Origin of the sequence: Saccharicrinis aurantiacus (genome assembly GCF_947489045.1) — a bacterium.
In the GTDB taxonomy this organism is placed as follows: domain Bacteria; phylum Bacteroidota; class Bacteroidia; order Bacteroidales; family Marinilabiliaceae; genus Saccharicrinis; species Saccharicrinis aurantiacus.
Genome location: NZ_CANLCN010000015.1, coordinates 57,672 through 147,648, shown reverse-complemented (window position 1 = coordinate 147,648; position 89,977 = coordinate 57,672). Strand labels below are relative to the sequence as shown.

The following is an 89,977-nucleotide window of genomic DNA, read 5'->3' as shown; positions in this document are numbered from 1 at the left end:
ATGATAATTTCATAAAGCACTATTAAACAGGTAAATATAATTTTCTGTCATTGGTAGGAACGAAGGAATCTCAAGGCATCGAGTACAGCACATTATTCAGTGATCAATTATAGGTTATAAATGGCTTTACAGCTTGCCTTAAGATCGCCGCGTTCCTCGCGATGACGCAATATCGTATAGCAAGCTGTAAATCATCATTAACTAAGACAAGCCTTTATATAGTAGCTTATGTGATTAAAAATATTCGGTTAAGCCAAGATAAAATGCACCTTCTCCCTTCATAGAAATTCCATAATCTAAAGAAAGGTTGGTACGTGTTTTCTTATTGATTTGTATACGAAGTCCGGCACCTACGGCAACTTGCAATTCATCAAATAAATGTACTTGATCCATCTCTGAGGATGCTGTAGTAGCATTGGCAAATATAACCCCACCCAATAAATCAGGATTACTTTTAACAACAATTTGGATACCCACCAAGTGCTCTAAGCACAGAATAGTTGCTTGCTAAAAATATTGAATCAGTTGTATTCTAAACCCATTAAAGTGATTGGGTGAGTTATTGTTTTTTACAATTACATATTCATATCGGTATTCAATTATCATGGTAGGCGATAAAGTATGACCAATCGCCAGTGTGTTTTTCCACTGTAATAACTCTTTTGTAACATCATTCTTTCCATAAAAGAATTCACTCATAGGGCGCAGATAGAGCCTATTGGGTGTGGGTAAACTTTGTTTTAACTCTATCCGGTATCTTAAGCGTGTATTAAATTCGTTATCTATATTAGGATTAAAAAAAATACGTTGCTCAAACATAAACCGGTGAGTTAACAAGGTATTGGTACTTAAATTATGATCAAATAATAATGATTGAAACGGTCGTAATTCGTAATGAAGAAGGCTCCCTTCTTGTATGGCAAAATTGCTGCGTTGACCAAGCCCTATTCTAAACCAATGATTCATTCTATGAAAGTAGGTAGTTCTAAATTCTAGTCTGTTCCATAAGTCCTTAGGCTGAGTATGCCAACCACTAGCAATAGATAATTTACTTTGATTATTTAAGGTAGTTTGACCGAAATAATATAACCTCCCTTGATTACTTATTTGTGCATTAATAGCTTGTACAACAAATAGACTTATTGTTAGAAGTATATATGTGGATTTATTTTTATACATCCAGACTAAATTTTAAAAATCAAGATTTGCAGCTAGTCCATTCTTAATCTATTTCTGTGCCAAATTACTCTAATTAAGAGGCGAATATTTATACAATAAAGTCAACCTGTTGTATAAAACAGTAGCATATGATATAGTGAGTTGTGTATGTGTAGTTGCTTATTAATTTTTTGATGGAGTATTCATCATTACTTCTTCTAAGGTGAACTTAGCCGGTTGCTGACGCGGAGGATACTCCTGAAAGGTAGATGTCATTTGACCTACCTGTGCTTGTGCCGGAACTGCTAAGAACTGACCTACTCGCTCCATCCATTCGTAATAACCATTGGCATCAGTAAAGGCTTTATAGAAGTAATTTATGTCAATCATTTGATGATGTTTTTGGTATTAAAACAAGGGCTTTATTTATATCATATTAATTGATACCTTTTGCAGAAGCTAAGTAAAAAGTAAACACTATGAATTACCAAGATTTAGGATATAACGATACATTACAACAACATAAAACCCAACAAGGACTTGGTGACTTTGAAGTGGGCCGTGTTATATTAGAACACAAAGAGCGTTACGTGGTAAAAACACCCACCCAAGAGTATGAGGCCGAGTTAATGGGTAACTTGCGCTTTTCGGCTAATAGCCGATACGATTTACCTGCTGTTGGCGATTGGGTAGCCTTTATGGAATACGATGAGGGTAAGGCTTTGATTCAGGCAGTGTATCCGCGGCACTCAATTATTGAGCGCAAGGCAGTGGGTAAAACCGGACAGGTGCAAATTATTGCCACTAATATTGATTATGGATTAATTGTGCAGGCGGTGGACCGCGATTTTAACCTAAACCGTATTGAACGTTACCTTACCATATGTAATTCATCAAAGGTAAATCCTATTATTGTTTTAAGTAAGGTTGATTTAATTAGCGATGCGGAATTGGCCAATATCAATGCGCAAATACAAGAGCGCATCAACGATGTTCCAGTGGCGTATGTGAGTAACACATCCATTGGCTATAGCCAGATTGAACAGTTTATAGAAGTGGGTAAAACCTATTGTTTGTTAGGATCTTCGGGCGTTGGAAAATCCACCCTATTGAACGGACTAGCAGGTACCGCCGAAATGAAAACCGCCGAAATAAGCACAGCTGTTAATAAAGGGAAACACACTACTAGCCATCGCGAACTAATTGTACTAGCCAATGGCGGCATTTTAATTGATAACCCAGGTATGCGCGAGGTGGGTATTACCGATACATCGGGAGGATTAGAGCTTACCTTCGAATCGATTTTAGATTATGCTGAGCATTGCCGCTATAACGATTGTACCCATATGCACGAGCAAGGCTGTGCCATTATTGAAGCCGTTGAAAATGGCGAAATAGATGAGGCTGCCTATGCCAACTTCCAGAAAATGGAGAAGGAACGAATGCATTACGATTCGGATGCGCAAGAGCGCAAGAAAAAAGGTAAAGACTTGGGTAAGCTGATTAAAAATATGAAGAAGGATAAAAAGAAGAATAATCTATGATGCCATATCATTGTAAGTGATTGCAATGATAAGGCATCATAGATTACATAGAGAGAGTTGAGTTATTTGACTAGAACGACATTTTCCAAATATCATTGTATACCTTGTATTTACTGTCTTCAGTACCCACGCCTCCAATGAAATAGATGTTATCATCTATGCAAAATGAACTTGCACCTAACCTTGGTGAAACAAGGATAGGGTCTCTTTCTTTAAACTCATCTTTAACAGTATCATACATCCAAATTGATGGGTGTTGGTAGTTCATTCCCATTTCTTCTTGGCCTCCTCCTGGGTAACTGTAATGAAAACTAGCCTCACGAACAATGAAACAATAGTTGTTTTGTACTGTAGTATGAGAAAAAAAGTAGGGTGGGCCATCATTTCTAATATGCCAGTCAGTTTTTGTTTTTAATTGCCACGTATTGTTTAAAATATCATATTTGTAAATAAAGAGTACGTTATTTTCTGTATCTAATCCATAAACCTCATTATTAATTACAAATATATCTCCATAAAATTCTTCGTTATTTGGATTTGCATTTTCGTAAATTAATTTATGCGACATGGTCTCAGGCTTGAATTCAATTAAGGTATTGTTTAAACAATATATCTTATCGTTTACTGAGAACCAATTTCCTTGATAATAATGAGCCGCATCTTTATTGGATAACTCCGAAATACTCCAACTCTCAGAATCTATGTTGTATGATATGAAATGAGAATCATAAAACCAATAAAAAGAGGAGCCTTGGTTAAAACACTTAATGTCAGACCTTGTAAGATCCTCAACACTAATATCACTTGGGTAATCACTAAGTCTGGTCCATGTGTTTTTAGAAGGGTCGTAGCACCAAAAATCTTTTAGCATACTTGCATCGTCACTCATGTACTGATCATGTCCGAGTCCATAGTATCCCTTTCCATTATAAGAAAATGAAATGGCTTGGTATCTTTCCGTACCTGGAAAATCAGCCATTTTAACCCAGTCATAGTCAGAGGTGTGAAAGGAATTGGTTTGACCATACCAAGTGCCACTTTCATTACTGCAAAATAAACGCGCATAATATTCTGTATTCAACTCAAGCCCAGTTATTGTATCATTTATAATTCTCTTGTTAGCACCACTTAAGGTGTTATCGTTAATAGTAGGCTCACTAGAAGTGCTCCAACAAATACCACTCTTAGTTATCTTATCACTGCCGTGAGATATTGATCCACTGAGTATGGCATAAGTACCACCAACCTCATTTACCTTAATACCTGTTATAGCTGATGAAAGGTCTTCGTCTTTTTTACACGATAAAAAAACAATCGTTAGTAGAGCTAGTTGAATAAATGTGTTTAGTTTAATCATGATTGAATAGTTTAGATAATAAGTATTAGAAATCTAGTGCATAATATGATTGTGCTCAAATATATACATTATTATAATTTTACGATGTGTCTGCACCTATAGAAACTGTTTAAATTGGTTGAGATATGCTTCATACATTTTTTTTGAGAAAAACATCTTAAGAGAAGCTCTTCGTTTTTATGCGTATTATTAATACCCGGGGTTTTATTGAAAGAGAACTTGCTAAACCGAAAAGTAAAATAGCATTAAAACTCTCCAATCGTATTTATATGGTACCTATGGGCAATTAATAATTTACGAATTCATTTTTACTTACTGACTAAAAACTGTGGAACTAAAGATTTACAACAATGCGTTTTATTATTTACGGTTGCGAACCGTAAACCAAATACCTACTATTTTTTATTGGTTTGGTAATATTGCTATCAGTAGTTATAAGATCAAGAATATTAGAATACACAAATGAAAGAACTCAGAAAAAGTATAACCCATAAACACCCAATACCAGAAGTTATTTTGGAAGACTTTATTGCCCAATGGGAAATTGTTACGCATCCTAAAGGTGCTATTTTGTCGGTACCAGATAAAACCGATAAGTACTTATTTTTTTACCATCAAAAGCTCTCTAAACAATACCATTCGATTCATGTTTAAACTGATAGATTCACTCAAACAAAAAATATGAAACAAATAGTAATAGCAGCATTTTTAATTTGCTTAACAGCAAACACATTCGCTCAGGAAGAGAACGACTTTATTAAGTTAGCTCAAAAAGTATTTCAGGCTGATAAAAAAGAAATAATAAAGGCCAATATGGATATTAGTGAGGCTGATGCCCCTGCATTCTGGAGTCTTTATGATGAATATCAAGATAAATTAAAGGAAGCCAACAGTAGTAGTATTCATATTATTCAACGCCTTTTAGATGTTGAAGTAGCAATTGATACAGAAGAAGCCGAGGCAGTTTGGCAGACTTATCAAAAGAATATGCAAACAAAGCTTACCCTACAAAAGAAGTATTTTAAGAAGTTTAAAAAGATATTATCATCAAGTGAAGCGGTGCGTTACTTCCAAGTAGAAAACAAAATAGCGGCCTTAATAAATGCGCATTTATCGATGGAAGTTCCTTTGGTAGAAAAATAAACAATACAAATAAAAATGGCCGTTGTAATTAAACAACGGCCAAAATTTTATTTTTTATATATGCGGTTATTCTGCAGGCCAATAACGAGTTCCATCAATTTTAATAGCTTCGTCAACACCATAGTAAGTATATTTAACGGTATCTACAGTTGAAGTACCTTCGTAATCACCAGAAAAAGTTTTAATAATTAAATCAGCTTCTTCTCCGATAGGAGCTTCTATTGCTTCCCACATAATTTTATAATCAGCGCCTCTTGAGGTAGTAAAAGTACCTTTTGCATCAGAGTTAAACGTATAAGTTTCCTTATAGTCTTCATATGAATAATACCATTCTCCTACTAATGCAGCTAATGCAGCTTTCGTTTCAAAAGAAACGGTTCCTTCAGCAATTGCATTGCCTGAGGCATCTTTAGCAGATACTTTAACATCGTAAGTAGTAGCAGCCGATAAATTATTAAAAGTATAATTTAAACCTTGCTCTTTAGCAATAGACATCTCATACTCTAGTTCTTCACCTTTTTTAGCATAGTCAATATCATAAAATAGTGCGCCTTCTACTTCACTAAAAGCAATTGTGGCTTCCGTTAACTTTGAACTAGAGTTTGTAACAGTTATCTCTCCCATCTTTGGGTCATCATCATCGTTGCTACAAGAAGTTATAGATAAAGAAAAGGCAATAGCAATTGCTAAAAGATTAAATAATTTTTTCATAATAAATTTAAGTTTATTGTTTAATATGTAAACATAACTACGTTAGTAAATGTAATTGGTTGCTGAAAAAAAAGGAGACGTTATGGTTATAGGGGTTAATGGATTTATTCAGAGAGTAGAAGGTTGTTAAATAATTTCTACATGTGCAATAGTAACTCGCGAGGGTGTATTGGGCAGGTGACTGTTGTATGTAATAGAAAGGTATGAGGTATAGGTTTTATGTAAGCCTACATTTATACTATTGCAGTTCCATCTTTATTTTCTTCAACGCTCTATAAATTTGCACCTCAACAGTCTTTGTTGAAATGTTTAGTTTTTCTGCAATTACTTTATGAGGCATTTCTTGTTCTCTACTCATTTTAAAAATTTGAGCACACTTACTCGGAAGTAGGGCAATAGATCTTTCAAGTTTGGCGGCAGTATCCTTTAAATTTATGTTGTCTTCAATAGTATTGTCAAAATCTAAGGCATGGTCATTTTGTTCCATATCAATTGACACGTTTTTCATGTTTTTTGCATTTACCTTAAATGCTTCGTAACGAATAGAGGCAAATAAATAAGCTTTCAAACTTTTCTTAATTTCAATACTATCCTTTATAGTCCATATTTTAAAAAATACATCTGATATGATGTCTTTCGCAATGTCCTCATCTTTAGTTATTGTGATAGCATATTTTTTTAGTTCAGCATAGTGTTTAACATATATTTCTTCAAAAGTGTTCTTATCTCCAGTTTTTAGTTTAGTTAAAATATGACTGTCATATTCTGTCATGCCGTGTTGTATATGTAGTGTTAGTTAAATGTGCTGCAAACTTAAAAATATATACAGCGTCGTTAGCAGAGGTTTGTGTTATCATTATGTGAACTTAATATTATCTTTATTTTCCTTGTAAGGGATTGTAATTTCAGAATACTCATAGGTAAAGATGAAACATAAAAATCAATGAAATTTGAAATTACAACTACCATGAATCAATTAAAATTAACTTCAGTATTGTGTATGTTCTTAGGAGCAATGTTGGCGATGCCTTTATCAGCCAATACACGTTTAATAACAAATGGCGATGGGTCAGCACAATCACCTTTATCTGTTACTCAGGTTTTAGAAGCAAGTATGGATGGGACCGAAAACTGGGTGCAGGGTTATATTGTGGGGGCGGCCATTAATTCTCCAATGACCGAAGAAGATCCAACAAGTTATAGTTTTGAGGTGCCTTATGGAAAGAATACCAATATTCTTATAGCTGATAACCCCAATGAAACGGATGTAAATAAATGTGTACCTGTAGAGCTATCACCTTCCTATCGTCCCTTAATTAGTATTGATGATAATCATGACTTTAAGAATAAACAAATTACAGTATATGCCAAGCTACAGCGCTACTATCAAGTTAATGGTTTAAAGGGTTTGAGCGATTATTCATTCCCAAATGCCACCATTGTTCTTAATCTCTCTCGTATGAGTTTTGGTCAGGTTATGCATAACAATACAAGCGAACCAATAGAAGTAGAAATTACACCCTTTGAAATAGAAGGTACTGTAAACCTAGAAGCACCTGAACATTTTGAGGTTTCACTAACAAAAGATGGAAACTATACTTCAAATGCTTCTTTTAATGCCACAACAAACGAAACTACCACAGCTTATTTTCGTTTTGCTCCAAACAATAGTGTAGCAGGCGATATTTATGATGTATTCACCATTTCAGGAAGCTCAGAGAGTAGGATTATTAATGTATATGGTTTTGCAGGCGAGGGCGATGCAAAAGGTTCTGAAAATAACCCTTATAGCGTTTCAGAGGTTCGACAAAATCAAGGTATAGGTCATGGTTGGGGCGAAGGTTATATTGTAGGTATTCCTGATGATGGACCCGTTTATTACTGGGATGCAGAAGATGGTGAGTGGTTACATACAAAAGGTTTAATATTAGCCGATAATCCTAATGAGAGAAATCCTCATAACGTAATCCTTATTCGTTTAACGGATACACCAAATACACAAATTAGAAATGATGTTAACCTTAAGGATAATCCTGAATTGTATGCACAAAAAATAAAATTTGGTGGCTCGCTAGCTACGTATTACGGTGTGCCTGCAATCATTACTATTGATAATTATTCGTTTGATGTGCAAACAGAATACACTATTAATTATAATGTTAATGGTGGCGAGGCTATTGAGGATGATTTTTATACTGCAGAGTCTGAAACCTTTTTGTTACCCATTCCTACTAAAACGGATTTTGTTTTCGAAGGCTGGTTTAATAATGCGAACCTTGAAGGGGATGAGATTAAGGAAGTTGTTACAGGTAGTGCTGGTGATTTGTTTTTGCATGCAGCATGGGGTAAAGCAACTAATATTGATGCCGATACTGAAAATACGTATACAATTTTCCCAATACCTTTTAATACCAATATAAATGTTTCAAATATTGATGCTGATGTTGCTATGGTTGAGTTAATTGATATAACAGGATCTGTTATTAATCAAAAAATAGCCAACGATTCTACGATTAGTTTTAATACCGCGAAGCTCTCAAATGGCATTTATTTTATTAGAATTACTAAAACTAACGGAACATCAATCACTCAAAAGGTTTTAAAATAATAAATCATTATTAGATACTCAGGTATAATAATTAAGTTATACCAACTTATATGCGAGCGACTATCTCTTTTTTTTGAGGTAGTCGCTCGTTATTTTACAGGGTGTCAAGCAAAGGCTTTAAAATAGCTTGTTGCGAGTTAAGTTCATGTAAACATATCGTTAACAATCGTATGTTGTGTAAGGGATGTAAGCCTTAATTAGCTCATAGGGGTAAAGTATAATTATTAAAGACGAAATTATTATTACCATGAATCGATTAACATTATTAATGGCTTTATGCCTTGGCTTTTTCTTGTGCATCTCGTGTGAAAAGGAAGAAACTTCAACACCTAATGGACCCATTGGCGATCCGAAAATCGCTTCCATTCTCGATTTAAGAGAGTTGGCTTTAGATGGTAAAAATACCATTACCGAAAACTATGTTATAACAGCTGTAGTTACACTTTCTCCTGAAAACGGACAGATAGAACAGCCGTCTTTTATTATTCAAGATGGAACATCGGGCTTAACGGTTAATGTAAACTCAAATCACAACTATAAGGTGGGGCAAAAAGTAGAGATTTATGCTCATGCTGGTAATATAGATAAAACAACTGTTGGTAATATGGAGTTATCGCTTACTGCTGATAGCAAGATTACTGTTATTGAAGAAAATGCAGAACTTCCAGAACCAATTGAGCTAAGTATTGAAGTTTTATTAGCAGGTGGTCACGAGGATGAGCGTATTGTTATAAAAAATGTTCAATTCGAAGCCGAAGAAGGAACCTATTCGGATGGAAATCATAGAATTATTTCGTGCGATAACCAAGCAATAGCAAGCGTGTATGTGCGAGACGAAGCGTCTTTTGCCGATGAAAGTATTCCGCTTGGTAATGGTTCGTTTATTGGTATTGCTGTTAAACGAATGGTACCACAAATATTAGTGTCTGCATCGGACTTATTAAATGATATGGATGGCAACAGATGTGATGTTGAAGAAGGTCTTGAAGATGGCGATGGATCATTAGATGCACCATACAACGTTAAACAAGTTTTACTGAGTGATATGGATGGTTCTACCCAATGGGTGCATGGTTACATTGTTGGTGCGGCAATTAACTCGCCAATGACACCTGATGATCCAACAAGTTATAGCTTTGCGGTTCCATACGGTAAAAATACCAATATACTTATCTCCGATCGTCCTGATGAAACTGACATTACCAGATGTATACCTGTTGAGTTAACAACTAGTTTCCGCCCGCTTATAAGTATTGAAGATAATCCGGAGTTTAAAAATAAAAAGATTACGGTTGAGGCAGATCTTATTCGATACTATCAGGTGAACGGATTAAAAGCTTTAAAACAATATACCTTTACCGAAGAAACGATTGTTCTTAATAGCACCAAAATGAATTTTGGTCAGGTTGATGATAATGAAGTAAGTGAAGCGCAAGCCATCACAATCATTCCATACCAAATAAATGGTGATATCACCATAACGGCACCAACTCAATTCGAAGTTTCCTTATCAGCTGATAATGGATACGAGACCTCAGTATCTTTTGCAGCTACAACTGATGAGCGCACAACCGCTTATTTCCGCTTTGCTCCTGATGGAAGCATCCAAGGAGATGTTGAACTTGATTTTGAAATAGCAGGTGGCGACCAAATTCGTTTGGTTGAGGCTTATGGTTTTGCAGGCGATGGAGATCCAAAAGGATCAGAGAATAATCCATACTCAGTAGCAGAGGTTAGAGATAACCAAGGTATTGGATACGCTTGGGGCGAAGGTTATATTGTTGGTATTCCTGACGATGGACCTGTTTACTATTGGGAGCCTGTTAATGGCGAATGGTTGCACACTAAGGGATTAATTTTGGCTGCAAGTCCTAGCGAAAGAGATCCTGCAAATGTGATATTAATTCGTTTAACAGGTGATACAGATACCGATATTAGAGACGAAGTGAATCTAAAAGATAACCCATCGCTTTACGGCAGAAAAATTAAGTTTGGGGGATCAATAAACACTTACTACGGTATACCTGGAATCATTGAGATTGACGGTTATTCATTGGTAGACTAATTAGGTTCAAAATATAAATTCAAGGGTTGCGATTATCGTAACCCTTTTTAGTATTTAAACAAAAATGAAAGTACATTATATACTAATCATAGTATTGACTTTAGTTCAAACTATTTCAGCACAAACCATAAATCCGCTTATTATTGCGCATCGCGGAGCATCCGGTGATGCACCTGAAAATACGGTAGCCTCAGCCAATTTAGCTTGGGAATACAATGCCGATGCTGTTGAAATAGATATTTATTTGAGCAAAGATCAAAAAGTAATGGTGCATCACGATGCCAGTACCAAACGAATTTGTAATAAAGATTTAATCATCAAAAAAACAGGATCTAAACAATTACGAAAACTCGATGCGGGTTCGTTTAAAGATGATAAATACAGCGGCGAAAAGATTCCATTCCTCAGTGAGGTAATTGAAACAGTACCTGTAGGTAAGAAATTAGTAGTAGAAATAAAATCGGGTATCAATGTGGTCGATCAAATGGCCAAGGTAATTGAAGCATCGGGTAAATTGGACCAAATGATATTTATATCCTTTCACTTTGATGCCATTGTAAAAGCCAAGCAGTTATTTCCTAATAACAAAAGCTTTTTTCTAATTCATAGTTTATCCGATGATTATGCAAACTTGTTTCAAAAGGTAAAGGACAATAAGCTTGATGGGGTTGATTTAAACTACAAATTAATTGATGAAACGGTTATGCAAACAGCCCAGAATATGGATTTAGAGTTACATTGTTACACCGTTAATGATGCCGCAATAGCAAAAGATTTAGCAAAGCTTGGCGTACATAGTATAACTACCGATTTTCCTAAAAAGATGACTCAGGCGATCGCCATGAAGTCCGAATTTAGCACAAAATAGATAGTAAGATTAACTTAGTATTAAGCGGATACTTCTTCTGAAAAAATCAGAAGTGAAGTATCCGCTTTTTTAATGCACACATTTACTGAATACTATGCTTATTAATTGGCATTGCGAGGCATTAACAAATTGTTAAATGCACATTTGCGTGTAAGAGATTGTGCCTTTTCGGTCTCTATACTATGTGCACAATAAACAAGGACAATAGCGATAAAGCTCAGTTCGGATACAGAAACAAAGAGAAAGAAATCTAAAAGGAAAAATGAAAATTTTAAAACAATTACAACAAAGTTTACGGTTAAGGAAAATACAAGGTGCGTTTTCTTTATTTGTTGCTTTAATGATAACATCAACTGCAGCGGCTAATATTAAGATTGAGCACAATCAGTCTTTATCATTGGCACAATTTATTCAAGTGATTGAGGGTGCTGAGGAATATTTTTTTTCCTATTCAAGCGATATTGAAACATACTTAAACGAACATATTATAATTGAAGAGGGTGTTTATGATATTTCGGATGTAACCGAAATTATTGAAGAAAAAGTACATCTTAATTGCGATATCATCGGACAATCAATAATTCTATCAGAGCCAGATAAAGGCACTGTTATAGTAAAAGGAACAGTATACGAGGCTTCAACCATGGAATCTTTACCAGGTGTAATGGTAGCTGCCATAAACGGAACAACCGGAACAGTTACCGATTTTAATGGTGAATTCTCATTATCTGTAAATGCCAATGATTCTTTACTGTTTTCTTTTATTGGTTTTGTTAATCAAACAGTAAAAATAAATACAGCTAGCAATTACCAAATATATCTCGAAGACGAAGTTCACGGCCTTAACGAGGTTGTGGTAACCGCCTTGGGTATTACTAAAGAGCAAAAGAAAATTGGCCATGCCATTACAAAAATTGATAATGAATTAATACAACAAGGTGGTAGTACCGATATGGCCACAGTGCTATCGGGTAAAGTTCCGGGTATGCAGGTGAATACTGCAGCATCAGGCCCTGGCGGATCATCCAGAATTGTATTAAGAGGGGAAGCTTCCTTAAGTTTAAACAATAACGAAGCACTTATTGTGGTAGATGGTGTTCCCATTAATAATACCATGACGGGTAATGGTGGTAGCGCTTATTTAGGAGGTACACAGCCTGTGGATTATGGTAATGGATTATCGGATATTAATCCTGATGATGTGGAAAGTATTTCGGTATTAAAAGGTCCTAATGCTGCTGCTTTATATGGATCAAGAGCTGCAAATGGGGTTGTTTTAATCACCACAAAAATGGGGAGCAAAGGAAAAGGTATTCAGGTGGCTGTTAATAGTAGCTATATGATTGAATCGCCCAACCGTAATCTTGATAAGCAGTTTGAGTACGGTAGCGGAAAGCGTGCTTATCACGATTACTATTCGTACGGATCGAGTCCGTATGGTGCAAACACAGCATCTAGTCACACATGGGGACCTGCCTACGATGGCCAGTATTATTATCAGTACGATTCGCCACGTAATATTGATGGTTCTTACCTAGAACCAACGGAGTGGAAGTCGTATGGCGATCCGCAGGATATGTTTTACCACAATGGTTATACACTTAAAAATAACGTAACTATTTCGAGTGGTGATGATGAAAATAATTTTAGAGGAAGTATTACGCATACTAAAAATGAGTGGATTATGCCCAATACAGGGCAGGAGCAGTTAACCATCAGTTTAAATACCAAGCAAACTTTATCCGAGAAGAGTTCGGTTTCTTTAATTACTAACTATTACCACCGCCAAAGCGATAATTTACCAACCGGAGGTTACAATAAACAGTCTGTTCCTTATGCCATTCTTTGGTCGCAAAGTAACGAGGATTTAAATTGGTATAGAGATTATTGGGCAGAAGGTGAAGAAGGTCGCAAACAAAAAGATTTACCTAACGATACCTCTGATAATCCTTATTTTATTGCCTACGAACATTTAAACGAATCAACCAGAGATAGAATTTTATCAAACGTTAAGTTCGATCATAAATTTTCTGATCATTTACGATTCTTTGCACGTACGGGTGTCGATTTCTCTGCTGAAGAGCGTTATACAAAACGACCGTGGGATACCAGAAATCACTTGCAGGGGATGTATCAAGAACAAAAAGTGAATCGTTTAGAGAATAATACAGATTTCTTATTCTCTTCAGACTTTACCAGCGGTGATTTCGATTTTGGCGTAAGCTTAGGGGGTAGTTATATGTACCAAAAGTACTCTAATATTAGAGCTACGGCTGAGTTTTTGCGTACGCCGGGCATCTATAACTTAGATAACTCATTGGAACGCCCAATTGCTTACAGTTACCGAAGCGAAAAAGCGGTAGGTTCGGTATACGGAATGGCAAACATGGGTTATAAAAACTTTTTGTTTGTTGATGTAACTGCCCGTAACGACTGGTCAAGTACTTTAGCTGTTGGCAATAACTCCTATTTTTATCCATCCTTATCAACTAGTTTAATCATGTCTGATGCTGTGGATTGGTTTAGCGATACTGCATTAACGTTTTGGAAAATCAGAGGATCTATAGCTAAGGTTGGTAACGATACAAAGCCATACCAATTAGAGAATTATTATGCCAATCACGCTCTGGATGGCAGTTATACCAACCCCAATACCTTATTAAATAAAGACCTTAAACCTGAGATAACTAACTCTTACGAAATAGGTACTGATATTGGATTCTTTAACAATAGAATTAACCTCGACCTAACTTGGTATGTGGCCAATACGCATAATCAAATTGTATCTATGCCTGTTGATAATGCTTCTGGTTTTAATGCTGTTATTATGAATGGTGGCCACATCCGAAACAAAGGTTTCGAAACGGTTTTAAATATAAAAGCCATCAACAAGCGAAACTTTACTTGGAAATTATCTAAAAACTGGTCAACAAACTCAGGTGAGGTGGTTGAATTGGTTCCGGGAGTTATTGATAATTATGTGATGGGATCGCATATTGCCAATAGAGTTTCCATTGAAGCCCGACCAGGTGAGCCATTGGGTAATATTTACGGATTGGGTTATGCACGTGATAATGATGGCAACATTATTTTTAAAGATGGTTTGGCCGAAAAAACCGACGAGCGTATTTTATTGGGTAATATCTTCCCTGATTTTAGAGGTGGTATCCACAACGAATTCCGATATAAGAATGTAACTCTTGGCTTTCAGTTCGATTATCAAGTAGGCGGACAGGCATACTCATTAACGCATTCTGTTTTATCTTATACAGGTCGCCATGTTAATACATTAGAAGGCAGGGGCGAAGAAGGAATTATTGGTCAAGGTGTTCGATTAGATGAGGCAACAGGTCAATATGTACCAAACGATGAGGCTGTGGGAGCTGCTTATTATTACAACTCAATGTACGAGCGCGATCAGGTTGAGGGGAATATATTTGATACCAGTTACCTAAAGTTAAGAGAGCTTAGGGTACAATACACCTTGCCATCAAGATGGTTAAATAAAAGTTACTTGAGTAGAGCATCGGTATCGTTCTTAGCCAATAACTTATTTATTTGGACCGACTTCCCGGGTTACGATCCAGAGGCGGCTACTTTATCCGATGGAGCAATTACTCCAGGGGTTGAAACAGGCGGTTTTCCATCAACCAGAAGTTATGGTGTAAGCGTTAATCTAACCTTTTAATACAGCATCCTTTTAAATAATGAAATATTCAATAAAACAGTTCGTTAGGGCTAATTCACAAAAAATATATCATATAGAAATGAAAAAATATATGAAACAACTATTCGTTTTATGTTGTCTTTTACCTTTGTTAAGCGGCTGCTTCGACTTTGAGGAAATAAACGACAATCCCAATAATATTAAGGATGTAGATCCGGGTGGTTTATTGGGGGCAGCAATTTACGATGGTGTTCATCGTAATTTATACAACTCGCACAGGTTTGGTATGTACTTGGGGCAGCAAGTCACCAATACATCGCTTATTAACGAAATACATCGATATGTTATTTCGCCTGCTGAGTCCAATCGTATTTACGATTACTTATATCGTATTTTAAACGATGTTGAGGATATTATTAACAATTCAAAAGAGAATAATTATCCAAATTATGAAGCAGCAGGGTACGTACTTAAGGCTTGGATGTTCTCAATATTGACTGACACTTTTGGCGATGTTCCTTATTCGGAGGCCCTAAAGGGAAAGGATAAAGATTTTATGCCCAAGTTTGATACGCAAGAGGCTATTTATACCGACTTATTAAAAAATCTCGATTATGCCTCAACCTTATTTGATGAGGCTAACGGTTTCCAGTTTGGAGGCGATTATTTATACAATGGCGATGTGGTAAAGTGGCAGAAGTTCTGTAATTCTTTGCGTATAAAATTATTGATGCGATGTTCTAAGCGTTCAGAAATAAATGCACCAGAAAGAATCGCTTTGATTTATCAAAACGAACCACTTTTTAGTTCATATGAGGATGGTGCTGTTTTGCATTATACTGGCGACGGGGCTTTTCGTAACCCATTTACCACATCCAATAGCGATAATTTTGAAGCACGCTTAGCTGCATCAACCACATTTATTGATGTGATGAATTATAATCTTGATCCGCGCCGTTATGCCTATTTTACTGATGTAAGTGGTGAGTTTAATGGTCTTCCTTCAGGTGTTGATCCTGAGGAAGTGAGTTCTCACCCACGCTTGGCTCGTTTACGTCCTGAGTTTAGAGACCCGCAATGCAAAGGCAGCATTTTAACCCATGCCGAGTTGGAATTCTTTTTGGCCGAAGCGGCTTTAAAGGGTTGGATTAGTGCTTCGGCCGAAACGCACTATGAGGCAGGTATTCGTTCGTCAATGAAATATTGGGGCGTAACAGATAGCGATACTGAGCAATTCCTTCTTCGCGAGAAAGTAATATTTGATGGTACTTTATATCAAATATTTGAGCAAAAATGGATCGACTCCTATTTTAATGGCATGGAAACATGGATTGAATACAGACGCAACCGCATGCCTGAGTTTAATTTCACTGGCCATATGGGAAATGGCGGACAAACGCCAACACGTTTTATTTATCCTACATACCTACAAAGTTTAAATGCTGATAATTACGAAGAAGCCGTTGAACGCATTGGTGGCGATAATATGCAAACCGTTTGTTGGTGGGAAAAATAATCATTAACAGCATCCTTACACAGAATTATAAAAGATGAAAAATATTATAGCAATAGTATTATTTGTTTGTGTTGCTTTTACGAGCTGCACTAATAAAATAAGTACCTATCAAACACAGTTTATATTTAATGATGCCCAAACTATTCTAGAAGGTAAGGGCGATAGAGTAATTTTTAACAGCTTTATGCAGCTCTTGAATCAAACCCCTGTGGGAGCTGATGTTTATATCTCTATTTATATGTTTGATGATGTGGAATTAGCACATGCCATAAATAATGCCAAGCATCGTGGGGTTAATGTGCACATTCAGGTGGATCAAAGCCGAGAATCAAGTTTAGAGTGTAATCAAGAGGTTATTTCTATCCTAAATAAAGAGTTTAGTGATTTTACGGTGCTTAATAATGCTACTAAAAGTTCTATAAATCACAATAAGTTTGCGTTGTTTTCAGAGATAAGTAAGGATGGGCACAATTATCAAAATATTGTGTTTCAAACCTCGTCTAATTTTATGGATGAGAGTACCTATAAGTTTCAAGATGCTCAGGTATTTCAAAGCGAGATTTTATATGGTGCTTATCGCGATTATTTTAAAAAGATTAATGCCTTTTCAAAGTCGGGTTCTATGCTCGATTTTGAATATTACACAGCTACTGATTCAGCATTAAACCTAAGCGTTCAGTTTTATCCTAAACGTAGCAAAGGAAAAAACCATAAAGGCGATTGTTTAATTGATATTATGGATCAGATAGATTTGGATAACGAGGGCGAATTGCTTGTAAATATGTCTGCATGGACAGGTACGCGCAAATCTATTTTTAGCAAATTAAAAGAAATAGCTGCTTCAGATATTGAACTAACCGTAATTACTAAAAGCTCAAATTCAAAGGTTGTTTTAGAGCAATTGGCTTTGGTTGAGCAAGCTGGAGCGAATGTAATTATACTTGATTATTATGGTACACCAAAGCAAAATACCCATATGAAGGTGCTTACATTTAAAGGTGCTATTAATAATAAACCAGCTTGTTTTGTGGTAAGTGGAACGCATAATATTACCAATAATGCGCTACGTTATAACAATGAAACACTGTTGTATTTTACAGATGCAATGGTATACGACATCTATAATAAGTTTCATACAGACTTATTAAAAAACTATCATAATTTATAATGCGTATTAAAAGTAGCTGTGGTATTACTATCCTTATGGGCATCTCTTTACTGTTTTACTTTATGGCCTTATCATGTTCTGATCAGTTACATGATAACCAATCGGGATGCATTTGCCCTGATGATGAAAATGAAGAAGCGACGCCTAAATATGCCAATAAATTTATTTTTAATAATCCGCAAACCATTTTTAACGGCAAAAGTGATAGAATAATATTTGATCAGTTTCTTTATTTGCTCGATGCCGCTCCAAAAGCTTCAGATGTATACGTATCTATTTACATGTTCGATGATCATTATTTGGCGCGAGCTTTAAATAAAACCAAAGCTCGTGGAGTAAATGTGCATTTACAAGTTGACCAAAGTCGTTCGTCAAGCATCAATAGTAATAAAGAAGTTATAGAAATATTGAAGGAAGAATTTGACGATTTTATTGTGATTAACAATGCCAGTACAACATCTATAAATCACAATAAATTTGCAGTTTTTTCATCAATAGAAGAAGGGGGAGTAGTTTACGAAAACATAATTTTTCAGACCTCATCAAATTTTATGGATGAAAGTACTTATAAGTTTCAGGACGCTCAGGTGTTTCAAAGCCAAGAATTAGCAAAGGCTTATACAACATTCTTTAATTCCATTGATAGTTTTAATAATGCAGGTTCGATGCTTAATTTTGAGTATGTAATACAAAAGGATTCTCTATTGGATTTAAGGGTTCAATTTTACCCCAAACGTTCAAATGGTATTGAATATGGGGGCGATTGTTTTGTGCAAATAATGGATGAAATCGATTTAAACGAGGAGGGCCATTTATTGATCAACATGTCAGCATGGACTGATACTAGATCTAACATATTTAATAAGTTACTTGAGCTTGCTCAGTCAAAGGTAGATTTAACTGTAATTACAAAAAACTCAAATCATAATTCAGTATTAAGTGCTTTAGATGCGTTAAGAAAAGATGGGGCTGAGGTAATTATTCTAGATCAATATGGTAGTCCTAAGCAAAATACGCATATGAAAGTAATGACTTTTACAGGAACTATAAATCATATGCCAGCAACTTTTGTAGTAACAGGAACACATAATTTAACTACAAATGCTTTGCGCTACAATAACGAAACACTATTGTATTTTAATGACGAAGGTGTTTTTAAAAGGTATGATGCTTTTCACAAGCAGTTCTTAACTATTTATCAAAATTTATAATTTACAAAACATAGCAAAATGAATATATTTAAGCAATCAATAATAGGTTTCACTTGTTTTATCAGTTTGTTTTTTTCCTCATGTGAAAAAGAAGTGAGCATTGAGTTGGAATATGAAACTCCCATTAACATCACCGTACCAAAGGCTATTTTTAATAATCCAAATACCATTGCCAACCAAGAAAAAGATAGGGTTATTTTTAACACCATAATTGATTTAATTAATGCGGTACCTACTGGCGAGGAAATCTACTTTTCGGTTTATTTAATAGATACCCACGAAATTGCAGATGCCTTAATAGATGCCGATGAAAGAGGTGTGAAAGTTAATTTGATGATTGATTTTTCGGTTGATGAAAGTACAATTACCAATAAGGTGGTGCATGCCAAATTAATTCAGCATTTCGATTCGGGTATTACCGTTGTCAATAATGTTACTAGTAGCTCTATAAATCACAATAAATACGTGGCTTTATCTGCTATAACTACAGCATCGGGTATTATAAATAATGTGGTTTTGCAAACCTCGTCTAATATGCACGATGGAGCTACTGCTAAGTTACAAGATGCGCTTGTTATAAGCGACGAAACCATTTACCAAGGGTACGCAAGCTACCATCAGGATGTAATGCAACTTTGTTACGATGCCGATCTTACCAATTATCGTTACCGTGAGGTGCAATCGAATACCTATGAAGCCGCTTTTTTTCCACGCAGAAAAGGAGGTAGCATTATGGTTGGGGACAATTATATGGAAGCCTTGGATAAAATTACACATCCAGAAAGTGCAGTGGTTAGTGTAGGTATGTCGTTATGGACAGCCAATAGAATGAATGTTATTGAACGCCTTGAAGAGTTGGCTATTGCTGGCGCGAGTATAAAAATAATTACAAAAACAGGTAACGATGCTGCCGTTAATAATGCATTGCTGGCACTTGAGAAATATGGAGTAGAAGTGAAGATCTTTAAAACGTCTGAAATTAATATCCACTCAAAGTATATGCTTATTAAAACCAACGACTGGGAGTATACTTTAACAGGATCAGGTAATCTTACCCAAAATGCACTAAGCAATAATAACGAGGCAATTATTACTACACACAACACTGATATTTATAAGGCTTATATAGCAAATTTTAATCAGTTGTGGCAATTGTAATAACTCAAGCACTTAAAACAAAAAATATATGGCAATTGTCGATATCTTTTATAGTTTCGGCAATTGTTTTTTTACCATTCAATAATAATTGAACCTTATCTCAATAAATTGCCTTTATGAAAACGCCGAATAGCTCCACATCAGCAACGAATGATGAAATATCTGAAGAATTTAATAAACTCATTAATAGAATTGATAAGTATGAAGATGACTTGTTAAGCAAGCCACAAAACAAACCTAACATAATGCGATACCTTGCTTCAGCAGCGGCAAGTGTGGTATTGTTACTGGGTGTCTACTTTTATATTTCTACAACCGAAACTACTTTAAAGATCGCCAATGGAGAAACTCAGGAGCTTATTTTACCTGATGGATCATCAGTTATTTTAAATGGCGGATCGCAGTTTACCTACAAGCGCTGGTTTTCAAACAATAGAGAAGTTACCTTAAAAGGCGAGGCTTTTTTTGATGTGGTGAAAAATGAAGGTAAAACGTTTACGGTACAAACCGAGCAATTTAAGGTTGTGGTTTTGGGTACTAGCTTTAATGTTAAAGCATATGAGGGAATTGCAGAGCAGGTATCTTTAAAATCGGGTAAAGTTCGAGTAGAATTAGAAAATAATCAATCAACTTATCAACTTTCTCCTGGTGAACGTTTGGTATTTAATAACAATCAAGCTAGTGTTGTTGAGTATGATAAAGCACAAACGGCACTGTGGCGCGATGGAATTATAGAATTCAATAACGCTACTCCTTTTGAGGTAATACAGATAATACAGCGCGAATTTAATGTGCAACTAAATGCCGATGCGAACCTAAACGCAAGTTTATTTACAGCGAAGTTTAAGAAAACAGATGTCAACGATCTAATTAAAGTGTGGACAAAAACCTGCGATCTTAAATATAATCCAGCAGATATGCGAATCTCTAAATAATAAGATTTTAATACTGGTTTGTTTCCTAAAGAACGTATGTAACTATATGATATAATCACTATAAATACTTCTCAAATACCAAACAGTAATGTCTGGCTCTATTTTAATTGGGGTATAATTAACTTAAATTATAGTTTTCAGAGTGTGAACTTACTCTCTTAGGCATAGTAATTGCCTATAGCAGCTCGATACTGGGCATGCATGTGTTATAAAATTGTCTTATTTTTGAATAAGGTGCTTTAAAATACTATTCGCCCCTAATTTGCACACTACTATACACAAACATCATGAAGCTAAAGTTACTTCTAAGCGCACTGCTAATTTTTGCTATTTCAGCACAATCTCAAATAAAAGATTCAACACATATACAAAATCATCAAGACCAACAATATCCGGGTTTAGGAAAAGCGGCATCTAGTATCTTCTTTTCCGAAAAGCCATGGTCAGTTAGTGGCTTTGGCGAGGTAAACGGTGTAAACTATAACTATTCTCCTATGAAAGAATCCTTAGGAGATATGGAGTTGTATTACACTAGCTTGTATCGATTGGCTACTTTTTTCGGTTACCGATTTTCTGATAAAATTATTTTCAACTCAGAAATTCAAGTGGAGTATTTGACTGATGGAATGGAAGGTCATACAGAGTTTAATTTTGAGTTATTCTTAGATTTTCGTTTGCATCAGGCCTTAAATTTAAGAGTTGGTTTTCAGCCTATATCCATAGGGTATATAAATAGTAACGACGAGCCTTTATTGTTTTATTCAGTAAACAGACCTGAGGTGGAGCGCTTAATTATTCCAACTACTTGGATAGAATTGGGTGTTGGTGCTTACGGACAAATAGCTCCTAAATTAAATTACTTTGTAAATGTTGTAACCAGTTTAGATGCTTCTGAATTTAGGAGTGCTACTTGGGTGCGAAATGGTAGAGAAGCCTTTGATTATAGCTCGTTTGCTGTTTCTCCTCAGTTAATTTATTCACCACGAAATGATTTAGATTTAAGTGTATCAGGATATTTTGGAAGCGTGGGATCTTACGATTATGAACATGGAGGTAGAGATTTAACCAATCAGTCGCAATTGTCACTTTACTCAGCTTATGCTCGTTATACACCTGCCAACTTCCGATTTTTAGCTGTTGGTGCCTTGGGTAATTTAAGCGATACAGAGGGGATATACGAAATTACCAAACAAAAGCATGGCGAAGGTCAGGTGTTGGGCCAGCAGGTATATGGTGGTTACCTTGAAGCCGGGGTTGATATCCTACATTGGTTATGGTCAAACCGTTCTGAAAGTAAAAGTTTTGTACACAATAATAAGGATATGAAACTGCCTATTTTTGTTAGAGTGGAGCATTTAAATACCCATGGAAAAGTAGCAGAGTCCTTACAAGGCTACGATCGCGTTCAGCGTAATATGAATATTTTAGCCGTTGGAGCAAACTACAATTTGTCAGAGCATTTGGTTTTAAAAATGAATTACCAATTCCGCCAAGATTTAACTCCCGAGCAATATTCTATTCCATCGGGCAATCAGTTTGAATTTGGTTTAGGATTTGAGTTTTAAACCGATTTAATTTGATTCAGTCTTTCAAAGAATAATTCAGTAGAAAGCGACGATCTATTTTGAGCCTTTGTTTTATAAGTGTATATGGTATTTATCGATACGCCTAAAACTTGGCTCATGGTTTCATTTTCAATTATTCCTAATCGGATAATGGCCAATATTCGAAGCTCGGTATTTAATATCTGACCGGGCTTAAGGGTATACTTTTTATCAGCATCCAACATTTTATCTACCTCTTCAATAAAGCTTGGGAACAGGCTTAAGAATATCTCATCGAAATTATGAAATAGCTGATCACGTTCCTTCTTAGGAGAAATACTTCGTAATATCGATTTAAGGTTTTGAGTATTGTTACTCACCAAAACAGTATTGAGCGATTTAGAAATCGTTTCTAATTTGTTAATGTAAGTAGAGCTGGTGTTAAAGAAGTGTCCAATATATTTTTCTTTAATTTTATTGACTTCTTGCAATTCGGTATTCAGCTGTTTGAGTTCTTTATTCTGATTATTTATTACAGCCCATATTTTTTGCAAATCAAAAAGTTGGCGGTAAACAATCATCAATAATACAATAACAACAAAAGCTACCACAGCTAAAACCCATAAAATTCGTGTAGCCTTTTCTTTTGATTTTTCGGTAGCTAATAAGGTGGCTCCTTCAATCTTTGGCAATACTTCACTTACTTGTAATAAACGCTGTTTAGAACCGAAGAATAATGCATCTTCTTTCGCTTTAAGTATATACCTATACGCACGTTCTAAGTCGTTGTGATTATAGAAATAATTGGCCAATACTATTAAAGATATGGCTTCTTTTGTAGCAGTTTGCACATCTGCAATTACCGATTTTATAAGGTGGTCTCTACCTTCATTTGTATTGCCTTGCTCAATATTAATAAAGCCTAGGCATGAGTGAATCATTGCTTCATCGTGCAATGTTGTATGGTAGTTTTTAAGCGTGTAATTGTAATAATAGGCAGCAGAATCTAATTGGTATTCGGCTAAAAAACGAATTGCCTTTGTCATTACAGGCTTGGTAGTTTCACTTTGTTTATATTTAAGTAACGAGTCTACATTACTGCGAGCCATTTTACGGTAGGATGGAGCGTAATACTCATCATTTATATAATCGGCTAAATCGTAATAAGCACGAACTTTGTAGCCATAATAATCTTGTAACTGTTCGTTTTTTAAATGAGAAGTAATTACACTATTCAGCGTATCAATGGCTTCTTTATGTAATCCAACAGAAACCAGTAAATGGCCAAATTTACTTTTAGTGTATGCTATGGCATTGGCATTATTAATTTGGTAAGCCAAATCAATAGCTTGTTTTGAATAATTAAAAGCGGAGTCAAATTTATAACGAGCATATTCATCTGCAATCTGAAGCAATATTTGATAACGTTCCCAACCTTTACCAAGTGTATTTATTTTTTCAACCTCAAGTTTTAAAGAGTCTAATTTAGCTTCCTTTTTGAGGGAGTATTCTTTTTTATTTGAAAGAACAAGATCTAACTCATTTAATAATTCTGAGTTTTGAGATAATAGGTTAAGACTAAAAAAAATACTTAATAAGGTAAAAATATACTTCATTGTTAATGCTCTGTTTCACCACCAAAGATATAATAGTTGTAAAGAAACTGTTAATATTTTATCCTTTTGTTTTAGTGTATTTTTAATAAATTGATTTGCAAAGTTTATTGAACTAGCAGAATTATTTCATGTCAAACTTAGTATTGACTTCTCCTTAAAAATCCTCAGAATAATTCAACAAATTAAATTTTAGGTAGTTTTAAATAGCTTACATAATTATTTTGTACATGTTTTCAAGGTAAGTGTCTATTGAAAATTTATTTAAGTAGCTTTTACGAGAATTGGTTCGCATTTGTTCATATTCATCACCAGAGACTGATAATATCCTTTCAAATAACTTAGTGAGTTCATTATCAGATAATCCATCAAATAAAATACCATTTTCATTATCACTTACTATTTCAGGAATTCCGCCTCTGGTATTTCCAATTACAGGAGTGCCATTCATTAAGCTTTCTAAACCAACAGTGGGAAGGTTATCTATTTTAGAAGGAATAATTGTGAAGTGACCTGATTGAAGGTATTTATCGATATCCGTGTAATTTACTAGTCCGAGGTATTTAATACTAGGGTTATTTAATTCCGAAAAATAAGTACTTAAAGATCCTTTGCCTCCAATGTTAATTTGCACTAAGTTAGATAGCTTAGGGTCAGCAATAACAAAGTCAACAACTTCTTTCAGTCCTTTACTTTCATCTATTCTACCCAGATAATTGATTATTATTGGTTTTGATATTGATTTATTTGAGCTGACAGAGTTTTTATAGCGATCAGGAATTCCATTATTGCAAACTATTTCTTCTGGCCTAAGAAAGGGGCTCGTGCAAAAGGTTTTTCTAAAATCTTTTTTTGCGTATTTAGAAACCGGAATTAAATGTGTTGTAAATAGCCTATACATTAGGCTATTTCTCATTTTGTTGATGTGAGATTTAATTGTGATTTTATCATCAATGGCAATTTGCTCCGACAAAGTATGGTAGTAGGCCATTCTTTTTTTTGTGCGGGATAAGAAGCCGGAGAGCATTACCCACTGCACGGCAGAAAAATGTGCTATTGAGATATCTGGTTTATATTTAAAGTGAAGCTTTAATGACAGTAACAAACTTTTAATTCCATTTGGTCTCTTATCGGGCCAATTAAAAACTTTAACACCGTACTCATCAACAAATGGCGGGTCTTTTTTGTGTGATAGAAAAATGACTTGATGCCCATCCTTAGCAAGCTTAATGGCAAGAGCTTTTGACATGGCTGCAAAAGAATTGTCGGAATATTTATGCGCTATTAATACCGTTTTCATCTTTTATCGTTTACGGATATTTGCAATTCCCAATCAAGCTTATACCTCTATCATATCGGAGGATCAAAATTAGTTGCTAGTCTAAGTTTTATTAATGCAATGTAACTCACCAGATTTATCGCAAGTGTTATCCTATGTTATTTATTGTGTGATACTTTTCGGTGTCGCAATTACAATATACAAAGATGAACTAGCAATTGAGTTCGTTTTTTTATGAACGGGCTTTATTTTTCGATCTTAATATGTGCATCAACCACGAAGATACCATCTTCATTAGCAATAAGTGGGTTTAAATCCATTTCTACAATTTCAGTGGAGAAACGTAACATTGTAGATATACGTACAATGATATCAGCAAAATGATCAATATTAATGCCTTTATTGCCTCTAAATCCCTGAAGGATTGGATAGGCTTTAAGTTCACGCAGCATTTCTAATACTTCTTGTTTACAGAAAGGAGCCAAACCACTAGTGATGTCTTTTAATATCTCAACATATATACCGCCTAAGCCAATCATCATAATATGACCAAATTTGGGTTCGTATTTGGCGCCCACAAAAAGTTCTATTCCATCAAGCATAGGCTGCAAAATAACGCCTTCTGCATTTTCTATTTTTGAAAGACGATTGTATTGTTCTTTTAATTCGGCTTCGGATTTAATGTTAAGTGCTATGCCATCAATTTCTGTTTTATGAGCGAAACCCATTACTTTTGCGGCAATAGGAAAATTCAATTCCTTATTAATATTTTTTAGGTCAGCTTCTGATTGAATTATTTGATAGGGAACGCTTTCTACCCCAGCATAATTAAGTAGTTTATTGCAATTATCGGCATCTAAAATCCCAGAAGAGGTATTTGAAATCAACTTTTTGATTGAAGGAATATTTACCCCTTTCATTTCGATTCCTTTATACTTTACTTCTGATGTAGGATATACTTTAGTTAGCGCTGAAGCCAATATTACTTCATCAAAAAAGCATACATTTCCTTTCGATGTGAAATAGCCAATCGCTTCTTTTGCATTTTCAACGGATGGCAGCACAGCAAAAATGGGTTTTGAGCACTTACGCATTTTGTTATGTATTACTTCGTAAACATTTTCGACATCAAATAGACCCGAACTCCCAAAAACAATACATATGGCATCAATATTATCAAATTTGTATTGGCAATAGTCAATAATCTCGCTCAATTGTTCTGCCGTTCCTGTTGCTAAAAAGTCAATAGGGTTTTTTACACTCGACCCAGCAAATAGTTTAGTTTTGAGATCATCGGCATCTTCACCTAAAAGCTGCGGTACTTCAATACCACCATTACTAAGTGTATCTGTTAACATTACAGCAGGGCCACCTGCGTGGGTTATTATAGTCATACGGTTACCAACTAATTCAGGAGATGCAAATATTGCCGCCATTGTAGCAAGTTCTAATCGGCTATGGCAACGAATAATCCCGGCCTTTTTAAATAAAGTATCTACTGCAATATCGGAGGAAGCCATTGCTCCGGTATGACTCTCTGCTGCTCTTTTACCAGCGTCTGAGGTACCTGATTTAATGGCCGCTATTTTGCATCCTTTCTGAACTAAAGAACTCGCATGTTTTAAAAGTTTGTCGGGTTTCTTTATATCCTCAATGTAAATAAGTTTACTTTTTGAGCTTGTTTCTTCGTTAAAGGTTTCATCTAAATACTCTAAAACATCCTCAACGCAAGTCTGTGGTGCATTGCCCACCGAGAATATATTGTTGAAACTTAATCCCATACTAGTACCTGTTTCAATAATAAAAACGGCAGTGCCTCCAGAGCTACTAATAAAATCGGCCCCTTGTGGATTTAGTTTAGGAATGGGTGTTGTAAAATAAGATTGATGATTATTAGTGATTACTCCAGTGCAATTTGGGCCAATTAAGCAGCCATTAACGTTATTAATAGTATCCGTAATTTCTTTTTCGTAGCCTGCACCGGTCGCACTTTCTTCGCTAAAGCCAGCTGATATGATGATAAAAGCACGCGTGTTATTATTTTTAACTAGTTTTTTAACAGCTTCGGGACAAAACTTTGCGGCTATGGCTATAACTGCTAAATCAATTTCTTCGTTGATATCCTTAATTTGCTGATGCACTTTTACGCCTTGTATATTTTCAGCCTTGGGGTTAACCACAAAAACTTCGCCTCGATATCGCTCCAAAATATGATGTAAAATCTTACCGCCGGGTTTTTGTAAGTTTTCCGATCCGCCTATTATAGCTATACTTTTGGGGTTTATCAACTGCTCGTTAATCATAATCTATATCTTAAATCTATCTGATTAAAAATGCCATTTATCCCTTAGTATTACAATGAATTATATCAGTGATAATCATCAGTATTTGTTATGAATTAGAATACTTAGTCCGCTTTTGTTAACTTTGCCGCTCACAAAATTTCAATAACTTCAACTCATCAATAATTGGTAAGGTTAAGAAGTAATAAAGTGTTTTTTAATAATTAGGATTTTGAGTAATAATATCAACAATATTTTAAAAGGCGACTTAGGTGTTAGAGAGTTGGCATACCTACTACAGCTAAAAGGAGCGGATCAAAAGCTGCTTTTTAGCAAAGCCCAAGAAGTTCAGTTAGCCAATGTGGGGCGTAAAGTCTTTTATAGGGGCCTAGTGGAGTTTTCAAATGTATGTGCAAAAGATTGTTTTTATTGCGGCATACGAAAAGGAAATAAAGAGATTGATCGATACAATATAGAAGATGAGCATATTGTTAATGCCGCAAAATTTGCGTGGGAAAACAAATATTCATCTATGGTTTTGCAAGCAGGAGAACGTAATGATAGTGCTTTTATTGATAGAGTTACAAAGCTGTTAAAGACTATTAAATACGAAACAAATAATGAGTTAGGTATTACAATTTCCTTGGGCGAGCAAACTGCAGGTACCTATAAAAAATGGTTTGATAGCGGAGCACACCGTTACTTACTTAGAATTGAAACTTCATCGCCAGTCTTGTATAAGCAATTGCATCCTGACAATCAAATGCATGATTATACTAAGCGCGTGTCTTGTTTAGATAGCTTACGAAATGTAGGTTATCAGGTAGGAACTGGTGTTATGATTGGCCTTCCGTGGCAAACGTATGAAGATTTAGCTAGGGATTTACTATTTATGAAAGAGCGTGATATTGATATGTGTGGAATGGGCCCTTACATTGAACATGAAGATACTCCACTGTACGCTCAAAAAGAAATGTTATGGCCCATTGAAGAGCGTTTTAATACTTCATTAAATATGATTGCTTTGTTACGCATTTTAATGAAGGATATTAATATTGCTGCCACTACAGCTTTGCAGGCTATTGATCCTATGGGGCGCGAGAAAGCCTTAAAGATTGGTGCAAATGTTATAATGCCTAATATAACCCCTACAACGCATCGTAAAGATTATCAGCTTTATCAGAATAAACCATGTACTGATGAAGGTGCTGAAGATTGTGGTAACTGTATGAGTATTAGAATTGAGATGGCAGATAGGGAGCCTGGACTTGGAGAGTGGGGTGATTCACCTCATTTTCAAAATAGAACTACTCCATTAAAATGAGTTCGACACCTATTTATTTAACCCGATTATATTTATAGGACTTTGTACTAAACTAAACGCTATTTTTCTTGTTTAATCCCCAAGTAAGCAAACAAAAATTAAAAGTAAAATCCTACATTTGGCTTGGCCTATGCGCTTATTAAGTCAATGAAAAATAGAAGCAAATGAAGATACCTAGCAATCATATACTTGTTATATTCGGGGCATCCGGAGATTTAACAAACCGAAAATTAGTACCAGCAGTGTTCGATCTTTTCGAGCAGAATTTAGTGCCTGATAATTTTGCAATTTTGGGCCTTGGACGTACCCAAATGAGTGATGCTGATTTTCGGATTAAAATGAAGGAGGGTATTCAGGAGTTTGCCAGTAAACACAATCATGATTCAACTGCAGACGATATAGATGCTTTTGTGCAAAAACTATATTACTACGCTTTTAATACTAAAGAGGAGAGTGAATATGCTGGATTTAAGGAGCGTTTACTTTCGTTAGATGCGAAGTTAAATACAGGAAATAATTTTATATTTTATTTGGCAACACCGCCTAGTATGTATACAGTTATTCCTTGCAATTTGGCAAAAGAAGGCTTAGCTGATGAGGAGAATGGCTTTAAGCGTTTAATAGTTGAAAAGCCTTTTGGTTACGATTTAGAAACTGCAAAATCTTTAAACAAAGATTTGTTAAAGAATTTTCAAGAAGATCAAATTTATAGAATCGATCATTACTTAGGAAAAGAGACGGTTCAGAATTTATTAGTAACGCGTTTTTCAAATGGTATTTTCGAACCTTTATGGAATCGTAATTACGTAAGTCATGTTGAAATTACTTCATCAGAGAGTATAGGTGTAGGAAATAGAGGTGGTTATTACGAAGGATCAGGTGCTTTGCGCGATATGGTTCAAAACCACCTATTGCTGTTAGCCGGCCTAGTAGGCATGGAGCCGCCAGCAGTAATAACATCAAATGGTATTCGTAACGAAATAGCCAAAGTAATGCAATCTTTACGCCCGATAAAAGAGGAAGAGGTTGAAAATTATGTGATACGCGGTCAATATGTTGATTCTACAATTAAAGGAGTTGCTACAAAAGGATATCGTGAGGAGCAAGGAGTAAATCCAGAATCGCGTACAGAAACTTATGTGGCGATGAAGTTTTTTATCGACAATATGCGTTGGGCTGATGTTCCTTTTTATATACGAACAGGAAAAATGCTTCCTACTCGTGTTACCGAAGTTGTAATTCACTTTAAACCTTCACCACATCGTTTATTTGCTGATAAGTCAGGCATGCAGCACAATCATAACCAGTTAGTAATTCGCATTCAGCCTGATGAAGGATTGTTAATGAAATTTGGTATGAAAACTCCAGGTGCAGGGTTTAATTCGCAAACTGTTAATATGGATTTTCATTATTCAGATTTAGCAGATGCATACCTACCAAGCGCGTATGAACGTTTATTACACGATTGTATGTTGGGCGATTCCACTTTATATTCTCGAGGAGACGTGGTGGAAGCGGCATGGGAATTTGTAAAGCCAATTCAAGAGGCCTGGAAGAAAAATAATAATATCCCGGTTCATGGTTATCCAGCAGGTACATGGGGACCTGATGTGGCCGATGATTTAATTGAAGATAAAAGGCAAACTTGGCGTTACCCATGTAAAAATTTGGCTAACGATGGAAACTATTGCGAACTTTAAAACCACTCCTTATAATGAATACTACACGAGTTTTTAGTGATAAACAAATGCTGGCACAGCATTTCGGAAAAGTACTATTAAATAGAACACAAAAGTCAGATAAAGTTACTATAGCCCTTTCGGGAGGAAGTACTCCTAAGGCAATTTTTGATGAATTAGCTGCCGAGTATGCCAATGAAATTGATTGGACTAAGGTATTTCTGTTTTGGGGCGATGAACGTTGCGTGCCACCTACTGATACTGAGAGTAATTATTTAATGACAAAAACACATTTATTAAATAAAGTTACCATACCCGAAGCTAATGTATTCAGGGTAAAAGGAGAACTGAGTATTGATGCTGCCGTTGAAGATTATCAAAAAGTATTATTGGCTGAGTTACCTCAAAGTAACGGTTTGCCACAATTTGACCTTATGATTTTAGGAATGGGAGATGATGGACATACAGCATCTGTATTTCCTTATCAAATTAATTTATGGGATAAACCCGAAGTGTGTGTGGCGGCTCAACACCCCGAATCTAAGCAAAATAGAGTTTCACTCACAGGAGGTGTAATTAATAATGCTAAAGAGATTTTCTTTTTGGTAACCGGATCGAATAAAGCAGATAAGCTTTCAGAGATATTAAATAAAAAAGAAGGATATAAGCAATATCCTGCAGCCTTAGTTGACAAACCGACTTGGTTATTGGATAGCGCAGCTGCTGCAAAATTACAAGAATAACAACTTTGAAGCAGCTAAAGTAAAAAGAGAGACTTCTAAATGTTTAGAGGTCTCTCTTTCGTATAATAGAATACTAATTAGTTATCTTAACTGAATATCTTTAATTAATTCTTGAATTTTAGAGAGTTCAGCATCATTAAATGCTGTATTATTTAATGCACCCAAGTTGTTGTTTAATTGATTTACAGAGCTAGCACCAACAAGTACCGAAGTCACCCTTTTATCCTTTAATAACCAAGCAATCGCCATTTGAGCTAAAGATTGATTTCTATCTTTGGCTATATCATTTAAGGCCTTAATAATATTAAATCTTTCTTCGTTTAAGTGATCTTGTTTTAAGAAATGAGCTCGAGCCATGCGAGAATCGCTAGGAACTCCATTTAAATAACGATCTGTTAACAAACCTTGGGCGAGAGGAGAAAAAGCAATGAGTCCCATACCACGTTTGTCTACTACCTCAAGTAATTCTTCTTCTACGTCGCGTTGAAACATGCTGTAACGCGCTTGGTGAATTAAACAAGGTGTACCCAATTCTCGAAGAATAGATTCAGCCTCACGTGTTTTATCAGCCGGGTAATTAGAAATACCAGCGTATAAGGCTTTTCCTTGTTTTACGGCAAAGTCAAGGGCCATCATCGTCTCTTCAAGTGGAGTGTCAGGATCGTATCTGTGTGAATAAAATATATCAACATACTCTAGCTTTAACCTACGTAAACTTTGGTTTAAACTTGCAATCATCGTTTTTCGAGAGCCAAATTCTCCATACGGACCAGGAAGCATATCGTAACCAGCCTTGCTTGAAATGATCATTTCATCTCGATAGTTTTTCAAATGATCGTTAACGATGTTACCAAAGTTTGTTTCTGCACTTCCTGGCTCAGGACCGTAATTATTCGCCAAATCAAAATGAGTAATTCCTTTATCGAAAGCTTCAAATATTATACTTTTCCCATTTTCATATACATCAACAGAACCGAAATTATGCCATAGTCCTAATGATATAGCTGGCAATTTCAATCCACTTCTTCCACATCTACGATAATCCATTTTATCGTATCTACTATCCGCTGCTTTGTGTTCCATTTTCACTGTCGTTTTTCGTTTTTTATTGTGGGTGCAATTAGAGTTCTTCTCCTGTTAAAAATAATATCATTTCTTTAATGGCCTTTTGACATACCGGACAAAATCCATCTGCAGTATTGGTTTTCATTCTACAATCTATATAAGGTCTGTAAACCCCCTTGGCAACATATCCACCGCCTTCGTAAACACCAATAATATCTTTTTGTTTAGTGTTTGCTGGAGTCGGTATTGGAGTGTTCTCATCAAGCATTGTCTTCCACTTGCTATCAAAGTTAATTAAAGTGGTTAAATTAGGTTGCCAAGGTTCAACGGCAGTATTAAAAAAATCAGAGTAGCTCACTTCTGATGTGTAATATTCATCGCCTAATGCAGCAAAAGAGTGACCAAATTCGTGGACAAATACAGGCTCAGAATTGCCATGATGCGCTGCGGTTGTAGAGAAGTGATTGTATATTCCGCCACCGCCATATTTTTCAGTATTTACTAAAATGTAGATTTGATCATAAGGAACAAGAGCCGCATAATCCCTAACAGTGAAGGTATGGGTAGTTTCTAAATATCTGTCGGAGTTAAGGGTGTTAAAACTAGCTTGCAAAGCCGTGTTTTTCCAAATGTCTTTTCTAGGGTCACTAACTCCTGATTCTTCAGAAATGGCATCTATCATCCAAATATTAAATTTGTTTTTATACTGATCAAAGGGGGCTTGCGTAAATAAGTAATTGGATAAGCGTTCTACATCAGCATGAAATATCTCCATTTCATCTTCGGTATAGCCTTCAGCAATAATGGCTATGTCAACACATTTTGTTGACTTTCCGTTATCAATAAATTTATGGGTTTTAGCTATTGCTTTACGTTCAATTATTGAGTGTGCCTTAGGGTCAATGGTAAAGGTTTTTACTAATTTAAATTGATTTGCTTCATCGCGAGTTTCAATGTCAACTAATACCTTCTTTTTGGGAAATGGGCACTGTACTGTCTGAAAAAAAGCACTTTCGTTTTCTTCAGCTTCAATAGTTGTTTGCCATTCCTCAAAGAGAGTGCAAAATCCATGGGTATATAAAACCTGTTTTGAAGAATAATCTTTAACTACTAATCTAAATTGACCATAATCAAACGGACAAATTAAATTATTATGGTTTCCTCCCCAATGAGGTTCCTTTATGGTTTCAAATATTGATATGTCGGTGCTTTTATTGTTTCCGGTTAAAACAAAATCGATACGTAAAGCCTCCTTAGTGAAGCTTTGATTAAACTGAGCATTGGGTTTAATAAAAGTAGTTAATGATAATATTACAATAAAAAGTGCCTTATGCATATAAGATAAATTAGTGTGTACGATAAAAAATGTTGAATGGATCGGAATGGTTAAACAACTTCTATGTAAATATACAAAACAAGAGTGCTAATATATAGTTAAACTGTTTATTTTTGGAGATACAAATAAATGATAAAATTTTATGGAAACCTTAAATAATGAAACCGAAATATATAAATGGTTTAGAGATGCAATGTTGGATTTGGGTATGAGTGAACACCTTATATCATATGCACGCGCTGCTGTATTATGCCTTATTGTATTATTAGTTGCTAAAATAGCGCATTGGATTTTTAGCAAGTACGTAGTAAAGGTTATTGAGAAAGCCCTGAAGAAAACCAAGACCAAACATGATGATGTATTTATTGAACGTAAATTATTTAAGAATATAGGAAATATAATTCCGGCTATTGTTATTTATACAACCTTGAATTGGGTTTTCAGAGAATTTGATGGAATTAATAACCTGCTTCATAATGTAGTTTCGGTATATTTTATAATTGCCATATTGCTAATTGTGCAATCCTTTCTGCGAGGTCTGACCGATATATATGAATCTTTCGATTATAGTAAAGATCGACCTATACGAAGTTACGTGCAAACTATAATGCTTCTTTTTACAATTATTGGAATTCTGATTATTGTATCTATATTATTTGATGTAAAACTTACCAAAGTTTTTACTGGTATTGGGGCAACAGCTGCTGTTATCATGTTGGTTTTTAAAGATACAATACTTGGTTTTGTAGCAAGTATACAACTGTCGGCGAATAATATGGTTAAGCCTGGCGATTGGATTTCAATGCCATCGCAAGGGGCAGATGGAACAGTTTTGGAAATTACCCTGAATACGGTAAAGGTTCAGAACTGGGATAAAACCATAACTACTATACCGACCTATGCATTGGTTAGTAATAGCTTTTCAAATTGGAAAGGTATGGAGGAATCTGGTGGCAGACGCATAAAACGATCTATTAATGTGGATATGAAATCTGTGAAATTCTGCACTGAAGAGATGATTGAGAAGTATGGTAAAGTGCATCTTTTGAATGGCTACATGCAAGATAAATCGAAAGAAATTAAGCAATACAATGAATCGGCTAACATTGATGAGTCTGTTTTTGTAAATGGAAGGCGCATGACTAATTTGGGTGTTTTTAGAGCCTATCTTGAAAGCTATTTAAGGCAACATCCTAAAATTCATGATGGAATGACCTTTTTAGTTCGTCATCTTCAACCTAACGAGAAAGGTTTGCCTATTGAGATATACGTATTTAGTACTGATCAGGCTTGGTCTAATTACGAGTCAATACAAGCTGATATTTTTGATCATATTTTAGCTGTAATTCCAGAGTTTGAATTAAAAGTATTTCAATATCCTACCGAAGTAGGCTTAGCTGGTTTAAGTTAATTATTAAAGGATATTTGATTAAAAAGTGGTTAGTTTTATTATTTTGAGCATGCTAGCTGTAAACTAATAGTTAAATAAATATGATCAAACTACATGTTTTATATGTTTTTGTTTTCTATTTTTGCGCAGATTATTACTAAATTAAACGTTTCAATAACAAATTATAAATTCAAGTATTGCCAAGATGGAGAATAGCCAACAAATTGATAGTTTGGATAAAAAGATATTAGCACTTGTTACACAAAATGCTAGAATCCCTTTTTTAGAAGTTGCAAGAGAGTGTAAGGTATCGGGAGCTGCTATTCATCAACGTATTCAGCGTTTGATGAATCTTGGAGTTATTAAAGGTTCTGAATTCATTATCAATCCTGCAAAAATAGGTTACCACACTTGTGCATTTATGGGGATATTTTTAAAGAAAGCCAGTCTTTTTGATGAAGTTGTGAGTGCTTTAAAAGAGATACCTCAAGTTGTAGAGTGTCATTATACTACAGGCCAGTATGCAATCTTTATTAAGATATACTCAAAGAATAATGAAGATTTAAAGATAATGTTACATGATAAATTGCAATCTATTGCTGGAATTTCTGCAACAGAAACAATTATATCTCTTGAAGAAACATTTAAACGTCAATTACCGATTGACTAAATTATAAGGTATTTATATTTTATTTGAGCTTGTTCTTTATTGAGCAAGCTTTTTTTGTTTCTATAATTGCCATTCCCCAGATATGATTTTATTCAAAGGCGCAATAAATTTTGAAAAGTTCAATACTAATAGATTTATTAGGGGATCATTTTTAGTGATAGAAATATAATTGTCACTATTAATTTTCATTAATGTAGCTCTTTGGTATTTACTATTTTCTGTAGAAAGTACAAGGTGGGGGAGAATGGATGAGGTTGCTTCAATTTTTGGTTCACTGTTGCTTATTACTCCTTTATGCACTAGAAATGGGTGTATTTCAAAAAAGTTGTATGTGTTATCTCCCAGATATAAATTAAACTGAAAGTTTTGTTTCAGTGGAATCTGAAAGTAAAAGTTAAAGGTTTTGTTAGGATCAATAATATGTGCCGATAACATGTTTGAGTGCATATTATTAGGGGTGTAATGCAGCCTCCATTCAATGTTTGCATAATCTTTAAATTGCTCTATAATTCCAAGCCAATTTAATAAGCGTGGCCATAATGTTATGGTAAAGTGATCGTTCCAACTATTTTCTTCTTTCAGTTGAGTTAAATTAGCAAGCGTAAAGTCAATCTGTGGTATTTTCATTTTATTACCATTTATAAATTATGGAGCGATAGTAATACATAATGTTATTATTTACAAGTATTGCAAGGTTTAAATCATGGCAGTACAACTAGAATCTCTTTATTCACACATTAGGCATAAAAAAGTCCCCGTAGGGACTTTTATTTACTTAACGCTATTAATTTACTTCTACCGTTATTTAATTTGCTGTAAATATTTTTTTCGTGCCTCTAAAATTAATTCAACATTTAAATTTGGATTAAAAACCCTAACCATGTCAACGATATTAAAATCTTTATGGAAGTGACCCAAGGCAGCATCAAATGAAGTGGCTTCCCAATTGTATTTAACCTTTTTTGTTACCTCTTCAAATTCGCTCCATTTTAATTGGCGTGGTAAAGTAAAGTATCCATGGTCTTTTTCACTTCTATCTAAATAAATACCTTCTTGCACTTCTTCAAGACAGAAGAATTTTTTGAGTCGAATGATAGCTGTTGCCGAAATGTTTTTGCTTGGCTTTTTCTTGAAAACAATTCCTTCATCTAAAAAGCACGATTGAAGGTCTCTTACCTGATCGTAATCAGTTAAATGACGAACCCTTATTGTGTGATATGATTTGTTGTAAAATGATAAGGTACCTGCATCGGCATGAAAGCCATCCGGAAAGTATCGCATTATGTTTTGTCGGGCTCTTGTGATTTCTTCAAGAGTATAGAGTCTGTCTACTACAAAATAAATATATAATGGCTTTGATTTTCCAGGAGCATCACTATAATAATTAAAGAAACCGGGGAAAGGTTCTGGTGCTTCTAAAACAAAAGTATTAGGTAAAATTTTCTTTGTCATGGTAACAAGCTCTTCAGCTTTTAATAAGTTACCATAGGTGTCAATTATTTTAGATGTATCCATAGTAGTACTGATTTAGATTATTTTAATTGTAATAAGGTACAAAAAAAAATGTATAAGTCAATAGGCTACTTACAGGTCTTTAATTATGCATGATCTCTTGTGAAAACAGGTGCATCTTCGGTAGATAAGTTATTGTTATAGTAATATCCATTAAAATCAAATGCCTTTAAATCATCTACATTGGTTAATTTATTTTGGATAATAAATCGTGTCATTAAGCCGCGAGCCTTCTTAGCATAAAAACTAATAATTTTGTACTCTCCATTTTTCAAATCTTTAAATGTTGGCGTTATAATTGGCACCTTTATATCACTCTTCTTTACAGCTTTAAAATATTCATTTGAGGCAAGATTAATTAGCGCTTTATGATTTTCTGTTCGGATGTCTTCGTTCAACATATCAGTAATTTTACTGCCCCAAACATTGTAAAGATTCTTATATTTTTTGAACGATAGTTTGGTTCCCATTTCTAAACGATATGGCATAATTGTATCCAAAGGTCGCAATAAACCGTATAAGCCAGATAATATACGTAGTTGGCTTTGCGCAGTAGTCACATCTTCTTCAGATAATGAAAAGGCATCTAAACCTTGATAAACATCTCCCTTAAAAGCAAACAGGGCTTGTCTAATATTTTCAGGTTTAAAGGGGTATTCCCATTCTTGATATCTATTATAGTTTAACTCAGCGAGTTTATCGCTTATTTTCATTAAATATCCGATATCTGATATATTTCTTTTTTGTAATTCCTCAACAATAAGCTGGGGTTCTTCAGTAAAACGTATATTACTTTTGTTTTCAATTGAAATTGGGCTTTCAAAGTCGAGAGACTTTGCTGGTGATATAATAATTTGCATACTCGTGTTTGTAAAATATTAGGTAATTAATTATACAACTAATAGTATCCGTATTTGTTCCAATCGGGATATAATAAATCGGATGTATTTAAGTTTATCCTAGTAATAACTATTTATATCACAATTTTAATAATATAAATTGTATTAATACCCATGCAATATCATATTCACATTCTATTTTATTAGTTTTGCAGGGTTAATTATCATCACAAAAAAGAATACAAATATATATGACCACAGAAAAGGAACAAAACCTTGAATCACTAGGAGAGTTTGGACTTATTGAGCATTTAACTAAAAATGTAGAAATTAAACATAGCTCTACTATAAAAGGAGTAGGTGATGATGCTGCTGTAATCAGCACTGACAAACACCAAGTGGTAACAACTGACCTTTTATTACAAGGTATTCATTTTGATTTAGTATACACACCATTAAGGCATTTGGGCTATAAGTCAGTTATGGTAAACTTGAGTGATGTATATGCTATGAATGCGATTCCGAAGCAAATTACGGTTTCCTTAGGCATTAGCTCTAAGTTTAAATTAGAGCATATTGATGAATTATATGCGGGTATAAAAATGGCCTGTGAAGCGCATAATATTGATTTAATAGGAGGAGATACCTCTACTTCATTAACTGGATTAACCATTTGTATTACTGCTATTGGTGAGGCTAATAAAGAAGATATTGTTTACAGAAATGGTGCACAGCCAAACGATTTAGTATGTGTAAGTGGCGATTTAGGTGGCGCTTATATGGGCTTGCAAGTATTAGAGCGTGAAAAAGCTGTTCATGCAGGTAACACTAAAGTACAACCTGATTTATCAGGATACGATTATATATTGGAGCGTCAATTAAAACCTGAAGCCCGAAAAGATATTATTGAATACTTAGCGTCTATTGGCGTAAAACCAACTTCAATGATTGATATTTCTGATGGCTTATCGTCTGAAGTGTTGCACCTTTGTAAACAATCGAAAGTGGGAGCTAGGATTTACGAAACAAAAATTCCTATTGATCCTGTAACTTCAATGATGGCTGAAGAGGTAAATATGAGCCCTACTGTGGCGGCTTTAAATGGTGGCGAAGATTATGAGTTGTTATTTACTATATCGCAAGCCGATTATGAAAAGTTTTCGGAAGAAACTGATTTGAAAATTTATACCATAGGCCATATTACCGAAGAAAGTAAAGGTAGCTATTTAGTAACAGGCGGAGATCAGGAAGTTGCCTTGCAAGCTCAAGGTTGGAATGCTTTAGCTTAAACAAATTTTCATTGTCCTAATCCATTTATTTATATGTTAGAGTACATAAAAGGTCATATTATAGAAGCTAGTCCAGCTCATTGTGTTGTTGAAAACAATGGGCTAGGCTATTTTATTAACATATCAGTTAATACCTATACAAAGCTTCAAAATCAGAAAGAAATTCAATTGTTCTTATTCGAACAGATTCGTGAAGATGCCCATAATCTATATGGTTTTTACGAAACTACAGAACGTGAAATATTCAAACATTTGATATCGGTTAGTGGTATTGGTGCCAATACTGCTCGCATGATGTTATCGTCAATGTCTCCGGGAGAGATACATGAAGCAATCACTTCAGGAAATGTTAATGTTCTAAAAGGAATAAAGGGAATTGGGGCAAAAACAGCTCAAAGAGTGATAGTTGACCTTGCTGATAAGTTAGGTAAGGAACCAGTAGATCAAAAATTATTTACTGATCAAAACAATACAACTAAAGAAGAGGCGTTATCTGCTTTAGTGATGTTGGGATTTGCTAAGAATAGTGCACAAAAAGTTGTAACTAAAATCTTAAACTCTGAGCCGGACTGTAAAGTTGAGGATGTAATTAAAAAATCATTAAAAATGCTATAGAGAATACGAGTACGCAGGCCCCCTAATTTTTAATCCTATAATTGAATCAAAACTTGAGTGAAGTTTTTAAAAATACTTTAAAACTCTCTATTGTTATATTAAGCTGTTTGGGCTTGACTGATGCTTGGGCGCTTAATAGTAGCTTGCCACTTGCTGAATGGCAAACCCAAGAACCGGACTCTATCTATACCGGTACTCGATTTGAGAGTATTGATTCTAAAGGTAATAATCCTTTTGCAGAGAAGAGTTCAAGTCGTTCAATGCAGCTTAATGATGCTTCAAGTCTTAATTATACTTCAGAATATGACCCCGCGACAGGGCAAGTTCATTTTTATCGTAAAATAGGGAATATAGACGTAAAGCTCCCTTACTCTATGACGGTGGAGGAGTACATGAATGAGGATGTGCGAAATTCTATGTTAGCTTATTGGGATCAAAGAGCCCGATCTGCAGGAGATGAGAATGATCAGTTTAGTATTTTCAATCCAAACTTTAATGTAAATAGCGAACTCCTGGGTAATATATTTGGCAATAATATGGTGAATATTAAGCCACAAGGGGTTGCCGAATTACGCATTGGGGTAACTACTAGTAAAATTGATAACCCCACATTACAAGAAAACCTCAGGAAGACTACCACTTTCGATTTTCAGGAAAAGATTCAGATGAATATCCAAGGTACTATTGGAGATAAACTGAAAATGGGTATTAACTATAATACCGAAGCTACATTTGAGTTTGAGAATCAAATGAATTTGGAGTATGAAGGTAAGGAGGATGATATTTTGCGTTCTGTTGAAGCGGGTAATGTAACACTGCCACTACCAGGAACTTTAATTACCGGTAGTCAGAGTTTGTTTGGTGTTAAAACCGAAATGCAGTTTGGTAAATTATCTGTTACCTCTATATTTTCTCAACAAAAAGGAGAAACCTCAGTATTAGATATACAAGGAGGTGCGCAGAAGCAGGAATTTGATATGCCTGTGAATGAGTACGACAAAAACCGTCACTTCTTTTTATCTCATTTTTTCAGAAATTTATACGACGAAACGCAAAAGACTTACCCGATGTTACCACGCATTAACGTGCAGCGTGTTGAAATATGGGTAACTAATAGGTCTGGTAACTTTAATGAGGCACGTAACATTATTGCTTTTGCCGATTTAGGTGAATCAGGAGGTGGCGCAGATCCAGATACCAATCCTTATATGGTTAATCCCGAGAAGTGGGGAAGTACGGGTATGAATGTAAACCCAAGAAATGATGCCAATACCTTATATAGTGAAATGGACGGTACTTATAATGCCGTTAGAGATATCAATCAAGTTACTACTGTATTTAGAGGTATTACTGGATTTGAAGAAAGTAAAGGTTATGAAAAGATTGAGAATGCACGCTTACTCTCAGAAACAGAATATACTTTAAACCGTAGTTTGGGTTTTATATCATTAAACATGTCGCTTAATGCTGATGAGGTTTTGGCCATTGCTTATGAGTATGATTACAATGGTCAGACTTTTAGGGTAGGGGAGTTTGCAAATAACGGAATTGATGCACCAAATACACTGTATTTGAAAATGCTAAAAAGTACCAACTTAACTCCTTCTGTAAAGCCATCATGGGATTTGATGATGAAGAATGTTTATGCGATAGGTGCATATCAGGTAAATAGAGAAGACTTTATATTTGATGTGGCTTATGTTGATGATTCTACTGGTACAGCCATTAATTATTTCCCAGATGAGGTGCCTAACAATCCTAACATGAAGGGGAAGCTTCTATTAAGGATAATGAACCTTGATAAGTTAAATGAGACTTATGATCCTTATCCAGATGGCTTTTTCGATTACATTAATGATCAAACCATTTATCCGCAAAACGGAAGGGTTATCTTCCCTGTACTTGAACCTTTTGGATCATTCTTAGAAGGTCAATTGGGTGGAGATAAAAAGCTGATTGAAAAATATGTTTATCAAAGCCTATATGATGAAACCTCAACTATTGCCGAGCAAGATGCGGAAAAAAATAAGTTTAGGTTACGGGGTTCGTACAAATCAAGTGTAAGCAACGAAATATCCTTAAATGCCCAAAATATCCCGCAAGGTTCTGTAATTGTAACTGCTGGTGGTATAAAGTTGGTTGAGAATGTAGATTATACTGTAGATTATTCTTTTGGAACCGTAAAAATTATTAATCAAGGCTTATTGGCTAGTGGGTCTCCTATTCAAGTATCCTTAGAGAGTCAGAGTTTGTTTAACCTGCAAACCAAAACGATGCTCGGTACCCATATGAATTACCAAATTAATAAGGATTTTAATATTGGCGGTACGGTAATGCACCTTAGTGAGCGTCCGTTAACCCAAAAGGTTAATATTGGCGACGAACCTATTTCCAACACAATTTATGGTTTTAACACTTCGTACTATAGCGAAACACAATGGTTAACCAATGCTTTGGATAAAATTCCACTATTGAGTGTGAAAGATGTATCAAGTATTGCTTTCGAAGGGGAGTACGCCCAGTTAGTGCCAGGTAGCCCAAGTGTAGTTGGTAATCAGGCTTATATTGATGATTTTGAAGGTACCAAGATTTCAATAGATATGCGTAACTGGACTGCTTGGAGTATTGCAGGTACGCCACAGGATCCGGATTTATTTCCAGAGTCGGATTTAATTAATGACTTAGAGTATGGATACCAAAGAGGTAAATTGGCGTGGTATATTATCGATCCCTTATTTTCGAGAAGTAATCAATTTACTCCTCAGCATATTAAGGATGATTTAGATGAGCAATCGAATCATTTTTCTCGTGAGGTATTTGAGAAGGAGATTTTTCCAGATAGGCAAGCTGTATACGGACAAGCTACTAATATTCCTGTATTAAATGTAGCATACTATCCTAAGGAGAGAGGGGTTTATAACTTTAGTACTGATGTAGAGGAAAATGGAGAACTCAGAAATCCTGAGAATAATTGGGGTGGTATCATGCGTCGTGTTGAAACCAATGACTTTGAAGCAGCCAATATTGAGTTTATTGAGTTTTGGATGATGGACCCATTTGTTTACAACCAAAATATTCAGAAAGCAGGGGATTTATATTTCAACTTGGGTAATATTTCAGAGGATGTATTGCGCGATTCGCGTAAATTCTTTGAGCAAGGTCTGCCAGGACCTAACGATATTTTTGAAGATAATGTAGATTCTACAAAGTGGGGTTATGTACCAAAGCAGCAAAGTTTAGTAAATGCTTTTAGTAACGATCCTGCAACACGTTTGGCTCAAGATGTTGGTTTAAACGGTATGCCAAGTTCTAGAGAACAAGTGTTTTATGCAGAGTATATTGCAGAGATGCAGGCGCTCCTGAGTTCAGGAGGACTATCGTCTGAAGCTTATGACAAGATTATGGCTGACCCCGCTTCCGATGATTACCATTATTTTAGAGGTTCTGATTACGATCAGGATAAAACATCAATATTAGACAGATATAAAAACTTTAACGGGCCTGAGGGAAATGCTATTCCTTCTGAATATTCTCCAGAATCATACGCCACAGCTGCAACTACGCTTCCTGATCAGGAAGATGTAAATAGAGATAATACCTTAAGTGAAAACGAAAGTTATTACCAATATAAGGTTCGCTTGGATCCAAATGAAATGATTATTGGTCAAAACTATATTACAGATAAGGTTGAAGCTGAGGTTGATTTAAAAAACGGGAATACTGAGAAGGTTAATTGGTACCAATTCCGAATTCCAATTAATCAGCCTGATAAAACTGTAGGAAGTATTTCCGATACGCGTTCTATAAGGTTTATGCGTATGTTTATGCATAACTTTTCTGATACAACCATTTTACGTTTTGCCACTTTGGATTTAGTACGAAGTGAATGGCGTATTTATGGCGATGATTTAGAGGAGGATAATGAAAATGTAGTGCCCAATGATGATACTAAATTTGAAGTTGGGGCTGTTAATATCGAAGAGAATGCTTCTAAGCAACCAGTGCCATATGTACTACCTCCTGGAGTTGATAGGGTTATAGATCCTGCCAATCCGCAGTTGCGCGAATTGAATGAGCAATCTATTTTATTAAAAGTAACTGATATTGCAAAGAACGACAGGCGTGCTGTATTCAAAACCCTGAATATGGATATGCGCCAATACGGCAAATTAAAGATGGAGGTGCATGCCGAAGAAATAGTTGAGGGAACAATCGGAAAAGGCAGAGCTCGTGCCTTTATACGTCTTGGGTCAGATGCTCGTAATAACTATTATGAGTATGAAATTCCCTTAAGTATGACGCCACATAATGCTACAGACCCCGAAGCCATTTGGCCTGCTGAAAATAGATTTGATTTTGCCTTTGAGAAATTACAAGCGGTTAAACTATTACGTAACAATAACAATTATCCGGTAGGCGATGTGTATACCATGAAGGACGACGAGAACTGGGTTAAGATTAAGGGTAATCCTAACATCGGTAACGTTCGTACAATTGTTATTGGTATTAGAAGTATGGTAAGTGAAGACCTCGCATCTTTTGAAACGTGGTTTAATGAATTGCGCTTAACCGATTTTAACGAAGAAGGCGGATGGGCAGCAAATGCACGTGTAAATATTAAGTTATCTGATTTTGGTAATGTGTCTGTGGCAGGTAATACATCGTCCATTGGTTTCGGAAGTATCGAAAAAAGTGTTGCAGAACGAAGTCAGGAAGATTTCTATCAATACGATATTGCCGCAAACCTTGATTTGGGTAAGTTTACAGGAGCTAATACTCGTATGACTATTCCATTCTACTATGGAACATCTCAAGAAGTATCTACACCAAAATATTTCCCTCTCGATCCGGATATACCCCTAAAAGTAGCTTTGGATAATGCCGAGAGTTCAGAAGAACGCGATAGTATAAAAAACATATCGCAAGATGTAATAAAGCGTAAAAGCTATAATTTTACCAATGTACGCTTGCAACCTAAAAGCAACAAGTCAAGGGTGTATGATATTTCTAACCTTTCGGCGAGTTACTCTTTTAGCGAAACTGAAGCACATAATATAAATACCGAAAAAGCGCTCGATAGAGATTACAGAGGTGTGCTGGGCTACAACTTTAATAATAGACCCAAAGCCATTGAGCCATTTAAGAAAAGTAAAGCCCTAAAGGGTGAGGCTTTTAAGTTGATAAAGGATTTCAACTTTTACTTAATGCCAACACAACTTTCGTATCGAACAGAAATGATGCGAAATACCAATGAACAACAGTTACGAGTAGTTAATAACCCTGATTATGTGATTCCTAAAACTCAGCGACGAGATTTCTATTGGAATCGCTATTTCGATCTGCGATTTAATTTAACCAAGAATCTTAAATTCGATTTTAAATCAACCGTTAATGCACGTATCGATGAAATTGACCCTCTTTACGATATTGATGATCCTAATGCCGATCCTTATTACGAGTCTAGAGATCGTATTTTAGATAATATAAAATCGGGTGGTAGAACCACAAATTACCTGCATAATTTTAATGTGAGTTATAAAATACCAATTGATAAGCTGCCCTATTTAAATTGGACTACCTCTACCATACGCTATAGCGGAATGTATAATTGGGTTGCTGCTCCTTTGCAAGATTCTAACGATCCGGATGCTTTAAATTGGGGTAACACAATTAGTAATTCCAATAACATTCAAAGTTCAACACAGCTTAACTTCACAACTTTATATAACCGCTCTAAATACCTGAAAGGTTTATCGCGTAAGTATGGTAATTCACGTTCTTCACAAAAGAAATCAACCAAACGAACAGTACGTTATAATAAGGAGAAAGTAAAATTAGCCAAAGGTCAATCGTATATCATTAACCATAAACTTAAAACTACCGAGATTCGTGTTCGTGTTTTCGATGAAAATGGTAGAACGGCTAAAGGAGAAACCACTCCAATTAGTGAAACAAAGGCTGAGTTTATTCCTAGTCAGGATTATGATAATGCCCGAATAATGGTTACAGGTACTGTTGAAGATAAAACAACCATATTAGGAACTGCTGTTGATTATAGTGCCATGTTCTTAACAGGAGTTAAAAACTTCTCGGTAAATTATACCGAAACCAATGGTACTATCTTACCCGGCTATCTTCCCGATTCTAAGTTTTTGGGATCTTCAACTTACCAAGGTAATAGCGCTCCAGGTTATGCATTTATTGCAGGATGGCAAGATAGAGATTATGCACAAAAGGCGGCTGATAATGGTTGGATTACAACTGATAGTATTAATCAGGCTTATGCCATGACGCATCAAGAAGACCTTAGTCTGAAGGCCACCATTGAACCCATAAAAGGTTTACGTATCGATTTAACTGCCAATCGCCGTTATTCAAATAATATGAATGAGTATTATAGGCAAACTAATGGCATGTTTGAGGCTACCAATACCCGAGAAAGTGGTAATTTCACCATGAGTATAAACTCCTTCAGTACGGCATTTGAAAAGGTTGATATCGATGGAACCTATGAATCGAAAAATTACCAAACCTTCTTAGACAATAGGGTAATTGTAGCTGAGCGCTTGGCCAATGAACGTTTAGAATCAGGTATTGATGAAAACTACACTTCTGAAGATGCAGCCAATCAAGATGGGTATGGTTTAAACTCACAAGAAGTTCTAATACCTGCCTTTTTAGCAGCATATGGTGGCAAAGACCCAAATAACATATTCACAGAATTATTCCCAAGTTTAGCCGCCATGCGACCTAATTGGCGTATAACTTATGATGGATTAGGGCGAATTAAACTATTTAAAAACGTATTGCGTTCGTTCGATATTTCGCATGGATATCGCTCAACCTATAATGTAGGTTCTTATATTACAGATACCGATTATGGGTTTGAAGAAGATGGTGTTACTTGGATTCGTGATGCACAGAGTAATTTCTTGCCACAATTCCAAGTAAACTCGGTTACTATAAATGAAACTTTTAGTCCTTTATTGGCATTCAATATTACGTGGAAAAATAATATGACCACCCGTTTAGAAACCAAAAAAGCACGTACCTTAAATTTGAGTTTAGCCAACAAGCAGCTCATCGAAAATCACAACCAAGAATATGTTATTGGTGTAGGCTATCGTTTCGATAAAATGGATTTGATATTCGGAGGAAAAGGTGGACAGAAGAAAATGTCGAGCGACTTAAACTTACGAGCAGATATATCAGTTCGTGATAATGTAGCCATTATTCGAAAAATAGAAGAGGGAGTAGATCAGCTCACCTCAGGTCAAAAAATAACAACCCTTAAGTTCACGGCCGATTATGTATTAAGCGATAGATTTAATATGCAGGTATTTTACGATAGAGCCATTAACTCGCCGTATATATCGCTTTCCTATCCAACAACCAATAGTAATTTTGGCGTAAGCTTTAGGTTCTCGTTAACAGAGTAGGCAAAAAATAAAGCTTAGGAGTAAACGGTAGCAACCATCTTTCGTGGGCCTCCATAATTTCTAAATTCACAAAAATAAATCCCCTGCCAAGTACCAAGGTTCAACCTTCCTTTGCTAATCGGTATTGTAAGCGAAGGCCCAGCCAGAGTTGATTTTACATGAGCCGGCATATCGTCGCTACCCTCCAAAGTATGTACATAGTCCGGGTCATTTTCCGGAATAAGCTTATTAAAAATAGTCTCAAAATCAGTACGCACCGATGGGTCAGCATTCTCATTTATCGTTAAACCAGCCGAAGTATGTTGAACAAATAAATTCAGCATCCCAGTTTGTGGTAGCTTAATGCGCGATTCTATAAGGTCTGTTATCAAATGAAAACCGCGTCTGAATTCGGGTAATCTTATCTCTAACTGATCAATCATTTTTTATTTTTATCGAATTAAACAAAGTAAAATAGGGGGCTTCCCCTGCGGGTCGTGCTATGCGCTATATCTTTGCTTCGCCATAATGGGCTCACAAAGGATGCCGCTTCTATCACTAAGCCAACTGGGTTCTAGCAAGAGGCTAAAAAACGCAGTTGGCAGTAATTCATTTAGTTTACAAAAGAAGTTTAAGCCAAAAGCCCAAAGTACTTCATGGCAATTTCTAGCGCATAATCTTCTATCACATTACAAACCTCACGGTACGATTTTAGTTTCTCTAAATCAGTACCAATGGCCAACGAAGGGTCTCTAAACGGGCGCGTAATGATTTCGCCTGGCTCTTGCTCTAACTTTAAGGCCTCCGGTATCGTTTCATCGCAAATAATTACCAAGTCAAACTTCTCCTTATTGCAATCAGTAATACTTGCCGATTTAAACTTATTAATATCTATTACCGATTCCATCATGGCTTTTTGAGCCAACATATGTATGGGCTCAATTTCAGTTCCCGCACTTTGTACCTCGGCTTTCCCTTTTAAATAATAGGCCAACCAGCCTTCAAGCATTTGCGAACGAGCCGCATTCTTATTCGAGTAGATTAATACTTTCTTCATGTATATATTATTTAGAATTGAGACAGGAGATAATAGCCTTTTCTACAAGACGTAAAATTTAGTTTTGTATTATCAGTCTGTACCAATGTGTTTTGTTATTTTTTGTGTTAATGTAGTCTAATGTCTAAACTCTAATGATCTATTAAACTAATCACCCATTCACAATATATTGCTTTAGATTCTTATTAAAGAACATTTTAATAATTTCGCTCACTAAAATGCTCATTTCTTCTCTTGTATCTAAAGTAGCCGTGCCAACATGCGGTGTAAGCACTGTATTATCAAATTTCAATAAAGCCTGTGGTATTTCGGGTTCATTCCAGTAAACATCTAAACCAGCACCGGCAATCAAATTATTTTGCAATGCGTTTATTAATGCATTCTCATCAATAACGGGTCCACGCGCAGTATTAACAATATAAGCCGTGTTTTTCATTAACTGAAACTCAGCATCACCAATCATTCCATTTGTATCGTTATTTAGTGGAGTATGTAATGAAACAACATCAGATTGTTGCAGTAAGTCTTCTAAATCCATATAGCTAACCTTTAACTCTTGTTCTTCAGCGCTATTTAGAGGCGTACGTTTGTTATAAACTACATGCATGCCGCTCGCAATCGCTCTTCGTGCTGTGGCTTTTCCTATGGCGCCCAAGCCAATAATACCAAGTGTTTTTCCGGTTAGCGTGGTGCTCAAGTTTTTCATCACACCCATAGTGACTCCTTCATTGGTGCGTACTTTGCTATTCAGCAAGCCTACTTGTCGTGCTACAGCAAGCATTAAAGCATGTGCTAATTCAGCAGTGGGTTCTGTTACCGGGTCAGGCGTATTGGTTACTACAATGCCTTTTTCTTTGGCGTAGTTGATATCCACATTATCATAGCCAACTCCGTAGTTTGCTATTAACTTTAAATGTGGAGCTTTATCTATTATGTGGTTTTCTAGCTTGTTACCAAATACTGAAACAATAACATCAGTTGAGCCAATGTGCTGCTCAATTTCCTCATTACTAATAATTTCCCCTTTCGGAAAAATGACTTCGTAATCGCTTCCTAGTTCGGTAAAACCACAATTGGGGATACTAAATAATACTAATATTTTATGTGCCATAATATAATGTGTACTAAACAATCAAAATTAACGTTTAAAATAAGAAACCGATATAGCTCAGTTTTGAATTTGTTTGCATTTCAGATTTAAGAAAAGCTAAAATACAGAATAGATTAAGGTTTTCTTATGATGAATGTATGTGAATGGTGACAAAATAATATAACATCAATATAAAAAATAAGTAGTTTCTAACAGTAAGGTGTACTAAACTTATGAAGTTTACAAACAATATTTAACTTTACGCCCAATTCTTCTCAATTGAAATCTATGTTGAAAAATAGTATTGTTCTTGCAATATTTTTATGTTGTTCTGTAATGCTTTATGCACAGAAAGATGTCTCTATTACTGGTATTGTGCAGTCGGAACAAGGCGAGGTGCTTGATTTGGTTAATATATCTGTTCAAGGAAAACCAGGAGGTACCATCAGTAAATCCGATGGTACATTTGCCATTTTTACAAAGGCGGTTCCGCCTTACACTTTGGTATTTTCAAGTATAGGTTATCAAACGGCCTACATTACCTTTTCTGCCGAAAGTCAAAAATCAGATTTACTCATCAAACTACGCCAAAAGGATGAAACCATAGAAGAGGTGAATGTGCAAGCCAAACGTAAGAACGAGCAGAATTTTGAGAAGATTGATGCAAAACTCTCAGCGCAATTACCCGATGCAACAGGCGGTAGTATTGAGGCCTTGGTGAAAACGCAAATGGGGGTAAGTAACAATAATGAGTTAAGCTCTCAATACCGTGTGCGTGGCGGTAACTTTGACGAGAATCTGGTTTATGTGAATGATATTGAAGTTTACCGACCATTTTTAATTCGTTCAGGACAGCAAGAAGGGCTGAGTTTTGTGAATCCAGAAATGGTATCTGATATTCGATTTTCGGCAGGTGGATTTGATGCGCGTTATGGCGATAAAATGTCGTCGGTATTAGATATTACGTACAAGCGCCCCACCGAATTTGGCGGAAGTGCATCTGCCAGTTTATTGGGAGCCAATGCTCATATTGAAGGCGCTTCGAAGGATGATAAGTTTACCCATATATCAGGGGTTCGCTATAAAACCAACAGTTATTTATTGGGATCACTAGATGTTAGTGGCGATTACAATCCTACATTTTTAGATTTACAAACTTATCTTACTTATCAGTTTAACGATAAATGGGGTGTAAGCTTTTTGGGTAATGTATCGCAAAATACTTACAATTTTAAACCCGTGGATAGAGAGACTACCTTTGGTACTTTATCCGAAGTTAAAACCCTTCGAATTTATTTTGAGGGAGAGGAGAAGGATGATTTCTTAACCGGTTTTATGGCGGGAACACTTAATTTCTCACCCAATAAAAACAACAGCTATAAGTTGATATTATCTGGATTCAGAACTTCAGAAAACGAAAACTTTGATATACTGGGGCAATATTGGATTCAGGATTTAGAATCGGAAGATGGTACGCCTAGTAAGCCAGAAGACTCGGCAACTGGAATAGGTGTAGGAAGCTATCTAGAGCATGCCCGAAATTATTTATTTGGCACAGTGCGCAACGTAGCAGTGCGTGGTAAGCACCGTGTAAATAAACATCGCCTTGAGTGGGAAGGCAAATACCAACACGAGCGTTTCAGCGATCAGATTAACGAATGGGTGATGCGCGATTCAGCAGGCTATAGTATACCAATATCAGATCCTGAGCTGGTGCTTTCATACGCCTATAACGCCACGCACGATATCAGCTCAAACCGAGTAACGGGTTTCTTGCAAGACAATATGCACTTTGATTTACAAAAGGGGAAACTAGATTTGGCTATCGGAATTAGAGCCAGTTATTGGGATTTCAATAATGAGTTTTTACTAAGTCCGCGCGCAAGTGTATTGTACGACCCCATGTGGGAAAAAGATTATCGCTTTAAGTTTGCAACGGGTGTTTATTATCAAAGTCCATTTTATAAAGAGTATAGAGCGCAAGGTGTAGGTATAAACTACGATATTAAATCGCAGAAATCCATTCACTTTGTAACAGGTTTCGATCATTATTTTTCGTCGTGGGGCCGACCATTTAAATACTCCACAGAATTGTATTACAAGCATATGACTAATTTAAATCCTTACACCATCGATAATGTAAGGATAAGATATACAGCCCAGAATAACGCAAAGGGTTATGCCGCAGGTATCGATATGAAAATTAATGGTGAGTTTGTAAAGGGAGTCGAATCTTGGGCCAGTTTATCCATAATGCAAACTGAGGAAGATATACTTGACGATTCTTATGTGGATAAAAATACAGGCGAAACAGTTTATCCGGGTTACATTCCCCGTCCGTCAGATCAGCGTATCAATTTTAGTTTAATGTTTCAAGACTACCTGCCCAATAACCCAAGCTTTAAAGTGAATTTGAATTTGGTATTTGGTACAGGTTTGCCTTTCGGTCCGCCTCGTTCAGAACGTTATTTAGCCACTGCCCGCATGCCTGCCTACCGAAGAGTGGATATCGGTTTCTCAAAGGAATTAACAGGCGTGCATAAAAATCCGAACAAGGCCGATAAAATATTTAAGAACCTATGGTTGGGTCTTGAGGTATTTAACCTTTTTGATATAGATAACACCATTTCGTACTATTGGGTATCCGATGTAAATAATCGCCAGTACGCTGTGCCTAACTATCTAACATCGCGTCGAGTTAATGTTAAATTAGTATCGCGTTTTTGATGTGATAAATCTCATCACCATTGTGCCTATTAAATTTTACATTTGAAATTCTAAGAATTCTAACATTAAAATAAGATAGACAATGAATCAGCAAGATTACATCAACCGAGAAGATCAGTTTGGCGCACATAATTACCATCCTCTTCCTGTTGTATTAGATAGGGGTGAGGGTATATTTGTGTGGGATACCGATGGTAACAAGTATTACGATTTTCTATCCGCTTATTCAGCAGTTAATCAGGGGCATTGTCATCCTAAAATTATAGAAGCTTTAACCACTCAAGCTGCAAAGCTAACGCTTACTTCGCGCGCTTTTTACAATAATGTATTGGGCGAGTTTGAAGAGTACATGAGTAAGTATTTTGGTTACGATAAGGTATTGCCAATGAATACGGGAGCTGAAGCTGATGAAACAGCCATTAAGCTTTGCCGAAAGTGGGCCTACGAGAAAAAAGGCGTAACAGAAAATATGGCTAAAATAATTGTGTGCGATGGTAACTTCCATGGACGTACTATTACCATAATTTCTATGTCTACCGATCCGGATTCATATAAAGGATTCGGCCCATATACTCCAGGATTTGAAGTGGTGCCTTATAACGATATTGATGCCTTGGCACAAGCTCTCGACGATCCGCATGTAGCAGGATTTTTGGTGGAGCCCATCCAAGGCGAAGCAGGTGTTTTTGTTCCTGAAGATGATTATTTGAAAAAAGCTTACGATTTATGTAAGCAGCACGATGTACTTTTTATTGCCGATGAAGTTCAAACGGGAATAGCGCGTACTGGTAAAATGTTGGCTTGCGATCACGTAGGTATCCGACCGGATATATTAATACTCGGAAAGGCAGTTTCAGGCGGTGTTTATCCGGTATCTGCCGTAATGGCCGATGATAATATTATGCTTTGCATTAAGCCTGGCGAGCACGGTTCAACCTATGGAGGTAATCCTTTGGGTTGTAAAGTGGCCATGGCTGCATTGGATGTTATTAAAGATGAAAACCTAGAAGAAAATGCTGAGCGTTTGGGTCAATTATTCAGAGATGAATTGAATAAGATAGATTCCTCAATGATTGAGTTGGTGAGGGGAAAAGGCCTCTTAAATGCCGTAGTTATTAAACCTAAGGATGGAAAAACGGCTTGGGATGTTTGTATGGCTATGAAAGAAAACGGACTTATTGCTAAACCAACACACGGACACATCATTCGTTTTGCTCCGCCATTGGTGATTAACGAAAAACAACTATTAGAAGCTGTTGAAATTATTAAAAACACTTTGGCTCAGTTTGAGTAGTATTAAGGTTTTATTATGATATTAGAGGGCTGTTATTCTATATGAGTAATAGCCCTTTTTATTATAGATAAGTACAAATTAGATTATTAAAACAGAAACCGAAGTAGTTCGTAATTATTATACAAAATGCATCGTAAAATATCCTCCATCATTAATGCCGTAGCTCCTATTTCTGAAAAAGCATTAGCAAAAATTCTCGACCTAATTAGCTATAAAATAGTTAAAAAGGGAGACTTGCTAGCCGAAGTAGGACAGTGGAATAATTTGGAGTATTTTGTAATTGATGGAATCTTTAAAAGTTATCTACACACTCCCAATGGAGATAGTATTACGATTTCTTTCTTTATGCAAAACTCTATCATATCGCCTAGCACCACACGTAATAATGCAGGCAAATCCATTATTAATATCAAGGCCCTAAGCGATGGCGAAATTGCAACCATGGATGCAATGGCCTTTGAAAAATTGATGATTGAAGATGTTGAAATACGAGAGTTTGGCAATGCGGTATTACGAAGCGAATTGATGGCAAAGGTGCAGAAAGAAATTGCATTGGCTTCGCTTAAGGGTAAGGATAAGTTACACTTTTTACGAAGGAACTACCCAAATATTGAAAACTGCATCCCGCACAGCGATATTGCATCATACCTAGGCATTACGCCTATTTCGTTAAGTAGGTTAAGAACCGAGTCATAACCATTATCATTTGTTAATGGATTCGTATTTTTAATTGACAAACTTTGCATTTCAATCAATGAAGTTGTTTAAGGTTGTAGTGGAATTACGAGAGTGACAGATTGGTTATCAGTGGCAAAGCTCAATTTTTTATTGCATAGCCGTAGCTACGGAATAAAAATTAGCTGAAGCCAATGAAATCAAGATGTTACTCGCAGATTTTCGATACAACTTTAAATAACTTCAAAACAAAAGTTATGTCAGTTTTCACATCCATATTGCAAAAAACATCCTCCTTAAAAAATCTATTGGTGCTATTTGTTTGCAGTCATCTGGTTTTATTATTGATGATGCTATTTATCTTTCCATCCATTAATGCGCAAATAGGAACCAAAGCCTTCGATTTACAAACCTTCGGATATTCAGCAAGTGTGGCAGCATCTATAGTGGATAGCTTAAATGCCGAAACTACCCAGCTATACCTGTTTCCTCAATTATTGTTTCTAGATCTACTTTACCCAATATTATTGGCATTGCTGCAAAGTAGCCTTCTGTTTAGGGTGATGAATACGAATAGTAAACTGGGTTTCGTAGTTTTGTTGATTCCCTTTTTAGCTATGGCATCCGATTATATCGAGAACATTCTTATTATTCTAATGATCTTAAAAGCAGTAGAGCTAAGTGAAGCATTTGTGTTTGTATCCAGTTCTTTTACCCTATTAAAAGGATTGCTTACTTCGGTGGCTTGGATTGCTATTTTAATAGGATTTTTAAGATTAGGGGTATTGCGTATTTATCGCAAATGAATCTTTAAAAAAAATGCGCTTTAGCCAGGTTTTTGAAACCACATAAATAAAATTGTAGATTTGCGAAATGGATGCTTATAAGAAATATTTGATTGAGGAAATAAAAATGCGTGAAGCCGATGCAGACATATTATTATCAGGATCTGAAAAGCGATACTATAAAAAGGGAGCTGATATTCAAAAACAAGGTGATGCAAGTAATATAGTTCGCATTATAATTAAAGGGTGTGCAAGAGGTTTTATGTTGGTTGATGGAAAAGAAGTGACAACCAACTTTTATTTTGAGAAAGACCATGCTTACGATTATGTTAATTACCTAAAGGAAGAGAAAGTTGAAATTAATATTCAAGCACTTGACGATGTAGAAGCTATTGAAATATCGATGGAAGCACTTGATTTTCTTAATTCCGAGATATTGGGTATACATCAAATGAATCATCAAATATTCAAGATGTATTTAATTATACTAGAGTCGCAGAGAATCGATTTCATAGTTAAAACCCCTAAACAGCGCTATCTAACGCTGCTGAAGAATAATAAAGAAGTTATTTCAAGAGTTCCTCAACACCAGATAGCTTCATTCATAGGTATTTCTGCTGAACACCTTAGTCGTATTCGTAAAGAGATACGTGATAACGAATAATAAAATATGCCCATAACGATTTCAAAAGAAGAAGCTCAAAGGTTAGTTGTTCAATCTCAGCAACTGTTTGCAAAGCCATCTCATAACAATGCTTTAGGTACTACATTGTCAGCAATTGAACACCTGGGTTATATTCAAATAGATACCATTTCGGTAGTACAGCGGGCACATCATCATACGCTTTGGAATAGAAATTCAGATTATAACTTATTACATATAGAAGAGCTTGTTGCCCAGAAAAAGGTATTTGAATACTGGTCGCACGCGGCTGCCTTTTTGCCAATGAAAGATTTTCGTTATTATCAATATCGAAAACAAGCCTTTCACATGGGGCACGAAAAGCATTGGTTCAAAAAAGACATCCAGTTAATGGACAATATTCTGAAGCGCATTGCAGATGAAGGTCCGCTAATGGCAAAAGATTTTCAGCATTCTCAAAAAGTAAATGAATGGGGAAGTAAACCCGCTAAGCAGGCACTTGAAAACTTGTATATGCAAGGCGACTTGATGGTGGCAGAACGTAAAAACTTTCATAAGGTGTATGACCTTGCCGAGCGTGTATTACCAAAGGGTATAAATACAGCCATTCCTACCCAACAAGAATACATACGCTTTCTAATAACAAACTATCTGCGGGCTAATGCTATGGGTACTGCTTCGGAAGTTGCTTATCTACTCAAAAAAACAAAAACTCTTGTTGCTGTTGAATTAAAGGAAATGTTATATAACCAAGAGATTGTAGAGGTTCAGGTAGATAATGAAAGGTATTATGTTCTACCTCAATTATTAAATGGTAACGAGAATGAAGAAGTCTCCAATGCAGTAAAAATCCTTTCTCCCTTCGATAACCTGCTTATTCAGCGCAAGCGAATGAAAAGTTTGTTCGATTTCGATTATCAAATAGAATGCTATACCACAGAAGCTAAGCGCAAGTACGGTTATTTTTCGTTACCTATATTGTGGAAGAATCAGTTTGTGGGAAGAATGGATTGCAAGGCTGACCATAAAACCGGGATACTGCATATTAATCACCTGGCCTTTGAAAATCACTTTTCATTATCCGATGCCTTTACATTTGCTTTTGATAAAACCCTTAAAGATTTCTGTAGGTTTAATAAATGTAGTTCAGCACATCTTCATAAAACCACACCAACATCTCTAAAAAAAGCTATGAAAGCCATTTCTTAGCAAATATCAACGTCGCGCCATTTTTCAGCTCATACTTTTGCACTGTAATTAAAAATAGAAAGTATGAACACTACAAAATTCAATCTTAAAACATTTGTAATCATAACCTTGATTACTAGTATTTGGATACACATTGCAGAAGTTGCACGTGCTATGTTTGTGGCATTTCCGTTAATGGAAGAATTCTTTGCAGGTCGCATTCCTATTGGAGCAATGGAAGTAAGTAATGCTCTTATTTGGGGAGCTTGGGACACATTATTAACACTTATCCTTGTATTTGTTTATTGGTTGTGCGCAGTAGCATTCGGTCAAAATGTAAAAGCCATTCTTATTTCAGGTACAACTACCGCACTAGCCACTATTGGTATATTTTGGATAGCCAGCGTAAACACAGGTTTGGGAGAATGGAGTACGGCAGCAATACTCTTTCCTATTGCTTGGGCTGAAATGATTATTGGTGCTGCAATAGCTGCAAAGCTTTACGCCAGAGCTACTAATTAGAGGGTTTTAAAGTGGGTTCAACTATTAGTATCATTATGTCATTAGCCCTACTTTTTTACACAGTAGGAGTTTGGGCAGAAAAGATATCAGGGAAATTAAAACTGTGGCATTTAGCGTGTTTTATTTGTGGTTTAATTCTCGATAGTATTGGAACTAGTATAATGTTCAGTTATACTGATGGTATTAGCTATAGCTTCCATGCCATTATAGGGTTTTGTGCCATTGGTTTAATGCTTATTCATGCCATATGGGCTCTTATTGTTTTACTAAGTAAAGATGAAAAGAGAATTAAGAACTTTCATCACTTTAGTATTTCTGTTTGGGGTATTTGGTTAATTCCATACTTAGGCCCTGTTCTAATGCATCTATTTTAATCAATAAAAAAATGGCTATCAGTAACGATTTTCTTCAATTTATTCTCGATCAACTCTATTTATGGGAAGGGGTTTCTGCAAAACATATGTTTGGCGGAGCGGCACTTTATAAAAATGAACTTGCTTTTGGTATGATTGCCGATAACCAGTTATACTTTAAAGTAGACCAGTTAAATATTGAAAAGTACATTAAAGCGGATTCTATTCAACTAAAGCCTTTTAAAAATCATAAAACTGTTTTGTCGTTCTATAGTGTACCTGTTGATGTAATTGAAGATGCATCAACTTTAGTGGAGTGGGCTAAAGAATCGTACCAAATACAACTCGATCGGAATAACAATAAAATAAGAATGAAATGAAGTATTTAAAATCTAAAGTATTCAAATTAATAATTTTAATAGTTGGGCCTATTCTTGTGTTTTTAGCTCTCACAGCCCCCAAAGAATATGAGGTTATACCCGATCCAATATCATTTAATGCAGACCAATTAGATATGAAACAACGACCATTTATTGTTGATAAAAAGGAATATCCTTTTAGAAGTAATTGGTACGAACGCGATGGAGTATCAATGCATTATATCGACGTAGGAGAAGGTATACCCGTAGTATTATGTCATGGTAATCCTGAATGGTCATTTATATATCGAAATTTAATTAAAGAGTTATCTGGCGAAGCCCGATTAATTGCTTATGATTTGCCGGGTTGTGGTTTTTCTGAATTACCAGATACCTAGAATTATACTCCGGCTGAATATTCAGAGTGGATTGCGTCATTGATTTTTGATCACTTAAAATTAGATAAATTTATAATGGTTGTTCAAGACTGGGGAGGACCAACGGGGCTTAATGTCGCTGTCAATAATCCTGATCATGTTATTGGTTTGGTTATAAGTAATACCTGGGCTTGGAAAATTGAAAGTGGAGCAGTAAAATATTTCTCTTATGCTATGCGAACTCCCATCGTGAATAGAATAAATGTAAATAGAAATATTTTTGCTACAACTCTAATGAGAGGCGAGTTAAATAAAAAAGCATCTAAAAATAAGAATATTACAGATGCTTATAAATATCAATTTCCAACTATAGAATCAAGAAAGGGGACATCAGAATTTCCGAAAAACATCACTTGAGCAGGTGAATTTTTAAGCGAGTTAGAACAAGGTTTACCAAGGTTATACAACAAAGATGTTGAATTTATATTTGGCACAAAAGATTGGACTGTTGGAACACAGGATATCATTAATAGATGGCAGTCGCATTTCCCTTATGCAAACACAACAATTTTGCCCGAAGCAAGCCATTTTACTCAAGAGGATAGTCCTGAGAGTTATTACAAAGCACTTAGAAACCTATTAAGCAGTATTAAATAATTACAAAAATGGAGCAACACAATTGTGCCACCTGCAAACTGAGAGCAAAATACGATAAATCACCTAAATCGGTAATTGGTAGGTTATGGCGTTGGCATATCAGTTTCTGTCCAGGATGGAAGGCCTATATGAATACCCTAGATGATAAACAAAGGGCTGAAATAGCTTCACAGTACAGTTTAATTAAAAAGACGAATGATCATTAGTAATTAATATTTTAATAAAATGGAATACACAAAAGTAAAACTAGAGAAAATGCTTATTGCAGGAAAACAGATAAGCACAACTTTCGCTAACGACAAATGTTTCGAAGAAGTACCTGCACTATGGAATAACTTTTTTCAAGAAGGCATATTTCAAAGCATTCAAAAGAAGACAGATTTTAAACCACTAGGAGTATATTTTAATGTAGGCCTTAATGGTGAACAAGCTTTCGATTTTGTAACAGGTTGTAAAGTGAGCGAAAATGCAAACCCAGAACTAGATGCCATTGAAATACCAGCCTCTAATTACGCTAAATTTTCTTTCGGTGCACCTACTCCTGAAAACATCAATAAGGCTTGGGAAACAATTGCAGGCCTTGATTTAGACAAGAACACAGGATTTGATTTTGAGGAATACAATATGAATGCTGAGGATGAGACAAAAAGTACATTCGACTGTTACGTATCCGTAAAATAAAACACAATACTTATAAACTCGGATTCAGCTAAATGTTGTTTTCGGGTTTATAATTCTGAATTTATTAAAAATCAACCTGATGGCTGACTTATTTAAGAATCTGTTTTCAGAAGAATTAATTTCTCACACAGCTCAAGCGCTTCAGGAAGTTAATTGTACTTTTGAAAAGGCCCAATTTCAAAAACAAATATTTGACATACACTGGGAGGAAAAGGAGTTTAAAGAGCGTATGCACCACATTGCAGATGTGGTTCGCTCAAACCTTTCGGATGATTTTAAAGATGTAGTGCAAGAACTTTATATAATGATAGCCTACTTTAAATCAAGTGGTGCCGATAAAGTAAAGTTTTCTGAACTCGCTTTTGTATTTATACCTGATATTATTGAGAAATTCGGGATTAACGATTTTAATATCTCGGTAGAAGCATTTGAAAAAATCACTCCATTTACTACATGTGAGTTTGCAGTTCGCCCTTTTATTATCAAGTACCAAGATAAAATGTTGAACAAAGTTCAGGAATGGACAAAACATGAAAATGAACATGTAAGGCGCTTGGCATCCGAAGGTAGTCGCCCTCGTTTACCGTGGGGAATGGCATTGGCTCCCCTAAAACAAAATCCAAAGCCTATCATGTCAATTTTAGAAGCTTTAAAAAACGATTCTTCAGAATACGTAAGAAAAAGTGTAGCCAATAATCTTAACGATATTTCAAAAGATAATCCGGAAACTGTTATTGAGATAGCAAAGGCTTGGATAGGCAAAACTAAAGAAACCGACTGGATTGTGAAGCATGCCTGTCGCACCTTATTAAAGGCTGGTAATAGCGAAGTGTTACAGTTGTTTGGCTTTGCTCCACCTCATAAAATTGAGCTTAATGATTTAACATTGAAAAACGAAAGCATAAAAACTGGTGATGAACTCGAATTTTCGTTTTTACTAACCAATGTGTCTTCAAAGTCGGAAAAGGTACGATTGGAATATGCCATTTATTATATGAAAAAGAATGGCAGCCAATCTAAAAAAGTGTATAAAATCAGCGAGAAGGATTATGCTGCTAAGTCAGTTACAAAAATTACACGCAAACAGTCTTTTAAAAAGGTGTCAACCCGCAAGTTTTATGCAGGAGAACACATACTAAGTGTAATTATTAATGGGAAAGAAATAGAAGAACGAACATTTGAATTAATTGAAGTTGTTTAAGGTTGTAGGGGAATTGCGAGAGTGACAATTTGATTATCAGTGGCAAAGCTCCATTTTTTATTGCATTGCCGTAGCTACGGAATAAAAATTAGCTGAAGCCAATGAAACGAAAGTTCTATGAGACAAAATAAAATACATGTTTTTAACCTCATAAAATCAAGGTGTTACTCGCAGATTTTCGATACAACTTTAAACAACTTCATTGATAATAAATAAAAATAATGGAACAATTAAATATTCTTTGGACCACAAATAACAAAGAGACATTTGAAAATATGATAACGCTTTATTCCTTAAACTCGATGAAGAGTAATTGGTGGGATGCAGTAAATATTATTATCTGGGGTGGATCGACCCGGTTAGCGGGTGAGGATGAAGAAGTACAAAAAACCTTACTCAAGTTGATGAAAAACGGAGTTACTGTAGAAGCATGCAAATCGTGTGCTGATAAAATGAAAATGTCGGCCACACTAAAAGAGCTTGGTATTACCGTAAAATATATGGGTAAGCTTACGGGCATAATTAAACGTAAAGAACACCTGATAACCATATAAACCAGAACTATGTCAAAACATCATCAATTTTCCCAAAATAAAAAATGTGAATACTTCCCCTGTCATAAATCCAATAATTTAGACGATTTTAATTGTATGTTTTGTTTTTGTCCACTTTATATGCTCAAAGACGATTGCGGTGGCAACTTTAAATACACTAACGGATTTAAAGATTGTAGCCAATGCATGCTACCTCATACAAGAGATGCTTACAACCATGTAATGACTAAAATGGAACTTGTTTTAGCTATTGCTAGCCAAGGTAATTAAGAAACCAACGAAGTTATAAGTACACTGTACTAATAATTTAAGCACATACTAAAAATTAAATCAAGGATTGCATAGGTTTACTTAGAGCGCCTTGTTTTATTGCCGTAAGCGAAAGCAGTATCAAGTTCACTTGTATAATGCTGAGTGTGGCAATAATCTTGAAAAAGTTTCTTTGCCCTGCCTATGCCGGCAGGCAGGTTACTTTCTTTGATCAAGCAAAGAAAAGTAAGTCGGGTTTGGGTTGAAAACCCAATACGTGATATTAGTTTATGACAATATTGATACTTTACTAATAATTTAAGCACATACTATAAATTAAATAGTAATACTTAGTATGCTATTATTTAAAATACCAGTAAGCACGCAATAAGCCCCAAACATAAAAATAGCCCTCACACCAAAATGTGAGGGCTATTTCTTTTAGTTTTAATGATACCAACATTTAAATGTCCATTATCAAAAAGTATTATTCACGGCAATTGCTATTTAACCACAATACCCATTTTCTCAAGCTCTTGTTTCTCATTGCCTTCATAAAAAATATCGAGGCAAGCTCTCAGTTTAACCGAATATTGATTCAACTCGGCCAATAGCTCACGTTTTTTCACAGTGGCCATTTGCGCCTCTGCACTCTCACGGTTACTATCTATCTGCAAGGTATCCACATGGCTTAATTTAGCAATGTAAGTATCAATTTCCTCAACCGTAGCACCAAACGCAGATAACCTAGTTAATACAGCTTCATCGTTTCTTACCCCATTAAAGCATTGCAATACACACTGTTTCCATGTAGCATAATCCGTTGGGATATCGCCCCTAAAATTATAAGCTTTCGATTCCGTTGAACTGGCATCGTAAAAGTAGCGTCCCATTTTACGCAGTCGCTTAAGATAAGCATCCACTTCATTTAAAGCTACTTCTAGTTCTATAGTTTTGCTTTTACTTTCAATCTGCTCTTTCCTTTGGTTGTCGAACGATTGGCTAGTGAGTGATACCAAAGTAACACCTTTATCAATTTCGGTTTCGCTAAAAATAGGAGCAATGCGCTCTGCTACCGATGGGTTGTTTTTTACGCCAAGTATTAAACGGCGGTTTTTTTCCAGTTGGTTTTCTTGTTTTTCTGGCATATAAATAAATTAGATTGCCTACTCGAGAATACGAGTAGAACTGATTAAAAAAAAAATTGCGGGATTTGAAATTGTAAGAATTCGAATGTTGTAGATAATCATGAACTGGGTTTGGGTTTTGCTATTTTATTAACTGATATTAAAGATAATACAAAAAGTATGCGATGCAAAAAATCAGCTAAATTTTTATAACAGAGGGAGCGTGCTATTAGTAAGGGATAGACTCCAATTTGATTTTTTAGAGCTATTATTTACAAAAAACAAACTGCGCCTGACAAAAAGTCACTAATTTGCCTTGGGCAAAGCCTTTTTACCATAGGGAAGTGCCTTTTTGCGATGGGGAAGTGCCTTTTTCTGACAAGGAGTCACTTTTTAGCCTTGGGCATTGCCTTTTTGTGTTTGGGCACTCCCTTTATTGCCATGGGCGAAGGGTGCTAGGCCATTAGAAGCAGTTTTTAACTAATAATTTTGGCTAAGCTTATTTAATTTCATTACAAATTGAGCCTACTAAACAAAATAGATTATAATTTTTGCTAGTTTCATGATCAAATTAAACCCTAGTTATAAACTTATTAGCACACCTTGGGGCGAGTATACAGAACTTACGTTAGAATGATATACGCATATCGCGTTCGTGAGTAATTGGAAATCAGTTTGGGTATTCTACCATAGCCAAATCTTTGATTAGGCTTTAGGTTGAAAAGATAAAAGCAAATAAAAGAATTAGCTCAGAGGAGTTTTGGAAGGTTTGGTTAATTAAATTGCCATACCCTTCACCTAGCTAGACGTAGTGTTAATTACAGATAAAAGTGGTGTAAATTAAGTTGTTATATGAAAGTATGAAAAAAACAGCATTTTATATTATCCTCCTAACTTATATTATAGCTACATGTTCGTGTATAAGTAAAGTGAACAAAGTAGTTTCAAAAAATATTGAGAACAAAGACCATACTGTAACGGGTGCAGACATTGTTTCATATAACTATAAAATAAATAAGGATTCCTTGGATTCTATTCGAGTATATATTGATAGATATTATTATGGATTATATTACGATACTCTCTATAATAATAATGTTTATAATGGAATCAAAATTTTAAAACAATATTACAGTGGAATAGAAAAAGATTTAAACAATGTAATTATTACGAGATTTGAAGAATTGAATGATTCCATGATTATTTATCATATGGGGCATTTGAATCAACTTATATATGGTTACATGATTAGAAAAGAAGAAAGAGAATCAGGTGAGGAGAGAGTCCCAATGACTGGAAATTTTGGAGGGTATCAAAAAGAAATCCATGTTAATATAAAGTCTGGAAAATATAAGGTTTATGAAACACAATAGTTTATTCCTAAAACCTTAATTGAGCATATAATAACGGGTCGATAGATTCACTATTTATTAATAAAAATAACTGCTGCCAATAAATAGGAATATAAGTTGCCTGCAAGACCCAGCGATTATTCGCGGTTGAACTACAACCCGTTTTTAATACCACCCAAGTATTTTAACCGGGTTTTTATGTTCTCTGTTGGATTTTGAAATTCGTGATTATTGTATAATTTCTAGATGTACTTTAGGTTTTATACCTAATGCCGGGCGATGTGAGTAAACTAAACATTTGTGCACTTGCTGAAATATGCAGCCCCCAAAATTTAAATTTGACACGCCCTTTAAAGTTTGATAGTTACCTGTAAAATCGTAGTTTTGGCTACTTAGTTATTTGAGAAAGTTGTGGGTTAAATTCTGCATTATGTATATTCGATCTATTAAGTAACACACAATAACACCTATATAAACATTCTGATTAATTGATATGAATACAGAGCAACTCGTAAAAGAATATGGGATAAAAATTTCGAGATTATCACATCGGATGATTTGGAATAATGAGTTGGCAGAGGAAGCATCTCAAGAAGTTTGGTATGAAGTTTTAAAAAGCCTTGACACTTTTAAAGGAAACTCAAGTATTTCAACATGGATTTATTCTATCGCGAAAAGAACCATCTTAAGATATTCTCAAAAGGAGAGGATTCTGAAATCATCAGAGATAGATTCTCATTTCAATTTAGAAAGTATTGATTATAATGGTTCTGAAAATAACGAAAAAGAATGGGTAAAGGAGCAGTGTGATTATTGCCTAACAGCATTTTGCCATTGTTTAACAAATAAGGCCCGAATGATTTTTTTATTCCGAGATATTGCCGAGTTAAGGGATTCAGAAATTGCACAAATAATGGACTTGAAAGCAGAGAATATTCGGCAAATTGCATCACGTTCTCGTGAGAAAGTGAAAAACTTCATGCAAAAGGATTGCATACTGTTTAATTCACATGCCAAATGTAGGTGCAGAATCCGAAAGCATGTTGAATCCGTAGGGCTTGATGAAGAATATAAGAAACTTTCAAATGCTGCGCGACTTATTGATATTTATAAAAAGTTTGATAAAGAATTGCCCCGTAAAAATTATTGGGAAAAAATAATTTGAGAAGTTGTCACAGCATAGTGTTTTTCTCCACTAAACAAGTATATGTTTAATTTTAAATTGGAGAAAAATGAAAAAAGCAATAATTAAATCAGAAGGGAATAACTATTCAGCAATTGAAATAGGAAAGCTACAAAACCTAGCCGAATATTCGTTTCCACACCCAAAATTAAAACAAGATGTTCCGGGTAAGTTGTTTGTTGGCGAAACACTAAAAACCACCGGAACTGAGGTTTCCTTTCAAATAATGCCAGCAAATTCGGATATTCCATTTTTGCATAGTCATTTAAATCAAGAAGAGCTTTATGTTTTTATAAAAGGAGAAGGACAGTTTCAAGTTGACAACGACCTTTTTGATATTCAAGAAGGCACAATAATTAGGGTTGCACCTAAAGGGAAAAGAACTTGGAGAAACAATTCTGATGATATAATGATTCTAATGGTTATTCAAGCAAAGGCAAATACTTTAGAGAAATATAATGTACTTGATGGGTTTGGAGTAAAAGGAGAGATTTTAAAATGATTCATTAGAAATAAATAAGAACGATGCCAGGCAATACATAATAGTAATGTGAGAACGTATCATCTATCCAAGTTTGCCATTTTTAAGCCCTACCAAATTTAAATCTGACTCGGCCTTTAAAGTTTGATAGATTTTCAGCCCATTGCTAGTGCAGTGCTTCGAAAACCCGTACTGCACTTGTATGTGGCCGTTATAAACCAACTCAAACAATAGTTTAAAATAACATTAGAAACATTATGGTATCAATGCCTATGGTGGGGAGGGTAGAAGGCCATTACAAGTAGTTTTTAACTTATCATTTTGGCCAGTCTTATTTAATTTGATTACAAATTGAGTTTATAAAAAACAAGCTGTGCCTGACAAAAAGTCACTTTTTAGCCTTGGGCATTGCCTTTTTGCGATTAGGAGAGGCCTTTACGCTTTCAGTGGCTGTAAATTGTGGGTGTTTATAGCCTGAAGGAGAGTTAATTTAGGATTAATATAAATCACAACATATGTAGTTGATTATAGTATCTTTTATTTTTATCGGCGCTAAATAATCAAAAATATATCTCTAATGATGTATATGCAAGTCTTTTTTCAGATTAGGCTTTGAGATTGGTTTTATGAAACTTTAATATGTCTTTATACGTATTAGGTTTAAGGTAGTACTCTCTATTAAGAGGGGGCTTACCAAAAGTTATTTTGAAACTTTCAACAATCTAATAATATATAAATTAATACTTTTTTTATGAAAATTGCGATTACATTGTTTCTACAGTTAGCCTTTATAGTCGGCATTAGTGCTCAGAATTATTTTGATAATGATTACAAATCGTGGGACGTAGGTACCGAAAGATACAATACATCGGGTGCTGATCATATTGCTTCTGCTTCTGAAAATTCCACAAAAATATTCTTTAGTATTGGTGGAGGGGAGAGTATACCTAATAAATTGTGGGATTATCAAAATATTACTGTTTTGAAAATATCACATGCAATGAATTCTTCTTATCCAAGTGTGGGCGAAATTTCAGAAAAGTTGAACGGTTTAACAAAGTTAAAATATATTTATTTTTACGACATTGGAATTGAAAGCTTACCAAGTAATATTGGAGCACTTACTGAGTTAAAGTCCCTAGTAGTTAAAGAAAATACAAACTCATCAATAGTTTTAAAACAGCTTCCCAATTTTACAAAAACTTTATCTATTGAAAGTATTAATATTGATTTAAATAAGAAAACTACCTTATCACAATCAGTTAACTTTAATACAATATTTGAAAATCGAAATTTAAAGGCTTTATTGTTAAGTAGTTCAAATTTGACTAATTCTGATATAACTAACCTGTGTAAGTTAGATAGCCTTGAGTTATTAGAGTTACACCATAATCTTCTCACTGAAGCGCCAAATGTAGAGTCGCTTAAACGATTAAAAATTTTATCACTTGATAATAATAGTATTGAATCTGTTGGTAGTTCTATCGGTAATCTTAGGGATTTGAAAATGTTATCAATGATAGATAATAAATTAAGAATATTACCTGATGAAATGGGTGATTTGAAAAATATTAGGTATCTAAATTTGGATGATAATATGATTGCTGAACTACCAGAATCATTGAGTTCGTTAGATAAACTTGAGGTGCTTTCTTTAAGTGGAAATGAGATGACTGAAATTCCGAGTGTTATTTACTCCTTAAAAAATCTAAAAGAACTCCATTTAATGGATACCAATATTGCAACAATAGATGAAAGGATATTGAATACGAAAATTGAGAAACTTACAATTTGTAATAAAGAAGTTGGCCAGTTTAATTTTGATCCCAAAATGCTTGCAAATATGAAAAGTCTAAAATCTTTTAGAACTTCAAACTTACGGGTAGATAAAGATCTCATCAAGAGTGTAAAGAAGTTAAAGAAGCTTAGACCAGATGTTAGTAATTTTTAAAACTAAATTCTGATCGATTGCATGGATTAGACCATTTGAGAGCCATTGTAATACTTCTAGTTATGATTTCATTACGTAGCGGAATCATTTCGTGTTTGGAGTCCTTAAAGAAGATTAGTTGGACTGAAGTTGTAGCCTTGCCTTATATAGGGCAAGGCCTAATTGCGTTATAAGTAATGCAGAATCAGTTTTATTTATGCGAGTTTCTGTATTTTTTAGCCCCGCCAAATCTGCATTTTGACGTACTGTTTAAACTTTGCAAGTTAAATGTAAAATCGTAGTTTTGCGTGCTCTGTAATTAAATGCAGTGGTGGCTTCATTTCGGCATTACTCACAAAGGTGCTTTAGCCAATAAAAATCAAAATACATTTACTTTGCGCGAAGAAATAAAAAGTACAAGATCAAAATGTTACATATGTATGAGGCCTTCGAGCTCATGTATTTGCAAACACACCAATCCTATCCAAACTAATACTCGTTTTATAATACTGATGCACCCCAAGGAGTACAAGTACGAAAAAAACGGAACAGGTCGTATGACGAAGCTTCAACTTGAGAATTCGGAGATTATAGTGGGTGTTGATTTTACCGAGAATAAGCGTGTAAATGAAATACTGAATAACAAAGCCAATTCCTCTTTTTTGCTTTATCCAGGAAAAGAGAATTTCAACTTATCCTTAAGAAATGGTGCTGAAATAAATTCGTTTATGGGTACTAATCCATGCATATTTGTTTTAGATGGCACATGGCCCTGTGCCCGTAAAATGCTTAAACTAAGTACCAACTTGCAACAACTACAAAGGGTGAGTTTCGATAATGAAATTAAATCGAAGTTTATTATTAAGCAGCAACCCGAATCGCTTTGTCTTAGTACCATCGAGTCGGTGCATACGGTGTTAAACCTACTTAACAAAGGCGAATTGGAGCAATGTGAGACCGAGGGTTTCCTTTTGCCTTTTGAAAAAATGCTCGAATACCAAGTGGAGTGCATTCTAAACCCACACAATAATTCCTATCGTCCGAGTACCAAAAAAGTGATTGTTACTAAGGATATGTATAAAAAGGATACGAATAGGAATATTATTTTCGAAAAAGAATAAGGGGTAATACCAATACTACATTAAAATGAGCCTTATTCTTTCGTTCTTTTTAACTTATTCATCGTTAAAAAATATCGCCGTAGCTACGGCTATGCCTCAATTTTTTGCCTTGCCTAAGTCAAAAATATACAAAACAATTTAAGCCTCACTTTAAAATAGAATTGGTATAAAAAAGAGGGTATCACCTGATACCCTCAAATATTATCAGCTAAAAGCTAAAACAGCTCTTTATACATACAAACAGTGGTAAGCCACTTGCATTTCAGCCTTTACTTTAAATTTCACATCCTTCTCAACAATAAAGGTTTCGCCTTTATTAAAGGTTTTCCATTCCGTTTCGCCAGGTAGTTGTACCAATAAAGTACCACTAGTAACAGTCATATGCTCAATGGTAGCAGTACCAAATTCGTACTCGCCAATTTCCATTACACCAATGGTTGCATTACCCTCTGCATTCTCTAGGGCTATTGATTTTACCGTCCCGTTAAAATACTCGTTTACTTGTAACATGTTCTTCTTTATATTATAGTTAATTATAGGTTATTTAATATTGCACTTCATCCTAACACCTAGCACCTAACCCCCAACACCTAAAAGCTAGCAGCTAACACCTAAGTCCTAACTCAATCCTCGTTTAAAATTAAACGTAGTAGAAGGTTGTAGCTGTTCCGATGCCTTAAACTTCTTAAATAGTTTAGTAGGCAAATGCTTCGAAGGAGCTTCGGTTCTCAAATCAAATAAGAATCGGAAAAAGCCTTCTTTTTTTAGTGTATTTGCATATTGAAAAAGCGCCACAGGTGTTTTAGAGTAAACAGAAGTCATACCATTACGGATATAGCGTTTAAACTCCTTATTGGTATTGTCGCTAAACTCATCATCGGCATTATTAACCTCAACAGGCATGCGCGCAAAAAATAGTTCGGGGTTACTATACATGGGCATAATACCATCGCGCGATGTACTTTTTTGTAAGTTCTCAAAGTCGCTTTCAACGGGGTAAGTCACATTCTCCACCTTAAAGGTTTTAACGCCTCTAATGGCCGCATCGTTGTAAACGTATACACGCTCGTTGGTAATGGCCTTACATCCTTTAGGTAATAACTCAAGCTGCGAAAGATGACTCAATACAAATTGCTTCATACCTTTTTTAGCCAACCAATTAATATCTTGTATCAGCTCTTGTAAATGGTTTTCGGCCACAAAACCTGGTAGCTCAATGTAAAAGCGGTGTAAGTTCTTTTTAAAGAATGGACTATCGAGCGGAATGTTACGGTAGTCTTTTTTAGAGATGTCTAACCAAATACCGGTATACTCATCCACCCTTAGTTTACGCAACCACTCAAGGTTATCAACGCGCACATAAAACTCAGGTTTGCTGCTTTGTTTGTTCTTTATTTTTATATCCTGACGGACTTTTTGTTTCACACTTCCGTTCAGTGGTTTTACATTTAAATGCTTTAAGCTTTCAAATTTGCTAGGGAAGTTTTTAGAAGGTAATCCCACCAAGTACACATCGTCATTTTTACGAATGTTTTTCTCTGTGAATATTTCGTAGGTAGAGTGGTCTTTCTCAAAATCCTTTACCTTAACATTGGTTGAGTCGCCCGTTTTATTCACCAAACGCAACTGCTGTCCGCGTTCCATATCATGATTAGTTTGTATAAAGAAACTATCATTACCCAGCTTGCGCACTTTGCTTAAGAAAATACCGTTGCTAGTGTTTTCAGAGATGGACCCTTTAACTTTACCACCCATGAAATAGTCGGTTTTTTCTCTACCAAAATCCCATTTCAATAATTCTTCAGCCTCGGCCATATCAGCCGGGTTGTCAATTACTTTACGGTAGGCCTGAGCCACACGGTATACATAGGCCGCCGATTTCATGCGACCTTCAATTTTGAGTGAGGCCACCTTCATATCGGTAAAATCAGGAACCAACTTGATTTGCTGATTATCCTTTAACGAAAAAATAGCATGTCCCTTACCATCGTCGTTAAAAACCCTACGACAAGGCTGTGTACATTGCCCTCGGTTGGCACCTTTACCACCCAAATAGCTACTGAATAAGCATAATCCTGAAAAGGAATAACACAAAGCACCGTGTACAAATATCTCCACCTCGCACTGTGTTTTTTTCATAATCAGTTTTAACTCAGGGTGGGTGAGTTCGCGCGCCATAATAACCCTATCAATTCCGGCTTTTTTAGAGAAGTTAGCTCCTGCCGAGTTATGGTTGGCCATTTGCGTACTGGCATGAACCACCAAATTTGGGAAATACTTTTTAGCCAGATACCAAATACCCCAATCCTGAATAATTACCGCGCTAATTGTGGTTTGCGATAAAAAGTGTAGGAATTCGAGCAATTCAGGAATCTCATGATTTTTAATTACCGTATTGAGCGTTACGTATATGCGCACATTGTTTTCTTTAGCAATGTGGAGCATGGTAATTAACTGCGGATTAGAGAAATTAGTGGCTCTTTTACGAGCATTAAATTGCTTTAGTCCTAAAAAAATAGCATCAGCACCACCTTCTACTGCTGCATGAAACGACTCAATATTCCCCGCTGGGATTAATAATTCTGGCTTAAAACTCATGTTCTGATTTTACTTATTCGGGCACAAAAATAACCTTAATTAATGATTGTTTAGGCATGATGGTCTTAATATATGCTAAAAGAGCAATGTTCAGAAGTGATAAGTTATAAATGATAAGTTATAAATAACAGTAAGACGTAAAGCTTGCTGTCGTTTATCATTTATAACTTATCATTTATCGCTTATAAAAATCCTTTAAGTTTATAAACCCCAATACCAACCCATTCTCTGAATAAGCGTTCCCATAGCGCCAAGGCACTGGACGAAGGCGTTAAAACATCGGCAAAAGTTGGTGGTATTAAGCTTTGTAAGGCATCTGTAGTATAGGGTTCAACACGGATGCCTTCTTTAGTAAAGCATCCCATGGCGCGTTTCATATGAAAACCCGAAGTAACCAAAAGGTATTTGCCATTTTCAGCACCAATGGCTTCGAGCATTTTTTTGGTTTCCACTGCATTTTCGTGCGTATTGCGCGATTCCCATTCCACCAATGTACTGTCTTCAGCGATATCTAACTTTTTCAAGTAATCCTTAATAAATAAGCCCTCTTGTTTCTCTTTTACAATAATACTTGCTGATCCTCCTGTAAAGATAAATTTATCGGCCTTGCCTTTTTTATAGAGTTCAACAGCCTGAAATAAACGATCGGCACTCTGGTAAAATTGAATTCTATTGCTCTCGGTCTGAAAACCCGAAAATCCGCCAAGTACAATAATTCCATCGTAATGCTCAATTGCATCGGGGTTTGTTAGTGCTCCTTCCCATGCTTTTGCCGCGTGATGGAATAGGTTTTTGTTAGAAAAAATTAAAAGTATCGTTATGGCAGCGTAAAGTAAGACTTTACGTTTTTTGTAATTTCTAAAAATAAGGTAACACAATAGTAGCACAGTAATCCACCAAATAGGAGAGAGGATAAAGGATAGGACTTTAGATAGAATAAAAAACATTTATTTGCGATTTGTTTTGTTAGGGCTCGAATATACAAACAGTTTCTTATATATTTATAGTAGGATTTTTTGATAACCCATTCAATATTTAGTTATGCACTTTAAAGAATTAATGAAAACCAGATATTCCGTTCGCGAGTATCATGAAAATAAAGTAACCCGCCCATTATTGAAAGAAGTGATTAATGCTGCAAGGCTTGCTCCATCGGCCGCCAATAAACAACCTTGGAAGTTTGTGGTGATAGATGAGGATAAGGTACTGAACGACTTAAGGGATGCTTACGATAGAGATTGGTTTAAGGTGGTACCATGTGTTATTGCCGTTTTTGGCGACCATAGTACAGGGTGGAAACGCTCGTATGATAAAAAAGACCATACCGATATTGATGTGGCAATAGCGATTGATCATATGACTTTAATGGCTACCGAATTGGGCTTGGGCACTTGCTGGATTTGTCATTTTAAGGCCGATAAAATAAAGCGTTATTTAAAAGTGCCCCACCAATGGGAGCCCATAGCGTTGATCACTATCGGTTATCCTGTGGATATCAAACCTCCTGAAAAGAAACGTAAAGCGATAGAAGAGGTAATGTTTTATAACGAGTTTAAATAAAGAATGCATCTTTAGATAAGAGATAACAGACTTTACACTAATTTTTGAAAGATATAAACAGAAAAGCCAAAGGAGAATTGTAATGAGATTCTCTTTTGGCTTTTTATTTTGTGATATATGTGAAGTGTTCGCTACTAACTAACAGCTACTAGCTACTAGCTAATACCTTATCTATCTAAAGCTAATACCAACCCCACCAGTAATAGCACTGTATTCGCCGGTTGTATACTCAGCATGTAAAGCAAAAATACCTAATCGGATGCGCATACCAGCATTAAAATCGAAGGTGCTGGTAGTAAAGTTTTGTGTTATCGGATCAGTAACAGTTTCACCATTAACAACAAAATCACCAATAACGTTAAAATCGCTATTGCTATTTCCATATCCTAGCCCAGTATAAAAGCATACTACCGGAAAGTTAGCCCCAACCAATAATCGGGCAGTATAGGCATTAGACTGCACATCTAAATCGCCATCTGATTCTTCAAACTCAACACCAGTAACTGCATTAAGCGTTGTGTATGCTGCCAATACCGACATGTTTAAAAATGGAACGTGCTTTACGCCGGGTATATATTCCTTTATTTCCTTTTGAACGCCTAATCCCCATAATGAGAACTTACCATAGTCATCGAGATCTAACTCCGTTGTAAACCTACCTTTTAATTCAAAACCATAAGGCAAACCAAGTCCTAAGGTAATCATGGGGGTTACCATATAGTCTAAATCAGCACCATCGGGCATTGATATTTCAGTTCCGAAAGGATCGCTTTGCGATACCAACTTAGGCCTATTATCCATTTGTCCCATCACTGTAGGAGAAGTAGAATTACTGGGGTCAGCCAATTTAAACTCGCTTAATTGCGATTCGTAATCTGCCACATTAAATGTTTTCGATTTATTGCTAGTTGGCATATAGGCCCCGGTTACGGTAATATCAAAACCAAAGGTTTTATGTGTTTTTGCCGAGGTATACCACCCTGCATTTAGTCCGGCCCCTAACATATTAGCCATTGGCGCTAAATAAGGGTTGGCTAAGGTATTGGCATCTTCTGTTCCCAAGCTTAAGAAGTCACCGATACTTTTGTTGCCAAACTGTGCGTAAGTAGTGCTTGTTAGTAGGATTAGTGCTAAAACAAGTTTTGCTTTTTTCATTTCTTATGGTAGTTAATGTATTTAAGTTTTATTGTGGGGTTTTTTGGGCTTAAGAGTATCGCTATATTTAGGGTTGTGTTTGTTCTTTTGCCAGTCTAACAGAGATGCGCTCATCACCTTTGTAAGCCACTACAAAACCCTTTTTAATTTCATTACCTATCAGTGCACTTGCTTCATCATAGGTATTAAATGTACCCACACTGTATTTATATGAGCTCTCTGTTTTGTATTCGTGCATTTTTAAAGACCCACTGTATAAGTTGTCTTTCTGCAGTTGATTTAATTGCGTGGGTGAGGCGCTAATTTGTACCGTAAAGTATATGCCATTTTCATTTGGTTTCACCTCCTCAGTATCCTCAATAATGGCTACAGGGGCAACAATTGCTGCTGCTACGGTACTTTCTTCAGTTACTATGGGTTCAATCAATTCTGATATGGCAGCTGTATCTTGTGCCATTACTAAGGTGTCGGCTACAATAGGTTCAGGTATTGAATCTATTGCTATCGGGGTTTCAACAACAGTGGCTTCTTGTGGCATCGGAATCAGTATTTTATTGAGGTGCTTAGTGGCATCTTCTTGAATATTATTGGCCATAAACAATAACTCAACACTCTCTTCTAGTTTATCTTCATTAGCCAACTGACGACGCCACTTTTTACCTTTTTTGTAGGCGTCTTTTGCCTTTTTTAATTGATCTTTATTATCCGCCACATTCCCTTCTTTCAGGTTGCGTTTAACGGCTTTTTCGTATGCGCTATACTTTTTACTATATCCTTCCTTATAGTAGGATGCAGATAAGATGGTTTTACTGTTGGCTTTCTTTTCAAGACGTTTGATTTTTCTTCTTGATTTACCATCCGCCTTAGCCGTTTCAGCTTCCTCGGTTAACGGATCAGCCTTGGCGGCAATAGCTTCGGCCTTACTGATTTTCTTTTCAGCTTTAGCTATTCTTTTTTCATCTTTTGTTGATAAAAGTTCACTTTTTTGGGCATGGGCAAAATGGATGGTAAGTGTGCAAAGGATTCCTAATAGGAAAGTTTTTTTTAGCATATTATTGTTGACTAATTAGAGTGTGCGATTTAAGCTACTTTAACGAGGACGCTGCGGTTTTGTTACAGACTATAACTTTTAATTTATCTTGTTAAAGGAAAATAAAAGGACGCTATACAGGAACGTGCCAATCTATAGGCATTTTATGCGAAAAGAAAAAGGTGCACATGGTACAGCTTGCAATAACCCATACCAAAACAGAATATATGAGTATCTATTTAGCATTAGGAACTAATTATTATCATGAAAAGTTTTGACTTAAAAGAATACTTTCGCCTTTTAAAATTTTTATCAAAAAACTATTTTTATCCTATGCAGAAACTAAATTTAGTATTTAGTTGTTTAATTTGTGCACTATTACAAATGAGTTGTAGCAATAACAAAAACAATATGAACAGCAATCCATTACTTTCAGAGTTTAAAACAGTACATCAAACTCCGCCTTTTCAGTTGATTGAAGAGGAACATTATATTCCTGCTTTTACTGAGGCTATTAAAGAGGCAAAGGAAGATGTTGACAAGATTATTTCTAATTCGGAAGCGCCAACTTTTGAAAATACCATTCTTGCAATGGAGTATGCTGGTGAGAATTTGAGCAGAATTGCCAATATTTTCTTCAATATTAATTCAGCCAATACCAACGATAATATTCAAAATATAGCGTCAGAGGTTTCTCCAATACTAACGGCGCATTCAAATGATATTTGGTTAAACGAAGCGCTTTTTGCCAAGGTGAAATCTGTATTCGACGCCAAAGAGGAAAACAATTACAATCAAGAGCAACTTAAATTAATTGAAGATACCTACAAAGGTTTTGTTAAACGTGGTGCTTTATTAACGGGTGAGGAGAAAGAGCGTTACCGCGAGATTACCACGGAGCTATCAAAACTAACACTTACTTTCGGACAAAACGTATTGGCAGAAACCAATGCTTACGAATTACATATTACCGATGAAAAGGAGCTAGCAGGTTTGCCAGATGCGATTATTGCAGCAGCAGCAGCCGATGCAAAAGCTAAAGAAAAAGAAGGTTGGGTAATTACATTGCAATTCCCGAGTTATGTGCCTTTTATGAAGTATGCCGATAATAGAGCGTTACGTAAGGAGCTTTATATGGCTTACTCAATGCGTGCTAACAAAGGAAACGATCATGATAATAACGATGTTGTAAAGCAAATTGTAAACCTTAGACTTGAAAAAGCTCAATTATTTGGATTTAAGAGTCACGCAGCATATGTACTTGAAGATAGAATGGCGCAAACACCTGAAAAGGTAAATGCTTTTCTAGAGGAACTATTGGATAAATCGCTTCCTTTTGCAAAAGAAGAAGTAAAAGAGGTAGAAACTTATGCCAACACACATGGTTTAAAAGGTAAATTACAGCGATGGGATTTTGCTTACTATTCAGAGAAATTAAAGAATGAGAAGTTTAGCATCACCGATGAAATGACTAAACCATATTTTCAGCTTGAGAAGGTTGAAGAAGGTATTTTCGGTTTAGCCAATACATTATTTGGTTTAACATTTAAAGCTAATGCTGATATTACTCCATATCACGAAGAAGCTAAAGCATATGAGGTATTTGATGCACAAGGCAAATTTATTTCTGTTTTGTATTTAGATTTCTTTCCACGCGAGAGTAAAAGAGGAGGGGCTTGGATGACTAATTATCGCGAGCAATTTGTTCAAGATGGTACAGATGTTCGTCCGTTTGTTTCGTTGGTTTGTAACTTTAGCCGTCCAACAGAGGATACGCCATCTTTATTAACGTATCAAGAAGTGCGTACTTTCCTTCATGAGTTTGGTCATGGTTTACATGGTATGTTAAGTAAGTGTACCTATGTGAGTCAAAGTGGTACCAATGTTTACCGCGATTTTGTTGAACTTCCATCGCAGATTCTTGAAAACTGGGGAACTGAAAAAGAATGGTTAAAGCAAGTAGGGAAACATTACCAAACAGGAGAAACAATTCCTGATGATTTAGTGGCTAAAATTATGGAGTCTGCTAATTTCCAAAGCGGTTACCAAAGTGTTCGTCAGTTATCATTTGGTATGGACGATATGGCATGGCATAGTTTAGAAAATGCTTTTGAAGGTGATGTTAATACATTTGAAGATGAGGCAATGGCATCAACAGAGTTATTTCCTGCAGTTGAAGGAACTTGCTTTAGCACTGCTTTCTCACATATATTTGCCGGTGGTTATGCCGCAGGATACTATGGTTATAAATGGGCCGAAGTATTAGATGCTGATGCCTTTAGCGTATTTAAAGAGAATGGTATTTTTGATCAGGCAACTGCGGATTCGTTTAGAAAGAACATCCTTGAAAAAGGGGGAACACAGCACCCTATGGATTTATATGTTGCCTTTAGAGGACAAGAACCAACTAATGATGCATTGCTAATTAGAGAAGGTTTGGTAAAATAGGCTATCCTTAGTATAATATAAAGTAGAGCTGTTCGTTTAAAAATGAACAGCTTTTTTTTTAACATTTTAAAAGAAATAGTGAAGGTAAATATGTATATTGGCGCACTTTTTGTTAAAAAGTGTTACTAGGATAAAAAATAAACTTATTAGGATGATAAAGATGAAAAATTATTGGGGAGCCGCATTATTAGTATTACTAATGAGTGCTTGTATTAAGGACTCGGAAGATTTTGTGAGTTCTTTTAGAGATTATGGTAATGTTCTTAAAATGGATGATGGTATTACTATTGATGTAGATGGGTTTAGAATGCTAAAGTTTAACGAAGAGAGTATTGCTCTATTTGCTGATTCTCTAGAAAATGGACAACGTTGTGTACTAACTTATGAACTTGATGAGACACTTGCCCAAAATACCTACCTAGTAAAAGTATTAGCTATGGCTGATGTAGAGCTTAAGGATTTTGTTGTTTTAGAAGAGTCTGATACCGCTAAAATTGAGCATACCTTAGTATATGACACTCCAGGAGTTGTTGTTTCAGGAACAAATGTAAACCTTCAGGTACAATATCTTAAAGATCATGAAGAGAATGAACTAAAACTGATGTATAAGCCATCTATGCAAGAAGAAGGTAAAGATGTAAAGTTAGTATTGGTTAATGTTTTTGAGGGAGAATTTTTGGATAAAGAAGATCAAACAACAGGTTTAGATATATCGACAATAAATATAGGACAATTGGCTTCTATGCATAGCCCTAACAGAGAGGGTGATGATAAAAATATTTATTTTGAGATTATCTATAACCCTAATAGTCCTTACGAAAATACCCTAACAAACTTATATATTCCTTCATATTAGGGTTTGTTTATAAAGTATAAAAAAAGAGCTTGATGTATTCACATCAGGCTCTTTCAGTTAATGTACGTATGAACTATTCTATTTCTTAGTAGTTTGTAATTGCTTAGCCATTGCAGCACCAATTAAACTTTCAAGTGGGGTTCCGCCATTTGAGCTACCACCCATAATCATTGTTTCTGGGAAAGTGATTTTTGCTATCTCGGCAGCTACCCTTACATCACGATCAAGTTCCATTTGAAGTTTCACTTCAGGAGTAATACCAGCAGTTACCTTTTTCGAGATTTCGTAAGCCTCGGCATCAGCCGTTACTTTTTGCTTCATTGCGTTTAAGCGTTCTGTTTCTAAGGCGATGGCTGCAAGTTTCTTATTGGTTTCTTCTTGCTTTAATTTGGTTTCAATGGCAATAAGGGCCTTCACCTGTTCCTTCTCTTGGTTAACACGCTCTTCAGCTTTATCGCGTTCCCCTTGGGCAACAATACGTTGTTGTTCGGCCTTGGCTGTTTCAATCATTTGTTGTTCAAGCTGGCGTTTTGCCGATTCATCGCGTTGCGCTTCTAAGCGTTGTTTAAAGGTAGCTTCAAGGTCAATTTTATCAACTATTACCTGAGATACAATAATATTGTTTTCAGATAATTCGTGAGGTATACGTTTTGGAATTCCATTTTTTAGAATCTTTTCAACAATATAGCTGGTTTGTATCTCCTTAATAGTACGCGCCGTTTTAAGTTCTTCAATCTGATTAAAAATGGTATCCTTAACCTCAATTTTATTTACGGCATAAGTTCCTCCTTTTAATTGCTCCTCAAAAGTTTGTCGGAACGACTGAGCTTCACCTGAGATGTAATTTTGTGCAGCAAACATATAACCCGTGTTCGTTAATTGTTCTCTAACGGTAGGAATTATGGTGTTGTTTACCAAGTTACTCATGGTACGATACTTAACTGCAAGCCCAATAAACGATTCGTTATCTGTAGGCAGTTGAAAGCGTAATGATACATGGCCAAGAGCAGTAACCTGATCGATAAAACGAATTGGAATAGGACTCATTACGCCTTCTAGTTCATCAATATCTGATTCGGTTGCTTTACTTACTACCTTAACATCAATATACTTCTGCCATTTGTCTATTTTAGCAAAGCCACGCCACTTAATACCTTGCTCCATAACAGCGCTCATTTTACCGGTTGGCGATACCAGTAGGTAGTTAAATCCACGATCGGCAAAAAAGAATAACGACTTGGTCAATAGTAAGAATATACCTATCCCGAATAGGAAATAAGAGTGACTTTTTTTAATGCTTTTTAAGATGCTTGGGAAGTTACTGTTGGTTTTGTTTAGCGCCGAAATAATAAGCGCAATTAGTCCGATGATAATGGCGAAAACGCCAAAAAATGTAGTCATAATAATATGATTTAAGTTTAAGATTACAATGCTCGAGGCAATGTGTTTTTTAGTATATCGGCTTAAGCCGATGATTAATTATGTATGCAAAGTAGCGGTTAAAAATGAGTTGTTAAACTTTTACAAAAAACATTTATGTAAGCGTATTGTGCACTTATGCAGAGGGGTAAAACAGTTTTGAAATAGGCTTCTGTACGTATGAAAAAGGGTATGTCAGTTTTGAAAATAAGTTATGCATATATGAAAAAGGGTGTTTTAATTTTGAAATAGCCTTAGGCACATCTACCGAAGTGTATTACAGTTTTGAATCAGCCTGATGCATGGGTGCAGAGGCATTGTGCATTTTTGAAATGGTGAAAAAATTAAAACGAGCTCATCAGTAGAGCTCGTTTACTCGGTTTTAATAGGTGTCAACTAAAGTATCAAGTTGTTTATAGGTTGAGATTAAATTATCGCTAGGCGACATCATTATTAATCCGAAAAGCATGGCATATAAACCATTAACAGATTTACGTAGCGATGGAGCTATTGATGAGGCCGAATTAATGGCGCTATTCGATGTGGTTTTAGCGTTATAATCGCGGTTGGCTATTTTAAATGCTTGGTTGGCATCATTCACTTTAGGTATCCATCGTGTAATACCTGTGTTCGATAATGAAGTAATATCAATCTGTGCCACATCGCTTAAAAGATTATCAATGGCTGCTGTTTCAGCATTTAAAGGTAAGCGAGTAACCTCAATACCATATTTATCTACAACTTTGTTTAGTTGCTTTAGGGTTTCTAAAATTTCGGCATCAGAATGATCAAAAAGGAGTTCGTTTCTCACACTTTTAATAAACCCTTTGGTTAATCTATCACGTTTCCAATCCGTATTTTTTTTATCAACGGCGGTAAGCGATTCTTTAAGCATCCCTTCTTTAAAAGGCTCTAACACATTATTTACCTTTTCAATGGCAGCGCTGAGTTCCGGAATGGTTTCGCATAGTTTAACAGATTCTTCGGTAATGGTTTGCAGATGGTTTAAACTTAGGCGAGGCAATACAATAAGTTCCATAGTAAATTAAAAATTTTAAGGTTATTTTGTTTAATGCGACTAATATCTTAAACATATTACATAATTCAAAAAATGGATAAATATTATGGCTTAGATGATTCAGATTTATGATTAATGCATATTTTTTGCGGATGAAGATGTTTATAATTGGTATAGAAATCTTGAGTATATTATCAATTCTAACAGTTTTATATCAGAAGCGGTTTATTCTTTGTGAATAAATAAAAATCATTACTTTAGCGCCCTTAAATATTAATAATATAACACTTACCTATCCCATTTATATGTAATTGTAATATTATTTAATCTATGAAGTTTGTTTCACAAACAATCTTACTAACCACCCTTTTAATTATTGTTTCTGGTAAGCTGTCGGCTCAAATTAGCAAAACTGATAGCCTAAAATATGCTATTTCAATTGCGGATGAAGATACCGTTAAAGTAGAGTTGTACCGTGAAATGGCTAAACACCTTACCTATAATTCATCAGATGAGGCCATAGAATATTATAGAAAATCTCATGACTTAGCTACTGATTTAAAGGATATCACAGGCATTGTTAATGCATCAGTAGGCCTAAGTCAAATTTATTCAATGAATGGAGAGTATAAGCAATCGCTTGCCATACTTGATGATGCTACAAGTTTATCAGAAGGAAACTCAAGTCTGCTTGCTTTATGCCATAGTAATATTGCTGTTGATTATTACAATTTGGGTTACGAGAAACTCTTTGTTGATCATATTCAAATAGCCAGAAAGTATAACGAAGAGGCCAATGATAGTGTAGCGCTCAGCTATAATTTTAATAATATAGGATCTTATTATTTAGAGGTTAATAAAAACGATAGTGCAGTTATTTATTTGAATAAAGCGCTTACTTATTTAGATGGTAAAACCGATAAATTATATGGATATATTTATGATGGCCTCGGGACAGCAGAAAAAAATCAAAAGAATTATAGTAAGGCATTATTTCATTACAAAAGAGCAAAGGCCTTTTTTGAGGAAGAACCTTCAGAGTATGAGGTGATAAAACAGCTGCATATGATTGCCGAAGTGGAGTATGAAAGCGGAAGAATTTCATCAGCCTTTAGTTCCGCTAAAGAAGCTTTACAACGATCGGAAAAGCTTGGTAATTATAAGCTTTTAAAAGAAAGTAGTGCTCTTCTCAGTAGTCTTTGTGAGCAAAATGGGTATTACAGTCGCGCACTCCTTTATGCCAGAAAAGAACGTGCGTATATTGATACGCTTGAATCAAAAAATAATAATGAGTTGATAGATGCCTTGGGTACCAAGCATGCACTTGAACTGAATAAGCGTAATTTGCAGATCAGTGAAGACATGAATAACCAGTTGTGGAAGCAGCAACAGTTTTTAATAGGTTTTAGTGTGTTAATAGTTCTGCTGCTATGTATGGTAGCAATTGGTTTTTACAAAAAGAATAAAGAGCATAATGTTAACCGTAACTTACTTATTGAACTTGATAAGTTAAACGATTCGATGCGTAAAATATTGGGTATAATTGGCCACGATTTGCGCGATTCTATAGGTAATCTGAAGAACTTTACACAATTAATGCATCATAAATTGCTTGATAATGAATCAATAGATGGCTTATTAAAAAAGTTTGTACCTATGGTTAATTCCACACATAATTTATTGGAAAATTTATTGTTGTGGTCGCAAAATAATACTCAAGGCTTTGAGCCTACGTGTCAGGATACTAATTCATTTTCCTTAATAAGCGATGCAATTAGTCATGTATCGCACTTAGCCAATACAAAGCATATTTGTATTATTAAAAAGGTAGATAATATTAATTTTTGTGGGGATAGGAATATGTTACTTACCATATTGCGTAATCTATTAAGTAACTCGATAAAGTTTTCTGAGCAGGATTCTATAATTAAGATATCGTGTGCTCTAAAAGCAGATAAAATCAAATTTAGTGTTAGCGATAATGGAGTAGGAATGTCGAAGTCGCAGATAAATAGTATATTATCAAATGATAACCATAATTCAACCGCAGGCACTAGTGGAGAAATGGGTTCAGGCTTAGGTCTATATTTTTGTTCCACTTTAATTGAAAAACACAGAGGGACTCTAAAAATAAAAAGTAAAAAAGGAGAGGGTAGTACTTTTTCTTTTGAAATTCCTTATAAAAGGAAAGCTACAGAGTTGAGATAAATACTATTATACACTTCCGCCAATAGCCTTCATTTCGTAATCAATTTCTACCATGTTAAAAGGTTTTCTAAAGCATTTGTTTAGAGTTCCTTTGTCAATAGCTTCGTCAATTTCTTTATTGGTATCAAAACCAGTAAGCATATAGCAATTGATAGAAGGATATTTAAGTTTTGCGGTATTTATAAGCTCTATGCCATTCATTTTTGGCATTCTAAAGTCGCTTACAATAACATTAATTTGTTTTTTAAACTGAGCTAATACCTCTAAAGCATTACTGCCGCTATTTGCAGTAAAGATATTATACTTATTGCCTAAATTTATCTTGAATAATTGAAGATTAATAGGCTCGTCATCTACGTAAAGTATTCCTATAGAATTATTCATATTATATGTTTTTATATTGGAAGAGCAATAACAACAGTTGTGCCAATATTAATTATTGACTTAAACTCTATGCTTCCTTTGTGCTCTTTTATAATGTTATACGAAATTGATAAGCCCAAACCTGTACCAACACCTGGTTCTTTTGTTGTGTAAAAAGGCGTTGTAATTTTGTGCAAATCTGTTTCACTGATTCCACAACCATTGTCCTTAATAGTTATTTCAATATTATTTTTGTGTTTCTCCATATAAATATTGATTAAACCATTTTTACTGATTGCTTGTACCGAATTACAAATTATATTTAAAAACAATTGATGTAACTTTCCAACGTTACCTTTGCATATTCTAACCGTGCTATAGTTTTTTATAATTTCAGTTTTCGATTTAATATGATACTGAAGTATCGATAAACAATTATCAATTATTTCATTTAAGTTACAATCCTCGTCAAACTTGTCATTTTGTCTACTAAAGTTACTTAGTCCTTGTACTATATTTGCTGTTCTATCTATGCCTTCTTTTATGCTATCCATTAGTATTTTTATGGTTGCATCATCCTCTTGGTTTTGAGCCTTAAAATGATTTTCTAGTCCGAAGTAGGCTCCCATAATATAGTTTAGCGGGTTATTAATTTCATGTGCAATCCCCGCAGTTAGTATCCCTATCGAAGCCATTTTGTCCGCTTCAATTAACCTAGCTTGTGCTTCCTTAAGGTTCTTCATAGTTCGCTTAAGCTCGATATTCTGCGCATTTATTATTTCATTTTTTGATAATAGATTCTGATTCTTTTTATTTAATGCTGCATTAGTGGCCTGAAGTTTTGAGTTAACGAGCTTCAATTCTTTTTGATAATAAATACGTTCAAGTCTTCGCGATATAATATGAACTACTTTTTTAAGAATCGGAATTCTTTGCTCAAGATCAAGTGAGTTGGTATTAGTTGCAAATAGAAAATATCTGTTTTTATGAACCACGGTTCTAAGTGCAATTAATCCAATACAACTCGACGAAAAAGTATTATGATCATCCTTGATTATAATAGATTCTGCACCTTTGTAAAAGTGAAATTTAGTACCTGTATCTTCCTCTAACAGGTGCTGAGGAATATTAATACTTACATTGCAATTTGGTATATCATGTATTTGAGAATATCCATCAACGTAAATAAATTGGTTATCCTCATAATCATATAAGGCAGTAACTGGTAAATCTAAAAAAACAGATATACATTCAAGCGCATCGCTTAAAAGTTGTTCAATCTCTTGGAAGTGACCAATTTCTTCGAATATTTTATTTAATAATAAAGATTCCTCTACTTTTATAGAGAGAATTTCATTTTCGTGCTCCAGTATTTTTAACTGAGCACTATGGACTGTTTTATTATTTTTAAAGTCTGGCATGGTTAATTAGATAAAAGATTTAATATAGCTTGAAATTAACTCAGGTTCATCTTCTTGAATAAAGTGCCCCCCGGTTTTAATGGTAACTAGTTTACTGTTTTTAATTTGAGTGTGTAACCTGTTGCAAATGGCCTCACTTAAGTATATATCAGCTGCTCCTCTAATAATTAATGTTGGTATATTTAATTCAGATATTTGTGTGTCAATCTCTACTAAATTTTTGTTGTTTAAACTCTTAATAAATTGTAAAAAGCTTTTTCTGCCATCAACATTTTTTAGAGGTAAAGAAAAGAGGGTTAGTAACTCGCTATTTAGGTTGTTTTTGTAATATAATCCTCGTTTAATAATTAAGCTTAACATACCCATATCAAGAACTGATATGATTAACTGTCTGATAATAGGTATGCGCAATGAAATAATTGGTTGTACTGGCCAATAGTTATATCCAATTGAATTAATTAGTACGAGTTTAGAAAAATATTCAGGGTAGTTGACTGCGAGTATTTGCCCAATTCCACCGCCTATATCATGGCAGACTAATATTATATTCTGGAGTTTTAGCTTACTGCAAAATGCATGAATAATCTGAGCTTGTTTTTTGAGAGAAAGATCTTGGTTAAATGGTTTATCAGAGAAACCACAGCCTAGTAAATCAAGTGTAATTACATCATTTTTGGCTGCAAAAGAAGGTGCAATATTTCTCCAAATAAAAGAATAAGTAACAATACCATGGATGAATAAAATAGTTTGTCCTTCGCCTTGCCTTTTGTAGGCAATTTTATTTTCTCCGATATTTTGGTATTGATATTTAATTAAGTTCATCTTATTAAGGTTAGTTTTATCCTAAATAAGTTAGTGAACTTTAAACACTTGTCAAAACATAATGAGTGTTAAATATTTAATTTCTGTTATTATTAGATGTTCTTGAATTGTTTGTACGCTGTTTATGTGTAATGGATTATATACTTTTTTGACGTTGTTTCTCTTGGTATTCAATTACTTAAATGAGTTAAGTGGGAGGTAGGGAAGGAAGTTATATAAAGGAATAAATATTATCTTCTTTTTTAATTAATTTACTGATTATGTTTAAAATAAAAGGTGGAATCTTTATAGGTAAGCGGCTTGTTGCATCTGCAAATACAACAGTTGATTTAGCCATTGAGATAATTTCTTTACTCTCGTTATAAATTTTAAAATCAAACTCAAACCTCACTTTCGGAATTTCCTTAATAGTGGTTTTTATGTTGATTAACTCATCATAATGAGCCGGCTTTTTATATTTTATATCAAAAGAGATTACGGGTAGCATCACATTATTCTCTTCTAAATAACTGTCGTGTAAACCTATTTCCCTGAGTAATTCAGTACGAGCTTGGTGACAATAACTTACGTAGTTGGCATGATATACATAGCCCATTTGATCTACCTCGCCATAACGTGGGCGAAGTTGTATTGTGTGAGAAATCATAGTAGTTTATTTGTTGGTAATTAATTATTGTGGTGTAGTTTCAGTTTTAGCTAGTTGTTGCCAAACACTTTTAATTATTTTGGTTGTAGTTCCCAAATTATCGTATTCTATTATTGATTGACTCACGAGCATTGCTTTAACAAAGGCTTCATCAAATGGAACTTTTGCTAAAATGGGAATACATTCAATTTGTAAATACTGTTCAATTTCGGTAGTTAGCGATAAATTAATATCGTATTTATTAATTAAGGCGTAAACACGTTCTATTTTAAAGCTCTGAATTAATTCGATTAAACGTTTCGCATCGTGTAAACTTGTTTTTGATGGTTCAATAACTAATAATACTGCATTGGTTCCCGATAAGGATGAAATTGTTGTACAGCCAATACCAGGAGGTCCATCGTTTAGTATAAAATTGCACTTGTTTTTACGCGCAATTTCTTTACTTATTTTACGAATTTGTGTAACCAATTTGCCCGAATTTTCTTCGCCGGGTCCCATATGCGCATGCACCAGTGGTCCAAATCGGGTAGAGGAAGTGTACCAAAAATTGTTGTTGCTTTGCGCAGATGAAATGGATTCTGTAGGACAAGCGCGTTCGCACAAGCGGCATCCTTCGCATTGGTATGGGTTAACGCTAAATGTGCCTTGCTCACTTTTACGTATAGCATCAAAACGACAAAGGCTTTCACATAAGCCACACTTGGTGCATTTGTCTTCGTTTATTGTAGCTGTATATCCGCCGCTGAAAGCCACTTCTTTCTTAATTTTAGGTTTAAAAATTAGATGTAAATCAGCAGCATCAACATCATTATCGCAAAATACACTGTTTTTAGCTAAAGTGGCTAAAGCCGCCGTGATACTTGTTTTTCCGGTTCCGCCTTTTCCGCTTAGTACTGTAATTTCAGTCATTGTATTTCTTTTAAAAGTGCATCTACCGTTTTTGTGTAAGCAAATTCAATTTCGGAAGGCTTATTTTGTTGCAACTGGCCCATTGAGTAATTCGAAGCGTAGGTTTTACTAAAGGGTATTTCACCCAGTAGAGTGATGTTTTTACTTGTTAAATATTGGTAAATATCACGATTGCCTAAGCCTGCTTTATTTACCACAACGCCATAGTTAATGCTTAACTCATTTAATAAGTTTACCATAAGGTTTAAATCATGAAGTCCAAAAGGAGTAGGCTCTGTTACTAAAACAACATAATCAGCATCGTTCATGGTTTCAACAACGGGACAACTGGTTCCCGGGGGTGAATCGAAAATGAAGACTTCATTTTCATCGGAAACCAGTTTTTTTAGTTTGCCTATTAGCATGGTTTGCATTGCAGAACCTACTTTTAATCTACCTTCGCTAAAATTTGCCTTATCGCCTATATTGAAAAAGCTTGCTCTTCCAATATTGTGTTCCACTTCGTTTATGGCACCGTACTCGCACGCAAAGGAGCATGCGCCGCACGAATGACATAAGTTTGGATTCACTTCTGCAAACTCAGCATTAGGAATCACCACTATTGCATTAAACTCGCAATATTCTGTGCACTTTCTGCAAAAAGTACAGGCATCAGTATTTATTACAGGTATTAATTGACTGATGTTTTCTGATGTCGTTTCTTTAGCATTTAGCAAAAAATGTAGATCATTGGGTTCCTCTACATCACAATCTACTAATGTTACTTTACCTTTAAAGTGGTTTTGTAACTCATAAAATAAGTTGATAGAAACCGTAGTTTTTCCAGTACCACCTTTACCGCTTGATATGGCAATCTTATACGACATAATTAATGGCTATCGCAAGTGTGTCCTTCTTTATGATTACAGTAATTCGCTGTAAAAGTTAAGGTGTTATTTAAAAAGCTTTCAACCAATGTTTTTGTATCCTCTTGTGGAGCGCCTACAAAAACATTTACTTGCTTGTTGTTTAAAATATCAATGGCTTTACGACCCATTCCGCCGCAAATAACATCACTTGCACCATTCTCTGCTATCCATTGTGGTAGCACACCAGGTTCGTGTGGCGGAGGAACTAATTTGTCTTCTGACTTAATATTACCATTTTTTACAGTTATAAATGCAAAGAATTTACAGTGTCCGAAGTGCGCATCTAAAACACCCGCTTCGTTAATTGGTATTGCAATTTTTTTTGTCATGATTATGCTATTTATTGTTTAGATTGTTTTTTTATAAAACGAGCTGTTGAACTATTCTTGGCATTTCCTACCTCTTCCCAATCCCTTACCAGAATTACGGAATCGTCGTCTCATGCCACGCCCTGTTCTTGGTTCCATAGTTGCAGTATCCTTAGCTGATTCTTCATTGCGTGGATTACATTTTCCTAATCCACGTCCTTTTCCTGAACCTTTATTTCCAGGTCCTTTACCGTTAAATAGTGACATATGTATTTATTTTTAGATTTTTCTGTAAAAAGAATAAGGCGTAGCTTGATATTTTTAGTATTATTTTATTTTCTGAATAACCGTAGCCACACTTTGCCCTTCATCAGTAATAATAACCATCTGTATATTTAGCTTATCAAGTAACTCCTTGGCTTTTGGTCCAAAATCTCCCGATATAACTTTTCCCACACCTAATTCAGCCATTAACTCTGCAACCTTAGTACCTGCACCATTGCTTGCTTTTATATTTTCGTTGTTTACAAATTCACTTGTTTGTGTTTCGCTATTGTACACGCAAAAATATTCGGCCCGTCCAAAACGTTGATCAAATAAAGCTTCTGTATTATTACTCTGTGCTGTTATTGCTATTTTCATAATTGTATTAATTAGTAGTTTTTAACGATTCAATATTAGTGGAGCTACATAAGGCGCAAGTATCTTTTTTCGCAGATTCAGGCATTGTAAATCGAGCATGGCAGTCATTACATAAGTGCCAACTTTCATCCATTTCGGCATTTCCATAAACAGTCTTAATTTCCCTAGTTTCCACTAAAGCTTGAGCCATCTTTCTACGAGCACTTTCGTAGATGCGCGCAAAGGTAGCCCTTGAAACATTCATAAGTTCCGAGGCTTCCTTGTGGTTCATCATATCGTAATCAGCCAGTTTTAATGCTTCATATTCTTCATATAGTAACTCTATGGCTGTGGCCGATGAGTTTGATGTT

The 89,977-nt window shown here is 35.3% G+C and carries 79 protein-coding genes and 1 pseudogene (1 of these 80 running past the window's edge); 45 read left to right on the top strand and 35 right to left on the bottom strand.

What is annotated here, in order from left to right:
• Positions 1–234: 234 nt before the first annotated feature.
• From QMO11_RS16425 to QMO11_RS16415, 3 genes are all read right to left on the bottom strand, one after another.
• On the bottom strand, positions 235–477 hold the full coding sequence (locus tag QMO11_RS16425; RefSeq protein ID WP_282038430.1) for a hypothetical protein: 243 nt from the start codon (positions 475–477) through the stop codon (positions 235–237).
• A 30-nt stretch (positions 478–507) separates the two neighbouring features.
• Entirely contained in the window at positions 508–1,179 is a 672-nt protein-coding gene (locus QMO11_RS16420) for a porin family protein (RefSeq protein ID WP_282038428.1), read from the bottom strand.
• A gap of 162 nt (positions 1,180–1,341) precedes the next feature.
• The gene (locus QMO11_RS16415; RefSeq protein WP_282038426.1) at positions 1,342–1,548 is read right to left on the bottom strand and encodes a hypothetical protein; all 207 of its coding nucleotides are present in this window, start codon (positions 1,546–1,548) and stop codon (positions 1,342–1,344) included.
• An 89-nt stretch (positions 1,549–1,637) separates the two neighbouring features.
• On the opposite strand from QMO11_RS16415, the gene rsgA reads away from it, so the two are divergent.
• A complete protein-coding gene (gene rsgA, locus QMO11_RS16410) occupies positions 1,638–2,702 on the top strand; it encodes a ribosome small subunit-dependent GTPase A (RefSeq protein WP_282038424.1) in 1,065 nt (354 codons plus the stop codon).
• 70 nt (positions 2,703–2,772) lie between these two features.
• On the opposite strand, the gene QMO11_RS16405 is transcribed toward rsgA, so the two are convergent.
• Positions 2,773–4,059: a Kelch repeat-containing protein gene (locus QMO11_RS16405; protein ID WP_282038422.1), complete on the bottom strand. Its 1,287-nt coding sequence runs from the start codon at positions 4,057–4,059 to the stop codon at positions 2,773–2,775.
• Positions 4,060–4,521: 462 nt separating this feature from the next.
• Here QMO11_RS16405 and QMO11_RS16400 point away from each other — a divergent pair, with 462 nt between their 5' ends.
• Positions 4,522–4,713, top strand: coding sequence for a hypothetical protein (locus QMO11_RS16400; RefSeq protein WP_282038421.1), 192 nt, complete (start codon positions 4,522–4,524; stop codon positions 4,711–4,713).
• Positions 4,714–4,740: 27 nt separating this feature from the next.
• Entirely contained in the window at positions 4,741–5,202 is a 462-nt protein-coding gene (locus tag QMO11_RS16395) for a hypothetical protein (RefSeq protein WP_282038420.1), read from the top strand.
• Between the two features lie 66 nt (positions 5,203–5,268).
• On the opposite strand, the gene QMO11_RS16390 is transcribed toward QMO11_RS16395, so the two are convergent.
• Both QMO11_RS16390 and QMO11_RS16385 read right to left on the bottom strand, forming a co-directional pair.
• Positions 5,269–5,913: a fibronectin type III domain-containing protein gene (locus QMO11_RS16390; RefSeq protein WP_282038419.1), complete on the bottom strand. Its 645-nt coding sequence runs from the start codon at positions 5,911–5,913 to the stop codon at positions 5,269–5,271.
• A 238-nt stretch (positions 5,914–6,151) separates the two neighbouring features.
• A complete protein-coding gene (locus QMO11_RS16385) occupies positions 6,152–6,685 on the bottom strand; it encodes an RNA polymerase sigma factor (protein WP_282038417.1) in 534 nt (177 codons plus the stop codon).
• Between the two features lie 171 nt (positions 6,686–6,856).
• On the opposite strand from QMO11_RS16385, the gene QMO11_RS16380 reads away from it, so the two are divergent.
• The 10 genes from QMO11_RS16380 (at position 6,857) to QMO11_RS16335 (ending at position 22,674) form a co-directional block, all read left to right on the top strand.
• Positions 6,857–8,521: a DUF6359 domain-containing protein gene (locus QMO11_RS16380; RefSeq protein WP_282038414.1), complete on the top strand. Its 1,665-nt coding sequence runs from the start codon at positions 6,857–6,859 to the stop codon at positions 8,519–8,521.
• A gap of 247 nt (positions 8,522–8,768) precedes the next feature.
• Positions 8,769–10,586 carry a DUF6359 domain-containing protein gene (locus tag QMO11_RS16375; protein ID WP_282038412.1) on the top strand — a complete coding sequence of 606 codons (1,818 nt, stop codon included), beginning with the start codon at positions 8,769–8,771 and terminating at the stop codon, positions 10,584–10,586.
• 64 nt (positions 10,587–10,650) lie between these two features.
• On the top strand, positions 10,651–11,454 hold the full coding sequence (locus QMO11_RS16370; RefSeq protein WP_282038411.1) for a glycerophosphodiester phosphodiesterase: 804 nt from the start codon (positions 10,651–10,653) through the stop codon (positions 11,452–11,454).
• Between the two features lie 340 nt (positions 11,455–11,794).
• A complete protein-coding gene (locus tag QMO11_RS16365) occupies positions 11,795–15,142 on the top strand; it encodes a SusC/RagA family TonB-linked outer membrane protein (RefSeq protein WP_282038409.1) in 3,348 nt (1,115 codons plus the stop codon).
• A 91-nt stretch (positions 15,143–15,233) separates the two neighbouring features.
• Positions 15,234–16,637, top strand: a complete 1,404-nt coding sequence (locus QMO11_RS16360) for a SusD/RagB family nutrient-binding outer membrane lipoprotein (protein WP_282038408.1) — start codon at positions 15,234–15,236, stop codon at positions 16,635–16,637.
• Positions 16,638–16,671: 34 nt separating this feature from the next.
• Positions 16,672–17,805, top strand: coding sequence for a phospholipase D-like domain-containing protein (locus QMO11_RS16355; RefSeq protein WP_282038406.1), 1,134 nt, complete (start codon positions 16,672–16,674; stop codon positions 17,803–17,805).
• Positions 17,805–19,016, top strand: coding sequence for a phospholipase D-like domain-containing protein (locus QMO11_RS16350; protein ID WP_282038404.1), 1,212 nt, complete (start codon positions 17,805–17,807; stop codon positions 19,014–19,016). The genes QMO11_RS16355 and QMO11_RS16350 overlap by 1 nt, the downstream gene beginning before the upstream one ends.
• 18 nt (positions 19,017–19,034) lie before the next feature.
• Positions 19,035–20,174, top strand: coding sequence for a phospholipase D-like domain-containing protein (locus QMO11_RS16345; protein WP_282038402.1), 1,140 nt, complete (start codon positions 19,035–19,037; stop codon positions 20,172–20,174).
• 116 nt (positions 20,175–20,290) lie between these two features.
• Positions 20,291–21,109 (top strand): FecR family protein, encoded by an 819-nt coding sequence (locus QMO11_RS16340; RefSeq protein ID WP_282038401.1) that lies wholly within the window; start codon positions 20,291–20,293, stop codon positions 21,107–21,109.
• 287 nt (positions 21,110–21,396) lie between these two features.
• Positions 21,397–22,674 (top strand): hypothetical protein, encoded by a 1,278-nt coding sequence (locus tag QMO11_RS16335; protein WP_282038400.1) that lies wholly within the window; start codon positions 21,397–21,399, stop codon positions 22,672–22,674.
• Here QMO11_RS16335 and QMO11_RS16330 read toward each other — a convergent pair.
• The 3 genes from QMO11_RS16330 to QMO11_RS16320 all read right to left on the bottom strand — a co-directional run bounded on the left by QMO11_RS16330 (position 22,671) and on the right by QMO11_RS16320 (position 27,848).
• Entirely contained in the window at positions 22,671–24,269 is a 1,599-nt protein-coding gene (locus QMO11_RS16330) for a DUF6377 domain-containing protein (protein ID WP_282038399.1), read from the bottom strand. The two genes, QMO11_RS16335 and QMO11_RS16330, sit on opposite strands and share 4 nt — an antisense overlap.
• A gap of 208 nt (positions 24,270–24,477) precedes the next feature.
• Entirely contained in the window at positions 24,478–25,566 is a 1,089-nt protein-coding gene (locus QMO11_RS16325) for a glycosyltransferase family 4 protein (RefSeq protein WP_282038397.1), read from the bottom strand.
• A gap of 224 nt (positions 25,567–25,790) precedes the next feature.
• Positions 25,791–27,848, bottom strand: coding sequence for an acetate--CoA ligase family protein (locus tag QMO11_RS16320; RefSeq protein WP_282038395.1), 2,058 nt, complete (start codon positions 27,846–27,848; stop codon positions 25,791–25,793).
• Positions 27,849–28,059: 211 nt separating this feature from the next.
• Between QMO11_RS16320 and hydE the strand changes: the two genes are divergently transcribed.
• The 3 genes from hydE to pgl all read left to right on the top strand — a co-directional run bounded on the left by hydE (position 28,060) and on the right by pgl (position 31,573).
• A complete protein-coding gene (gene hydE / locus QMO11_RS16315) occupies positions 28,060–29,151 on the top strand; it encodes a [FeFe] hydrogenase H-cluster radical SAM maturase HydE (RefSeq protein ID WP_282038393.1) in 1,092 nt (363 codons plus the stop codon).
• Positions 29,152–29,315: 164 nt separating this feature from the next.
• Entirely contained in the window at positions 29,316–30,851 is a 1,536-nt protein-coding gene (zwf, locus tag QMO11_RS16310) for a glucose-6-phosphate dehydrogenase (RefSeq protein ID WP_282038391.1), read from the top strand.
• Positions 30,852–30,865: 14 nt separating this feature from the next.
• A complete protein-coding gene (pgl, locus tag QMO11_RS16305) occupies positions 30,866–31,573 on the top strand; it encodes a 6-phosphogluconolactonase (RefSeq protein ID WP_282038389.1) in 708 nt (235 codons plus the stop codon).
• Positions 31,574–31,654: 81 nt separating this feature from the next.
• Here pgl and QMO11_RS16300 read toward each other — a convergent pair whose 3' ends face one another.
• The gene (locus tag QMO11_RS16300) at positions 31,655–32,656 is read right to left on the bottom strand and encodes an aldo/keto reductase (protein ID WP_282038387.1); all 1,002 of its coding nucleotides are present in this window, start codon (positions 32,654–32,656) and stop codon (positions 31,655–31,657) included.
• Positions 32,657–32,693: 37 nt separating this feature from the next.
• Positions 32,694–33,974 (bottom strand): M64 family metallopeptidase, encoded by a 1,281-nt coding sequence (locus tag QMO11_RS16295; protein WP_282038385.1) that lies wholly within the window; start codon positions 33,972–33,974, stop codon positions 32,694–32,696.
• A 142-nt stretch (positions 33,975–34,116) separates the two neighbouring features.
• Here QMO11_RS16295 and QMO11_RS16290 point away from each other — a divergent pair, with 142 nt between their 5' ends.
• Positions 34,117–35,385, top strand: a complete 1,269-nt coding sequence (locus QMO11_RS16290) for a mechanosensitive ion channel family protein (RefSeq protein ID WP_282038384.1) — start codon at positions 34,117–34,119, stop codon at positions 35,383–35,385.
• A gap of 184 nt (positions 35,386–35,569) precedes the next feature.
• On the top strand, positions 35,570–36,034 hold the full coding sequence (locus QMO11_RS16285) for an Lrp/AsnC ligand binding domain-containing protein (RefSeq protein WP_068471583.1): 465 nt from the start codon (positions 35,570–35,572) through the stop codon (positions 36,032–36,034).
• 60 nt (positions 36,035–36,094) lie between these two features.
• Here QMO11_RS16285 and QMO11_RS16280 read toward each other — a convergent pair whose 3' ends face one another.
• From QMO11_RS16280 to yaaA, 3 genes are all read right to left on the bottom strand, one after another.
• Positions 36,095–36,661: a hypothetical protein gene (locus QMO11_RS16280; protein WP_068471584.1), complete on the bottom strand. Its 567-nt coding sequence runs from the start codon at positions 36,659–36,661 to the stop codon at positions 36,095–36,097.
• A gap of 174 nt (positions 36,662–36,835) precedes the next feature.
• Positions 36,836–37,549 (bottom strand): hypothetical protein, encoded by a 714-nt coding sequence (locus QMO11_RS16275; protein ID WP_068471585.1) that lies wholly within the window; start codon positions 37,547–37,549, stop codon positions 36,836–36,838.
• Positions 37,550–37,632: 83 nt separating this feature from the next.
• The gene (yaaA, locus tag QMO11_RS16270) at positions 37,633–38,406 is read right to left on the bottom strand and encodes a peroxide stress protein YaaA (protein WP_282038380.1); all 774 of its coding nucleotides are present in this window, start codon (positions 38,404–38,406) and stop codon (positions 37,633–37,635) included.
• A 230-nt stretch (positions 38,407–38,636) separates the two neighbouring features.
• On the opposite strand from yaaA, the gene thiL reads away from it, so the two are divergent.
• The 3 genes from thiL to sov are packed head-to-tail and all read left to right on the top strand — an operon-like array spanning position 38,637 to position 47,728.
• On the top strand, positions 38,637–39,674 hold the full coding sequence (gene thiL / locus QMO11_RS16265) for a thiamine-phosphate kinase (protein ID WP_068471587.1): 1,038 nt from the start codon (positions 38,637–38,639) through the stop codon (positions 39,672–39,674).
• A gap of 33 nt (positions 39,675–39,707) precedes the next feature.
• A complete protein-coding gene (gene ruvA / locus QMO11_RS16260) occupies positions 39,708–40,289 on the top strand; it encodes a Holliday junction branch migration protein RuvA (RefSeq protein ID WP_282038377.1) in 582 nt (193 codons plus the stop codon).
• Positions 40,290–40,342: 53 nt separating this feature from the next.
• On the top strand, positions 40,343–47,728 hold the full coding sequence (gene sov / locus QMO11_RS16255) for a T9SS outer membrane translocon Sov/SprA (RefSeq protein ID WP_282038374.1): 7,386 nt from the start codon (positions 40,343–40,345) through the stop codon (positions 47,726–47,728).
• Positions 47,729–47,742: 14 nt separating this feature from the next.
• On the opposite strand, the gene QMO11_RS16250 is transcribed toward sov, so the two are convergent.
• The 3 genes from QMO11_RS16250 to QMO11_RS16240 all read right to left on the bottom strand — a co-directional run bounded on the left by QMO11_RS16250 (position 47,743) and on the right by QMO11_RS16240 (position 49,875).
• Entirely contained in the window at positions 47,743–48,150 is a 408-nt protein-coding gene (locus tag QMO11_RS16250; protein ID WP_282038372.1) for a secondary thiamine-phosphate synthase enzyme YjbQ, read from the bottom strand.
• Between the two features lie 188 nt (positions 48,151–48,338).
• Positions 48,339–48,764, bottom strand: a complete 426-nt coding sequence (locus QMO11_RS16245) for an arsenate reductase/protein-tyrosine-phosphatase family protein (protein ID WP_282038370.1) — start codon at positions 48,762–48,764, stop codon at positions 48,339–48,341.
• Between the two features lie 151 nt (positions 48,765–48,915).
• On the bottom strand, positions 48,916–49,875 hold the full coding sequence (locus QMO11_RS16240) for an NAD(P)-dependent oxidoreductase (protein WP_282038368.1): 960 nt from the start codon (positions 49,873–49,875) through the stop codon (positions 48,916–48,918).
• 267 nt (positions 49,876–50,142) lie between these two features.
• Between QMO11_RS16240 and QMO11_RS16235 the strand changes: the two genes are divergently transcribed.
• The 15 genes and pseudogenes from QMO11_RS16235 (at position 50,143) to QMO11_RS16165 (ending at position 62,140) form a co-directional block, all read left to right on the top strand.
• The gene (locus QMO11_RS16235) at positions 50,143–52,581 is read left to right on the top strand and encodes a TonB-dependent receptor (RefSeq protein ID WP_282038367.1); all 2,439 of its coding nucleotides are present in this window, start codon (positions 50,143–50,145) and stop codon (positions 52,579–52,581) included.
• An 82-nt stretch (positions 52,582–52,663) separates the two neighbouring features.
• Positions 52,664–53,875, top strand: a complete 1,212-nt coding sequence (gene rocD / locus QMO11_RS16230) for an ornithine--oxo-acid transaminase (protein WP_282038365.1) — start codon at positions 52,664–52,666, stop codon at positions 53,873–53,875.
• 126 nt (positions 53,876–54,001) lie between these two features.
• Entirely contained in the window at positions 54,002–54,571 is a 570-nt protein-coding gene (locus tag QMO11_RS16225) for a Crp/Fnr family transcriptional regulator (protein ID WP_282038363.1), read from the top strand.
• Between the two features lie 236 nt (positions 54,572–54,807).
• Positions 54,808–55,356, top strand: a complete 549-nt coding sequence (locus tag QMO11_RS16220; protein ID WP_282038361.1) for a hypothetical protein — start codon at positions 54,808–54,810, stop codon at positions 55,354–55,356.
• Between the two features lie 67 nt (positions 55,357–55,423).
• Positions 55,424–55,999 carry a Crp/Fnr family transcriptional regulator gene (locus QMO11_RS16215; RefSeq protein WP_282038359.1) on the top strand — a complete coding sequence of 192 codons (576 nt, stop codon included), beginning with the start codon at positions 55,424–55,426 and terminating at the stop codon, positions 55,997–55,999.
• A 6-nt stretch (positions 56,000–56,005) separates the two neighbouring features.
• Positions 56,006–57,187, top strand: coding sequence for a winged helix-turn-helix domain-containing protein (locus tag QMO11_RS16210; RefSeq protein ID WP_282038357.1), 1,182 nt, complete (start codon positions 56,006–56,008; stop codon positions 57,185–57,187).
• Positions 57,188–57,250: 63 nt separating this feature from the next.
• Positions 57,251–57,688 carry a hypothetical protein gene (locus QMO11_RS16205; RefSeq protein WP_068471599.1) on the top strand — a complete coding sequence of 146 codons (438 nt, stop codon included), beginning with the start codon at positions 57,251–57,253 and terminating at the stop codon, positions 57,686–57,688.
• Positions 57,689–57,723: 35 nt separating this feature from the next.
• Complete coding sequence (locus tag QMO11_RS16200; RefSeq protein WP_068471600.1) at positions 57,724–58,062, top strand: HsmA family protein; 339 nt, start codon at positions 57,724–57,726, stop codon at positions 58,060–58,062.
• Positions 58,063–58,073: 11 nt separating this feature from the next.
• Positions 58,074–58,421 carry a TfoX/Sxy family protein gene (locus tag QMO11_RS16195; protein WP_282038354.1) on the top strand — a complete coding sequence of 116 codons (348 nt, stop codon included), beginning with the start codon at positions 58,074–58,076 and terminating at the stop codon, positions 58,419–58,421.
• Positions 58,418–59,194: pseudogene (locus tag QMO11_RS16190) on the top strand (alpha/beta fold hydrolase). The gene QMO11_RS16195 and the pseudogene QMO11_RS16190 overlap by 4 nt, the downstream one beginning before the upstream one ends.
• 248 nt (positions 59,195–59,442) lie before the next feature.
• Entirely contained in the window at positions 59,443–59,640 is a 198-nt protein-coding gene (locus QMO11_RS16185) for a hypothetical protein (RefSeq protein ID WP_282038352.1), read from the top strand.
• Between the two features lie 19 nt (positions 59,641–59,659).
• Entirely contained in the window at positions 59,660–60,115 is a 456-nt protein-coding gene (locus QMO11_RS16180) for a GyrI-like domain-containing protein (protein ID WP_282038350.1), read from the top strand.
• Positions 60,116–60,194: 79 nt separating this feature from the next.
• Positions 60,195–61,316 (top strand): DNA alkylation repair protein, encoded by a 1,122-nt coding sequence (locus tag QMO11_RS16175; protein ID WP_282038348.1) that lies wholly within the window; start codon positions 60,195–60,197, stop codon positions 61,314–61,316.
• A gap of 221 nt (positions 61,317–61,537) precedes the next feature.
• Positions 61,538–61,870, top strand: a complete 333-nt coding sequence (locus QMO11_RS16170; RefSeq protein WP_282038347.1) for a DsrE family protein — start codon at positions 61,538–61,540, stop codon at positions 61,868–61,870.
• A gap of 9 nt (positions 61,871–61,879) precedes the next feature.
• Entirely contained in the window at positions 61,880–62,140 is a 261-nt protein-coding gene (locus QMO11_RS16165) for a cysteine-rich small domain-containing protein (protein ID WP_282038346.1), read from the top strand.
• 482 nt (positions 62,141–62,622) lie between these two features.
• On the opposite strand, the gene QMO11_RS16160 is transcribed toward QMO11_RS16165, so the two are convergent.
• On the bottom strand, positions 62,623–63,267 hold the full coding sequence (locus QMO11_RS16160; protein ID WP_282038345.1) for a PQLLE family protein: 645 nt from the start codon (positions 63,265–63,267) through the stop codon (positions 62,623–62,625).
• 839 nt (positions 63,268–64,106) lie between these two features.
• Between QMO11_RS16160 and QMO11_RS16155 the strand changes: the two genes are divergently transcribed.
• From QMO11_RS16155 to QMO11_RS16135, 5 genes are all read left to right on the top strand, one after another.
• The gene (locus QMO11_RS16155; RefSeq protein ID WP_282038344.1) at positions 64,107–64,619 is read left to right on the top strand and encodes a hypothetical protein; all 513 of its coding nucleotides are present in this window, start codon (positions 64,107–64,109) and stop codon (positions 64,617–64,619) included.
• A 472-nt stretch (positions 64,620–65,091) separates the two neighbouring features.
• Positions 65,092–65,763 (top strand): RNA polymerase sigma factor, encoded by a 672-nt coding sequence (locus QMO11_RS16150; RefSeq protein ID WP_282038343.1) that lies wholly within the window; start codon positions 65,092–65,094, stop codon positions 65,761–65,763.
• A gap of 67 nt (positions 65,764–65,830) precedes the next feature.
• Positions 65,831–66,283: a cupin domain-containing protein gene (locus QMO11_RS16145; protein ID WP_282038341.1), complete on the top strand. Its 453-nt coding sequence runs from the start codon at positions 65,831–65,833 to the stop codon at positions 66,281–66,283.
• A 730-nt stretch (positions 66,284–67,013) separates the two neighbouring features.
• Positions 67,014–68,213, top strand: a complete 1,200-nt coding sequence (locus QMO11_RS16140; RefSeq protein ID WP_282038338.1) for a leucine-rich repeat domain-containing protein — start codon at positions 67,014–67,016, stop codon at positions 68,211–68,213.
• 302 nt (positions 68,214–68,515) lie between these two features.
• A complete protein-coding gene (locus QMO11_RS16135; protein WP_282038337.1) occupies positions 68,516–69,313 on the top strand; it encodes a tRNA-uridine aminocarboxypropyltransferase in 798 nt (265 codons plus the stop codon).
• A gap of 228 nt (positions 69,314–69,541) precedes the next feature.
• Here QMO11_RS16135 and ppnP read toward each other — a convergent pair whose 3' ends face one another.
• The 3 genes from ppnP to QMO11_RS16120 all read right to left on the bottom strand — a co-directional run bounded on the left by ppnP (position 69,542) and on the right by QMO11_RS16120 (position 72,858).
• Positions 69,542–69,823 (bottom strand): pyrimidine/purine nucleoside phosphorylase, encoded by a 282-nt coding sequence (ppnP, locus tag QMO11_RS16130; protein ID WP_068471615.1) that lies wholly within the window; start codon positions 69,821–69,823, stop codon positions 69,542–69,544.
• A 108-nt stretch (positions 69,824–69,931) separates the two neighbouring features.
• Positions 69,932–71,911, bottom strand: a complete 1,980-nt coding sequence (locus QMO11_RS16125) for a peptidase U32 family protein (RefSeq protein ID WP_068471616.1) — start codon at positions 71,909–71,911, stop codon at positions 69,932–69,934.
• A gap of 182 nt (positions 71,912–72,093) precedes the next feature.
• Positions 72,094–72,858 (bottom strand): YdcF family protein, encoded by a 765-nt coding sequence (locus QMO11_RS16120; RefSeq protein ID WP_282038334.1) that lies wholly within the window; start codon positions 72,856–72,858, stop codon positions 72,094–72,096.
• 94 nt (positions 72,859–72,952) lie between these two features.
• Here QMO11_RS16120 and QMO11_RS16115 point away from each other — a divergent pair, with 94 nt between their 5' ends.
• The gene (locus QMO11_RS16115) at positions 72,953–73,471 is read left to right on the top strand and encodes a nitroreductase family protein (RefSeq protein WP_068471618.1); all 519 of its coding nucleotides are present in this window, start codon (positions 72,953–72,955) and stop codon (positions 73,469–73,471) included.
• 171 nt (positions 73,472–73,642) lie between these two features.
• Here QMO11_RS16115 and QMO11_RS16110 read toward each other — a convergent pair whose 3' ends face one another.
• Entirely contained in the window at positions 73,643–74,626 is a 984-nt protein-coding gene (locus QMO11_RS16110; RefSeq protein ID WP_282038332.1) for a DUF6588 family protein, read from the bottom strand.
• A 67-nt stretch (positions 74,627–74,693) separates the two neighbouring features.
• Positions 74,694–75,677 carry a hypothetical protein gene (locus tag QMO11_RS16105; RefSeq protein ID WP_282038331.1) on the bottom strand — a complete coding sequence of 328 codons (984 nt, stop codon included), beginning with the start codon at positions 75,675–75,677 and terminating at the stop codon, positions 74,694–74,696.
• A 390-nt stretch (positions 75,678–76,067) separates the two neighbouring features.
• Between QMO11_RS16105 and QMO11_RS16100 the strand changes: the two genes are divergently transcribed.
• Together QMO11_RS16100 and QMO11_RS16095 are read left to right on the top strand one after the other, a co-directional pair.
• Positions 76,068–78,104, top strand: coding sequence for a M3 family metallopeptidase (locus tag QMO11_RS16100; protein ID WP_282038330.1), 2,037 nt, complete (start codon positions 76,068–76,070; stop codon positions 78,102–78,104).
• 151 nt (positions 78,105–78,255) lie between these two features.
• Positions 78,256–78,960: a hypothetical protein gene (locus tag QMO11_RS16095; RefSeq protein WP_282038329.1), complete on the top strand. Its 705-nt coding sequence runs from the start codon at positions 78,256–78,258 to the stop codon at positions 78,958–78,960.
• 78 nt (positions 78,961–79,038) lie between these two features.
• Here the strand turns inward: QMO11_RS16095 and QMO11_RS16090 are convergent, their stop codons facing one another.
• Together QMO11_RS16090 and QMO11_RS16085 are read right to left on the bottom strand one after the other, a co-directional pair.
• The gene (locus tag QMO11_RS16090; protein WP_282038327.1) at positions 79,039–80,361 is read right to left on the bottom strand and encodes a flotillin family protein; all 1,323 of its coding nucleotides are present in this window, start codon (positions 80,359–80,361) and stop codon (positions 79,039–79,041) included.
• A gap of 400 nt (positions 80,362–80,761) precedes the next feature.
• Positions 80,762–81,418, bottom strand: coding sequence for a DUF6261 family protein (locus QMO11_RS16085; RefSeq protein ID WP_282038325.1), 657 nt, complete (start codon positions 81,416–81,418; stop codon positions 80,762–80,764).
• Positions 81,419–81,727: 309 nt separating this feature from the next.
• Here QMO11_RS16085 and QMO11_RS16080 point away from each other — a divergent pair, with 309 nt between their 5' ends.
• The gene (locus QMO11_RS16080; protein WP_282038323.1) at positions 81,728–83,605 is read left to right on the top strand and encodes a tetratricopeptide repeat-containing sensor histidine kinase; all 1,878 of its coding nucleotides are present in this window, start codon (positions 81,728–81,730) and stop codon (positions 83,603–83,605) included.
• Positions 83,606–83,611: 6 nt separating this feature from the next.
• On the opposite strand, the gene QMO11_RS16075 is transcribed toward QMO11_RS16080, so the two are convergent.
• The 10 genes from QMO11_RS16075 to QMO11_RS16030 form a co-directional block, all read right to left on the bottom strand.
• Positions 83,612–83,989 carry a response regulator gene (locus tag QMO11_RS16075; protein WP_282038321.1) on the bottom strand — a complete coding sequence of 126 codons (378 nt, stop codon included), beginning with the start codon at positions 83,987–83,989 and terminating at the stop codon, positions 83,612–83,614.
• A gap of 11 nt (positions 83,990–84,000) precedes the next feature.
• Positions 84,001–85,389: a sensor histidine kinase gene (locus QMO11_RS16070; RefSeq protein WP_282038319.1), complete on the bottom strand. Its 1,389-nt coding sequence runs from the start codon at positions 85,387–85,389 to the stop codon at positions 84,001–84,003.
• A gap of 6 nt (positions 85,390–85,395) precedes the next feature.
• Positions 85,396–86,211, bottom strand: coding sequence for an alpha/beta fold hydrolase (locus tag QMO11_RS16065; RefSeq protein WP_282038317.1), 816 nt, complete (start codon positions 86,209–86,211; stop codon positions 85,396–85,398).
• A 211-nt stretch (positions 86,212–86,422) separates the two neighbouring features.
• The gene (locus QMO11_RS16060; RefSeq protein WP_282038315.1) at positions 86,423–86,857 is read right to left on the bottom strand and encodes an acyl-CoA thioesterase; all 435 of its coding nucleotides are present in this window, start codon (positions 86,855–86,857) and stop codon (positions 86,423–86,425) included.
• Positions 86,858–86,881: 24 nt separating this feature from the next.
• Positions 86,882–87,769, bottom strand: coding sequence for an ATP-binding protein (locus QMO11_RS16055; protein ID WP_282038313.1), 888 nt, complete (start codon positions 87,767–87,769; stop codon positions 86,882–86,884).
• Positions 87,766–88,635 carry a P-loop NTPase gene (locus tag QMO11_RS16050; protein WP_282038311.1) on the bottom strand — a complete coding sequence of 290 codons (870 nt, stop codon included), beginning with the start codon at positions 88,633–88,635 and terminating at the stop codon, positions 87,766–87,768. The genes QMO11_RS16055 and QMO11_RS16050 overlap by 4 nt, the downstream gene beginning before the upstream one ends.
• Positions 88,636–88,637: 2 nt before the next feature.
• On the bottom strand, positions 88,638–89,006 hold the full coding sequence (locus QMO11_RS16045; protein WP_282038309.1) for a NifB/NifX family molybdenum-iron cluster-binding protein: 369 nt from the start codon (positions 89,004–89,006) through the stop codon (positions 88,638–88,640).
• A 51-nt stretch (positions 89,007–89,057) separates the two neighbouring features.
• Positions 89,058–89,252: a hypothetical protein gene (locus QMO11_RS16040; RefSeq protein ID WP_282038307.1), complete on the bottom strand. Its 195-nt coding sequence runs from the start codon at positions 89,250–89,252 to the stop codon at positions 89,058–89,060.
• A gap of 60 nt (positions 89,253–89,312) precedes the next feature.
• A complete protein-coding gene (locus tag QMO11_RS16035; protein ID WP_282038305.1) occupies positions 89,313–89,627 on the bottom strand; it encodes a NifB/NifX family molybdenum-iron cluster-binding protein in 315 nt (104 codons plus the stop codon).
• 7 nt (positions 89,628–89,634) lie between these two features.
• Positions 89,635–89,977, bottom strand: partial view of a DUF134 domain-containing protein gene (locus tag QMO11_RS16030; RefSeq protein WP_282038304.1) — the 3' portion only. Its footprint extends 68 nt past the window's final position; the window shows 343 of its 411 coding nt (coding positions 69–411); its start codon lies off the right edge, out of view; its stop codon occupies positions 89,635–89,637.

Excerpts from the sequence above, each read along its gene's own strand:
- QMO11_RS16135 (WP_282038337.1), top strand. The coding sequence starts at position 68,516 with ATGCAGTGGTGGCTTCATTTCGGCATTACTCACAAAGGTGCTTTAGCC.
- QMO11_RS16415 (WP_282038426.1), bottom strand. The coding sequence starts at position 1,548 with ATGATTGACATAAATTACTTCTATAAAGCCTTTACTGATGCCAATGGT.
- QMO11_RS16065 (WP_282038317.1), bottom strand. The coding sequence starts at position 86,211 with ATGAACTTAATTAAATATCAATACCAAAATATCGGAGAAAATAAAATT.
- QMO11_RS16105 (WP_282038331.1), bottom strand. The coding sequence starts at position 75,677 with ATGCTAAAAAAAACTTTCCTATTAGGAATCCTTTGCACACTTACCATC.
- rsgA (WP_282038424.1), top strand. The coding sequence starts at position 1,638 with ATGAATTACCAAGATTTAGGATATAACGATACATTACAACAACATAAA.
- QMO11_RS16335 (WP_282038400.1), top strand. The coding sequence starts at position 21,397 with ATGAAGCTAAAGTTACTTCTAAGCGCACTGCTAATTTTTGCTATTTCA.
- QMO11_RS16205 (WP_068471599.1), top strand. The coding sequence starts at position 57,251 with ATGAACACTACAAAATTCAATCTTAAAACATTTGTAATCATAACCTTG.
- QMO11_RS16385 (WP_282038417.1), bottom strand. The coding sequence starts at position 6,685 with ATGACAGAATATGACAGTCATATTTTAACTAAACTAAAAACTGGAGAT.
- QMO11_RS16390 (WP_282038419.1), bottom strand. The coding sequence starts at position 5,913 with ATGAAAAAATTATTTAATCTTTTAGCAATTGCTATTGCCTTTTCTTTA.
- QMO11_RS16405 (WP_282038422.1), bottom strand. The coding sequence starts at position 4,059 with ATGATTAAACTAAACACATTTATTCAACTAGCTCTACTAACGATTGTT.
- QMO11_RS16155 (WP_282038344.1), top strand. The coding sequence starts at position 64,107 with ATGAAAAAAACAGCATTTTATATTATCCTCCTAACTTATATTATAGCT.
- QMO11_RS16185 (WP_282038352.1), top strand. The coding sequence starts at position 59,443 with ATGGAGCAACACAATTGTGCCACCTGCAAACTGAGAGCAAAATACGAT.
- rocD (WP_282038365.1), top strand. The coding sequence starts at position 52,664 with ATGAATCAGCAAGATTACATCAACCGAGAAGATCAGTTTGGCGCACAT.
- QMO11_RS16370 (WP_282038411.1), top strand. The coding sequence starts at position 10,651 with ATGAAAGTACATTATATACTAATCATAGTATTGACTTTAGTTCAAACT.
- QMO11_RS16165 (WP_282038346.1), top strand. The coding sequence starts at position 61,880 with ATGTCAAAACATCATCAATTTTCCCAAAATAAAAAATGTGAATACTTC.
- QMO11_RS16365 (WP_282038409.1), top strand. The coding sequence starts at position 11,795 with ATGATAACATCAACTGCAGCGGCTAATATTAAGATTGAGCACAATCAG.
- QMO11_RS16320 (WP_282038395.1), bottom strand. The coding sequence starts at position 27,848 with ATGATTAACGAGCAGTTGATAAACCCCAAAAGTATAGCTATAATAGGC.
- QMO11_RS16045 (WP_282038309.1), bottom strand. The coding sequence starts at position 89,006 with ATGACAAAAAAAATTGCAATACCAATTAACGAAGCGGGTGTTTTAGAT.
- QMO11_RS16150 (WP_282038343.1), top strand. The coding sequence starts at position 65,092 with ATGAATACAGAGCAACTCGTAAAAGAATATGGGATAAAAATTTCGAGA.
- QMO11_RS16235 (WP_282038367.1), top strand. The coding sequence starts at position 50,143 with ATGTTGAAAAATAGTATTGTTCTTGCAATATTTTTATGTTGTTCTGTA.
- QMO11_RS16300 (WP_282038387.1), bottom strand. The coding sequence starts at position 32,656 with ATGGAACACAAAGCAGCGGATAGTAGATACGATAAAATGGATTATCGT.
- QMO11_RS16070 (WP_282038319.1), bottom strand. The coding sequence starts at position 85,389 with ATGCCAGACTTTAAAAATAATAAAACAGTCCATAGTGCTCAGTTAAAA.
- ppnP (WP_068471615.1), bottom strand. The coding sequence starts at position 69,823 with ATGTTACAAGTAAACGAGTATTTTAACGGGACGGTAAAATCAATAGCC.
- QMO11_RS16035 (WP_282038305.1), bottom strand. The coding sequence starts at position 89,627 with ATGAAAATAGCAATAACAGCACAGAGTAATAATACAGAAGCTTTATTT.
- QMO11_RS16140 (WP_282038338.1), top strand. The coding sequence starts at position 67,014 with ATGAAAATTGCGATTACATTGTTTCTACAGTTAGCCTTTATAGTCGGC.
- QMO11_RS16275 (WP_068471585.1), bottom strand. The coding sequence starts at position 37,549 with ATGGATACATCTAAAATAATTGACACCTATGGTAACTTATTAAAAGCT.
- QMO11_RS16145 (WP_282038341.1), top strand. The coding sequence starts at position 65,831 with ATGAAAAAAGCAATAATTAAATCAGAAGGGAATAACTATTCAGCAATT.
- QMO11_RS16240 (WP_282038368.1), bottom strand. The coding sequence starts at position 49,875 with ATGGCACATAAAATATTAGTATTATTTAGTATCCCCAATTGTGGTTTT.
- QMO11_RS16125 (WP_068471616.1), bottom strand. The coding sequence starts at position 71,911 with ATGAGTTTTAAGCCAGAATTATTAATCCCAGCGGGGAATATTGAGTCG.
- QMO11_RS16050 (WP_282038311.1), bottom strand. The coding sequence starts at position 88,635 with ATGTCGTATAAGATTGCCATATCAAGCGGTAAAGGTGGTACTGGAAAA.
- QMO11_RS16400 (WP_282038421.1), top strand. The coding sequence starts at position 4,522 with ATGAAAGAACTCAGAAAAAGTATAACCCATAAACACCCAATACCAGAA.
- QMO11_RS16180 (WP_282038350.1), top strand. The coding sequence starts at position 59,660 with ATGGAATACACAAAAGTAAAACTAGAGAAAATGCTTATTGCAGGAAAA.
- QMO11_RS16110 (WP_282038332.1), bottom strand. The coding sequence starts at position 74,626 with ATGAAAAAAGCAAAACTTGTTTTAGCACTAATCCTACTAACAAGCACT.
- QMO11_RS16280 (WP_068471584.1), bottom strand. The coding sequence starts at position 36,661 with ATGAAAATACCACAGATTGACTTTACGCTTGCTAATTTAACTCAACTG.
- ruvA (WP_282038377.1), top strand. The coding sequence starts at position 39,708 with ATGTTAGAGTACATAAAAGGTCATATTATAGAAGCTAGTCCAGCTCAT.
- QMO11_RS16090 (WP_282038327.1), bottom strand. The coding sequence starts at position 80,361 with ATGACTACATTTTTTGGCGTTTTCGCCATTATCATCGGACTAATTGCG.
- QMO11_RS16380 (WP_282038414.1), top strand. The coding sequence starts at position 6,857 with ATGAAATTTGAAATTACAACTACCATGAATCAATTAAAATTAACTTCA.
- QMO11_RS16355 (WP_282038406.1), top strand. The coding sequence starts at position 16,672 with ATGAAAAATATTATAGCAATAGTATTATTTGTTTGTGTTGCTTTTACG.
- QMO11_RS16195 (WP_282038354.1), top strand. The coding sequence starts at position 58,074 with ATGGCTATCAGTAACGATTTTCTTCAATTTATTCTCGATCAACTCTAT.
- QMO11_RS16340 (WP_282038401.1), top strand. The coding sequence starts at position 20,291 with ATGAAAACGCCGAATAGCTCCACATCAGCAACGAATGATGAAATATCT.
- QMO11_RS16085 (WP_282038325.1), bottom strand. The coding sequence starts at position 81,418 with ATGGAACTTATTGTATTGCCTCGCCTAAGTTTAAACCATCTGCAAACC.
- QMO11_RS16220 (WP_282038361.1), top strand. The coding sequence starts at position 54,808 with ATGTCAGTTTTCACATCCATATTGCAAAAAACATCCTCCTTAAAAAAT.
- QMO11_RS16285 (WP_068471583.1), top strand. The coding sequence starts at position 35,570 with ATGGAGAATAGCCAACAAATTGATAGTTTGGATAAAAAGATATTAGCA.
- QMO11_RS16330 (WP_282038399.1), bottom strand. The coding sequence starts at position 24,269 with ATGAAGTATATTTTTACCTTATTAAGTATTTTTTTTAGTCTTAACCTA.
- QMO11_RS16120 (WP_282038334.1), bottom strand. The coding sequence starts at position 72,858 with ATGTTTTTTATTCTATCTAAAGTCCTATCCTTTATCCTCTCTCCTATT.
- QMO11_RS16225 (WP_282038363.1), top strand. The coding sequence starts at position 54,002 with ATGCATCGTAAAATATCCTCCATCATTAATGCCGTAGCTCCTATTTCT.
- QMO11_RS16420 (WP_282038428.1), bottom strand. The coding sequence starts at position 1,179 with ATGTATAAAAATAAATCCACATATATACTTCTAACAATAAGTCTATTT.
- QMO11_RS16160 (WP_282038345.1), bottom strand. The coding sequence starts at position 63,267 with ATGCCAGAAAAACAAGAAAACCAACTGGAAAAAAACCGCCGTTTAATA.
- QMO11_RS16215 (WP_282038359.1), top strand. The coding sequence starts at position 55,424 with ATGGATGCTTATAAGAAATATTTGATTGAGGAAATAAAAATGCGTGAA.
- zwf (WP_282038391.1), top strand. The coding sequence starts at position 29,316 with ATGAAGATACCTAGCAATCATATACTTGTTATATTCGGGGCATCCGGA.
- QMO11_RS16350 (WP_282038404.1), top strand. The coding sequence starts at position 17,805 with ATGCGTATTAAAAGTAGCTGTGGTATTACTATCCTTATGGGCATCTCT.
- QMO11_RS16210 (WP_282038357.1), top strand. The coding sequence starts at position 56,006 with ATGCCCATAACGATTTCAAAAGAAGAAGCTCAAAGGTTAGTTGTTCAA.
- QMO11_RS16040 (WP_282038307.1), bottom strand. The coding sequence starts at position 89,252 with ATGTCACTATTTAACGGTAAAGGACCTGGAAATAAAGGTTCAGGAAAA.
- QMO11_RS16200 (WP_068471600.1), top strand. The coding sequence starts at position 57,724 with ATGTCATTAGCCCTACTTTTTTACACAGTAGGAGTTTGGGCAGAAAAG.
- QMO11_RS16295 (WP_282038385.1), bottom strand. The coding sequence starts at position 33,974 with ATGCATAAGGCACTTTTTATTGTAATATTATCATTAACTACTTTTATT.
- QMO11_RS16175 (WP_282038348.1), top strand. The coding sequence starts at position 60,195 with ATGGCTGACTTATTTAAGAATCTGTTTTCAGAAGAATTAATTTCTCAC.
- QMO11_RS16325 (WP_282038397.1), bottom strand. The coding sequence starts at position 25,566 with ATGAAAACGGTATTAATAGCGCATAAATATTCCGACAATTCTTTTGCA.
- QMO11_RS16345 (WP_282038402.1), top strand. The coding sequence starts at position 19,035 with ATGAATATATTTAAGCAATCAATAATAGGTTTCACTTGTTTTATCAGT.
- QMO11_RS16080 (WP_282038323.1), top strand. The coding sequence starts at position 81,728 with ATGAAGTTTGTTTCACAAACAATCTTACTAACCACCCTTTTAATTATT.
- QMO11_RS16060 (WP_282038315.1), bottom strand. The coding sequence starts at position 86,857 with ATGATTTCTCACACAATACAACTTCGCCCACGTTATGGCGAGGTAGAT.
- yaaA (WP_282038380.1), bottom strand. The coding sequence starts at position 38,406 with ATGCAAATTATTATATCACCAGCAAAGTCTCTCGACTTTGAAAGCCCA.
- QMO11_RS16170 (WP_282038347.1), top strand. The coding sequence starts at position 61,538 with ATGGAACAATTAAATATTCTTTGGACCACAAATAACAAAGAGACATTT.
- QMO11_RS16360 (WP_282038408.1), top strand. The coding sequence starts at position 15,234 with ATGAAACAACTATTCGTTTTATGTTGTCTTTTACCTTTGTTAAGCGGC.
- QMO11_RS16245 (WP_282038370.1), bottom strand. The coding sequence starts at position 48,764 with ATGAAGAAAGTATTAATCTACTCGAATAAGAATGCGGCTCGTTCGCAA.
- QMO11_RS16055 (WP_282038313.1), bottom strand. The coding sequence starts at position 87,769 with ATGACTGAAATTACAGTACTAAGCGGAAAAGGCGGAACCGGAAAAACA.
- QMO11_RS16290 (WP_282038384.1), top strand. The coding sequence starts at position 34,117 with ATGGAAACCTTAAATAATGAAACCGAAATATATAAATGGTTTAGAGAT.
- thiL (WP_068471587.1), top strand. The coding sequence starts at position 38,637 with ATGACCACAGAAAAGGAACAAAACCTTGAATCACTAGGAGAGTTTGGA.
- pgl (WP_282038389.1), top strand. The coding sequence starts at position 30,866 with ATGAATACTACACGAGTTTTTAGTGATAAACAAATGCTGGCACAGCAT.
- QMO11_RS16115 (WP_068471618.1), top strand. The coding sequence starts at position 72,953 with ATGCACTTTAAAGAATTAATGAAAACCAGATATTCCGTTCGCGAGTAT.
- QMO11_RS16250 (WP_282038372.1), bottom strand. The coding sequence starts at position 48,150 with ATGATTGATCAGTTAGAGATAAGATTACCCGAATTCAGACGCGGTTTT.
- QMO11_RS16095 (WP_282038329.1), top strand. The coding sequence starts at position 78,256 with ATGATAAAGATGAAAAATTATTGGGGAGCCGCATTATTAGTATTACTA.
- QMO11_RS16075 (WP_282038321.1), bottom strand. The coding sequence starts at position 83,989 with ATGAATAATTCTATAGGAATACTTTACGTAGATGACGAGCCTATTAAT.
- QMO11_RS16395 (WP_282038420.1), top strand. The coding sequence starts at position 4,741 with ATGAAACAAATAGTAATAGCAGCATTTTTAATTTGCTTAACAGCAAAC.
- QMO11_RS16375 (WP_282038412.1), top strand. The coding sequence starts at position 8,769 with ATGAATCGATTAACATTATTAATGGCTTTATGCCTTGGCTTTTTCTTG.
- QMO11_RS16100 (WP_282038330.1), top strand. The coding sequence starts at position 76,068 with ATGAACAGCAATCCATTACTTTCAGAGTTTAAAACAGTACATCAAACT.